104 protein-coding genes (2 of these 104 cut by a window edge) are annotated in these 113,457 nt (G+C 73.1%); 45 read left to right on the top strand and 59 right to left on the bottom strand.

Going from position 1 to position 113,457, the window contains the following annotated elements:
* From ACN27C_RS29765 to ACN27C_RS29755, 3 genes are all read left to right on the top strand, one after another.
* Positions 1-192, top strand: partial view of a glycosyltransferase family 2 protein gene (locus ACN27C_RS29765; protein WP_422749554.1) — the 3' end only. Its footprint begins 1,377 nt before the window's first position; the window shows 192 of its 1,569 coding nt (coding positions 1,378-1,569); its start codon lies off the left edge, out of view; the stop codon is at positions 190-192.
* Positions 193-195: 3 nt separating this feature from the next.
* Positions 196-1,479, top strand: a complete 1,284-nt coding sequence (locus tag ACN27C_RS29760; RefSeq protein ID WP_349877973.1) for a nucleotide sugar dehydrogenase — start codon at positions 196-198, stop codon at positions 1,477-1,479.
* Positions 1,480-1,670: 191 nt separating this feature from the next.
* A complete protein-coding gene (locus ACN27C_RS29755; RefSeq protein ID WP_422749552.1) occupies positions 1,671-3,419 on the top strand; it encodes a CDP-glycerol glycerophosphotransferase family protein in 1,749 nt (582 codons plus the stop codon).
* A 54-nt stretch (positions 3,420-3,473) separates the two neighbouring features.
* Here the strand turns inward: ACN27C_RS29755 and ACN27C_RS29750 are convergent, their stop codons facing one another.
* Both ACN27C_RS29750 and ACN27C_RS29745 read right to left on the bottom strand, forming a co-directional pair.
* Positions 3,474-4,016: an acyltransferase gene (locus ACN27C_RS29750; RefSeq protein ID WP_387377024.1), complete on the bottom strand. Its 543-nt coding sequence runs from the start codon at positions 4,014-4,016 to the stop codon at positions 3,474-3,476.
* 66 nt (positions 4,017-4,082) lie between these two features.
* On the bottom strand, positions 4,083-4,421 hold the full coding sequence (locus ACN27C_RS29745; RefSeq protein WP_387377023.1) for a DUF952 domain-containing protein: 339 nt from the start codon (positions 4,419-4,421) through the stop codon (positions 4,083-4,085).
* 86 nt (positions 4,422-4,507) lie between these two features.
* Here ACN27C_RS29745 and ACN27C_RS29740 point away from each other — a divergent pair, with 86 nt between their 5' ends.
* The gene (locus ACN27C_RS29740) at positions 4,508-5,164 is read left to right on the top strand and encodes a response regulator transcription factor (RefSeq protein ID WP_120570704.1); all 657 of its coding nucleotides are present in this window, start codon (positions 4,508-4,510) and stop codon (positions 5,162-5,164) included.
* 10 nt (positions 5,165-5,174) lie between these two features.
* A complete protein-coding gene (locus tag ACN27C_RS29735; protein ID WP_422749549.1) occupies positions 5,175-6,563 on the top strand; it encodes a sensor histidine kinase in 1,389 nt (462 codons plus the stop codon).
* Between the two features lie 7 nt (positions 6,564-6,570).
* On the opposite strand, the gene ACN27C_RS29730 is transcribed toward ACN27C_RS29735, so the two are convergent.
* The 4 genes from ACN27C_RS29730 to ACN27C_RS29715 form a co-directional block, all read right to left on the bottom strand.
* Complete coding sequence (locus ACN27C_RS29730) at positions 6,571-7,494, bottom strand: TAXI family TRAP transporter solute-binding subunit (RefSeq protein ID WP_421501199.1); 924 nt, start codon at positions 7,492-7,494, stop codon at positions 6,571-6,573.
* A gap of 108 nt (positions 7,495-7,602) precedes the next feature.
* The gene (locus tag ACN27C_RS29725) at positions 7,603-8,250 is read right to left on the bottom strand and encodes a hypothetical protein (RefSeq protein WP_120570701.1); all 648 of its coding nucleotides are present in this window, start codon (positions 8,248-8,250) and stop codon (positions 7,603-7,605) included.
* A gap of 109 nt (positions 8,251-8,359) precedes the next feature.
* Positions 8,360-9,163 (bottom strand): peroxide stress protein YaaA, encoded by an 804-nt coding sequence (yaaA, locus tag ACN27C_RS29720; RefSeq protein ID WP_121683901.1) that lies wholly within the window; start codon positions 9,161-9,163, stop codon positions 8,360-8,362.
* Positions 9,164-9,179: 16 nt separating this feature from the next.
* Positions 9,180-10,784 carry a hypothetical protein gene (locus ACN27C_RS29715; protein WP_422749547.1) on the bottom strand — a complete coding sequence of 535 codons (1,605 nt, stop codon included), beginning with the start codon at positions 10,782-10,784 and terminating at the stop codon, positions 9,180-9,182.
* 82 nt (positions 10,785-10,866) lie between these two features.
* On the opposite strand from ACN27C_RS29715, the gene ACN27C_RS29710 reads away from it, so the two are divergent.
* Positions 10,867-11,943, top strand: coding sequence for an App1 family protein (locus ACN27C_RS29710; protein WP_120570699.1), 1,077 nt, complete (start codon positions 10,867-10,869; stop codon positions 11,941-11,943).
* A 76-nt stretch (positions 11,944-12,019) separates the two neighbouring features.
* On the opposite strand, the gene glgB is transcribed toward ACN27C_RS29710, so the two are convergent.
* The 7 genes from glgB to ACN27C_RS29675 all read right to left on the bottom strand — a co-directional run bounded on the left by glgB (position 12,020) and on the right by ACN27C_RS29675 (position 21,563).
* Entirely contained in the window at positions 12,020-14,122 is a 2,103-nt protein-coding gene (glgB, locus tag ACN27C_RS29705) for a 1,4-alpha-glucan branching protein GlgB (protein ID WP_422749545.1), read from the bottom strand.
* Positions 14,110-16,230 (bottom strand): maltotransferase domain-containing protein, encoded by a 2,121-nt coding sequence (locus ACN27C_RS29700; protein WP_422749543.1) that lies wholly within the window; start codon positions 16,228-16,230, stop codon positions 14,110-14,112. Before ACN27C_RS29700 ends, glgB begins: the two co-directional genes overlap by 13 nt.
* Before the next feature lie 4 nt (positions 16,231-16,234).
* Entirely contained in the window at positions 16,235-17,119 is an 885-nt protein-coding gene (locus ACN27C_RS29695; RefSeq protein ID WP_121683940.1) for an SDR family oxidoreductase, read from the bottom strand.
* 99 nt (positions 17,120-17,218) lie between these two features.
* Positions 17,219-18,931: a 3-ketosteroid-delta-1-dehydrogenase gene (locus ACN27C_RS29690; RefSeq protein WP_422749540.1), complete on the bottom strand. Its 1,713-nt coding sequence runs from the start codon at positions 18,929-18,931 to the stop codon at positions 17,219-17,221.
* Positions 18,932-18,944: 13 nt separating this feature from the next.
* Positions 18,945-20,174: an NADH:flavin oxidoreductase gene (locus ACN27C_RS29685; RefSeq protein ID WP_120570694.1), complete on the bottom strand. Its 1,230-nt coding sequence runs from the start codon at positions 20,172-20,174 to the stop codon at positions 18,945-18,947.
* A complete protein-coding gene (locus ACN27C_RS29680; RefSeq protein ID WP_422749538.1) occupies positions 20,171-20,788 on the bottom strand; it encodes a TetR/AcrR family transcriptional regulator in 618 nt (205 codons plus the stop codon). Before ACN27C_RS29680 ends, ACN27C_RS29685 begins: the two co-directional genes overlap by 4 nt.
* A 31-nt stretch (positions 20,789-20,819) precedes the next feature.
* Positions 20,820-21,563: a class I SAM-dependent methyltransferase gene (locus ACN27C_RS29675; RefSeq protein ID WP_422749536.1), complete on the bottom strand. Its 744-nt coding sequence runs from the start codon at positions 21,561-21,563 to the stop codon at positions 20,820-20,822.
* Positions 21,564-21,646: 83 nt separating this feature from the next.
* On the opposite strand from ACN27C_RS29675, the gene ACN27C_RS29670 reads away from it, so the two are divergent.
* Positions 21,647-21,859: an AbrB/MazE/SpoVT family DNA-binding domain-containing protein gene (locus tag ACN27C_RS29670; protein ID WP_422749534.1), complete on the top strand. Its 213-nt coding sequence runs from the start codon at positions 21,647-21,649 to the stop codon at positions 21,857-21,859.
* An 81-nt stretch (positions 21,860-21,940) separates the two neighbouring features.
* On the opposite strand, the gene ACN27C_RS29665 is transcribed toward ACN27C_RS29670, so the two are convergent.
* Both ACN27C_RS29665 and glgA read right to left on the bottom strand, forming a co-directional pair.
* Positions 21,941-22,495 (bottom strand): Uma2 family endonuclease, encoded by a 555-nt coding sequence (locus ACN27C_RS29665; RefSeq protein ID WP_244933402.1) that lies wholly within the window; start codon positions 22,493-22,495, stop codon positions 21,941-21,943.
* A 117-nt stretch (positions 22,496-22,612) separates the two neighbouring features.
* Entirely contained in the window at positions 22,613-23,806 is a 1,194-nt protein-coding gene (gene glgA / locus ACN27C_RS29660; RefSeq protein WP_422749531.1) for a glycogen synthase, read from the bottom strand.
* A 94-nt stretch (positions 23,807-23,900) separates the two neighbouring features.
* On the opposite strand from glgA, the gene glgC reads away from it, so the two are divergent.
* Both glgC and pgm read left to right on the top strand, forming a co-directional pair.
* Entirely contained in the window at positions 23,901-25,133 is a 1,233-nt protein-coding gene (gene glgC / locus ACN27C_RS29655; RefSeq protein ID WP_091423661.1) for a glucose-1-phosphate adenylyltransferase, read from the top strand.
* A 36-nt stretch (positions 25,134-25,169) separates the two neighbouring features.
* Positions 25,170-26,813 (top strand): phosphoglucomutase (alpha-D-glucose-1,6-bisphosphate-dependent), encoded by a 1,644-nt coding sequence (gene pgm / locus ACN27C_RS29650; RefSeq protein ID WP_422749529.1) that lies wholly within the window; start codon positions 25,170-25,172, stop codon positions 26,811-26,813.
* A gap of 6 nt (positions 26,814-26,819) precedes the next feature.
* On the opposite strand, the gene ACN27C_RS29645 is transcribed toward pgm, so the two are convergent.
* A complete protein-coding gene (locus ACN27C_RS29645) occupies positions 26,820-27,749 on the bottom strand; it encodes an NAD(+)/NADH kinase (protein WP_187690851.1) in 930 nt (309 codons plus the stop codon).
* Between the two features lie 98 nt (positions 27,750-27,847).
* On the opposite strand from ACN27C_RS29645, the gene ACN27C_RS29640 reads away from it, so the two are divergent.
* On the top strand, positions 27,848-28,717 hold the full coding sequence (locus ACN27C_RS29640) for a GNAT family N-acetyltransferase (RefSeq protein ID WP_422749526.1): 870 nt from the start codon (positions 27,848-27,850) through the stop codon (positions 28,715-28,717).
* Positions 28,714-29,772: a DegT/DnrJ/EryC1/StrS family aminotransferase gene (locus ACN27C_RS29635; protein ID WP_422749524.1), complete on the top strand. Its 1,059-nt coding sequence runs from the start codon at positions 28,714-28,716 to the stop codon at positions 29,770-29,772. Before ACN27C_RS29640 ends, ACN27C_RS29635 begins: the two co-directional genes overlap by 4 nt.
* A 43-nt stretch (positions 29,773-29,815) precedes the next feature.
* Here ACN27C_RS29635 and ACN27C_RS29630 read toward each other — a convergent pair whose 3' ends face one another.
* The gene (locus ACN27C_RS29630) at positions 29,816-30,457 is read right to left on the bottom strand and encodes a sugar transferase (protein WP_393351183.1); all 642 of its coding nucleotides are present in this window, start codon (positions 30,455-30,457) and stop codon (positions 29,816-29,818) included.
* Positions 30,454-31,740 (bottom strand): glycosyltransferase, encoded by a 1,287-nt coding sequence (locus ACN27C_RS29625; protein ID WP_422749522.1) that lies wholly within the window; start codon positions 31,738-31,740, stop codon positions 30,454-30,456. The genes ACN27C_RS29630 and ACN27C_RS29625 overlap by 4 nt, the downstream gene beginning before the upstream one ends.
* A gap of 137 nt (positions 31,741-31,877) precedes the next feature.
* Here ACN27C_RS29625 and ACN27C_RS29620 point away from each other — a divergent pair, with 137 nt between their 5' ends.
* Both ACN27C_RS29620 and ACN27C_RS29615 read left to right on the top strand, forming a co-directional pair.
* Positions 31,878-32,843, top strand: coding sequence for an NAD-dependent epimerase/dehydratase family protein (locus tag ACN27C_RS29620; RefSeq protein WP_422749520.1), 966 nt, complete (start codon positions 31,878-31,880; stop codon positions 32,841-32,843).
* Between the two features lie 21 nt (positions 32,844-32,864).
* Positions 32,865-33,836, top strand: coding sequence for an NAD-dependent epimerase/dehydratase family protein (locus tag ACN27C_RS29615; protein ID WP_422749518.1), 972 nt, complete (start codon positions 32,865-32,867; stop codon positions 33,834-33,836).
* On the opposite strand, the gene ACN27C_RS29610 is transcribed toward ACN27C_RS29615, so the two are convergent.
* The 7 genes from ACN27C_RS29610 to ACN27C_RS29580 all read right to left on the bottom strand — a co-directional run bounded on the left by ACN27C_RS29610 (position 33,790) and on the right by ACN27C_RS29580 (position 42,066).
* Complete coding sequence (locus tag ACN27C_RS29610) at positions 33,790-35,082, bottom strand: lipopolysaccharide biosynthesis protein (protein WP_422749516.1); 1,293 nt, start codon at positions 35,080-35,082, stop codon at positions 33,790-33,792. The genes ACN27C_RS29615 and ACN27C_RS29610 overlap by 47 nt on opposite strands.
* Positions 35,079-36,308 (bottom strand): glycosyltransferase, encoded by a 1,230-nt coding sequence (locus ACN27C_RS29605; RefSeq protein WP_422749514.1) that lies wholly within the window; start codon positions 36,306-36,308, stop codon positions 35,079-35,081. The genes ACN27C_RS29610 and ACN27C_RS29605 overlap by 4 nt, the downstream gene beginning before the upstream one ends.
* Positions 36,309-36,337: 29 nt before the next feature.
* Complete coding sequence (locus tag ACN27C_RS29600) at positions 36,338-37,582, bottom strand: glycosyltransferase family 4 protein (RefSeq protein ID WP_422749512.1); 1,245 nt, start codon at positions 37,580-37,582, stop codon at positions 36,338-36,340.
* A gap of 10 nt (positions 37,583-37,592) precedes the next feature.
* Positions 37,593-38,840 (bottom strand): O-antigen polymerase, encoded by a 1,248-nt coding sequence (locus ACN27C_RS29595; protein WP_422749510.1) that lies wholly within the window; start codon positions 38,838-38,840, stop codon positions 37,593-37,595.
* Positions 38,841-39,066: 226 nt separating this feature from the next.
* The gene (locus tag ACN27C_RS29590; protein WP_422749508.1) at positions 39,067-40,233 is read right to left on the bottom strand and encodes a DegT/DnrJ/EryC1/StrS family aminotransferase; all 1,167 of its coding nucleotides are present in this window, start codon (positions 40,231-40,233) and stop codon (positions 39,067-39,069) included.
* 197 nt (positions 40,234-40,430) lie between these two features.
* Complete coding sequence (locus tag ACN27C_RS29585; protein WP_422749506.1) at positions 40,431-41,519, bottom strand: GNAT family N-acetyltransferase; 1,089 nt, start codon at positions 41,517-41,519, stop codon at positions 40,431-40,433.
* Positions 41,520-41,631: 112 nt separating this feature from the next.
* Complete coding sequence (locus ACN27C_RS29580) at positions 41,632-42,066, bottom strand: hypothetical protein (protein WP_357828111.1); 435 nt, start codon at positions 42,064-42,066, stop codon at positions 41,632-41,634.
* A gap of 144 nt (positions 42,067-42,210) precedes the next feature.
* Here ACN27C_RS29580 and ACN27C_RS29575 point away from each other — a divergent pair, with 144 nt between their 5' ends.
* Positions 42,211-43,221, top strand: coding sequence for a DUF389 domain-containing protein (locus tag ACN27C_RS29575; protein ID WP_422749504.1), 1,011 nt, complete (start codon positions 42,211-42,213; stop codon positions 43,219-43,221).
* 97 nt (positions 43,222-43,318) lie between these two features.
* Here ACN27C_RS29575 and ACN27C_RS29570 read toward each other — a convergent pair whose 3' ends face one another.
* Positions 43,319-45,808, bottom strand: a complete 2,490-nt coding sequence (locus ACN27C_RS29570) for a Tex family protein (protein ID WP_422749502.1) — start codon at positions 45,806-45,808, stop codon at positions 43,319-43,321.
* A 171-nt stretch (positions 45,809-45,979) separates the two neighbouring features.
* On the opposite strand from ACN27C_RS29570, the gene ACN27C_RS29565 reads away from it, so the two are divergent.
* Positions 45,980-47,242: a nucleotide sugar dehydrogenase gene (locus ACN27C_RS29565; RefSeq protein WP_422749500.1), complete on the top strand. Its 1,263-nt coding sequence runs from the start codon at positions 45,980-45,982 to the stop codon at positions 47,240-47,242.
* Positions 47,243-47,287: 45 nt separating this feature from the next.
* Positions 47,288-48,799, top strand: a complete 1,512-nt coding sequence (locus ACN27C_RS29560; RefSeq protein WP_013474761.1) for a deoxyguanosinetriphosphate triphosphohydrolase family protein — start codon at positions 47,288-47,290, stop codon at positions 48,797-48,799.
* A gap of 49 nt (positions 48,800-48,848) precedes the next feature.
* Here the strand turns inward: ACN27C_RS29560 and ACN27C_RS29555 are convergent, their stop codons facing one another.
* The 5 genes from ACN27C_RS29555 to ACN27C_RS29535 form a co-directional block, all read right to left on the bottom strand.
* A complete protein-coding gene (locus ACN27C_RS29555) occupies positions 48,849-49,994 on the bottom strand; it encodes an MBL fold metallo-hydrolase (RefSeq protein ID WP_422749498.1) in 1,146 nt (381 codons plus the stop codon).
* Between the two features lie 124 nt (positions 49,995-50,118).
* A complete protein-coding gene (locus ACN27C_RS29550) occupies positions 50,119-51,063 on the bottom strand; it encodes an SDR family NAD(P)-dependent oxidoreductase (protein WP_422749496.1) in 945 nt (314 codons plus the stop codon).
* On the bottom strand, positions 51,060-52,244 hold the full coding sequence (locus ACN27C_RS29545) for a zinc-dependent alcohol dehydrogenase (RefSeq protein WP_421500254.1): 1,185 nt from the start codon (positions 52,242-52,244) through the stop codon (positions 51,060-51,062). Before ACN27C_RS29545 ends, ACN27C_RS29550 begins: the two co-directional genes overlap by 4 nt.
* Before the next feature lie 74 nt (positions 52,245-52,318).
* Entirely contained in the window at positions 52,319-52,894 is a 576-nt protein-coding gene (locus ACN27C_RS29540; protein ID WP_422749493.1) for an isoquinoline 1-oxidoreductase, read from the bottom strand.
* Positions 52,895-52,959: 65 nt separating this feature from the next.
* Positions 52,960-54,159, bottom strand: a complete 1,200-nt coding sequence (locus ACN27C_RS29535; protein ID WP_233585570.1) for an oxygenase MpaB family protein — start codon at positions 54,157-54,159, stop codon at positions 52,960-52,962.
* Positions 54,160-54,281: 122 nt separating this feature from the next.
* On the opposite strand from ACN27C_RS29535, the gene ACN27C_RS29530 reads away from it, so the two are divergent.
* Together ACN27C_RS29530 and ACN27C_RS29525 are read left to right on the top strand one after the other, a co-directional pair.
* On the top strand, positions 54,282-55,088 hold the full coding sequence (locus ACN27C_RS29530; RefSeq protein WP_422749491.1) for an SDR family NAD(P)-dependent oxidoreductase: 807 nt from the start codon (positions 54,282-54,284) through the stop codon (positions 55,086-55,088).
* Between the two features lie 202 nt (positions 55,089-55,290).
* Complete coding sequence (locus ACN27C_RS29525; RefSeq protein WP_422749489.1) at positions 55,291-57,153, top strand: AMP-dependent synthetase/ligase; 1,863 nt, start codon at positions 55,291-55,293, stop codon at positions 57,151-57,153.
* Here the strand turns inward: ACN27C_RS29525 and ACN27C_RS29520 are convergent.
* Entirely contained in the window at positions 57,061-58,032 is a 972-nt protein-coding gene (locus tag ACN27C_RS29520) for an oxygenase MpaB family protein (RefSeq protein WP_120573863.1), read from the bottom strand. The two genes, ACN27C_RS29525 and ACN27C_RS29520, sit on opposite strands and share 93 nt — an antisense overlap.
* A 153-nt stretch (positions 58,033-58,185) precedes the next feature.
* On the opposite strand from ACN27C_RS29520, the gene ACN27C_RS29515 reads away from it, so the two are divergent.
* Positions 58,186-59,403 carry an oxygenase MpaB family protein gene (locus ACN27C_RS29515; protein ID WP_422749487.1) on the top strand — a complete coding sequence of 406 codons (1,218 nt, stop codon included), beginning with the start codon at positions 58,186-58,188 and terminating at the stop codon, positions 59,401-59,403.
* A 13-nt stretch (positions 59,404-59,416) separates the two neighbouring features.
* Here the strand turns inward: ACN27C_RS29515 and ACN27C_RS29510 are convergent, their stop codons facing one another.
* Entirely contained in the window at positions 59,417-60,610 is a 1,194-nt protein-coding gene (locus ACN27C_RS29510) for a TetR/AcrR family transcriptional regulator (RefSeq protein WP_233585567.1), read from the bottom strand.
* 63 nt (positions 60,611-60,673) lie between these two features.
* A complete protein-coding gene (locus ACN27C_RS29505) occupies positions 60,674-61,882 on the bottom strand; it encodes a TetR/AcrR family transcriptional regulator (protein WP_422749485.1) in 1,209 nt (402 codons plus the stop codon).
* A gap of 162 nt (positions 61,883-62,044) precedes the next feature.
* Here ACN27C_RS29505 and ACN27C_RS29500 point away from each other — a divergent pair, with 162 nt between their 5' ends.
* Both ACN27C_RS29500 and ACN27C_RS29495 read left to right on the top strand, forming a co-directional pair.
* On the top strand, positions 62,045-63,259 hold the full coding sequence (locus ACN27C_RS29500) for an acetyl-CoA C-acetyltransferase (protein ID WP_120570672.1): 1,215 nt from the start codon (positions 62,045-62,047) through the stop codon (positions 63,257-63,259).
* Between the two features lie 9 nt (positions 63,260-63,268).
* The gene (locus ACN27C_RS29495; protein WP_422749483.1) at positions 63,269-65,416 is read left to right on the top strand and encodes a 3-hydroxyacyl-CoA dehydrogenase NAD-binding domain-containing protein; all 2,148 of its coding nucleotides are present in this window, start codon (positions 63,269-63,271) and stop codon (positions 65,414-65,416) included.
* Positions 65,417-65,422: 6 nt separating this feature from the next.
* Here ACN27C_RS29495 and ACN27C_RS29490 read toward each other — a convergent pair whose 3' ends face one another.
* On the bottom strand, positions 65,423-66,022 hold the full coding sequence (locus ACN27C_RS29490; RefSeq protein WP_422749481.1) for a GMC oxidoreductase: 600 nt from the start codon (positions 66,020-66,022) through the stop codon (positions 65,423-65,425).
* Between the two features lie 737 nt (positions 66,023-66,759).
* Positions 66,760-66,963, bottom strand: a complete 204-nt coding sequence (locus ACN27C_RS29485; protein ID WP_422749479.1) for a hypothetical protein — start codon at positions 66,961-66,963, stop codon at positions 66,760-66,762.
* 157 nt (positions 66,964-67,120) lie between these two features.
* On the opposite strand from ACN27C_RS29485, the gene ACN27C_RS29480 reads away from it, so the two are divergent.
* The gene (locus ACN27C_RS29480; protein WP_374539476.1) at positions 67,121-67,321 is read left to right on the top strand and encodes a helix-turn-helix transcriptional regulator; all 201 of its coding nucleotides are present in this window, start codon (positions 67,121-67,123) and stop codon (positions 67,319-67,321) included.
* A gap of 49 nt (positions 67,322-67,370) precedes the next feature.
* On the opposite strand, the gene ACN27C_RS29475 is transcribed toward ACN27C_RS29480, so the two are convergent.
* Complete coding sequence (locus ACN27C_RS29475; protein ID WP_422749477.1) at positions 67,371-67,640, bottom strand: hypothetical protein; 270 nt, start codon at positions 67,638-67,640, stop codon at positions 67,371-67,373.
* A 1,141-nt stretch (positions 67,641-68,781) separates the two neighbouring features.
* Here ACN27C_RS29475 and ACN27C_RS29470 point away from each other — a divergent pair.
* The gene (locus ACN27C_RS29470; protein WP_422749475.1) at positions 68,782-69,018 is read left to right on the top strand and encodes a hypothetical protein; all 237 of its coding nucleotides are present in this window, start codon (positions 68,782-68,784) and stop codon (positions 69,016-69,018) included.
* A gap of 420 nt (positions 69,019-69,438) precedes the next feature.
* Here the strand turns inward: ACN27C_RS29470 and ACN27C_RS29465 are convergent, their stop codons facing one another.
* Together ACN27C_RS29465 and ACN27C_RS29460 are read right to left on the bottom strand one after the other, a co-directional pair.
* Complete coding sequence (locus ACN27C_RS29465) at positions 69,439-69,816, bottom strand: hypothetical protein (RefSeq protein WP_422749473.1); 378 nt, start codon at positions 69,814-69,816, stop codon at positions 69,439-69,441.
* A gap of 31 nt (positions 69,817-69,847) precedes the next feature.
* Positions 69,848-70,999: an acyl-CoA dehydrogenase family protein gene (locus ACN27C_RS29460; protein WP_422749471.1), complete on the bottom strand. Its 1,152-nt coding sequence runs from the start codon at positions 70,997-70,999 to the stop codon at positions 69,848-69,850.
* A gap of 75 nt (positions 71,000-71,074) precedes the next feature.
* On the opposite strand from ACN27C_RS29460, the gene ACN27C_RS29455 reads away from it, so the two are divergent.
* Positions 71,075-72,565, top strand: a complete 1,491-nt coding sequence (locus ACN27C_RS29455) for an aldehyde dehydrogenase family protein (RefSeq protein WP_422749469.1) — start codon at positions 71,075-71,077, stop codon at positions 72,563-72,565.
* Between the two features lies 1 nt (position 72,566).
* Here ACN27C_RS29455 and ACN27C_RS29450 read toward each other — a convergent pair whose 3' ends face one another.
* Positions 72,567-73,247, bottom strand: a complete 681-nt coding sequence (locus ACN27C_RS29450; protein WP_120573862.1) for a GntR family transcriptional regulator — start codon at positions 73,245-73,247, stop codon at positions 72,567-72,569.
* Between the two features lie 55 nt (positions 73,248-73,302).
* On the opposite strand from ACN27C_RS29450, the gene ACN27C_RS29445 reads away from it, so the two are divergent.
* Genes ACN27C_RS29445 through ACN27C_RS29430 form a run of 4 tightly spaced genes read left to right on the top strand, consistent with a single transcriptional unit; the run spans position 73,303 to position 77,422 of the window.
* The gene (locus ACN27C_RS29445) at positions 73,303-74,082 is read left to right on the top strand and encodes an enoyl-CoA hydratase-related protein (RefSeq protein ID WP_350815198.1); all 780 of its coding nucleotides are present in this window, start codon (positions 73,303-73,305) and stop codon (positions 74,080-74,082) included.
* Positions 74,079-75,239 (top strand): CaiB/BaiF CoA transferase family protein, encoded by a 1,161-nt coding sequence (locus ACN27C_RS29440; protein WP_422749466.1) that lies wholly within the window; start codon positions 74,079-74,081, stop codon positions 75,237-75,239. The genes ACN27C_RS29445 and ACN27C_RS29440 overlap by 4 nt, the downstream gene beginning before the upstream one ends.
* Positions 75,239-76,267, top strand: coding sequence for an LLM class F420-dependent oxidoreductase (locus ACN27C_RS29435; protein WP_358172960.1), 1,029 nt, complete (start codon positions 75,239-75,241; stop codon positions 76,265-76,267). The genes ACN27C_RS29440 and ACN27C_RS29435 overlap by 1 nt, the downstream gene beginning before the upstream one ends.
* Before the next feature lie 21 nt (positions 76,268-76,288).
* Positions 76,289-77,422 (top strand): acyl-CoA dehydrogenase family protein, encoded by a 1,134-nt coding sequence (locus ACN27C_RS29430; protein ID WP_422749464.1) that lies wholly within the window; start codon positions 76,289-76,291, stop codon positions 77,420-77,422.
* Here the strand turns inward: ACN27C_RS29430 and ACN27C_RS29425 are convergent.
* The 4 genes from ACN27C_RS29425 to ACN27C_RS29410 all read right to left on the bottom strand — a co-directional run bounded on the left by ACN27C_RS29425 (position 77,408) and on the right by ACN27C_RS29410 (position 81,672).
* Positions 77,408-78,115: a TetR/AcrR family transcriptional regulator gene (locus ACN27C_RS29425; protein WP_120570663.1), complete on the bottom strand. Its 708-nt coding sequence runs from the start codon at positions 78,113-78,115 to the stop codon at positions 77,408-77,410. The two genes, ACN27C_RS29430 and ACN27C_RS29425, sit on opposite strands and share 15 nt — an antisense overlap.
* A 137-nt stretch (positions 78,116-78,252) precedes the next feature.
* A complete protein-coding gene (locus ACN27C_RS29420) occupies positions 78,253-79,005 on the bottom strand; it encodes a succinate dehydrogenase/fumarate reductase iron-sulfur subunit (protein ID WP_030499798.1) in 753 nt (250 codons plus the stop codon).
* A complete protein-coding gene (locus tag ACN27C_RS29415) occupies positions 79,002-80,939 on the bottom strand; it encodes a fumarate reductase/succinate dehydrogenase flavoprotein subunit (protein ID WP_120570662.1) in 1,938 nt (645 codons plus the stop codon). The genes ACN27C_RS29420 and ACN27C_RS29415 overlap by 4 nt, the downstream gene beginning before the upstream one ends.
* Before the next feature lies 1 nt (position 80,940).
* Positions 80,941-81,672, bottom strand: a complete 732-nt coding sequence (locus tag ACN27C_RS29410) for a succinate dehydrogenase cytochrome b subunit (protein WP_199733105.1) — start codon at positions 81,670-81,672, stop codon at positions 80,941-80,943.
* Positions 81,673-81,707: 35 nt separating this feature from the next.
* Here ACN27C_RS29410 and ACN27C_RS29405 point away from each other — a divergent pair, with 35 nt between their 5' ends.
* A complete protein-coding gene (locus ACN27C_RS29405) occupies positions 81,708-82,637 on the top strand; it encodes a LysR family transcriptional regulator (protein ID WP_120570661.1) in 930 nt (309 codons plus the stop codon).
* Positions 82,638-82,760: 123 nt separating this feature from the next.
* Here ACN27C_RS29405 and hrpA read toward each other — a convergent pair whose 3' ends face one another.
* The gene (hrpA, locus tag ACN27C_RS29400; RefSeq protein WP_422749461.1) at positions 82,761-86,756 is read right to left on the bottom strand and encodes an ATP-dependent RNA helicase HrpA; all 3,996 of its coding nucleotides are present in this window, start codon (positions 86,754-86,756) and stop codon (positions 82,761-82,763) included.
* Between the two features lie 147 nt (positions 86,757-86,903).
* On the opposite strand from hrpA, the gene ACN27C_RS29395 reads away from it, so the two are divergent.
* Complete coding sequence (locus ACN27C_RS29395) at positions 86,904-87,371, top strand: cytidine deaminase family protein (RefSeq protein ID WP_258544964.1); 468 nt, start codon at positions 86,904-86,906, stop codon at positions 87,369-87,371.
* Between the two features lie 6 nt (positions 87,372-87,377).
* On the opposite strand, the gene ACN27C_RS29390 is transcribed toward ACN27C_RS29395, so the two are convergent.
* Both ACN27C_RS29390 and ACN27C_RS29385 read right to left on the bottom strand, forming a co-directional pair.
* On the bottom strand, positions 87,378-87,737 hold the full coding sequence (locus ACN27C_RS29390) for a YciI family protein (protein ID WP_013285335.1): 360 nt from the start codon (positions 87,735-87,737) through the stop codon (positions 87,378-87,380).
* A 4-nt stretch (positions 87,738-87,741) separates the two neighbouring features.
* Positions 87,742-88,674, bottom strand: coding sequence for a MerR family transcriptional regulator (locus ACN27C_RS29385; protein ID WP_357828056.1), 933 nt, complete (start codon positions 88,672-88,674; stop codon positions 87,742-87,744).
* 119 nt (positions 88,675-88,793) lie between these two features.
* Between ACN27C_RS29385 and ACN27C_RS29380 the strand changes: the two genes are divergently transcribed.
* From ACN27C_RS29380 to ACN27C_RS29365, 4 genes are all read left to right on the top strand, one after another.
* Positions 88,794-89,840: a FecCD family ABC transporter permease gene (locus ACN27C_RS29380; RefSeq protein ID WP_422749458.1), complete on the top strand. Its 1,047-nt coding sequence runs from the start codon at positions 88,794-88,796 to the stop codon at positions 89,838-89,840.
* A gap of 140 nt (positions 89,841-89,980) precedes the next feature.
* Positions 89,981-90,973: a FecCD family ABC transporter permease gene (locus ACN27C_RS29375; RefSeq protein ID WP_422749456.1), complete on the top strand. Its 993-nt coding sequence runs from the start codon at positions 89,981-89,983 to the stop codon at positions 90,971-90,973.
* Entirely contained in the window at positions 90,970-91,857 is an 888-nt protein-coding gene (locus ACN27C_RS29370; RefSeq protein ID WP_422749454.1) for an ABC transporter ATP-binding protein, read from the top strand. Before ACN27C_RS29375 ends, ACN27C_RS29370 begins: the two co-directional genes overlap by 4 nt.
* A gap of 32 nt (positions 91,858-91,889) precedes the next feature.
* The gene (locus ACN27C_RS29365; protein ID WP_121686630.1) at positions 91,890-92,834 is read left to right on the top strand and encodes an ABC transporter substrate-binding protein; all 945 of its coding nucleotides are present in this window, start codon (positions 91,890-91,892) and stop codon (positions 92,832-92,834) included.
* A 55-nt stretch (positions 92,835-92,889) separates the two neighbouring features.
* On the opposite strand, the gene ACN27C_RS29360 is transcribed toward ACN27C_RS29365, so the two are convergent.
* The 4 genes from ACN27C_RS29360 to ACN27C_RS29345 form a co-directional block, all read right to left on the bottom strand.
* The gene (locus tag ACN27C_RS29360) at positions 92,890-94,149 is read right to left on the bottom strand and encodes an Nramp family divalent metal transporter (RefSeq protein WP_422749451.1); all 1,260 of its coding nucleotides are present in this window, start codon (positions 94,147-94,149) and stop codon (positions 92,890-92,892) included.
* A gap of 65 nt (positions 94,150-94,214) precedes the next feature.
* Positions 94,215-94,406: a hypothetical protein gene (locus tag ACN27C_RS29355; protein WP_422749450.1), complete on the bottom strand. Its 192-nt coding sequence runs from the start codon at positions 94,404-94,406 to the stop codon at positions 94,215-94,217.
* Positions 94,407-94,473: 67 nt separating this feature from the next.
* Positions 94,474-95,343, bottom strand: a complete 870-nt coding sequence (locus tag ACN27C_RS29350; RefSeq protein ID WP_358172943.1) for a manganese catalase family protein — start codon at positions 95,341-95,343, stop codon at positions 94,474-94,476.
* Positions 95,344-95,358: 15 nt separating this feature from the next.
* Positions 95,359-96,102, bottom strand: a complete 744-nt coding sequence (locus ACN27C_RS29345; protein WP_120570649.1) for a sensor histidine kinase — start codon at positions 96,100-96,102, stop codon at positions 95,359-95,361.
* 65 nt (positions 96,103-96,167) lie between these two features.
* Here ACN27C_RS29345 and ACN27C_RS29340 point away from each other — a divergent pair, with 65 nt between their 5' ends.
* On the top strand, positions 96,168-96,818 hold the full coding sequence (locus ACN27C_RS29340; protein WP_120570648.1) for a response regulator: 651 nt from the start codon (positions 96,168-96,170) through the stop codon (positions 96,816-96,818).
* Positions 96,819-96,951: 133 nt separating this feature from the next.
* On the opposite strand, the gene ACN27C_RS29335 is transcribed toward ACN27C_RS29340, so the two are convergent.
* The 3 genes from ACN27C_RS29335 to trmB form a co-directional block, all read right to left on the bottom strand.
* On the bottom strand, positions 96,952-97,599 hold the full coding sequence (locus ACN27C_RS29335; RefSeq protein WP_422749447.1) for a hypothetical protein: 648 nt from the start codon (positions 97,597-97,599) through the stop codon (positions 96,952-96,954).
* Between the two features lie 119 nt (positions 97,600-97,718).
* The gene (locus tag ACN27C_RS29330) at positions 97,719-100,223 is read right to left on the bottom strand and encodes a DEAD/DEAH box helicase (RefSeq protein WP_121686345.1); all 2,505 of its coding nucleotides are present in this window, start codon (positions 100,221-100,223) and stop codon (positions 97,719-97,721) included.
* A gap of 75 nt (positions 100,224-100,298) precedes the next feature.
* Positions 100,299-100,925, bottom strand: a complete 627-nt coding sequence (gene trmB, locus ACN27C_RS29325; RefSeq protein WP_233586196.1) for a tRNA (guanosine(46)-N7)-methyltransferase TrmB — start codon at positions 100,923-100,925, stop codon at positions 100,299-100,301.
* Positions 100,926-101,064: 139 nt separating this feature from the next.
* On the opposite strand from trmB, the gene ACN27C_RS29320 reads away from it, so the two are divergent.
* Positions 101,065-101,646: a hypothetical protein gene (locus tag ACN27C_RS29320; RefSeq protein WP_121686343.1), complete on the top strand. Its 582-nt coding sequence runs from the start codon at positions 101,065-101,067 to the stop codon at positions 101,644-101,646.
* A 389-nt stretch (positions 101,647-102,035) separates the two neighbouring features.
* Complete coding sequence (locus ACN27C_RS29315) at positions 102,036-102,647, top strand: class F sortase (protein WP_421501201.1); 612 nt, start codon at positions 102,036-102,038, stop codon at positions 102,645-102,647.
* Between the two features lie 301 nt (positions 102,648-102,948).
* On the opposite strand, the gene ACN27C_RS29310 is transcribed toward ACN27C_RS29315, so the two are convergent.
* From ACN27C_RS29310 to ACN27C_RS29300, 3 genes are read right to left on the bottom strand one after another with little or no spacing between them, the layout of a single operon-like run.
* Positions 102,949-103,263 (bottom strand): antibiotic biosynthesis monooxygenase family protein, encoded by a 315-nt coding sequence (locus ACN27C_RS29310; protein WP_018784922.1) that lies wholly within the window; start codon positions 103,261-103,263, stop codon positions 102,949-102,951.
* Between the two features lie 25 nt (positions 103,264-103,288).
* Positions 103,289-104,086, bottom strand: coding sequence for an exodeoxyribonuclease III (locus tag ACN27C_RS29305; protein ID WP_121686342.1), 798 nt, complete (start codon positions 104,084-104,086; stop codon positions 103,289-103,291).
* Positions 104,087-104,123: 37 nt separating this feature from the next.
* Complete coding sequence (locus ACN27C_RS29300) at positions 104,124-105,044, bottom strand: proteasome assembly chaperone family protein (RefSeq protein ID WP_120570641.1); 921 nt, start codon at positions 105,042-105,044, stop codon at positions 104,124-104,126.
* 392 nt (positions 105,045-105,436) lie between these two features.
* Between ACN27C_RS29300 and ACN27C_RS29295 the strand changes: the two genes are divergently transcribed.
* From ACN27C_RS29295 to ACN27C_RS29285, 3 genes are all read left to right on the top strand, one after another.
* Positions 105,437-106,288, top strand: coding sequence for a peptidase M23 (locus ACN27C_RS29295; protein ID WP_422749444.1), 852 nt, complete (start codon positions 105,437-105,439; stop codon positions 106,286-106,288).
* A 94-nt stretch (positions 106,289-106,382) separates the two neighbouring features.
* Complete coding sequence (locus ACN27C_RS29290; protein ID WP_013285352.1) at positions 106,383-106,529, top strand: hypothetical protein; 147 nt, start codon at positions 106,383-106,385, stop codon at positions 106,527-106,529.
* Between the two features lie 39 nt (positions 106,530-106,568).
* Positions 106,569-107,312: an EcsC family protein gene (locus tag ACN27C_RS29285; RefSeq protein ID WP_358192457.1), complete on the top strand. Its 744-nt coding sequence runs from the start codon at positions 106,569-106,571 to the stop codon at positions 107,310-107,312.
* On the opposite strand, the gene ACN27C_RS29280 is transcribed toward ACN27C_RS29285, so the two are convergent.
* On the bottom strand, positions 107,289-108,143 hold the full coding sequence (locus tag ACN27C_RS29280; RefSeq protein WP_393378465.1) for a GDSL-type esterase/lipase family protein: 855 nt from the start codon (positions 108,141-108,143) through the stop codon (positions 107,289-107,291). The two genes, ACN27C_RS29285 and ACN27C_RS29280, sit on opposite strands and share 24 nt — an antisense overlap.
* A gap of 99 nt (positions 108,144-108,242) precedes the next feature.
* Positions 108,243-108,836: an antibiotic biosynthesis monooxygenase gene (locus tag ACN27C_RS29275; RefSeq protein WP_357795857.1), complete on the bottom strand. Its 594-nt coding sequence runs from the start codon at positions 108,834-108,836 to the stop codon at positions 108,243-108,245.
* A gap of 163 nt (positions 108,837-108,999) precedes the next feature.
* Here ACN27C_RS29275 and ACN27C_RS29270 point away from each other — a divergent pair, with 163 nt between their 5' ends.
* The 5 genes in view from ACN27C_RS29270 to ACN27C_RS29250 are tightly spaced (at most 37 nt apart) and all read left to right on the top strand, a layout consistent with a single transcriptional unit that may run on beyond the window.
* Positions 109,000-109,263, top strand: coding sequence for a DUF6343 family protein (locus ACN27C_RS29270; RefSeq protein WP_120570636.1), 264 nt, complete (start codon positions 109,000-109,002; stop codon positions 109,261-109,263).
* 12 nt (positions 109,264-109,275) lie between these two features.
* Positions 109,276-110,688, top strand: coding sequence for an NADP-dependent succinic semialdehyde dehydrogenase (locus ACN27C_RS29265; RefSeq protein ID WP_422749440.1), 1,413 nt, complete (start codon positions 109,276-109,278; stop codon positions 110,686-110,688).
* 32 nt (positions 110,689-110,720) lie between these two features.
* A complete protein-coding gene (locus tag ACN27C_RS29260; protein ID WP_422749438.1) occupies positions 110,721-111,695 on the top strand; it encodes a TIGR03885 family FMN-dependent LLM class oxidoreductase in 975 nt (324 codons plus the stop codon).
* A 37-nt stretch (positions 111,696-111,732) separates the two neighbouring features.
* Entirely contained in the window at positions 111,733-113,313 is a 1,581-nt protein-coding gene (locus ACN27C_RS29255; RefSeq protein ID WP_422749436.1) for a Na+/H+ antiporter, read from the top strand.
* Positions 113,310-113,457, top strand: the 5' portion of a protein-coding gene (locus ACN27C_RS29250) for a UBP-type zinc finger domain-containing protein (protein ID WP_120570632.1). Its footprint extends 110 nt past the window's final position; the window shows 148 of its 258 coding nt (coding positions 1-148); its start codon is at positions 113,310-113,312; its stop codon lies off the right edge, out of view. The genes ACN27C_RS29255 and ACN27C_RS29250 overlap by 4 nt, the downstream gene beginning before the upstream one ends.

Raw genomic sequence — 113,457 nt, 5'->3', positions numbered from 1 at the left:
ACGGGCTCGGCGCCGTTGCGCACCGACCGTCCCGTCGCCGCACCCCGGCTGGTGGCCCGGCGCGGTGTCCGCTGGCACCTCGTCACACCCACCACGAACCACAAGGGCCAGGTGATCGTCGTGATCACGCCGGTGACCCCCGGTCGGTTCCTTGCCCGCCTGCGCCGAATCTGGCCCTCTGGAGGAAAGTAGTTCATGAACATCTGCGTCGTCGCGCTCGGCAAGATCGGTCTGCCGCTGGCCGTGCAGTTCGCGTCCAAGGGGCACCGGGTGATCGGCGCCGACGTCTCCGAGCGGGTCGTCCAGCTGGTCAACGACGGTGCCGTGCCCTTCCCGGGCGAGGCCGACCTGGACGTCAAGCTCAAGGAGACGGTGGCCGCCGGCCTGCTGTCGGCCACCACCGACACCGCCGCCGCGGTCGCCGAGTCGGAGGCGGTCGTCGTGGTCGTGCCGCTGTTCGTGGACGCCGACGGCGTGCCGGACTTCGGCTGGATGGACGACGCCACCCGGGCCATCGCCCGTGGGCTGAAGCCGGGCACGCTGGTCAGCTACGAGACCACGCTGCCGGTCGGCACCACCCGTAACCGGTGGGCGTCGATGCTCGCCGAGGGCTCCGGCCTGACCGCCGGCACCGACTTCCACCTGGTGTTCAGCCCCGAGCGGGTGCTCACCGGCCGGGTCTTCGCCGACCTGCGCCGCTACCCGAAGCTGGTCGGCGGCGTCGACGAGGCGTCGGCCGCGCACGGCGTGCGGTTCTACGAGGCGGTGCTCGACTTCGACGAGCGGCCCGACCTGGACCGCCCCAACGGCGTGTGGGACCTCGGCTCGGCCGAGGCGTCCGAGCTGGCCAAGCTCGCCGAGACGACCTACCGGGACGTGAACATCGGCCTGGCGAACCAGTTCGCCCGCTTCGCCGACACCGTCGGCGTGGACGTCACCAAGGTCATCGAGGCGTGCAACACGCAGCCGTACAGCCACATCCACTCGCCGGGCATCGCGGTCGGCGGCCACTGCATCCCGATCTACCCGCGGATGTACCTGTGGAACGACCCGGCCGCCACCGTGGTCCGTTCGGCCCGCGAGGCGAACGCGGCCATGCCGGAGTACGCGGTCGACCTGCTCGCCGCCGCGTACGGCGACCTGACCGGGGTGGGCGTGCTGGTGCTGGGCGCCGCCTACCGGGGTGGCGTCAAGGAGACCGCGTTCTCCGGCGTCTTCCCGACCGTGGAGGCGTTGCGCCGCCGGGGCGCGGTGCCGTACGTCTCGGACCCGATGTACACCAACGAGGAGCTGGTCGCGCACGGCCTGCCCGGGTACGACGGCGAGCCGGTCGGCGCCGCGGTCATCCAGGCCGACCACGCGGAGTACCGCACCCTCGCCCCGGCCGACCTGCCGGGCGTGACCGTGCTCGTCGACGGCCGCCGCGTCACCGACCCGGCGCGCTGGACCGGCGTGCGCCGGGTGGTCATCGGGGGCTGATCCCACCGGCTCCACGGGCCCCGGCCGTCTCGGACGGCCGGGGCCCGTCGCATGCCGCGGCCGGGGTGACGCGGTGCGGAGTTCACCTGCCGGACACCCCGGCAATACTTGTGTGATGTGGCCCGTTTAGGGTCGCAGCCGTCGGAGATCGACTCGGACCGACATCGGCCGGGCAGACAGGGAGCGTGTCGTTGTTCAGCAGAGTACGCAGCCAGCAGGGTCTCGCCGCGGTCGGCGCGACGCTCCTCGGCTACGCGGTCATGGTCCTCGCCGGAGTGCTCGGCCTGGTGGTCCCGTACGCGGTGGCCGCGGTGGTCGCCTTCGCCGGTGAGCTGGCCCTGGCCGGGCGGCACACCGGGACCGCCACGCTGCTCGACAAGGCCGGTCTCGGCGAGACCTTCCGGCGGCTGGTGCGGGACCTGTCGGTGGCCCTGCTGGTGATCGCCGCGGTGCGCCCGGGGGTGGCCGGCACCGTCGCCGTCCTGCTGCTGCCCGCCGCGCTGTGGACGGTGGCCGTGGCCACCAACGCGGTGACCAAGGTGATCGACGGCCGGGTCGACCCCCCGGCGTACACCCGCAACATCGACCTCGGCGCGCTGCGGCGGGTTCCGGTGCCGCCGGCCTGGGCGCGGCGGCTGGCCGGGCTGCGCATGCCGCTGCTGAACGTGCTGCTGGTGCCGGCGGCCGTGGTGGCCGCCGCGCTCGACCGGGTCGCCCCGGTGGTGGTCACCGGCCTGGTCACGCTCGCCGCCGGCCTGGTCACCGCCGCGGTGCTGGCGCTCACCGCGCTGCGCGGCCGGGGCAAGGCGCCGGGTGTGCTGCCCGCCGTGCACGACTGGATGGCCCGGGAACGGCCCGAGGTGGCGCTCTACTTCGCCGGCCCGGCCAAGGACGTCTACCAGGCCAACATGTGGCTCGCGCCGGTGGAGGCCACCGGCCGCCGCGCGGTCGTGCTGCTGCGCGCCGCGGACGCGTTCGAGCAGCTCGCCGACACCCGGCTGCCGGTGATCTGCGTGCCGGCCGGCGTGGACTTCATGAACCTGGACCTGGGCTCGCTGCGCGTGGCGCTGTACGCGGCGAACGTCGGCGCCAACATCCACCTGCTGCGGGAGCCGGGCGTGAAGCACGTCTTCGTCGGCCACGGCGACAGCGACAAGCAGGCGAGCGTGAACCCGTACAGCAAGGTGTACGACGAGGTCTGGGTGGCCGGGCCGGCCGGGCGGGAACGGTACGCCCGGGCCGACGTCGGCGTGCTGGACCGCGACATCGTGGAGGTCGGCCGGCCGCAGCTGGCCGGGGTGCACACGTTCGGCTCCGGCGCCGCCGACCACCGTTTCACGGTGCTGTACGCGCCGACCTGGGAGGGCTGGCTCGACGACGACCCGTACCACACGTCGCTCGTGCTGATGGGGGAGCGGATCGTGTCCGGCCTGCTGGCCGCCGGGGACGTGCGGGTGATCTACAAGCCGCACCCGCTGACCGGGACGCGCTCGCCCAAGGCCCGCGCCGTGCACGAGCGGATCGTGTCCCGGATCAGGGCCGCCGGCGGCGAGACCGATCCGTCCTCGCTGGACGGCGTCGCGCACCTGGTGGTCACCGGCCGTACGCCGGGACTGTTCGACTGCTTCAACGTCACCGACCTGCTGGTCAGCGACGTGTCCAGCGTGGTCTCCGACTTCGTGCAGAGCGAGCGGCCGTACGTGGTGGCCAACCCGGCCGGCCTGCCGGAGGACGAGTTCCGGCGGCAGTTCCCGACGGCGCGGGCGGCGTACCTGCTCGCGGCGGACTGCGGCGAGCTGACGAAGATCCTCGACGTGACCCGGGCCGGGGACGACCCGATGACCGGGGCGCGGCGGGAGCTGAAGGAGTACCTGCTCGGCCCGGCCGGGTCGAACCCGATGGACCGTTTCCGGGACGAGATCGGCCGGCTCTGCGGCTGAGGCGTACCGGGGCGGGGGCGACGACCGGCGCGGTCGTCGCCCCTTTCCGTCCGGTCAGCCCTGGTGCGGCGGGTTGTCGACGTCGCGGGAGACGACCTCGCCCTTGGCGTCGACCCAGCCCTTCGGGCGGGCCGGGTTGCCGGCCACCAGCTGGTACGGCTTGACGTCGCGGGTCACCACCGAGCCGGCGGCGATCATCGCGTACTCGCCGACCTCGATGCCGCACACGAGCGTGGCGTTCGCGCCGATCGACGCGCCCCGGCGGACGAGCGTCGGGGTGATCGTCCAGTCCGGATTCTGGGCGCGCGGGCGGAAGTCGTTGGTGAACACCGCGCACGGGCCCACGAACACCTCGTCCTCGATGGTCACGCCCTGGTAGACCGAGACGTTGTTCTGGATCTTCACCAGGTCGCCGACCGTGACGCCCGCGTCGACGTAGACGTTGCGGCCGATCACGCAGCCGGCGCCGACCTGGGCGCTGGACCGGATGTGCGCCAGGTGCCAGACCTTGGTGCCGTCGCCGACCTCGGCGCCGGACTCCACGTCGGCCGTCGGGTGGACGAAGACGGAGGCGGACCGGTCGTTGCTGTCAGTCATCTCAACTCGCATCATGGCCAGGGCGCGTCGCGCCGTCGGGCGGGCTCGACGCAGCATAACGAGCGCTCACGCGAGCAGTTCGGCCACCGCGTCGGCGGCGGGCCGGTCGGCCGGCAGCGGGTGCGCGGCGACCACCGCGTCCACCGGCAGCGCGGCGTACAGGTGCGGGAACAGCGCGTCGCCGCGGGACGCCTCCCAGCGCAGCGCGTCGCCGAGCCGGGCCTCGTCCACCGCGAGCAGCGTCAGGCCGGTGACCCCGGCGAAGAAGCGCCGGGCGGTCTCCACCACCTGGTCGGCGGCGGACAGGTGGACGTAGCCGTCCTGCCGGTCCATCGCGGTGCCGGCGAACCGCCCGTCCGCCCGCGCCTGCGCCCACTCGTCGTCGGAGAGAATCTTGTAGATCACGGCAGCAGCCTAGAGCGGCCTCGCGTCCGCGCGGCGCGTCTGCCACCATTCGCAGGGCAACACGTCGAGCGGAGGGGGGGCACGGGGTGCGGATCCTCCTGGTCGAGGACGACCGCCGGGTCGCCGCGGCGTTGTCGTCCGCGCTGACCCGGCGCGGTTACCAGGTGGAACACGCCGCGACTGTGGCCGCCGCGCTCTCCGCCGCCCCCTGCGACCTGGTGCTTCTCGACCTGGGGTTGCCCGACGGCGACGGCACCGACCTGTGCCGCGAGCTGCGGCGGCGCAGCAGCCGGCTCGGCATCATCGCGGTGACCGCGCGCGGCGAGGAACGCGACCGGGTGCTGGGGCTGCGGCTGGGCGCCGACGACTATGTGGTGAAGCCGTTCTCGATGGTGGAGTTGCAGGCGCGGATCGAGGCGGTGCTGCGCCGGGCCGCGCACACCGCGCCGCAGCGCAACCTGATCGAGGCCGGCGCGGTCCGCATCGACGTGGGCGGCCGGACGGTGACCGTGGCCGGCCGGGACGTCACGCTCACCCGCAAGGAGTTCGACATCCTGCTGTCCCTGGCCCGCCAGCCGGGGGTGGCGGTGCCGCGCGAGCGGATCCTGCTCGACGTGTGGGGCACCACCTGGGCCGACCGGCACACCGTCGAGGTGCACGTCGGTTCGCTGCGCGGCAAGCTCGGCGACCCGACGCTCGTGGAGACCGTGCGCGGGGTCGGCTACCGGCTCCGCGACGCGTGAGGAGGGGCCCGTGCGCCGCCGGCTGGTGATCAGCTACCTGCTGCTGATGGTGCTGGTCCTGCTCGCCCTGGAGACGCCGCTGGCGGCCACGCTCGCGACGCGGGAGACCGACCGGGTACGCGCCGACCGCCTCGCCGACGCCACCCGCTTCGCCTCGCTGGCCGGGCCGGCGTTGCGGGGTGGCAGTCCGGGGCCGCTGGACGGGGAACTGGCCGCCTACGACGCGCTCTACGGCATCGGCGCGGCGGTGGTGGACCGGGACCGCCGTACCGTCGTGGCCTCGTCCGGCTGGGAGCCGGGCGCGGGCACCGGCGCGGCGCTCGACACCGCGCTGTCCGGGCAGCAGTTCAGCGGCCCGGAGTCGGTGTGGCCCTGGGGCAGCGGGCCGGTGGTGACGGCCGTGCCGATCAACGACGGCGGCGAGGTGCTCGGCGCCGTGGTCACGACCAGCCCGGCGGACGGGGTCCGCCGCACCGTCACGGTGTGGTGGCTGCTGCTCGCCGGCATCGGCCTGCTGGCGGTGCTGGCCTGCGTCTCGACCGCGTTCGGGCTGGCCGGCTGGGTGCTGCGCCCGGTGACCGAGCTGGACGCGGTGACACACGAGATCGCCGAGGGCCGCCGCGCCGCGCGGGTCCGCGCCGGGCTGGGCCCGCCCGAGCTGCGCCGGCTGGCGACCAGCTTCAACGACATGGCCGACGCGGTCTCCGACGTGATGGACCGGCAACGCGCCTTCGTCGCGCACGCCAGCCACCAGCTCCGCAACCCGCTCACCGCGCTGCGGCTGCGGGTGGAGGAACTGGGCCCCAGCCTCACCGACCCGGACGGGCGCGCCGAGCACCGGCTGGCGCTGGAGGAGACCGACCGGCTCGCCACGGTGCTCGACGCGCTGCTCACCCTGGCCCGCGCCGAGCGGGAGGAGAACCAGCGGGTGACGGTGGACGCCACCGCCGCCGCCGCGTCCCGGGTGTCGGCCTGGCTGCCGCTGGCCCGGCACCGCGAGGTCACGCTCCGCCTCGACGCGGGGGACGCGCCGGTGTACGCCCGGACCGTGCCGACCGCCATCGACCAGGCACTCGACGCCCTGATCGACAACGCGGTGAAGTTCAGCGGCGCGCAGGGAGAGGTGACGGTGACCGTACGCGCCGCCGACGGCGGGACGGTGCTGACCGTCGGCGACACCGGCCCGGGCATGACGGCCAGTCAGCTCGACCAGGCCACGGAGCGGTTCTGGCGGGCGCCGGACGCGCAGAACGTGGACGGCGTGGGCCTCGGGCTGACCATCGCGGCGGTGCTCGTGGACGCCTCCGACGGCCGGCTCACCATGCGCCAGGGCGAACCCCGGGGCCTGGTCGCCGAGCTGTGGTTCCCGGCGCCCGCCGACGAGCCGATCCGGCGCTGACCCGGCGTCAGGGCTTCGCGGCGCGGTACCACTGCGCCGCGCCCGGATGCAGCGGCAGCGGGGTGGTGACGATCGCCGACCGGGGACTCATCCGTCCCGCCGCCGGGTGCGCGGCGGCCAGTTCCTCCCGGCGGTCCATCAGCAGCCGGGTCACCTCCCGCACCAGCGCGGCGGGCAGGTCGGCGCGGACGATCAGGTAGTTCGGGTTCGCCACAGTGCTCACCGGATCGGCCCGGTACACCGACCGCGGCACGTCCCGGGTCACGTAGACCTGCCCGTACGCCCGGCGCAGCGGCTCGGTCCAGTCGCCCAGGTCCACGATCCGCAGCGAGGTCCGCTGGGCGAGGTCGGCGACGCCGCGCACGGGCAGCCCGCCGGAGAAGAAGAACGCGTCGATCCGTCCCTCCCGCAGGGCCGCGACCGAGTCGTCCAGCCCCAGGTGCTCCTGACGTACCCGGTCGCCGCCGAGCTGGGCCACCGCCAGCAGACGGGTGGCGGTGATCTCCGTGCCGGAGCCGTCGGCACCCACCGACACCCGCCGTCCGCGCAGGTCACCGAGCGTGCGGATCGGCCCGCCCGCGCGGGTGACCAGGTGCAGCAGGTCGTCGTAGACCCGGGCCACCGCCAGCACCGACGGATGCTCGGGTTCACGCGGCGGCAGCACGTCGGCCTGGGTGAAGCCCAGCTCCGCCTCCCCGGCGCCGACCAGCCGGACGTTCTGCGCCGAGGCGGCGGTGACCACCACCTCGGCCCGTACGCCGGGCACCTCGCGGTTGAGCAGCGCGGCGAGCGACTGGCCGAAGGCGTGGTAGACGGCGGTCGGACTGCCGGTGGCGATGCGGATGCGGGTCGGCTCGGACGGCTCGTCCCGGCAGCCGGACAGCCCGGTGACGAGCAGGAGCACCAGCACGAGCGGGGCGGCGGCGCGCACAGGCCAGTGTCGGCTCACGGGCTGCACTCTGCGCCGTGCACCCGCCGCGGCGCAAGCCCACGCGGTGCCCGGACCGCCGGGCGGGCCCGGGGCGTGCGCCCGGGCCGGTCAGCTCGCCGGGGCCAGCTCCGCGCTCTCGGTGATCCGCTCCCGGTACTCGCCGTTGGGCACCACCACGAGGAAACAGCCCGAGCCCGGCCGCAGCGCCGCCGGCACGTCCAGCAGCGCGGCGCCGCGTACCAGCACCGCCGCCAGGTCCCGGTCGGCGAGCCGGATGCCGAGGCAGTGCCGGCGGACGTGCCGGCCGCCGGCGAGCAGCGCCGCCCGCCAGGCCGCCGCCGCCAGCCGGGGCCGCCAGAGCCGCCGCGGCGCCGAGGCACCCGGGAACGGCCCGCCGAGCAGCTCCCGGCGGCCCTGCCGCCAGCCCGCGGTCAGCAGATTCGCGTACGCCGCCCGGTGCTGCGGCGGCACGGACAGCCGGTGCAGCTCGTAGCGGCGGCGCAGCCCACCGGTGGTCAGCTCGTGCTCCACCGGCACGTCGAGACGTCCCAGCAGCTGCCGCATCCGCTGCGCGGCGTCCTCGCGGTTGAACTCGGCGATCCCGCCCCGGTGCGGTCCGGAGTCGAGCCGGCGTACGTCGGCGGCCGGCGGCGGCGTGCAGCGCACCATGCAGGCGATCTCGAAGGCGTCGGTCAGGGTCAGCCAGTCCAGCGGTGGCGGCGACGGGCGCGGGCGGTCGAGCAGCGTGGTGAGCATCGGCGCGGCTCCTCGGTCAGAGTCGGGGTACCTCTACCGTCGCTGCCCAGCGCCGGGCCGGGAACCGCTGCGCCCGAGCCTTGAGCAAAATTTGCGGGAAGGCCGCGTCTCAGAGCTCGGTGACCACCAGGTCGACCTGCCGCGGCCGGCCGGGCGACCGGGGCGCCTCCTCGACCGTGTACTTCAGCTCCCGCAGCGCCCCCACCAGCGCATCGGCGGTGCGCGGCCGGGCGTCGGCGAGCAGCAGATCCCGCACCAGCCTGCCCTTCGTCGCCTTGTTGAAGTGGCTCACCACCGACCGGACCGGCGTGCCGTCCACGATCCGCTCGTGCAGCACCCGCACCGTCACCGTGCGTTCGGCGAGCGCGCCGCGCGGCGTCCAGGTGGCCGCGTACGCGCCGGAGCGCAGGTCCAGCACCGGACCGCGCCCGGCGGCCGGCTCCAGCACCGGGCCGAGCGCCTCCCGCCAGTACGCCGACAGCGCCCCGAGCCCCGGCAGCCGCGCCCCGATCGGGCAGCGGTACGGCGGGATCCGGTCGGCGAGGCGTACCGCGCCCCACAGGCCGGAGCTGATCAGCACCTGGCGGCGGGCCGCCCGCTGCGCGTCCGGGGGCAGCGTGTCCAGGCCGAGCGCCTCGTAGAGCACCCCGGTGTAGAGCCGCCCGGCCGGCGCGGTCGCCGCCTCCCGCAGCCGGGCGTTGCGCCGCAACTCGCCGCGCTGCCCCTCGGTGAGGCCCAGCGCGGTCCGGGCCGCCGTCTCGTCCGGCCCGGCGCACAGGTCGACGAGCGCGGTCAGGACCGCCTCCCGGGCCGGGTTCAGCTCGGTCAGGGACAGCCGGGACAGGTCCAGCCGGCGGCCGGTGCCGGCCTCGGCCTTCCCCTCCGACGGGGGCAGCAGGATGAGCACCGGCACAGCGTACGGGCCGGGGTCAGCGCCACGGCCGGACGGCACGCTCGGGGTGGTACACGCGACTGCCGCCCACCTCGGCCACCACCGCCGCGTCGGCGCGGTCGCCCAGCAGCCGCCGCAGCGTGCGCTCGGCCGGGGAGCCGACGGCCACCACGTACCCGGGCCGCGGTGCGCGCGCCACCCGCTGCCAGTACGCCGGATAGCGGTTCTGCCCGGGCGTCAGCGCCCCGTCGAGCACACCGCAGGAGACCGTCTCGCCGGTGTTGAAGATCAGCCGGTTGCACGTCCAGTAGTCCCCGTACACCTCGTGCAGACCGGCTCCCCGCACCGCGTCCGCCAGCCGGCGGGCCGTTCGCTCCTCGTCCCGTACGCCCGGCACGCCGGTCAGGAACGCCACGGTGCCGGCCAGCGTCGCGGCGGTCAGCCCGGCCAGCACCACCGCCGCCGTGGCGCCGCCGAGCCGGGCCGCCCACCCGGCGGTGCCCCGCAGCGCGTGCGCGGCGGCCAGCCAGAGCGGCCACAACACGGCCGGCAGCGAGATCTGGAGCACCGACAGGTAGCGGGCGTTGCCGAGCGGGTCGGTCGCGGCGAGCGGGCTGCGCACGTACGCCAGAAGTGTCAACGCCGCGCCCGCGACCAGCGCGAGGATCGCCACGGCCCGCACCCGCGCGGCGTGGTCGGCGGCCCGGCGGTACGCGCGCAGCCCGAGCGCGGCGGCGGCCACCAGCAGCACCGGGTAGAGCACGCCGAACCACTGCGCCCAGCGGGCGCAGCCGTCCATCGGGCACATGCCCGACGCCAGCGGCACCCCGTCCAGCAGCCCGCCGCGCAGCCGCTCGGCCAGCGGCGGCGCGACGCCCTCCTTGGTGCTGATCTCGCGGAACACCGACAGTGAGTCCTGCCCGGGCGGCGCGACGAGGTTGTCCTTGACCACCGGGGCGATCCCGGCCAGGAAGCCCGCGACCAGCAGCACGCCCGGCCAGCCGATCAGGTCCCGGGGCACCGCCACGGCGAGCACCACTGCGGCGACCAGCAGGTACGGCGCGATCAGCCAGTCCGACCACAGCGCCAGCCCGGCGAGCAGCCCGAACGCGCCGGTGGCCAGCCAGTGGTGCCGGATCCGCCGGCCGCCGAGGGCCACCGCGATCAGCAGCATCGCCAGCACCGCCGGCTTCACCTCCGGGCGGCCGCCGACCGCTGTGAGCTGGTCGCGGACCACGCGTTCCGAGCCGAGCGCCAGCAGGCCCACCACGACCACCGCCAGCCAGGGGGAGAACAGGCGGCGGGTCAGCCGGTACGCCAGCCACAGGAAGACCGCGAAGAGCGCGAGCAGCGGCAGCCGCAGCAGCGGCCAGCTCGGCCCGGCCCAGCCGACCAGCGGCGCGGCCAGGTACGACTCCAGCACGCCCATGTAGCGCTGGCCGTAGAGGAAGACCGGCCGCTCGCCGCGCTCGGCGATGTGCAGCGCGGCCAGGCCGAACGTCGCCTCGTCGCTGTTCGACGCGGGCACCGTGAGCAGCGTCAGCACCAGCCGGTAGCCGACCCCCGCGACGCCGAGCAGCAGCGCCACCAGCGCCGGAGCGTCCGGACGCGGCCGTACCCGGTCCCGCTTCGTCGTCGACACGACCAACGCCCCCGTCGTCGTCCCGACCGCAGTCTGTCACGGCGGCGCCCGGCGCCGGGGCGGATCGGCGTGGATCACTCGCGTGGCCCGGCCGCTCCGGTTGTGGCACTGTTGCCGTGTGCCGCCCACACCACCGGACCAGCTTGCCGTTCCGCAACTGCACCGCGCCGCGCGCTTCGAGGACGCCGTGCACGGCCTGGTGGAGCGCCGGTTGCGGCGCACCGGATGGCAGCCCAACATCATCGCGTACGCGGGCTACGGCGCCCCGGGCTGGGCGCGCGTGCTCTGCCGGGTGCTGCTCGGCCGCCCGGACACGCGGCGGCGGGGCCGACTGGACAAGGTGCGGGGCTGGCGCAGCTTCGCCACGCTGCCCGCCAAGCACGTGAAGGTGACCATCGAGGCCGACGGCGTGCGCCAGGAGGTGACCGCCGACCGCAGCGGCTTCGTCGACACCGTGATCGAGGCCGACTTCACCCCTGGCTGGGGCTGCGTACGCCTCAGCGTCGCCGACGCCGAACCGGTGGAGGCGCTGGTCCGCATCCTCGACCCGGCCGTGCGCTTCGGCATCCTCTCCGACATCGACGACACGGTCATGGTGACCGCGCTGCCCCGGCCGCTGCTCGCCGCGTGGAACACGTTCGTGCTGGACGAGCACGCCCGCACCGCCGTGCCCGGCATGGCCGTGCTGTACGAGCGGCTGGCCACCGCCCACCCGGGCGCGCCGGTCTTCTACCTGTCCACCGGCGCGTGGAACGTCGCGCCGACGCTGACCCGGTTCCTGTCGAGGCACCTCTACCCGGCCGGGCCGCTGCTGCTCACCGACTGGGGGCCGACCGCGGACAGGTGGTTCCGCAGCGGCCGGGAACACAAGCGGGCCACGCTGGCCCGGCTGTCCCGGGAGTTCCCCGAGGTGCGGTGGCTGCTGATCGGCGACGACGGGCAGCACGACCCGGAGATCTACCGCGAGTTCGCCGCCGCGCACCCGGACCACGTGGCAGGGGTGGCGATCCGGCAGCTGTCGCCGACCCAGTCGGTGCTGGCAGGCAGCCTGCCGGCCCCGGCCGGCCGGTCCTCATCGGGCCCGATCGGCCAGAAGTGGCTGAGCGCCCCCGACGGCGCCGGCCTCTGGAAGCTCCTCCGAGAAGCCGACCTGGTCTGACCGTCCCCCTCTTCTCTCCCGTCGATCATGAGGTTGACGGCCTTGTGGATCTCCAGAAGTGCCGCCAACCTCATGATCAACGGGGTGTCAGCCAGAGAACGCCCAGCGGGGGGATGCGCAGGGACGCCGACGCGGGCAGGCCGTGCCACGGCACGTTCTCGGCGTGCACCTCGCCCAGGTTGCCCACCCCCGACCCGCCGTAGTGGTGGGCGTCGGTGTTCAGCGCCTCGGTCCACGTCCCGCCGGCCGGCAGGCCGATCCGGTAGTCCTCCAGCGGCAGCGCGGAGAAGTTCGCCACGCACACCAGCGTCTGACCGTCCGGGGCGATCCGGATGAACGACACCGTGTTGTTGGCGACGTCGTCCCCGGCGATCCAGCGGAAGCCGGCCGGGTAGGTGTCCTGCGCCCAGAGCGCCGGGGTCTCCCGGTAGACGCGGTTCAGGTCGGCGACCATCCGTTGCACACCGGCGCGGGCCGGGTCGTGGGTGAGGTACCAGTCGAGGCCGCGCTCCTCGCTCCACTCCCTGTCGTCGGCCAGCTCGCAGCCCATGAAGAGCAACTGCTTGCCCGGGTGCGCCCACATGTACGCCAGCAGCGCCCGCACGGTGGCCAGCCGCTGCCAGGTGTCGCCGGGCATCTTGCCCGCCAGTGACCCCTTGCCGTGCACCACCTCGTCGTGGCTGATCGGCAGCACGTAGTTCTCGCTCCACGCGTACGCCAGCGAGAACGTGAGCTGATGGTGGTGGTGCTGCCGGTAGATCGGGTCCTTCGAGGTGTAGAGCAGGGTGTCGTGCATCCAGCCCATGTTCCACTTGAACCCGAACCCGAGCCCGCCCTCCGACGTCGGCTTGGTGACGCCCGGCCAGGCGGTGGACTCCTCGGCGATCATCAGCACGCCGGGGTGGTGCCGGTAGACGGTGGCGTTCACCTCCTGGAGGAACGCGATCGCCTCCAGGTTCTCCCGGCCGCCGTGCACGTTCGGCGCCCACTGCCCGTCGGAGCGGGAGTAGTCCAGGTAGAGCATCGAGGCCACCGCGTCCACGCGCAGCCCGTCGATGTGGAACTCGTCCAGCCAGTACAGCGCGTTGGCGACCAGGAAGTTGCGCACCTCGTTGCGGCCGAAGTCGAAGACGTACGTGCCCCAGTCGGGGTGCTCGCCGCGACGCGGGTCGGGGTGCTCGTACAGCGGGGTGCCGTCGAAACGGGCGAGCGCCCACTCGTCCTTCGGGAAGTGCGCCGGCACCCAGTCCAGGAGCACCCCGATGCCGGCCGCGTGCAGCCGGTCCACCAGGTGGCGGAAGTCGTCCGGGTCGCCGAACCGGGCGGTGGGCGCGTAGTAGCCGGTGACCTGGTAACCCCACGAGCCGCCGAACGGGTGCTCCATCACCGGCAGGAACTCCACGTGGGTGAAGCCCATCTCGACCACGTACGCGGTGAGCTGCTCGGCCAGCTCCCGGTAGCCGAGGCCGGGCCGCCAGGAGCCCAGGTGCACCTCGTACACGCTCATCGGCTCCTGGTGCGGCGCCTGCCGGGACCGGCGCGCGAGCCAGTCCGCGTCGCCCCACTCGTACCGTGACTCGTGCACCACCGAGGCGGTGGCCGGCGGCACCTCGGTGCGCGCGGCCATCGGGTCGGCCTTGTCCCGCCACCGGCCGTCGGCGCCGAGGACGCGGTACTTGTAGCGGGCGCCCACCGGCATGCCGGGCACGAAGATCTCCCACACGCCGCTGGACCCGAGCGACCGCATCGGCCACCCGTCGTCCGGCGCCCAGCCGGTCACGTCGCCGACCAGCCGCACCGCACGCGCGTTGGGCGCCCAGACGGTGAACGCGACGCCCTCGTCGAAGACCCGGGCGCCGAGCGCCGCCCAGAGCCGCTCGTGCCGGCCCTCGCCGATCAGGTGCAGGTCGAGGTCGCCGAGCGTGGGCGGATAACGGTACGGGTCGTCGTGCGTCGTGCCGTCCACCTCGACCCGGTAGTCGAGCACCTCGCCGGGGAGCACCGCCTCGAAGACACCGGCGTCGTGCACCCGCTTCATCGGGTGCCGTTCGCCGTCGGCGAGCACCGTCACCTCGCCCGCACCCCGGCGCAGCGTCCGGATCGTGGTGCTCCCGTCGGCCGGATGTGCGCCGAGCACGGCGTGCGGGTCGTGTACCTCGCCGGTGATCAGCTGGTCCATCGGGCGTCGTCCTTGTCGGCCGGTGCGGTCGGGGCGGTGCCGCCGGAGAGGTCGGCGGGTACGTCTTCCACTGTGAGGTCGGGCGCGGCCGGGTGCTCCGGTTCGGCGGCGGCCGGCATGGCCGGCTGCGCCGGCTCCGGTGCGGCCGGGCGGCGCACGGTGAGCACGTGCGCCGGTTGCAGGTACGGGTCGAGGCGTACCGCGTTGCGCTGCCCCCAGTCGTACTCGGCGCCGGTCAGCTCGTCGCGCACGGTGAACCGCTCGTGCCAGTCCAGCCCGAGCGCCGGCATGTCGAGCGTGGTGTTGCCCCACTGCACCTCGCGGGAGTCGAACGAGCAGACCACGATCACCGTGTTGCCGCTGTCCGGATCGTGCTTCGACCAGCACAGCAACGCCGGGTTGTCGATGTCGTGGAACCGCAGGTTGCGCAGCTGGTGCAGGGCGGGGTTGTCCCGGCGTACCCGGTTCAGCGTGGTGATGAACGGCGCCAGCGACCGGCCCTGCGCCAGCGCGGCGTCCCAGTCCCGGGGCCGCAGCTCGTACTTCTCGTTGTCCAGGTACTCCTCGGCGCCCGGCCGGGCCACGTGCTCGAACAGCTCGAACCCGGCGTACATGCCCCACGAGGGGGACAGCAGCGCGGCCAGCACCGCCCGGATCTTGAACATCGGCGGCCCGCCGTGCTGCAACGACGAGTGCAGGATGTCCGGCGTGTTCGGCCAGAAGTTCGGCCGCATCCAGTCGACCGAGGCGACCAGCTCCTCGCAGTACTCCCGCATCTCGGCCGCCGTCGTGCGCCAGGTGAAATAGGTGTACGACTGGGTGAAACCGATCTTGCCGAGCCCGTGCATGATCGCCGGCCGGGTGAACGCCTCGGCCAGGAACAGCACGTCCGGGTCGACCTTCTTGACCTCGGCGATCAGCCAGTGCCAGAAGTCGAACGGCTTGGTGTGCGGGTTGTCCACCCGGAAGATCCGGATGCCCTCGCCGACCCAGTGCAGCACCACCCGCAGCACCTCAGCCCGGATGCCCTCGGGGTCGTTGTCGAAGTTCAGCGGATAGATGTCCTGGTACTTCTTCGGCGGGTTCTCCGCGTACGCGATACTGCCGTCGGCGCGGGTGGTGAACCACTCCGGGTGCTCGGTGACCCACGGGTGGTCCGGCGCGCACTGCAACGCCAGGTCCATCGCCACCTCGAGACCCTGCTCGGCGGCGGCCGCGACGAAGTCGCGGAAGTCTTCAGGCGTACCCAGGTCGGGGTGGATGGCGTCGTGGCCGCCCTCGGCCGCGCCGATCGCCCACGGCGAGCCCACGTCGTCCGGCCCGGCGGTGAGCGCGTTGTTGCGGCCCTTGCGGTTGACCCGGCCGATCGGGTGGATCGGCGGCAGGTAGAGCACGTCGAAACCCATCGCCGCGACACCCGGCAGCCGCTCCATGGCGGTGGCGAACGTGCCGGAACGGGCGGGCGCGTCGACGGTGGCCGGGACCGCGCCCTCGGAGCGGGGGAAGAACTCGTACCAGGCGGAGAAGAGCGCCCGGGGCCGGTCCACCCAGAGCGTGCGCTCCTCGCCGGTGGTGACCAGCTCGCGCACCGGGTGCTCCCAGAGCAGGTCGGCCAGATCCAGCGCCGCGCTCACCCGCCGCGGCAGGTCCAGGTCGTCGTCGGTCAGCGCCCGCGCGGCCTCACGTACGCGATCCCGCTCGGCCTTCGGCACCAGGTCGAGCGCGGCGGTGAGCACCCGTACGCCCTCGGCCAGGTCGTTCGCCAGTTCGGCCGCGCCCTGGCCGGCGGCGAGCTTCTTGGTGACCGCGTTCTGCCACGTGAGGTACGGATCCTGGAACGCCTCCACGGCGAAGCGCCACAGGCCCACCGCGTCCGGGCGGATCGTGGCGTGCCAGCGGTCCTGGCCGGGCTCGCCCGGGCGCATCCGGGTGAACGGGCGGGCCGCACCGTCCGGGCCGAGCCAGACCACGTTGCATCCGAGCGCGTCGTGGCCCTCGCGGTAGGCGCGCGCCGACACCGGTACGACCTCGCCGACCACCGCCTTGGCCGGGTAGCGACCGCAGGAGACGACGGGGGAGACGTCTTCGATCGGGAACCGTCCAGTCACCCGCTCAACCTACTGCGCGAGATCCTCTCGCGCTCGGTTGCGCACTGCTTCCACGCCGCCACGCCTTGGCACGCCGCATGTAGCGCAGCACCCCGGCCGGCCCGGTGGAGACCGGCCAGTCGTCGGTGCGGAAGTAGGCGTCCGAGCCGCCGTCCAGGAAGATCACCGAACCGCAGAGGAAGTCGGCGGCCGGCGACAGCATGAACGCCACCCACTCGCCGACGTCCGCCGGCCGGCCGCGCCCGCCGACCGGCACCGGCAGCCCCTCGACCGCCTCCTTCTCGCCCCGGGCGATCTGCTCCTCCAGCAGCGGGGTGGCGATGATGCCGGGCGCCAGGACGTTCACCCGGATGCCGGCGCCGGCCCACTCCGGCGAGATCGCGGCGCGGCGTGCCCACCGCGTCACCGCCAGCTTCGAGCTCGCGTACGCGAACGGCGCCGAGCGCTTGCCGAAGCGCCCCACCACGCGCAGTGCCCGGTCGGCGTCGCGGTCGAGCAGGGCCCGCACGGCGCGCTCCGGCACCATCGGGGTGAGCGTGACGGAGTTCGAGCCGAACACCACGACCTTGCTGTTACCGGCGGCGGCCAGCGCCGGTCGCCACGCCTCGAGCAGCTCCACCACGCCGAAGAAGTTGACCTGCTGCACGAGCCGGTCCCGGCCGGGGATGCCGCCGAGCCCGGCGGCGCAGACCGCTCCGTCGAGCCGCCCTCCGGCCCGCTCCAGCACCTCGGTCGCCGCCGCCGCGCGCCCGGTCGGCGTGGAGAGGTCGGCGACGACCTCCACGTCCCGCAGGTCCACGCCGACGACTGTGTGCCCGTCTCGCCGCAGCCGTTCGGCGGACGCCCGGCCCATGCCGGAGGCCGCGCCGGTCACCGCGTACGTACCCATGTCGTTCCTCTCCGCTTCGCCGACGGCCGGTCCGGGTCGGCCCCTTGCGTCTTGCCGGATGCTGGCACGCCGGGCGACCCGGGTGCGACGAAACCGTGCCTATTCCGCCGTCGGGCGGCCCGAGGCCGGGGCGGCGGGGAGCTTGCCCGCCGCGTGCCGCCCGACGACGTAGCCGTAGACCAGGCCCTGGCCGATGGTCGCCCCGGCGCCCGGGTAGGTGCGGCCGAAGGCGTTGGCCGCGGCGTTGCCGATCGCGTACAGCCCGGGGACCGGGGTCCCCGCGCCGGACAGCGCCCGGCCGAGGCCGTCGGCCCGGATGCCACCGCAGGTCCCGAGGTCGGACAGGACGACCCGGACGGCGTACAGGGTGCCGGCCAGGGGCCGCAGGTTCGGGTTCGGCGTCACCGTCGGGTCGCCGTAGTAGCGGTCGTACGCGCTGGCGCCACGCGCGAAGTCGTCGTCGACGCCGGCGGCGGCGAGCTGGTTGAACCGCGCCAGGGTGGCGCTCAACGCGTCGGCGTCCACGCCCATCGACCGGGCGAGGTCACCCGGGGTGCCCGCGCGGTGCGCGACGCCCGCCTCGTACCAGGACTTCGGCAGCGGGGCGCGGGGGAACTGCGTGCCGGCGAAGACGTAGCTGTTGCGGTACCGCTGGTCGAAGACCAGCCACATGGCCGGCAACGCTGCGCCCTCGTGGGCGAGGCCGAGCACCCGCTGCCCGAACGTCATGTAGTCGCAGGACTCGTTGACGAACCGGCGGCCCGTGCCGTCCACCATGAGCGACCCGGGCAGGGAACGCTCGGCGAGGAGCACCGACGGCGCGGCGTCGCCGACCGGCGCGACGGCGGGGAACCACCACGCCTGCTCCATCAGGTCGGTGCCGGCGCCCGCCTCCTGGCCGGCGCGGATCCCGTCGCCGGTGTTGCTGTCCGCGCCGAGGCTCCAGTCGCCCAGGTCGCGGTGGTGGTGGACGTGCCGCAGCGGCAGGTCGTGGTCGAACCCGCCGGTGGCGAGCACGACACCCCGCTCGGCCCGTACGGCGAACGTCGTCTCCCCGTGGCGCAGTTCGGCGCCGACGACCCGGTCCCCCTCGACCAGGAGCCGCTCCAGTGCCGTCTCGGTCCAGACCGGGATGCCGGCGCGGCGGACGCCGGCGAACAGGCCGGCGGCGATGGCCTGGCCGCCGGCGGCGTACTCGCGCCCGAGCGCGAGGCCGCCGAGGCCCTGGGCGAGGCGGGTCACGATGCGGGGCAGCGCGCGAACCGGAGTCTTCGCCATCAGGTTGAGCCACTTGTAGTCCGCGCCGGTGACCGGCATGGGCACTGGCGCGGAGAGGACGGCGGGACGCAGCCGCGCGCGGTCGGCGCCGAGGACCTTCAGGTCGAGCGGGCGGCACTCGCAGCTCCGGCCCTCGGCGGTGCCGCCGGGCAGCTCCGGGTGGTAGTCGGAGTAGCCGCGGGCCCAGAGGAACCGCATCGGGGTGGTCCGCGTGAGCATCTCGATCGTGGCGGTGCCGTGCTCCAGGAAGCTGCGCCAGCGCTGTTCGGGCGCGGAGCCGTCCACGACGGCCTCCAGGTACGCCGCGCCACGCTCGGGCGTGTCCCCGGAACCCTCGGCGGCCAGCACGGGATTGGCGGGGATCCAGAAGGCGCCGCCGGAGCGCGCCGTGGAGCCGCCGACCCAGCGCGACTTCTCCACGACCACGACGGAGAGGCCGGCCTCGTGGGCGCTGAGCGCGGCGGCGAGGCCGGTGCCGGAGCCGATCACGACGAGGTCGACCGAGGCCGGCTGCGGCTGCCGGGGTACGGACATGGGGAACTCCTTGCTACGGGGCGACGACGGGCCGGGTGCCGGCGGCGACGAGCGCCGCCGTCCCCTCGGCGTCCAGGGGGCAGTGGGTGCCGGTGAAGATGCTGGCGGCGCAGAGGTTGCAGTGGGTGCAGCGCGACCGGGTGGCGGCGTCACGGCTGATCCTGTTGATCAGGTCCGGCTCCCGGAGCAGGGCGCGGGCCATCGCGACGTACTCGAAGCCGTCGCTCATGGCCGTGCGCATCCCGTCCAGGTCGGTGACGCCGCCGAGCAGGATCAGCGGCATGGACAGCTCGCGGCGGAACTGGAGCGCGAGGTCGCGGAAGTAGAGCGGCTGGTAGGGGTAGTCGTGGAACAGGAACCGGCCGAACATCTTCATGCCGAGCCGCAGCAGCGGCGGCTGGGGCGCGGCCATCGCCGCGAGCGGGATGTCGCCCCGGAACAGGAACATCGGGTTGAGCAGCGAGGACCCGCCGGTGAGCTCCAGGGCGTCCAGGTGCCCGTCGGTCTGCAGCATCCGGGCGAACGGGATCGACTCGTCGAGATCGAAACCGCCGCGTACACCGTCGCTCATGTTCATCTTGGCGATGACGGCCACGTCGTCGCCGACGGCCTCCTTGACGGCGGCCAGGATCCGGCGCGGGAACTCGGCGCGGTTGGCCAGCGCGCCGCCGAACTCGTCCCGGCGCCGGTTGAGCTTCGGCGACAGGAACGATCCGGCGAGGTAGGTGTGGCCCAGGTGCACCTCGACGGCGTCGAAGCCCACCTCGCGCGCCGCCGCGGCGGCGCTGCCGTGCGCGGCCACGATGCGGCGGATGTCGTCGTGCGTCGCGGCGCGGTCGAAGCCCATCGCCAGGGGGTTGAACCGCGCCGACGAGGCGAGCGAGGGCAGCCCGTTCGAGCGGGAGTTCGCCACCGGCCCGGCGTGGCCGATCTGGGCGCTGACCTTGGCGCCGGTGGCGTGCACCGCCTCGGTCAGGCGCCGCAGCCCGGGCAACGCCTCCGGCCGCCAGTAGATCTGGCCCCGTTCGGTGCGCCCCTCGGGCGCGACGGCGAGGTAGGCGACAGTCGTCATGCCGACGCCGCCGCGGCCCACAGCGGTGTGGTACTCGATCAGGCGGTCGGTGACCAGGGCGTCCGGGGTCGCCCCCTCGAAGGTGGCGGACTTGATGACCCGGTTGCGCAGGCGCACCGGACCGAGGGTGGCGGGGGAGAGCGGGTCGGGAATCGGGCGCGTGGTGGTCACGGGGCTTCCTCGGGTGTGGTGATGCGGATGTCGAGCAGACGCAGCAGGGCGTCGACGGCGTGGGCGGGCGACCCGTCGGGGCCGCCGCGGGCCCAGTCGTACAGCGCGGCCTGGGCCGCCTCGCGGTACGCGGTGGCGACGGCGTGGTAGATCGCCGTCGGCGCTCCCGGTCGACGCCGGGCGATCTCCCCGGCGAGGGCCTCGGTCCAGGGCGCGTAGGCGCGCGCGGAGGCTTCCGCCAGCTCGGGTTCCTCGGCGACGACCCGCATCCAGTACCCGCCCGCGCTGAGCACGAGCGCGTCGTCGGAGACGGAGGCGACCACGGCGGCGCGCAGCGCGTCCGACAGCGGGACGTCGAGGGGCAGCGCGCGGAACGTGTCGGTCAGCCGCCGGGTGGCGGCGGGCACCCCCACCCAGGCGAGGGCGGCCTTGGACGGGAAGTGCCGCATCAGGGTGCGGGCGCTGATCCCGGTGGCCGCGGAGATGTCGTCCCAGCCGGTGGCGCCGTAGCCGTGCTCCGCCCAGAGCCGCAGGGCCGCGGTGCCGACCGCTTCGGGATCGAGCACCGTGGGCCGGCCACGTCGGCGCCGCGCGGGCGGGTTGTCCGAGGCCATGTGGCCAGTGAAGCATTTTTGTCAGGAAGCGTCAATAATCGGCGACCGGACGGCGGCGCTGCGCGACGAACACGAACTCCCGACCGGGGCGATCAGGCGCCTCCCGCACGTCGAGCACCCGGTATCCGGCGGCGGTCAGGCTCGACTCGACCTCGTCGCGGTCGCGGAACCGCAGCGTCGAGTCCGACGTGACCACCGCTCCGTCGCGCAGGAACCGGTAGGTGTAGCGGAAGGAGACGAACGGCAGGTCGATCGCGGTGACCCGGAGACGCCGTTCCACCCGTCCGACGCCCGGGACGGATCGGACGACCGGGGCGGTGTCCGTCGCCCACTGTTCCCAGGCGCGACGATCGGGACGCCGGGTCTCGAAGACGAGATGCCCCTGCGGCCGGAGCGCGGCGTGGATGCTCCGGAGCGTCAGCCCCCAGTCGGCATCGGTGAGGAAGACCTGCGCCACGTTCCCGGTCATCGTGGCCAGGTCGGCGTCGAGCGCGGGCACCGCCGTGGCGTCGCCGTGGATCCAGCGGACCGCGCCGGCCCCGTCCTTGGCCCGCGCGACGTCGAGGGACGCCTCAGCCGGGTCGACGCCGACGACCGCGTGCCCGTGCCGGGCCAGCAGGACCGCCAGCGACCCGGTCCCGCAGCCCACGTCGAGCACCCTGCGCGCGCCCAGCTCACGGGCGAGCGCGAGGTAGGCGGCCAGGTCGTCCCGGTCGGAGTCGAAGGCGTCGTAGACCGGCGCGAGGCGCGGATCGGCGAAGATCGCATCGGGCATCGGGCGACCCTACCGAGGCTTGTGACACGTATCTTTTGTATTGCGTGACGGGAGGGCCGCGATGAGGTTGAACAGCAAGGGGCGTGACCATCCCGGCTGAGCTGCGCGCTCGGCTCAATCTGCACGAGGGCGACGAGGTGGACGTGATCGAGGAGGGCGGTGCCCTACGCACCCGGCCGGTTTCCTGGCCGGCAAGGCGCACGCGCGGCACCGGTCGCGTGGGGGTGCCAAGCGTTCGCCGATCGCCGACTTCTACATCGGCGCGCACGCAGCGGTCTGCCGCTACCGTCTGCTGACCCGGGACGGCTGACGCTACCGCAGCTACTTCCCCGGATCGATCCTCATCGCGCCCGACGATTGATGTTCCGCCAGGGCCGTCAGCCGAGGTCGTGCTCGACCGGTGTGGTGTTGAGGACCCAGGCGAGCGGCATGGTGGCCCGTACGTCGTAACGCGAGCCGTTCAGGCGGTGCATCGTGACGGTCTGCGCCGGGTCCTGCTCGACGACCCAGTACTGCGGGATGCCCGCCCCCGCGTATTCGCCGCGCTTGGTCACCGTGTCGATGCCCTCGGAGCCGGGCGAGACGATCTCGACCACGAGAAGCACGTCGCCCGGTGGCAGCCACACGCCGTCGGCCTGCGTCTTGCTCCACACCACGAGGTCGGGGATGCGTCCACCGACGCCGCCGTGCCGGCCCGGGATGCGCAGCCCGACTGCCTGGGCGACGTGATCCGCCGGTACGCCGCCCTGGGCGAGCCACACCATGAGCCGGGTCGCGATGATCGCATGGGCGTATCCCGGCGGCGGCACGATCGAGAGAACTCCCTCAGGGCTGATCTCGTATCGATGGTGCTCGTCCGCGGCCATCATCGCGGTCAGGTCGTCGAGCGACACGGTCGACGGCATGGATCTGCCCACCGCCTCCGCGCTCATGCCGGAATCGTACCGGGCCGAGCGCGCTCGCGGCCGACACGGACGCGCCGGACGGTGTGCGGCGTGCCGCAGTCCGGGCCGGGCCGTCGTCTCGGGCGGACTGTCAAGAAGGTGCCCTCACACCCCCACGGAGCGGTACACCTCGATCGTCTGCTCGGCGATCGCCTGCCAGGAGAAGTGCTCCACGGCCCGCCGCCGCCCCGCCGCGCCGAACGCCGCGATCCGCTCCGGGTCGGCCAGCAGCTCGTTGATCCGCGCGGCCAGGTCGGCCACGAAACGCTCCGGGTCCAGCGGCGTGCCGGAGCCGTCACCGGCCTGCTCGATCGGCACCAGCAGCCCGGTCTCGCCGTCGGCCACCACCTCCGGGATGCCACCGGTGGCGGTCGCCACCACTGCGGTCTCGCAGGCCATCGCCTCCAGGTTGACGATGCCCATCGGCTCGTAGACGGACGGGCAGGCGAAGACCGTGGCGTGGGTGAGCACCTGGATCACCTCGTGCTTGGGCAGCATCGCCGCCACCCAGACCACCCCGGACCGGGTCGCCCGCAGCTCCGCCACGAGCCCCTCCACCTCGGCGGCGATCTCCGGGGTGTCCGGCGCGCCGGCCAGCAGCACGAGCTGGGTGTCGGCGGGCAGCTCCCGGGCCGCGCGCAGCAGGTACGGCAGGCCCTTCTGCCGGGTGATCCGCCCGACGTAGACCACGCTGGGCCTCGCCGGGTCGATGCCGAGCCGGTCGAGCACGTCGGTGCCCGGGTCCGGGGCGTACTGCGCGGTGTCGATGCCGTTGTAGACCACGCGTACCCGGTCGGGGTTCACCGCCGGGTAGGCGGTGAGCACGTCGCGGCGCATGCCCGCGCTCACCGCGATGATCGCGTCGGCCGCCTCGAACGCGGTCCGCTCGCACCAGGAGGAGAGCGCGTACCCGCCGCCGAGCTGCTCGGCCTTCCACGGGCGCAGCGGCTCCAGGCTGTGCGCGGTCACCACGTGCGGCACCCCGTGCAGCAGCTTCGCGGTGTGCCCGGCCAGGTTGGCGTACCAGGTGTGGCTGTGCACCACGTCGGTGCCGGCGGTCCCGGCGGCCATCTCCAGGTCGACGCCCATGACCCGCAGCGCGGCGTTCGCGCCGGCGAGCGGGGCCGGTTCGGCGTACGCGGTGACGCCCGTCTCGTCGCGGGGCGCGCCGAAGCAGTGCACCCGCACGTCGGTGAGCCGGCGCAGCTCACGGGCGAGGTATTCCACGTGCACCCCGGCGCCGCCGTAGACCTCCGGCGGGTACTCGCGGGTGAGCAGGTCGACGCGCATCGGTGCCATGCCCGCACCCTAGTGCAGAGCGCCACGTCGCACCGGGTGCGCAAGTGTGGGCGTCCGAGTGGTGAAGTCGGTTCGGGGTGGTTAGCGTCTGAGCATGGCTGCCAAGGTGCTCGCGATCGTCCTGGCCGGCGGGGAGGGCAAGCGCCTGATGCCCCTGACCACCGACCGGGCGAAGCCCGCCGTCCCCTTCGGCGGGATGTACCGCATGGTCGACTTCGTCCTGTCCAACCTGGCGAACGCCGGCTTCCTCAAGATCGTCGTGCTGACCCAGTACAAGTCCCACTCGCTGGACCGCCACATCACCAAGACCTGGCGGATGTCGACGCTGCTGGGCAACTACGTCACGCCGGTGCCCGCGCAGCAGCGCCGCGGCCCGTGGTGGTTCGCCGGCTCGGCCGACGCGATCTACCAGAGCTTCAACCTGATCAACGACGAGCAGCCCGACTACGTGATCGTCTTCGGTGCCGACCACATCTACCGGATGGACCCCCGGCAGATGGTCGAGGACCACATCGCCTCCGGCGCCGGGGTCACGGTGGCCGGCATCCGGCAGCCGCTCGCGACGGCCGACCAGTTCGGCGTGATCGAGGTCGGCGAGGACGGCAAGCGCATCCGCGCGTTCCGGGAGAAGCCCACCGACGCGGTCGGGCTGCCCGACGCGCCGGACGAGATCTACGCCTCGATGGGCAACTACGTGTTCACCACCCGGGCGTTGTGCGAGGCGGTCGAGCGCGACGCGGCGGACAAGACGAGCAAGCACGACATGGGCGGCAGCATCATCCCGATGCTCGTCGAGCGCGGCGAGGCGAACGTCTACGACTTCAAGGACAACGAGGTGCCCGGCAGCACCGACCGCGACCGCGGCTACTGGCGGGACGTGGGAACGCTCGACTCGTTCTACGACGCGCACATGGACCTGATCAACGTGCACCCGGTGTTCAACCTCTACAACTTCGAGTGGCCCATCTACACCGAGCAGCCGCCGTACCCGCCGGCCAAGTTCGTGCACGCCTGGGGCGAGCGGGTGGGCCGCGCGGTCAGCTCGATGGTCTCGCCCGGCTCGGTGATCTCCGGCTCGCTGGTGGAGAACTCGATCGTGGCGCCGAAGGTGAAGGTGCACTCGTGGGCGCACGTCGACGGCGCCGTGCTGATGGAGGGTGTCCAGATCGGCCGGCACGCGGTCGTCCGGCGCGCGATCCTGGACAAGAACGTCCACGTCCCGGAGGGTGCCGAGATCGGCGTCGACCTGGAGAAGGACCGCCAGCGCTACACCGTGTCCGACAACGGCATCGTCGTCATCGGCAAGGGCCAGCGCGTCGAGCCCTGAGCAGTCCCCACCGCAACACCCGAGGAGGATCCCGCAGTGGCCCACCCCCGTGCCGGCCAGCCCGCACAGCCCGCCGACCTGGTCGACGTGCCTCGGCTGGTCACCGCCTACTACGCCGAGCACCCGGACCCGGACGACCCGGCGCAGCAGGTCTCCTTCGGCACCTCCGGGCACCGCGGATCCAGCCTGCGCAACGCGTTCAACTCCGACCACATCCTGGCCGTCACCCAGGCGCTCTGCGACTACCGCCGCGAACAGGGCCTGGACGGGCCACTGTTCCTCGGCCGGGACACCCACGCGCTCTCCGCGCCCGCCGAGGCCGACGCGCTGGAGGTGCTCGCCGCCAACGACGTCACGGTGCTGCGCGACAGCCGCGACGGCTACACCCCGACCCCGGCGGTCTCGCACGCCATCCTCACCCACAACCGGGGGCGCACCAGCGGCCTCGCCGACGGCATCGTGATCACCCCGTCGCACAACCCGCCGTCCGACGGCGGGTTCAAGTACAACCCCACCCACGGCGGGCCCGCCGACACCGACGCCACCAAGTGGATCCAGGACCGCGCGAACGCCATCCTCGCCGCCGGGCTCAAGGAGGTGAAACGCATCCCGTACGCGCGGGCGCGTGCCGCCGCCACCACCGGCGAGTACGACTTCCTCGCCCGGTACGTCGACGACCTGCCCGCCGCGCTGGACATCGACGCGATCCGCGACGCCGGGGTGCGCATCGGCGCGGACCCGATGGGCGGGGCGAGCGTGGCGTACTGGGGCGAGATCGCCGAACGGCACCGCCTCGACCTCACCGTGATCAACCCGCTCGTGGACCCGACGTGGCGCTTCATGACGCTCGACGGCGACGGCAAGATCCGGATGGACTGCTCGTCGCCGAACGCGATGGCCTCGCTGATCGCCGCCCGCGACGACTACGCAATCTCCACCGGCAACGACGCCGACGCCGACCGGCACGGCATCGTCACGCCCGACGGCGGCCTGATGAACCCCAACCACTACCTGGCCGTGGCGATCGGCCACCTGTTCCGTACCCGGGAGCAGTGGGGCCCGGCCGCGGCGGTGGGCAAGACGCTCGTCTCCTCCTCGATGATCGACCGGGTCGCGGCCGACCTCGGCCGCCCGCTGCTGGAGGTGCCGGTCGGGTTCAAGTGGTTCGTGCCCGGCCTGCTCGACGGCACCGTCGGCTTCGGCGGCGAGGAGAGCGCCGGCGCGTCGTTCCTGCGCCGGGACGGCGGCACCTGGACCACCGACAAGGACGGCATCCTGCTCTGCCTGCTCGCCGCCGAGATCATCGCCACCACCGGCCGTACGCCGAGCGAGCACTGGGCCGAGCTGGCCGACCGCTTCGGCGCGCCCGCGTACGCCCGGATCGACGCCCCGGCCGGCCGGGAGGAGAAGGCGGTCCTGGCGAAGCTCTCGCCGGAGCAGGTCACCGCCACCGAGCTGGCCGGCGAGCCGATCACCGCGATCCTCACCACCGCGCCCGGCAACGGCGCCGCGATCGGCGGCCTCAAGGTGACCACCGAGTCGGGCTGGTTCGCCGCCCGCCCGTCCGGCACCGAGGACGTCTACAAGATCTACGCCGAGTCGTTCCAGGGCCCGGAGCACCTGGCCCGGATCCAGGAGGAGGCCAAGGCGCTGGTCGACGGCGTGCTCGCCACCGCCTGACCCGGCTCAGCGGGGCGGGGGCAGCTCCCGGCGGTTGAGCTGCTCCCGCAGCCCGTCCGGCAACAGCTCCCGCAACTGGTCCGGCAGCAGCGGCAGGTCCAGCAGGCTCAGCTTGAGCTGGTTGCGCTCCTGGTAGCGGCGCGGGTCGAGGCGGACCACCCGGCCGGCGTCCTTGACGTACCGGATGTGCACCGAACCCTCCGTCGCCGCCTGCCGGATCAGCAGCCCGTCCATCTCCACCGCCACCGGCGCCGAGTCCGCGCGCAGCTCCAGGTGCACCGTCTCGTGCGCGGAGAGCAGCACCGAGCGGGAGATCCCGGCCATCGGCGCGGACGGTGTCACCACCATCGCCTCGGTGGCCGGTGAGATCAGCGGCCCGCCCGCGGCATAGCTGTACGCGGTCGAGCCGGTCGGCGTGCTCACCACCAGCGCGTCGCACCGGTAGTAGCCGTATCGCTGGCCGTCCACCGCCAGGGTGGCCGTGACGAAGCCCGCGCCGGGCTGCCGGACCAGGGCGATGTCGTTGAACGCCACCACGTCGTCGCCGCAGACGTCACAGGCCAGGCAGGCGTGCGACTCGATGGTGAAGTCGTGTTCCACCAGCCGTTCCAGCGCCCGGGGCAGGTCCGGCGGCTCCACCTCGACCAGGAAGCCGAGCCGGCCCAGGTGCACGCCGAGCACCGGCTTCGGGTCGCGGACGGCCATCCGCAGCGCGCCCAGCATGGTCCCGTCGCCGCCGATGCTGATCAGCGCCGCGCAGCGCCCGGCCAGCTCGTCCGCGGCGACCGCCTCGACCGAGGCGGGTACGCGCGCCCGGTCCTCGGTGCGTACCGCGAGCGTGATGCGGTGCCGGGCCGCCCAGTCCGCGATGATCCCCACCACCTCGGAGACGTCCCGGGTGGGGTGCAGCACCAGCCCCAGCACATCGCCCGCCACCGTTACAGCTCATCACACCGGGACCGGACCAGGCCGGGACCGGGCGGCGGTGATCCGAAATCCCCCTTTGGGGTGGTAGCGGCCACTATGGTGTGAACATGCCGGTCCCGTATGGTGCCCAGTCGATCGTCCCCTTCCCGAGCGTCGCGGTGGCGTCCCGCGCGAACGCGGCATCCGGGGTCCGGGTCCGCCCGGCCACCGTCGCGGACGCGGACTGGCTGGCGGAGGTCAGCCGGGCGTCGTTCGCGCGACATCTGCACGACTACCTCACCTCGGCCCAGCCCGGCGTCGGCCGGTTCTGGGAGGTCGTGCTCGCGCACCCGGAGTCGTTCCCCGGCCGGTGCTTCCTGGTGGCCGAGGACGAGGACGGCCGGCGGCTGGGCTTCGCCGACCTGACGCGGGTCGAGCCGGGCCTGGCGCACCTGTCCTACATCTGCGTGGTGGAGGCCGCCCGCGGCCGGGGCGTCGCCCGGGAACTGCTGCGCGCGTACGCCCGCGCCCACCCCGACCTCCGGTCGATGCGGCTGGACGTGTTCGCCGACAACGCCCCGGCCCGCGCCCTCTACGACCGGCTCGGGTTCACGGGCGACGCCACGACCACCTGGTGGGTCGCCGACCTCGCGCTCGGCGGGATCGCGCCCGCCACCGACGTCCGCTTCGAAGGGCTGCACGCCGCCCGGGCCTGGCTCGACACGTACGGCTTCGGTGAGCTCACCGTCGTCGCGGGGGACGCCACCCACGTGCTGGGGCGGCCGAGCGCGCGGGTGCTGCGGTGCTTCGACCCGGCGACGCTGCGACGGCCGGCCGTCGTCGCCGCCGTGGTCCGGGCCTTCCCCGGCATCGACCGCGTCCTGGTCATGACACCCGGCGAGGACGCGCCGCCCAGCGCGGTCGGCCCGCTCCGGGCCGTCAACCGCTCACTCAGGATGTCCACCTCCGAGATCCGCGCCAGACTGGAGCTTCCGTGACGCAGACGATCCCCAAGACCGCCACCGACCCGGCTGCCTTCCGCACGCCGAGCCTGTTCTACCGGGCGGCCCGGGAGGGCATGCGCGACCTGCTCGCCCAGCCCGGGGTCTGGCGCGGCGAGCGGCGCGACATCCTGCTTCCCTCGTTCATCGGATGGTCCGCCAACGAGGGCAGCGGCGTCTTCGACCCGGTGACCGAACTCGGGCTCCACCCCGGCTTCTACGACCTGACCGAGGACCTCGCGGTGGACGTGTCCTCGCTGGAGGCCCGGCTCGCGGAGCGCCCCTACGACGTCGTGGTGGTCATCCACTACTTCGGCCGCACCGAACGGGCGATCGGCCGGATCCGGGAGCTGACCGACCGGCACGGCGCGCTGCTGCTCGAAGACCTCGCGCACGCGTGGTTCACCCACGCGCTCGGCGGGCCAGCCGGCCGCACCGGCGACGTGTCGCTCTACTCCCTGCACAAGATGCTGCCGATGCCCGGCGCACGTGGCGGGATGATCACCTACCGCGACCCGGGCCGGCTCACCGGTCAGCGGGAGACCGAGCCGGACCTGTCCCGGCACGTGCTCGACCACGACACGCTCGGCATCGCCGCGCGGCGGCAGGAGAACTTCCGCGCCCTCACCGCGCTGCTGCGCGGCCTGCCCGAATTCGGCGTCGCGTTCGAGCTGATGTGGCCCGACCTGGCGCCGGACGACGCCCCGCAGACGCTGCCGGTGCGGATCCTCGGGACCGGGCGGGAGAACCGCGACCACGTCTACGCCGAGATGAACCGGGAGGGCTTCGGCATGGTCAGCCTCTACCACACGCTCATCGAGCAGTTGCGGGATCACCCGTCGATGGCACGGCTGTCCCGGCAGATCCTCAACTTCCCCGTACACCAGGACGTCGCACCGGCCGATTACCCGGCGCTGGTCGCGAGCTTCCAGCGGGCGCTGGGCACACTCCCCGAGCGCGGCGCGCTCGCGCCTGCGGGACGTCCGGCGGCGCCGGCCCAGAGCGGCGCCTCGGCGTCGCGACCGTCCGGCGTGCCCACCGGCTCGGCCTGAACGAGCGTCGGTGCCCGCCCGGCGCGGGCGGGCACCGACCGGCTCAGCGGACGCCGGTGAGGCGCCGTTCCTGGTCGAGGTCGAGCATCTGCGCCGACGGGTCGACCGCCACACCGGAGGCGCGCAGGACCTTGCCCGCCGTCCGCGCGAGGATGCGCAGGTCGAGCCAGAGGGACCAGTCGAGAACGTAGCGGACGTCCAGTTCCAGTCGTTCGGTCCAGGCCAGGTCGTTGCGGCCGTTGACCTGCGCGAGCCCGGTGATGCCCGGCCGCACCTCGAAACGCTTGCGCTCCCGGTCGGTGTACCAGGGGTCGTAGCGCAGCAGCAGCGGCCGGGGACCGACCAGGCTGAGGTCGCCGCGGAGCACGTTGACCATCTGCGGTAGCTCGTCGATGCTCAACCGCCGCAGGGTCCGGCCGATGCCCCGGCAGCGGACCCCGTCGGGCAGCAGCCGGCCCTCCGCGTCGCGGTCGTCGGACATCGTCCGGAGCTTGAGGACCCGGATGCGGCGCTCGTACCGGCCGGTGCGTTCCTGGCGGAAGAAGACCGGGCTGCCGAACTGGGCCAGGACGAGCAACGCGGCGACCGCCACCACCGGCGCGGTCACCACGAGCACGACGAGCGCCACCGTGATGTCGATGAGCCGCTTGAGCCGCAGCTCGATCGACCGCCGCGCGGGGCTCACCGGGAGTGCGCCTTCCCGGCGGCCGGCGGCGCGTACTCCCCGGGTGGTCCGCCGACACCGGCGGCGTGCTCGATGACCTCGGCCATCCGCACCGCGGAGATCCGGTTGTCGAAGTGCCGGTGCGACCGTTCGCGGGCGCGTACCCCGCGCTCGGCGAGCCGCCCGGACCGGAACTCCATGTACGCGTGCTCGATGGCCTGCGCCAGGGCGGCCGGATCGTCCCGGGGGACCACCCACCCGCAGCTCTCGTCCACCGTCTCCGGCAGCCCGCCGGCGTCACTGACGATGCTGGGCACGTCCAGCAGCGCCGCTTCGGGGGGTGCGCCGTGCCCCTCGCTCAGCGACGGGCTCACGCTGAGGTCCGCCGCCCGGTAGTAGGGCCGCACGTCGTCGGCGGTGTCGATCCAGCGGACGGAGTGGTCGTCGGCGACCCCGAACCGGCGGATCAGCTCCTGCCGGTGGTCCTCGCCGGCCTGGTCCGAGCCGCCCCCGACGAGCATCAGCACCGCCTCGGGGTGCCGGGACCGGATCTCCTGCCACGCCGCGAGCAGGACGTCGTGGCCCTTGAACGCGCGGTCCCGGTGGGCGGCGAGCTTCCGCGGTGGATAGACGTACGCCACCATGATCACGACGAACTGGTCCGGGCTCAGCCCGAGATCGGCCCGGCACTTCGCCCGGGCCTCCGCCCGCGTCGCCGCCGTGTCGTCCGGCAGGTCGGCGGTCGCCCAGGCCAGGTTGAGCCCGCTGGTCACGGCCGGCCGGCGCGACGCCGGTACGCCCAGCTCGCCGTAGAGGCGGGAGGTGTAGCGGGTGCCGCAGATGATCGTGCGGTCCAGCCGCCAGAGCAGCCGCTCGACCATCCGGACCGCCCGTGACTCCAGGAACGCGGGGCCGGCGACGAACTGCACCCGGGCCAGGGGCAGGCCGACGGTCGCGAGCCGTGCGCCCAGCGTGGCCGCGTACAGGTGGTGGTAGAGCACCTGGGGCCGCAGGCGGCGGACGAGGCGGCGCAGCCGCCACAGCTCGGACAGCGTGGTGAGGCTGGGCCGGAAGCGGAACGAGAACGGCGACGCCACCGTCCGGATCCCGGCCTCGGCCAGGCGGTCGTTCAGGCGCCCGCCGGGTGGGCAGATCACCACCACCTCGTGGCCGCGATCCCGCAGGGCGCACGCCTGCGGGATGGTCCAGAGTCCGCCGTAGTTCGTCTTGACGATGACGGCGACGCGCAGTGACCGGCGCCCGGACGGGTCGCCGGCGACGCCGGACCGGGGATCGTGCCTCACGTGGTTCGCCTCCAACCGTCGGCGCGGCGTCGTTCGCCGCTCCACCCAGGGCAACGAGCTTTGTGGTGTTTAGTAACCAACGTCGGATTCTCTCGTTGGCCCTGCGGAGAGAGCACCGGCGAGCGGTAGGAGCGCACGTGAGAGTCGTCGTCACGGGAGGCGCCGGTTTCATCGGTTCCAACCTGGTGCGGGCCCTGTCGGAAACGGGCCGGGTCGCCGAGATCGTCGTCGTCGACGACCTCTCCACCGGGTCGATGGAGAACCTGCGCGGGCTGCCGGCCGAGGTGCTGATCGGCACCGTGCTGGACCCTGCGCTGCTCGACCGCGCGATGAGCGGCGCGTCGAGCGTGGTCCACCTCGGCGCCCTCGGCTCGGTGCCCCGCTCCATCGACGACCCGCTGCGCAGCCACCACGCGAACGCCACCGGCACCCTGACGGTCCTCGACGCCGCCCACCGCAACGGCGTCCCGCAGTGCGTGCTGGCCTCCTCGTCCTCGGTGTACGGCGCCAACCCGGTGCTGCCGCGCCAGGAGGGCCTGCGGCCCATGCCGGTCAGCCCGTACGCGGTGTCGAAGCTGGCCACCGAGGCGTACGGCATCGCGTTCGCCAACTGCTACGGCATGGCGGTCCTGCCGTTCCGCTTCTTCAACGTCTTCGGCCCCCGGCAGGCGGCGAACCACGTGTACGCGGCAGTGGTCCCGCGGTTCGTCACCGCAGCCCTGGAGAACCGGCCGTTGCAGGTGCACGGCGACGGGCGGCAGTCCCGGGACTTCACCTACGTGGGCAGCGTGACCTCGGTGATCGTGGACGCCGTCCTGCGGCAGGTGGCGTCCCCGGACGTGGTGAACCTCGCGTTCGGCGCGCGCATCTCCCTGCTCGACCTCATCGCCGAACTGGAGACCGTTCTGGGCCGGCCGTTGGAGGTCGTGCACGTGCCGGCCCGGCCCGGTGACGTACGCGAGTCCCAGGCCGACCACACACGACTGCGTGAGCTGTTCCCGACCGCGTCGCCGACCCCCTTCGCCGACGGGCTGCGGGCTACGGTCGAGTGGTTCCGGTCGCTTCGGGTCGACGAGCCCGTCGGGTCCGGCACGTCCGGCTGATCCCGACCCGATCGGAGCCTCATGGGCAGGATCCTGCTGTTCGGCGCGTCCGGCTTCCTCGGCCGGGCGGTCGAGGCGGTCCTCGCGGAGCACTTCACCGTCGTCGCGCCCAGCCGCCGGGAGTGCGACCTCGTCGCGGCGGACCGGTCGCGGCTGACCGCGTTCCTGCGCCGGGTACGACCCGACGCGGTGGTCAACTGCGCCGGCCGGATCGCCGGGACCAGTGCGCAGTTCGTCGAGTCGCACACTCTGATCACCGCCAAGCTGATCGACTGCGTGGCCGAGGTCTCGCCGGGCGTGCGGCTGGTCCGGATCGGCTCGGCGGCCGAGTACGGGGTCGTCCCGCACGGCGCGGTCGCGGCGGAGGCCGATCCGGCCCGGCCGGTGAGCGACTACGGGATCAGCCAGCTGGCCGCGACCGACCTCGTGCGCCTGGCCGCCGCCAGTGGCCGGGTCGACGCGGTGGTGCTGCGGGTCTTCAACCCCGTCGGGCCCGGCTCGACCAGCGGCAATGTGCTGGGGCGGGCCGCCGAGCTGCTCCAGGTGGCGCTCGCACGGGGGGACCGGCGGATCGAGCTGGGGCTCAACGACTCCTACCGCGACTTCGTCGACGTCCGGGACGTGGCCGAGGCGGTGCTGGCGGTGCTCAGCGCCGGACGGCTGCCGGGGTCGATCTACAACGTGGGCAGTGGACAGGCGGTCGCCACCCGGGAGGCGGTCGAGATGCTGGCGCACCATGCCGGGTTCACCGGACGCTTCGTCGACGGGCTCCGGTCGCCGACTGCGGACCGGTCGGCGGCGGTGCCGTGGATGTGCGCCGACATCAGCCGGATCGCCGACGCCCTCGGCTGGTCCCCGAGATACCCGCTCGGTGAGTCGCTGGCCGCGCTGTGGGCCGCCCGCTCCCACGTCGCGGCCGGCTCCGGAGCCCGCCGCGACGTGACGGTCAGCGCGCGTCCGGCACCAGTTCCGCCGTCGGCGCCGGTGCGGTGAGAGGCGCCGCCACGCGGGCCCGCCGGTTGAGCCGTACCCGCAGGACGACCAGGACGACCACGGAGAGCAGCGCGTACAGCGCGATCGAGGCGGTCGCCGCGCCCATCGTTCCCCAGCGGGAGATCGCGAGGCCGTAGCAGGCGACTGACGCCACGGCGGCGAGCAGACCGACTCCGGCGGCCTGTTTCGTGCCCCCGGTGCCGAGCAGCGCCCGGCTCGCGATGCCGAACGGCGCCAGGCACAACTCGGCGATCAGGAGCGGCACGATCAACGGGCGGGCGGACCCGAACTCCGCGCCGAAGACGGGCACCACGAGCAGCCAGCCGCCGGCCGCGATGACGGCGCCGCTGACGAGCGTCGCGAGCAGCGTGTAGCCGATCGCGCGGACCGGCCAGGGATTGCCGTCGCGCTGCGCGGCCTGCCGCTGCGACAACTGTCCGATGGCGGCCGGAAGGAGACCGACCACACTGCTCAGCGTCGCGGCCAGCGCGTAGATGCCCACCGCGCCGGGACCGACGAGGACACCGAGCAGGTAGCGGTCGGCCCGCTGGAGGAAGCTCGTCCCGAGGGAGAACCCCAGCGACGGCGCGCCCATCCGGATCAGCCCGGTGACGTCCCGCCGGCGAGCCCGGGCGAACCTCGCCAGCCCTTGGCCGTGTACCAGCGTCCACTGCGTCACCGCCACCGCGAGCAGCGCGGTGGCCTGGCACATCAGGAGGAGCCACACCTGCGCCGAGACGGCGACAGCGACGGCGATCCCGATCAGGCCGGCGGTGGTGGCGGCGATGTTCCACATCGCGCCCCGGCGGAAGTCCCCGTCCGCGAACCGGAGATCGGTGAGCTGGTCGAGCGCGATGTTGGCGGCGCCGCCGAGCGCGACCGCGGCGAGCAGCCGGACGTCGGTCAGCGCGGGGCCGAGCAGCGGCGCGGAGAGGCGAACCGCGGCGGCGGCGGCCACTCCGGTGCAGACCGCCGCCACCACTGTCATCCAGCAGTACGCGGAGAGCAGTTCGTCCCGGCGGTGCCGGGAGGCCGCCTGCGGCAACTGCGCACGCATGGCGGTGCCGCAGCCCAGGCGGCCGACCAGCATCACCACGCCGGCGACCGTGAGGACCAGCACCATGACGCCCCGGTCGGCCGGCCCCAGCGCCAGGGTGGCGAGGACGGCGACGCCGCTGCTGCTCAGCGCGGCGACGCCGTTGGCACCGGTCAGCAGGACGATCGTGCCCAGGTGGCGGCGGCTCATCCGGTGGGCACCGCCGGGCGGTCCGCTCCGCCGCGCGGCGTCACGGTGTCGCGGCCGTAGATGGCCAGATGCTGCTCGACCGACCGTTCCATGGTGAAGACGCTGTCCCGGAAGGCCGCCAGCGCCCGCTGTCCGCCTCTCCGCCGTCCCGGCACGAGGTCCAGGCGGCGTACGGCGTCCGCCCACTGTTCGGCGTCGGCGTCGACCGGGACCAGGGCGACACCGGCGAGCTGGTCGTCGATGAACCGCGCGCCGGGCAGGTCGGACGCGACCACCGGGGTGCCGACGGCCCTGGCCTCCAGGACCGTGCCGGGCAGACCTTCGAGCGCGGAGGGTTGCAGCAGGAGGTCGGCTTGGGCCAGGAACTCGCCGACGTCCGCCCGTGGACCCACCAGGTGCATCCGGTCGAGCACGTCGTGCCGGGCGGCGGCCTGCCGGAGGGCGTCGTCGTCCCGGTCGTCGTACGGGCCCACGAACACGACCCGGCAACTGATCCCGCGTTCGCGCAACGCGGCGACGATCGACGGCACCATCGACCGCCGTTTGAGCGGGTGCGGACGGCCGATCACCACGCAGACCAGGTCGTCCGGGACGGCGCCGATCTCGTCGCGGAGCCGCAGCGTCGACCGGCGGTGCAGGCGGGCCAGGTCGAGACCGTTGGGCAGCACCCGGCACCGTGGGTCGGTCTCCCACGACGGCCGGTAGCACGAGGTGAGAGCGCCGGGGGCGACGCCGAGCACGTCAGTCGCGCAGAGGTGGATGAGCCGCACCATCACGCCCCGCTGCAACCGGCGGCGCAGGCTGTCCGGATGTCCGTCGCGGTCGGACCGGAAGTGCGCGATCCGGATCGGCACCCGCGCCAGCGCGGCGAGGAACAGCACGAAACCGGAGAACGTCGCGACGTCCGAGTGCACGGCGTGCGGACGGATCTCCCGAAGCAGCCGGTAGAAGCGGACCGGGAACCGGCGGTCGAGCCGGATCGGGTGGATCCGTGAGCCGAGGCGCTCCACCTCCTCGCCGCGCGCACCCTTGACGCCGCTGAGCGTGACGAAGGACGTCCGCACCCCGGAGGCCGCGAGCCGGGGCAGCAGTTCGATGGTGCGCTGCTCGGCGCCGCCGATGTCGAACGCGCCGAGAACCCGCACCACGCGGATGTCCGGAGGCCGGGGGGCCGATACGCCGAACGTGCTCGTCGTCGCCGGGTCGCTGTGGCTCGCGCTGGACATCGTCTCTCCCGTGTCGGGCCGGCCGGTTCTCATACCGGGCGGTTCTCCTGCTGGACGGCCTCCACGGCGGGGGCGGCGGACTGCGGCAGCGGGCGGCGCTCCGCCATCAGGTCCCGGGCCGCCCGGTAGAACTCGCTGCGCCGCGGCGTCAGCCGGTCCGCGGCGAACTCGCGGGCGACCGCCAGGTTGCGACGCGAGGCGGCAGCCATGGCGTCGGGGTCGGCGAGGGCGCGGCGGATGGCGTTGGCGAGGCCGTCGGGGTCGTCCGGAGCGACAAGCATCTCCGGTGGCAGCAGTTCGGGTATGCCACCGACACGGGAGCCGATGGCCGGCAGCCCGCGGGCCATCGCCTCGATCAGAGCCCGGGGCAGGCCCTCGGTCCGGGACGGCATGACGAACAGGTCCGCGGCGTCGAGGTGCCGGCGCAGCGCCTCGACATCGGTGATCAGGCCGGCGAACGTGATCCGGTCACGGACCCCGAGCCGGGTGGCCAGATCCTCCAGCACCGGCTGGCAGCGCCCGGGACCGATGTGCACATGCCGTACCGGCGGGGCCGAGGCGCGCAGCAGCGAGATCGCCTCGATGAGCGTGTCGATGCCCTTGTAGAGCTGTTCGAGGGAACCGACCGACACGAGGGTCACCGGCCCGGCCGGCAGCCGGGCCGGGCGGGGCTCCCGCACGAACGCCGCCGGCGGCAGGTTCACCGAGCTGAGGCCGATGGACAGCGCCCCCGGCCGGGTGGGATACCGCTCCTGGAGCGAGCGGTTCGTCTCGTACGACACCGCGACGGCGGCCCGGCACTGACGCCGGAGGTTGCGGGTGCTCCACACCCGTAGGAAGGGGCGCAGCGGATGCTCGATCACCCCGGGGGCGAATACCGCGTACGGATCGCCGATGACCTCCATGGCGTAGGCGAGACCGCGCCGGGTGATGTGCCGGTGCATCAGCGTGGCGATCGACGACGGCGCCCGCAGCAGCACCGCCTCCGCGTCCGCGGCGATCCGGCGGACGGCCCGGTCGATGCGGGGCAGGCGTCGCAGGTACTCCTGCGGCCCGAGGTAGTGGGGGAGGGGCGCCACTGTCACGCCGTCGCCGTCGACCCGGACCGCGTTCGGCGGGATCTCCGGTACGTCCCGCGCCCGGGCCACCACCCGCACCTCGTCGAAGGCCGCCAGGTATCGCGCCCAGAGCGCGTAGCCGGTGCCGAAGTCCACCCAGAATCGGTTGTCCGGAGTGCGGACGTACCGGCACTCCTCGGTGATGGTGAGCCTCACGCGCGATGTCCTATCGGTCTGCGGGAGCCAGGTGGCCGTGCGGGACGCGCACCTCGGGGCGCGCGGTCGGCTGGACGGAGCGGCCCTTCAACGAGCCGAGCCAGATGACGGTGTAGAAGGCGATGCCGTGCAGGAGAGTGGCGAGCAGGCTGGCGCTCTCCCCGCGGAACCCGTACATCCAGCTGATCGTGTAGAGGATGCTCGCGTAGGCGTAGACGTGGCCCTGCGCGGCGCGGAAGAAGAGCAGCCGGTGCCCGAGGGTCAGCGCGGCGAAGACGACGGGTACGCCGAGGTACCCGAAGTTGGCGTACGCCTCCGCGGTCAGCGAGAAGCCGAAACCCGACGACGAGCCCGGCAGCCAGGCGTCGACCAGCCAGGACATGAGCATCGGCCGTTCCGGGACCAGCGCCGACGGCATCGCGGTGAGGAAACCGTTGAGATAGCTCTCGCCGGGCCACAGTCGCAGGCTGTCGGCCGCGTTCGTCAGGACGAAGGTGTCCACGAAGAGGGTCGAGCCCTCGTTGAGGACCTTGCTGAGGTTCAGCGCGTCCCCGCTGCGAACGGCGCTGAGATAGGTGGCGGCCAGGACGAACGCGACGCCGGCGATGCCGAACTTCGGCGAGATCCGTCGCCGTTGCAGCAACAGGACGTGCAGCACGACGGCGAAGAGGACGAAGAGGAAGTCCCGTTCGCTGGTGGCCAGGCAGTAGAGCACGTAGAGGCCGAGGTTCACCCAGTAGGCGATCCGGGCCGGGCGCACCGCCCGGGCCAGGAAGTAGATGGAGCAGGCGCACATCTGGACGACCAGGTAGCGGGTGTGCAGCGGACCGGCCAGTTCGATCCGTCCGAACTTGTCCGCGGCCAGCATCGCCGGGCCGCGGGTGACCAGGATGGCGAGGGTGTACGCCGCCAGCGCGTAGAGCACCACCGGAAGCACCGGGTTCTCGCGTGGTATCCGGCCGAGCGCGGTCAGGTCCGGCAGCCGGTCCCGGATGGGCATGAGCAGACCGACGAGCGCCACACCGCCGAGCGCCAGCAGCAGCATGAGGCAGGCGGCCGGGATCTTGTCGGTGGCGATGCCGATGTAGATCTCGTTGCCGAGGGCGTAGTTGATCGCCGGTCCCAGGCCGAAGAAGGCGAGATAGGCGAAGACATAGGGCAGGAGATCGGTGCGACCGGACCGGAGGAACAGGGCCAGCAGCATCGCCAGGCTGGCCGCGAGGGTCAGCCATACCGCGGTGGTGGTGCTCAGCTCCACGGAGACTCCAAATCGGTGTACGGACACTCCGGGCCGGAAGCGGCCGGGGGCGAAAGCGCATTTCGCTCCACATGCGTGCCGGCTGCATTCAAATGTCTAGCAGGAAAGGTCTCCCATGGGCGGCGATTACGTTTATCGCATTGACTCGGACGGTGCCGTAACCGGCCCGCAGGTCAATCGTTCCGCGGTCGCTCTCGAATCACTTTCGGATGCGTTTCTCCGGCCGTCAGCGTGCGGCGAGGAATTCGTCGAGCGCGCCGAAGAGCCGGTCCGCGTCCGCACCGACCAGGGTCGACCCGCTGGGCAGAGTGACGCCGGTGGCGAAGAGACGGTCCGCCGCCCCGGTCAGGGCCGCCTCGTGCCCGAGATGGACGGGCTGCTGGTGCATGGGCTTGAACATCGGACGCGTCTCGATGTCGTGCCGGGCCAGGTGCGCGGCCAGCTCGTCGGCCCGCCACCCGGCCCGGGCGGGGTCGACGACGAGGGTGGTGAGCCAGCAGTTCGACCCGGGGTCGCCGTCGCCGAGGATCCGGGTGCCGGGAACCGCGGCGAAGAACTTGGCGTACCGCTCCCGTATCGCCCGGCGACGCTCGATCATGCCGTTCAGCCGCCGTAGCTGTGCCCGCCCGAGCGCGGCGAGCAGATTGCTCAGCCGGTAGTTGTAGCCGATCTGCCGGTGTTCGTAGTGCGCGACCGGTTCTCTGGCCTGGGTCGCCAGGTGGCGTGCCCGGTCGATCAGGTCGCCGTCGTCGGAGACGAGCATCCCGCCGCTCGAGGTCGTCATGACCTTGTTGCCGTTGAACGAGAAGACACCCAGCCGGCCGAACGTGCCGGCGTTGCGGCCGCGCCAGGACGCGCCGAGCGCCTGTGCGGAGTCCTCGACCAGCGGGACGTCGAAGTCCGCGCAGACGGGCAGGATGCGGTCGTAGTCCGCGCAGCCGCCGTTCAGGTCGACCGTCATCACGGCTGCCACCCGGCGGCCCTGCTCCCGCAGCCGGCGCAGCAGCGGCGGCAGCAGCTCGGGGTCGAGGTGCCCGGTTGCGGCGTCACAGTCCACGAAGACCGGCTCGGCCCCGGTGTACCGCACCACGTTGGCGGTCGCCACGAACGTCATGGTGGGCACCACCACGACGGAGCCGGGCCCGGCTCCGATCACCGTCAGCGCCAGGTGCAGGGCGGCGGTCCCGGAGCTCACGCCGACGGCGTGGCCGCTGCCCACCCGGTCCGCCAGCTCGCGTTCGAACGCAGCCAGGTCGGGCCCGTCCGGCGCGACCCAGCCCGAACGGACCGCCGCCAGGATGGACGCCTCCTCGGCCGGACCGACGTCCGGCGGGGAGAGATAGATCCGTCTGGGGACACTCGTGCCGTCCTGCTGATGGGCGGGTCGAGCCATCAGTGAGTAGTCCTGTGCCACGGTGCTGGTCTCCGATGGAAGTGTGGGTGTCACCCGGCGACGCGCAGGGAAACGGGACGCACGCGCGGACCTGATCGTCGCGCCGCTGCGACCTGGTCCGTCGAGTCGGGACCGACTGGTTCAACGCGCCGACCGTGGCGGCCGTTACGGTGTGCCGGCCGACTGCGGTCGACGCCTCACGGCCCGGCGGGCTCGGGCAGCGGGCACCGGTATTCGGGGAAGTAGTCCGAGGCCGCGGACCAGGCCGGATCCCGCCGGGATCCCTCCTGCCGGTGCGCCGCCGACAGCCGCCGGTACGCCGGCTCGTCGAGCACCCGCGTGCCGAGGTGGAACGGGACCAGACCGTTCGGTGCGAAGGCGCGCTTGTACCGGAAGATGCCGTCGTCGGGGGCGTACCCGCCGCCCAGGACGAACCGGATCCGCCCCTGGGCGCGCCCCCACCGGCAGATCTCGAACTTGAGCAGATCGTTGGGCCGCAGGTCGAACGCCGCCTCGTCGGTTCCGCCGAGGTACGAGTACAGGTTGAGCGTGGAGACCAGCACCAGCTCGGTCGAGACGACGCGCCCCTCGTGCACGGCGTGGAAGAAGGCGAACTGGCCGGGCAGTTCCTCGACGATCCGCTCGAAGAACTCGCGGGGGAAGTAGTAGCCGCTCGCCGCGGCTCGCCGGTCCATCGTGCGTTCGTAGATGCCCAGGAAGTCGTCGAGGCGCCCGCCGTCGAGATCGACCACGACCGTGACGCCGTTACGGCGGGCCTTGTTGACGTTCTTGCGGACCTTGTGGTCGAACTCGCGCCACATCTCCTCTTCGCCGGTGCGCAGGTCGCGGACCACGTTCACCAGCTTCTGCCGGACCGGTCCCGGCGCGGGCAGCCGACCCTCGTCGAACAGCGTGAGCCGGGTGACCTCGGAGACGACCTGACGCGACCCGCACCAGGCGTCGAACGCCTCCCAGAACTCCTTCGCGTCGAGTTCCGTCGCGCCCTCGGCGAAGGCACCCCCGTAGCCGTACGCGTTGACGACGTCCCGGTACCGCCGCCCGGGCCCGGCGAGGTGCGGCGCGTCGACCGGGCGGAGCAGGAACGGGTACAGCACGAAGCCGTGCTCGGTCCGGGCGTACGCGGCCAGTGGCTCGTCCTGCGGTCCGGCGAACAACCGGAGGTAGGCCGGGTGGGCGAAGACCTCCCGCCGGTCCCAGTCCCGGTGCAGAGCGCGCCAGCGCTCGTCGTCGGCCGGTCTGCGGGCGTCCAGGATCTCCAGTCGCATCTGCGCTCCCCCGTCGCCTGGACACGGCCGCCCCGATGGCGGCCGGCCACGCGTCGTCCGTTCTGGGTAACGAGGATCGGCCGGGACGGTGTCGACAGGTGGCCGGGCGGCCTCAGGGCCAGTCGTCGCCCGCTTCGAGGCGCGTGCTGAGCAGCGCCGACAGTGGAAGGGACTCCCCGTCGCGCCCGCCGCGGCCGATGACGAGTGACGGCGTGGACGGCTCGGGCCGGGCGCCGAGCAGCCGGGCGCGCAGTCCGGCCGGCACGGTGAGCAGGTAGTACCGGCCCTCGGTGTCCACGGCCCGGCTCCGCGCCCGGTCCACGTACCAGCCGACCAGCGGGGTCCGGTAGCGGCCCCGTCCGCTGTAGGGCGTGGCCGCGAGCCGCTCGGTGCGCAGGCCCCGCCGGGCGGCGTCGGCCGCGAACCGGGCGACCAGCTCCGCGGCCTCGGCCTGCTCCGCGGCGCGCTGCCGGGCGTCGGCCTCGGCGTGCGCCCGCACCGCGTGGCGTCGCCGTTCCCGCCACCGCTCGTCGTCGTCGGCACCCACGACCGCGAGGGTACGCCCACAGCCGCGCCCGCCCGACCCGGCCGCTCCTGGCGGGCGCGCCGGGCCGTTGCGCGACGCCCTGCCGCCCCGGCGCGGATCGTCTAGAGTGCTGACGTCCGTCGCGACAGTCGAGGAGCCTGGTCCGTGCTGCACATCCGGGTGATCTCACCAGCGGACCGCTCGTCCGAGATCGCCGACCTGCTGGCCGCGGACCCCGGCGTGACCCACCTGGTGGTGTTGCCGGGCGCGGCCCGTCAGCCGGCCGGCGACTACATCACCTGTGACGTGGTCCGGGAGAGCGCCGACGGCGTCCTGCGCCGGCTGCGGGAGATGGGGGTCGAGGCGCGCGGGGCGATCGCCGCCGACGACGTGGAGCTGACCCTCTCGGCCGCCGCGGACCGGGCCGCCGAGGCGGCCCCGGGCCACGGTGACGACGCCCTGATCTGGGACGAGGTCGCCGCGAAGACGGGCGAGCAGACGGTGCTCACCGGCATCTTCCTGGCGCTGATCGTCGTCGCCACCATGATCGCCGGTATCGGGGTGCTGCTCGACCAGCCCATCCTCATCGTCGGCGCGATGGTCGTCGGCCCGGAGTTCGGGCCGCTCGCGGCGCTCTGCGTGGCGCTGCTGCGCGGCAAGGGGGGTGTCGTCGTCCGGTCGGTGCAGGCGCTCGTCGTCGGCTTCGTGGCGGCGATGCTCGCCACCGTGGTCAGCACCTGGGCCTTGGACGCGGCCGGTCTGGTGAGCCGGGAGATGCTGCTGGCCGAGCGGCCGCTGACCGACTTCATCTGGCGCCCGGACGCCCTGTCGTGGGTGGTCGGCCTGCTCGCCGGCATCGCCGGGATGCTGTCGCTGACCTCGAAGAAGTCCGGCTCCCTGGTCGGCGTCCTGATCTCGGTGACCACAGTGCCGGCGGCCGCGAACGTGGCGGTCGCCGCCGCGTACGGCGTCTGGCACGAGGCGGCCGGTTCCGCGCTCCAGCTGGTCGTCAACCTGGCCGCCATCGTGCTGGCCGGTCTGCTCACGCTGCTGGTCCAGCGCTCCTGGTGGCGGCGTGTGGCGCGGCGGGCCGGGCGGCCGGTGCCCCGGCAGCGGGCCGACCGTGACCCGGCGTCCGCCCGGAGCGACCGCCGCCCGCGCCGCGACGCCGGGTGAGACGGCGCGACCCGGGCGGCGTGCACCCGGGCCGATCCAGCGGCCGCCGGTCGAACTGACGCGTTCGTGACGTCAGCCCGGCCGGCGGCCGCCGCCGTCAGGCCAGGCCGGCCCGGCGCAGCGCCTCCGCCATGGCGTCGTTGACCGGCGCCGCCGATCCCCCGCCGCGTCCCTGCCGCTGCGACGGACCACCGCGCGAGCCGCCCCGCTCACCCTGGCCGCCACGCCGGGCGCCGGCGTCGCCGCGCTGCCCGCCGCGGTCACCCCGCTGCCCGCCGCCGTCACCGCGCTGCCCGCCACCGTCACCGCGCTGCCCGCCACCGTCACCGCGCTGCCCGCCACCGCGCCGGCCGCCGCGCTCCTCGCCGCCCGGGCCCCCGGCCGCGGGACGGCCACCGGCCGGCGCCTCGTCGTCGAGCCGCAGCGTCAGCGAGATCCGCTTGCGCGGCACGTCCACGTCGAGCACCCGCACCTTGACCACGTCGCCGGACTTGACCACGTCGCGCGGGTCCTTGACGAAGGTGTGCGACATGGCCGAGACGTGCACCAGGCCGTCCTGGTGCACGCCCACGTCGACGAACGCGCCGAACGCGGCCACGTTCGTCACCACGCCCTCCAGCACCATGCCCGGCGTCAGGTCGCTGATCTTCTCCACGCCCTCGACGAACGTCGCCGTGCGGAACTCCGGGCGTGGGTCACGGCCGGGCTTCTCCAGTTCGGCCAGGATGTCGGTGACGGTGGGCAGGCCGAACGTGTCGTCGACGAAGTCGGTCGCGCGCAGGCCGCGCAGGATGGCAGACCTGCCGATCAGCGCGCGCAGATCCTGCCCGGTGGAGGAGAGGATGCGGCGCACCACCGGGTACGCCTCCGGGTGCACGCTGGAGGAGTCCAGCGGGTCGTCGCCACCGGGGATGCGCAGGAAGCCGGCGCACTGCTCGAACGCCTTCGGCCCGAGCCGCGGCACCTTCTTCAGCTCGGTCCGGGTGCGGAACGGCCCGTTGGCGTCGCGGTGCAGCACGATGTTCTCGGCCAGCCCGGCGCCGATGCCGGAGACCCGGGTGAGCAGCGGCGCGGAGGCGGTGTTGACGTCGACGCCGACCGCGTTGACGCAGTCCTCGACCACCGCGTCGAGCGAGCGGGACAGCTTCACCTCGGACAGGTCGTGCTGGTACTGCCCGACGCCGATCGACCGCGGGTCGATCTTCACCAGCTCGGCCAGCGGGTCCTGGAGTCGGCGGGCGATCGACACCGCGCCGCGCAGCGACACGTCCAGACCGGGCAGCTCCTGGGAGGCGTACGCGGACGCGGAGTAGACCGACGCGCCGGCCTCGGAGACCACCACCTTGGTCAGCTTCAGCTCCGGGTGCCGCTTGATCAGGTCACCGGCCAGCTTGTCGGTCTCCCGGCTGGCGGTGCCGTTGCCGATCGCGACCAGCTCGACGCCGTGCGCGGCGGCGAGCGTGGCGAGCGTGTGCAGCGAGGCGTCCCACTGCCGGCGCGGCTCGTGCGGGTAGATCGTGTCGGTGGCGACCACCTTGCCGGTGGCGTCGACCACCGCCACCTTCACGCCGGTGCGCAGGCCCGGGTCGAGGCCCATCGTCACCCGCGCGCCCGCCGGCGCGGCCAGCAGCAGGTCACGCAGGTTGGTGGCGAAGACCCGCACGGCCTCCTCCTCGGCCGCCTGCCACAGCCGCATCCGCAGGTCCGCGCCCAGGTGGATCAGGATCCGGGTACGCCAGGCCCAGCGCACCGTGTCGGCCAGCCACCGGTCGGCGGGCCGCCCCTGGTCGCTGATGCCGAACCGGCCGGCCACGGCCGCCTCGTAGCGGCTGGGTCCGGGGGTCGCGTCGGCGTCGCCCTCGGCCTCCGGGTCCATGGTCAGCTCCAGCACACCCTCCTTCTCGCCCCGGAACATGGCGAGGATGCGGTGCGAGGGCAGCTTCGGGTACGGCTCGGCGAAGTCGAAGTAGTCGGCGAACTTCGCGCCGGCGGTCTCCTGGCCGTCGCGTACCCGGGAAACCAGCCGGCCCCGCGACCACATCTGCTCGCGCAGCGTGCCGATCAGGTCGGCGTCCTCGGCGAAACGCTCGATCAGGATGGCCCGCGCCCCGTCCAGTGCGGCGGCGGCGTCCGCGACGCCCCTGTCCGGGTCGGCGAACCCGGCGGCGACCGTCTTCGGGTCCTGGGCCGGATCGGCCAGGAGCGTGTCCGCGAGCGGCTCCAGCCCGGCCTCGCGGGCGATCTGCGCGCGGGTACGCCGCTTCGGCTTGTAGGGCAGGTAGATGTCCTCCAGGCGGGACTTCGAGTCGGCGGCGAGGATCTGCGCCTCCAGCGCCTCGTCCAGCTTGCCCTGGCTCCGGATCGACTCCAGCACCGCCGCGCGCCGCTCGTCCAGCTCGCGCAGGTAGCGCAGCCGCTCCTCCAGCGTGCGCAGCTGCGCGTCGTCGAGCAGGCCGGTGGCCTCCTTGCGGTAGCGGGCGATGAACGGCACTGTGGCGCCGCCGTCGAGCAGCTCGACTGCTGCCCGCACCTGCCGTTCGGCGACGCCGAGTTCCTCGGCGATCCGCTGGTGCACAGACTGGGTCACGATCTGATCCGCCTTCTCGGGTGGGTTCCGTCGTGCATTCTGCCCGTTGCCGCCGCACGCGCCGCACCGGCCGCACGGCGGGCCGGACCGATATCCCGAAAACGGACTTCCGGTCTCAGAAACCCCTCTAGCCTCCAATCAGGTGATTTCCTACGGTTGTCTGGAGCCCGGGTGAGCGCTGAGAAAGTGGTCGTCATCGGTCAGGGGTACGTCGGTCTTCCGCTGGCCATGCGGGCCGTCGAGGCCGGCTTCGACGTGGTCGGCCTGGACGTCGACGCCGACCGGGTCAAGCGGCTCGCCTCCGGTGAGTCCTTCGTGGAGGACATCCCCGCCGACCGGCTGGGCCGGGCGCTCGGCAGCGACCGCTACCTGCCGACCACCGAGTACGCCGACGCCGAGGGCTTCGACGTCTGCGTGATCACGGTGCCCACTCCGCTGCGCGACGGCACGCCGGACCTCAGCTACGTGGAGCAGGCCGGCCGGGGCATCGGCCCGTACGTGCGGCCGGGCAGCACAGTGGTGCTGGAGTCGACGACGTACCCGGGCACGACCGAGGAGCTGCTGCGTCCGCTGCTGGAATCGGCCAGCGGGTTGCACGCGCCGGGCGACTTCCACCTCGGGTACAGCCCGGAACGCATCGACCCCGGCAACCCGACCTGGCGGCTGGAGAACACGCCGAAGGTGGTCGCCGGCGTGGACGAGCCCTCGCTGGAGCGGGTGGACGGGTTCTACCGCCGGATCGTGGACCGGACCGTCCCGGTGTCCTCCACCCGGGTCGCGGAGCTGACCAAGCTGATCGAGAACACGTTCCGTCAGGTGAACCTGGGTCTGATCAACGAGCTCACGGTGCTCTCCCACCACCTCGGCATCGACGTCTGGCAGGCGATCGACGCCGCGGAGACCAAGCCGTTCGGGTTCATGCCGTTCCGGCCCGGCCCGGGTGTCGGCGGCCACTGCCTGCCGATCGACCCCTGCTACCTGTCCTGGCAGGTCAAGCGGCGCCTGGGCCGTCAGTTTCGGTTCATCGAGCTGGCCAACGACGTCAACCACGAGATGCCCGAGCACGTGGCGCAGCGGGTGATGGCCGGCCTGAACCGCACCGGTCGTGCCGTCAACGGCGCGCGCCTGCTGATGCTCGGCCTGGCGTACAAGAAGAACACTGGGGACATGCGGGACTCACCGGCGGTGGACGTCGCCCGGCGGCTGTGCGACCTCGGTGCGGACGTCCGCGCCGCCGAGCCGTACGCCGAGGCGCACCAGATCCCCGGTGGCGTGCTCGTCGTGCCGCTGACCGAGCAGGAGGTCGACGCGGCCGACGCCGTGGTCGTCACGACCGACCACGACGTCTTCGACTACGAGATGGTGTCCCGGCGGGCCCGCTACGTCTTCGACGCCCGTAACCGGTGCTCCGGTCCGGTGGTGGAGCGCCTCTAGGCACACCCTGCGCGGCCCGCTGCCGGCTGCGCTAGCGTGGCGATCATGGAGGCACCTGCGGATCCGCGGGCCCGGCGGCTGTTCGGTGGCAGCGCCCGGGCGCTCGGCGACCTGGCCGCCGGCCCGTTCCGGGCCGACCGGGACCGGATCGTCGGCTCGCCGTTCTTCGCCCGGCTGGGCGGCGTGACCCAGGTGATCAGCCCGGGCGGGTCCGGGCTGCTCGTGCACAACCGGCTCACCCACAGCCTGAAGGTGGCCCAGGTGGCCCGGGCGATAGCGGAGCGGCTGAACGCCGACCCGACCCACCGGGACCTGCTGGAGAAGCTCGGCGGCTGCGATCCGGAGGTGGTGGAGGCCGCCGCGCTCGCGCACGACCTCGGGCACCCGCCGTTCGGGCACCTGGGGGAGCGCGTGCTCGACCGGCTGGCCCGGCAGCGCCTCGGGCTGCCCGACGGCTTCGAGGGCAACGCGCAGTCGTACCGGATCGTCACCAGCACCGAGATCCGCGGCGCGGCGACCACCGGGCTGGACCTGACCGCCGCGGTCCGGGCGGCCATGCTGAAGTACCCGTGGACCCGGCTGGACCATCCCGACCCGCACCCGCGTCACCTGGACCCGGCGCCCCGGGGCGCGGCGGCGCCGCCGGAGGATCCGCAGAGCGGGTCGGTGAAGTTCGGCGCGTACCGCACCGAGCTGGACGACCTGCGGCAGGCGCGGGAGCCGTTCGCCGGGCGGATCCCGGACTGGCAGCAGACCCCCGAGGCGTCGGTGATGGACACCGCCGACGACATCGCGTACGCGATCCACGACGTGGAGGACTTCTACCGCGTCGGGGTGCTCCAGCAGGGCGCGGTGGCGGCCGAGCTGATGGCCTGGCAGCGCGAGTGCGGGCACCTGCGGTCGATCACCGCGTCGGCGCTGGAGGGGGCGGGCCGGCGGCCCGGCGCGGCGATCGAGCGGCTGCGCCGGCAACTGCACCGCAAGGACGGCTGGATCGCCGACGACGAGGCGTTCGCCGCCGCTGTCGAGCACGTCCGCGAGGAGCTGGTGGAGGGGCTGCTGGCGCTGCCGTTCGACGGCTCGATCGAGGCGGAGCAGTACGTGGCCCGGTTCTCGGCCCGCTGGTCCACCCGCTTCGTGGACGCCATCACCGTGACGCCGGATCCGGGGGTCCGCTCCGGGTACGTGCTGCTGGCGAAGCCGCAGTGGCACGAGGTGCAGGTGCTCAAGTTCGTGCACCACCGGTTCGTGCTGGCCCGCCCGGACCTGGCCCTGCACCAGCGCGGCCAGGCCCGGCTGCTGGGCACGCTGGTGGAGGCGCTCTGGGAGTGGCTGCTGGACCCGGACGAGGAGTCCCGGCTGCCGCGCCGGCTGCACGACCTGGTGGAGCTGGCCGAGGCGGAGCTGCACCCGCGTACCCCGGACCGGATCGGACGGGCCCGCGGCCGGGCGATCATCGACTTCGTCGCTCAGCTCACCGACGGTCAGGCGGTGGCGATGCTGGACGCGTTGTCGGGCCGCTCGGGCGCGCTGTGGACGGACGCCTTCGTGCTCTGATCCCGCCCGGAGCACGAAGGCGGCAGCGCCACCCGGGGACCGAGCCGGGTCAGGCGACCGACTGCCACCACCCGTCCACCGCCGGCGGCTCGTCCACCACCACCCGCTCGCCCGGACGCGGTACGGCGAGCCGGACGTCCCGCGCCTTCGCCTCGGCCCACAGCCGGTCCACCGGCTCGGACCAGTCGTGCAGCGCCAGGTTGAACGTGCCCCAGTGCACCGGCACCAGCAGTCCGCCGCGGACGTCGAGGTGCGCGGCCACCGCCTCCTCCGGGAACATGTGGATGTGCGGCCACGCCCGGTCGTACGCGCCGATCTGCATGAGCGTCACGTCGAACGGGCCGTGTTCGGCGCCGATCTCGGCGTACCCGTCGAAGTAGCCGGAGTCGCCGGTGTAGAAGACCTTCCGGTGTGTCCCGGCGATGGTCCAGGAACTCCAGAGCGTGCCGTCGCGGCGCAGCCCGCGCCCGGAGAAGTGCTGCGCGGCGGTCGCGGTGAGCGTCAGCCCGCCGGCCCGGTGGCTCTCCGACCAGTCCAGCTCGACGATGCGGTGCTCGGGTACGCCCCAGCGGGCCAGGTGGGCGCCGACGCCGAGCGGCACCACGAACGGCGCGGACTGGAGGTCGGCCAGCGTGCGGACGGTCTCCATGTCCAGGTGGTCGTAGTGGTCGTGTGAGATCAGCACCGCGTCGAGCGGGGGCAGCTCGGTCAGGCGTACCGGCGGCTCGTGGATGCGCCGGGGGCCGACCAGCCCGGACGGGGAGCACCTGTCGCTCCACACCGGGTCGAGCAGCACCCGGCGCCCCTCGATCTCGACGAGCGTGGAGGCGTGGCCGTACCAGATCACGTTCAGTTCGCGGGCCGGGTCGGCGGCCGGCGCGGCGCCGGGGCGCAGCAGCGGCACCGGGCTAACGGGCCGCCGCTTCTGCTTGCCGAAGATCAGCTCCCGGACGAGGTTGCGGCCCGGGTCGGCGACCATCGTGGCGCTGGCGCCGGCCGGGTTGTGGAACGTGCCGTCGTGGAAGCGCGGTGACCGGGCCGCCCGGTCCGCCCGGGCGCCGGTGAGCCGGCCGCCGAGCTGGGCGGGCACGTCCCGCGCCACCCAGGCCAGGCCGGCGACGGCGGCCAGCCCGGCGAGCTTCCACACCCGCCCGCCGCGCGTCCGGTCCGGTTCCCGCCCCGTTCGTTGCCGCATGTTCGTCCCTCCGCCGTGTCCCGTCGTACACGGTAACCACCCTCGTCGCGGTCCGCCCGCGCGACAGCCCACCCGCACGAGGGTCCGCCCGCGTGACAGTCCACCGGACGGTCCGCGGCGGCGGTCAGGGCAGCCGGCGGCGTACCGCGGACGCCACGGTCGCCGCGCGCCCGCCGACGGCTCGGACGACCTGGGACGCGTCGGGCACCCATCCGCCCCGGACCGCCTCGCCGGCCGGGTTGGGCGTGAACACGATGCCCTGGTGCGCGGCGACCGGCTGCCGGGTCAGTCCGGCCAGGCGCATCAGCGGTCCGACCAGCGCGTCGTACACGCCGGGCAGGACGGTGAAGCCGAAGCGCATGATCACGTTGAGCCGTCCCACCGACACCTCCCGGCGTGGCCGGTCGAGGCAGTGCGCGATGGCCCGTGCCACCCGCTCGGGGGAGGCGATCGGGGGCGGTGGCCGGCCGATCCGGCCCAGGTAGTTGGCCGCCTGCCGGTAGACGGGCGTGTCGACGCTGCCCGGGTTGACCAGGCAGATCGCGATGCCGGGCGTCTCCCGCGCCTCCTGCTGGAGCGTGCGGGCGAGTCCTTGCAGGCCCCACTTGGCGGCCACGTATCCGCTCATGTAGGGCGCGGTGATGTGTCCGAGCACCGAGCCGGTGAGCACGAGGGTGCCGCCGCCGGCGTCCCGGAACCGGCGCAGCGCCTCCCAGGCGACCGCGGCGGCGGCCAGCAGGTCGGTGCGGACGACCTGCTCGAACACCTCGGCCGGCGTCTCGTCGAAGCGGCCGTAGGCCATCACCGCGGCGGTGTGCACCCACGCGTCGACGCGGCCGTACTCGGCCCGCGCCGCGTCGGCCAGCGCGGCCACCGCGCCGGGCTCGGTCACGTCCATCGGTACGGCGATCGCCTGCGCGCCCGCCGCCCGGCACTCGTCGCGTACCTCGTCGAGCGTGGCGGGGGAGCGGGCCGCGAGGACCAGCCGGTCCCCGCGGCCCGCCAGTTCCCTGGCGGTCGCCCGGCCGATCCCGCTGGTCGCGCCGGTGACGACCACCGTGCGGGTCACGGTGCGAGCACGACCTTGACGCAGCCGTCCTCCTTCTTCTGGAACATCTCGTACGCGCGCGGCGCATCGGTCAGCGGCAGCCGGTGGGTCCGCAGGTCCTCCACGCCCAGCGGGTCGTCGTCGCGCTCCAGCAGCGGGATGATCTCGTCGACCCAGCGCCGCACGTGGCACTGGCCCATGCGCAGCTGGATGCCCCGGTCGAACATCTCCATCAGCGGCATCGGGTCCTGCTCGCCGCCGTACACGCCGGAGATCGACACGGTGCCGCCGCGCCGCACGGCCTTGAGCGCGGCGTGCAGCACCACGAGCCGGTCCACGCCGGCCTTGTCGGTCATCGCCTGGGCCAGCTTGTCCGGCAGCAGCCCGGCGGCGGTCTGGGCCATCTTGCCCAGCGGCGCGCCGTGCGCCTCCATGCCGACCGCGTCGATCACCGCGTCCGGGCCGCGCCCGTCGACCAGGTCGATGAGCGTGCCGGGCACGTCGTCGAGCTGGCTGACGTCGAGCACCTCGATGCCGTGGCGGCGGGCCATCTCCAGCCGCTCAGGTACCAGGTCCAGCCCGATCACCCGGCCGGCGCCCAGGTGGCGGCCGATCCGGGCGCTGAACTGCCCGACCGGGCCGAGCCCGAACACGGCGAGCGTGCCGCCGGGCGGGGTGTCCGCGTACTTCACCGCCTGCCAGGCGGTGGGCAGGATGTCGGACAGGTAGAGCCAGCGCTCGTCCGGGCCGCTGTCCGGGATCTTGATCGGCCCGAACTGGGCCTGCGGGACGCGCAGGTACTCCGCCTGGCCGCCGGGGATCGAGCCGTACAGCGAGGTGTAGCCGAACAGGGACGCGCCCTTGCCCTGGCTGGTCACCTGCGTGGTCTCGCACTGCGCGTAGAGCTGCCGCTCGCACATCCAGCACGAGCCGCAGGAGATGTTGAACGGGATGACCACGCGGTCACCCTTCTTGAGCCGGGTCACGCCGGACCCGACCTCCTCGACGATGCCCATCGGCTCGTGCCCGAGGATGTCGCCGGGCTTCAGGTACGGCCCGAGCACCTCGTACAGGTGCAGGTCGGAACCGCAGATGGCGGTCGAGGTGATCCGGACGATCGCGTCGGTCGGCTCCTCGATCCGGGGGTCCGGGACGTCCTCGACGCGAACGTCCCGCTTGCCGTGCCAGGTCAGTGCCTTCATGCCTGTCTGTCCCCTCTCCGGTGCCGTCCATCGGACTGCTACCCGGCAGGAGGCCGTTGAATCGGCGGCGCCGGTCACCGTGGCGTGAGGTCGACCGTCACGGCGATGGTGCTGGTGCTGGCCGCGGTGCCGGCGAGGGCGCCGATGTCGAGGCGGCGGCCGGTGCGGTCGGTGACGGCGCCGGCCGCGAGCCGCAGGCCGGCGACGGGCGTGCCGAGCGCCGCCGACGCGGCCTCCAGCAGCCGCCGCCGGGCCACCGCCACGGCGACCCGGACCGGGGTACGGGCTCCGACCGCCGGATGGGGTGCGCCACGCGTCCGCCCCCCTGTCGGCCGTGGCGGTGGCACACGGACGCGCCGGCGCGGCACGGACAGCCCGTCGGCGATCAGTTCGGCGGCCGAGGTGTCGCCGTCGTACCGGTCCGGCGGCAGCGTGAACGACACGGTCCCGTCCGGGCCGACCTCGACGGAGATCAGCGCCGCCCCGGGCAGGGCCGCGGCCGTCATGATCTGGCCGAGGCCGAGCAGCCCGGCCACGTCCGGCGACGGCGTCCGGGCGGCGGCCGGGTACGCCGCGGTGAGTTCGGCGGCGGCCACGAGGACCGGCGCGGCCAGCACGTAGCCCAGGAACGGGGGGAGGGGCGCGGTCATGGTGCTCACCCGGGCGCTCGTCGCCGCAGCCGGGGACGGGAGGCGCCCCGGCTGCGACGCGGTGGTCAGAACTCGCGGTTGCCGAGCGGGATCTCGATGTTGATGGACTGCCCCTCGGACAGGAACAGCAGGGCGAGCTTGCGCAGGAACTCGTCGAACAGCCAGTAGCACTCCGGTGCGAGCGGGAACGGCAGCAGCGCCTCCCGGACCGCGATGAACGGGCCCCAGCTCGTCCGCAGCAGCGTGTCCCAGAGCAGGTCGCGCGGGATCTCCAGCCAGTTGGCGATCTGGTTGCCGAGCATGAACCGGGTGAACGAGCCGAGGATGGGCTTGCTGAGCAGCCCGGCGTCGATCTCCTTGCCGAGGCCGAGCAGGATGTCGGCGAGCGCGTTGCCCTCGCGGGTGGGCGCCAGGATCGGGTCGAGGACCTCGCCGGCCTGGGAGTTCGCCTCGCTCCACGTGGCCGGGATGTACTCGTCCCGGACGCCGAGCATGTGCGCGGCCACCTGCCACAGGTGCAGGAAGGCGGTCGACTCGGCGGCGGGGATCGGCACCCGCCAGTCGGTCAGCTTCCGCATGACCGTGGTCGGCAGGCTGTGCCAGGTGACCATCAGGTCGCGCTGGCTGATCGGGATGTCCTCGGGCGCGACGTCGGCCCACTCGGGCGACTGCGGCAGGAGGTGACGCACGCCGGCGTGCGCCAGCCGGGTCTTGACGGCGGTCACGATCATCGAGCCGTCGGGCTGGTACGCGTTGGCGGTGCCGATGTCGTACCCGAGCTTGGCGGTCTTGGAGATGCGGTCCTTCATGTCCGCGCCGCCCTTGGAGTAGTAGACGGCGCGCGCCTCCTTCGGGATGACGGTGCTCATCATGCCGCTGGCCAGGCCGTAGAGCACGCCGAGGTAGAGGCCGCGCTTCTCGTTGAAGCGCACGGCGGTGGCCAGCTTGCCCTGGTCGACCCAGGACGGCAGCACGCGTGCGCGTTCGATGAACTGGCGGACGTCCGCCGGGAGGCCGGACGGCAGCGGCTGGCCGTTCTTCGTCCACGTCCGCAGCAGTTGGTTGACCAGTGGTGCGTCGCCCCGGTCCAGGAGCGAGGCGACGAGCGGGTCGGCCTCCTCGTCCCACACCCAGCGGGGGTCCACGCCCGCCCCGGCGCCGGCCACCGATCCCTTGGGCGACCAGGTCCACGCCGATCGCGCCTGTGCCGGCGCGGCGACGCTCAGCGCGCCGAGCGCGCCCAGTGCTCCGCCGGCCTTCAACATCTTGCGTCTGCTTACCGGTTCCACGTTCACTCCTCGGGGTCGAGGCCGCTGATACGGTGAAACGAATGTTGCGCCCGTGTATCACATGAGAGCACGTGGTAACGGTGTCCACAAGGCTCACGATGACAACTGTCGATGGATCAAGAAGAGGGGAGCCCACCGTGGCGGTGGTCGAGGGCATGCTGTCGGGCAGGGTCGCGTGGGTGACCGGAGCCAGCCAGGGCGTCGGCGCGGCGATCGCCGAAGGGCTGGCGCGGGCCGGCGCGTCGGTGATCCTCCAGTCCCGGCGCCCGGACGCGCTGGACGAGGTGCGGGACCGGATAGCGGCCGGTGGCGGCACGGCGGCAGTGGTCGCCGGTGACGTCGCCGACGAGTCCGCCGCGGACGCCGTGCTGACCCTCGCGCGGCAGCGCTGGGGGCGGCTGGACGTCCTCGTCAACAACGCCGGCATCAGCCCGGCGCTGCACCGCAGCGAACGGCTGAGCCTGAGGGACTGGCAGCAGGTGATCGACACCAACCTGTCCGGGGTGTTCGTCTGCGCCCGCGCGGCCGGCGCCGTCATGGTCGAGCAGGGCGCGGGCAGCATCGTCAACATGTCCTCCGTGCACGGTCAGGCCGGTTTCCCGCGCCTGGCCGCGTACAGCGCCAGTAAGGGCGGCGTCGAGCAGCTCACCCGCACGCTGGCGCTGGAGTGGGCGGCGGCCGGCGTACGCGTCAACGCGGTCGCGCCCGGCTACCTGGAGACCCCGATGACGGAGGGCCTGCGCGGCCACGAGCAGTGGTCGAAGCGGCTGCGTGACCGCATCCCGATGGGCCGGTTCGGCCGCCCCGAGGAGGTCGTCGGCGCGGTGCTGTTCCTGGCCTCGGACGCCGCGAGCTACGTCACCGGCAGCGTGTTGCACGTGGACGGCGGCTGGACCGCGCAGTGAACCGCGGACCGCTTGGTTAGCCGGCGTTCGTCACCGCGTCACCGTCGCGTGTCGATACAGCGCCAGATCGCGGGCGATCCTTCCCAGAAAGTTAACCCTCGTTTACAGTGCTGCCATCGGCTGCGGAACCCGCGCGGGCACCACGGCGGGGTGCGGCCAGCCCTGCCACCACCAGGCCCGGTTGCGTGTGAAGGAGTAGCCCATGGACCCCGCCGACGTCCTCGCCGAGGACTGCGCCAAGAAAGCCGCCGACCTGACCGTCCCGGCGCTGCTGCACCGCAACGCCACCGAGCACGGCGACCGGCCCGCGCTGACCACGCTCGGCCGCGACGACACCCGCACCTGGGCGCAACTGCGCGACGAGGTCGCCGAGCTGTCCGCCGGCCTGGCCGAGATCGGCCTGGAGGCCGGGCGGCACATGCTGGTCATGATGTCCAGCCGCGCCGAGCACTGGCTGGTCGACCTCGCCGCGGTCCACCTGGGCGCGGTGCCCTCCACGATCTACCCGACGCTCAGCCCCGAGCAGATGCGCTACCTGGCGCGGCACAGCGCCGCCCAGGTGCTCGTGCTGGAGGGCCCGGCCGAGCTGGAGCGCTGGCGGCCGATCCTGCCCGACCTGCCCGACCTGCTCCGGGTGGTGCTGGTGGACGAGCCGGGCGAAGCGTCGACTGAGGCCGTGCCGCTGTCCCGCGTGCGTACCCTCGGCCGCACCGCCCGCGAGGCGGACCCGGACGCCTTCGAGCGGCGCTGGCGCACGATCCGGCCCGAGCAGCCGGTGACGCTGCTCTACACGTCCGGGACGACGGGCGACCCGAAGGGCGTCGTGCTCAGCCACCACAACGTGCTCTACCAGGCGGTGGCGCTGGAGGCGATGGTGTCCGTCCCGGACCACGCGCCGACTGTGGCCTACCTGCCGCTCGCGCACATCGCCGAACGGTTCCTCGGCATCTACAACCCGATCTACCGCGCCGGGCACGTGACCATCTGCCCCGACGCCACGCAGCTCGTCGCGGCGCTGCGCACCGTCGGTCCCGCCTCGTTCTTCGGGGTGCCGCGGGTCTGGGAGAAGATGGCCGCCGGCGTCCAGGCCCACCTGGCCGGCGCCGAGCCCGCGGTCCGCGCCGCCGTCGCCGCCGCGACCGCGGCGACCCTGGAGGCGTACGAGCTGCGCGCGGCCGGGAAGCCGGTGCCGGACGAGCTGGCCGCGCGGGTGGCGCAGGCCCGCGACACCGTGCTGCGACCGTTGCAGTCGACACTGGGCCTGCACAACATGGTCTGGCCCGGCAGCGGCGCCGCCCCGATCCCGGTGGACGTGCTGCGGTTCCTCGCCGGGCTCGGCGTCGACGTGCTGGAGGTGTGGGGTCTGACCGAGACCACCGGCACCGCCACCCTCAACACCCCCGACCGCTTCCGCACCGGGACCGTCGGCCGTCCCAACGTGGGCATGGAGGTGCGCCTCGCCGACGACGGCGAGGTCCTCGTCCGGGGTCCGCTCGTGTGCTCCGGCTACCTGCGCGAGGACGGCACCGTCGAGCCGGTCGTCGACGCGGACGGCTGGCTGGCCACCGGCGACGTCGGGACGCTCGACGACGACGGCTTCCTCACCATCACCGACCGCAAGAAGGAACTCATCATCACGTCCAGCGGGAAGAACATCTCGCCGGCGCAGATCGAGAACCTGCTGCGGGCGCACCCGCTCATCGGTCAGGCGGTGGCGATCGGCGACCGGCGGCCGTACGTCACGGCGCTGATCGTGCTGGACGAGGAGGTGGCGCCCCAGTGGGCGCGTACGCACGGCGTCGCTGACCCGCAGCTGCCCGCCCTGGCCTCGGACCCGGTGCTGCTGGCCGAGATCCAGGCCGCCGTGGACGCGGCCAACGCGCGGCTCGCCCGGCCCGAGCAGGTCAAGACGTTCCAGGTGCTGCCGTCGGCGTGGACGCCCGAGTCGGGCGAGCTGACCCCGACGTTGAAGCTACGGCGCCGGGTCGTCGTCGACCGGTACGGCGACCGGATCGACGCCCTCTACCGGCCGGGCGACGCGGTGGCGGAGCCCGTCACGGAGTAGCGCCGGGTCGATGCCGGGCGGGGGTGGCGGCGCGCCGAGGTCGGCGGGCCGGTACCCCCGCGGGTAGCCGGGATAGGTGCGGTTGCGCGGCGCGCGGGTCAGCCGGCTCACCGTCCGCGCGGGCAGCAGCCGCACCACGGCGGCTCGGGCGCGCAGCGCGCCGCCGACCAGCGCGGTCAGCGGTCGCGGCGCGGCCGGCAGTCCGAACGCGGCGCGCATCTCGGGCGGCAGCAGCGCGCGCACCGCGAGCCGCGCGGCCGGGCGCAGCGGCGCCGGGTACCAGGACGCGAACAGGTCCAGCGTGTAGGCCGCGACCCGCTCGTTGCTCGGCGTACGGCGGAACGTCTCGCGCTCGTACGCGTCCTTGAAGGCCCGGAACGCGGCGAAGTCCGCCGGGACGTCCCGGATGCCCATGCGCGCGCCGACGGCGCGGTAGTAGTGGAACGCGGCCAGCCGCTCGTGCTCGTGCAGCGGGCGCCAGCCGTAGCGGTCCAGCCAGTCGATCGGCTCGTAGACGAACGTGGACAGCACGTAGCGCATGTCGTCGTTCGTGATCGCGTACCGCCCGTGCGCCCGGTTGACCACCCGGAGCGCCTCCCGGCCGCGCGGCGAGTCGTACCCGTGCTCCAGCAGCTCGGCCATCAGCAGCGCGGTGTCGTCGTAGCGCTGCTGCGCCCGCAGCCGGAACTCGCCGGTCGCGTCGAGCAGCGCGGAGATGCCCGGCACGCAGAACGTGCGCAGCAGCGCCAGCTCCAGCGCCCGCTGGTAGTCGAAGGGGAACTCGTACCCGGCGGAGAGCCGGTAGATCTCGTGGTGGTCGCGTACCGGGTCGAGCGTCTCGATCCGGCGCAGCCAGCGGTACCGCCCGTCACGAGCCATAGCGACCACCTCCACCGTCCACCCTTGCCCATGCAGTCAAGCTCCTCTATGTTAATAGAAAATCACATCCCCGGATAACTCGAAACCTGCTTGTGCGCACCTCACGGGCCGGTGTTCAGGGCGATGTCCGGTCGAAACCGGGAAGTGGTGCTAATGGAGAATCTCAGTAGACGAAGCGTCCTGACGCTCGGTGCCGCGCTGGGACTGGTGGCGGTGGCGGACACCCCGAAGGCGTGGGCGTGGTCGTCGTCCGGCTCGATCGCCGGGACCGACACGGTCACCGACCCGTGGGACGTCTGGGACGACGACACCGACCCGCTCGTCGCCTCGCTGCTGGACGCCGGTCAGATCCCGGCGGTGAACACCGCGTTCGCGTCCTGGATCCGCAACGGCGACGCGCTGCCCGCCGGCCTGCCCCCGGCGCTCACCACCTACCTGCGGCGCGTCAACACGCTGCCGTCCTGGGCCGACCAGGCCAAGCTGGACCGCGCCGCCCAGTTCAACAAGCGCATGAGCATGTACCTGTTCCTGCTCTACGGCCTGGGCAGCGGGATCATGAGCACGGTGATCCCGCGCGAGGCCCGCAACGTCTACTGGTCCGAGGGCGGCGCGGACATGAAGTCGCGCGCCGCGAAGACCTTCACCTACGGGTACGACCTGAGCGCCCCCGACGCGTTCAAGGCCACCGGCAGCTTCGTGGTCACCTCGCACAAGACGCGGCTCACCCACGCGGCCGTACGGCACCTGCTGCCGCAGTCCGCGCCGTGGCGCGGCGTCACCGACCACCCGATCCCGATCAGCAACGGCGACATCCTCATCACCTTCCACAGCCTCGGCACCTACGTGCACCGCAAGCTGCTCGACTGGCGTCGCTGGGGCCTGCGGGTGTCGGCCGCGGAGGAGGAGGCCTACCTGCACATGTGGCAGGTCGCCCTGCACCTGCTCGGGGTCCGCGACGAGTTCATCCCGAACAGCTGGGCCGCCGCCGAGGAGCAGTCCCGGTACGCGCTGAACCCGCTCCTCGCGCCGACGCCCGAGGGCATCGACCTGGCCGACATCCTGCTGAACCTGACGTCCTCGGTGGACCTGGGCGTCACCCGGGGATTCCAGCGGGAGTTCGCGCGCTACGTGCTCACCGACCGGATCGGCGACTGGCTGCGGCTGCCCCGCGACTACATCTCCCGGGGTGTGATCGAGGCCGGCTGGCCGACGTACGTGATGTTCCGCGAAGGGCTCTCGCCGCTCATGCCGGAGACGTTCGGCCTGTTCGACAGGTTCATCCGCGGGCTGGCGATGTTGTTCCTCAACAACGGCTCGTCCGCGTCGCACACCCCGATCACGATCCCGGTCATGAACCGGCCGGGCACCTGAGGCGCGTGCGGCTTCACAGCGTCAGGGCGCCGGTGACCAGCGCGGTCACCGCGTCCCGGTGGCCGGGCGAGTCCTGCCAGCGCAGGGCCCGCCCGGCCTCCACCGCCACGCCGAAGCCGGCGTGCACGAGCAGCCGGGCCTGCCGCCGGTCCAGGTCCGGCCGGACCGCCCGCAACTGCTGCTCCCACACCGCGATGTGCTCCCGCTGGGCGAGGATGAGCGGACGCCGGACGTCGTCCGGAAGCCCGGCCACCTCGGCCTCGGCGACGCTGTTGAGGGTGTTGTGCTCGAAGCAGTAGGCCACGTACGCCGCCGCCAGCGCGACCACCGCCTGACGAGGATCGGCCGCCCGCTGGAGGCTGCGGTCCACGGCCTGGGCGAGCAGTTCCGCCGCCTGGAGGCAGGCGGCCACGAGGATGTCCACCTTGCCGGGATAGTGGCGGTAGATGGCGGACGGCGCGAGCCCCACCGCCTGGGCGATCTGCGCGTTGGTGACGGTGGCGAAGCCGTCCCGGGCGAACAGCGGCACGGCCGCGGCCAGGATCTCCGCGCGCCGGGTCCGGGGCACCGGCTGGGCGGGCAGCTCGACCAGCCGCGCCGTCCCGGCGGCGGTCGTCGGGTCGGTGGCCACCACCCGCATCGCGGACCGGAGCACCAGATCCTCGATCCGGCGCTGGGCGATCGAGGTGTGGTGCATGGTCACCGAGCCGATCACACCGAGCGCCGCCACCGCCCGCAGCCGCTCGTCGGGCAGCGGGTACTCCCGCCGTACCATCTCGGTGACCCGGCCCACGACGTGGCCGAACTTCGCGCGGAGCAGGTGGCGGTCCGCGCGCCCGAGGTAGCGGGCCTCCCACCGGTAGATGCCGCCGGAGGCGCGGTGCGCGACGGTGACCCGGGTGAGGGCCAGCAGCACGTCGGCCAGCGCCGCGTCGGGCGGCCACTCGTCGACGACCCCGACCAGGTTGTCCACCATGACGTTGGCGCACTCGGCGAACAACGCGTACTTGTTCGGGAAGTGCCGGTACAGCGCCGGCGCGCTGATGCCGACCGCCGCGGCGATCTCCTCCATGGACGCGCCGTGGTAGCCGCGCTCGCTGAACACCTGCCCGGCCGACTCCACGATGACCTGCCTGCGGTTGCGTGGCCGGGTGGCCGCGGCCGGCCCGGTGGTCACCGGACCGTCCGGGCGGACGCGGACGGGCACAGGACCATGGGTGTCAGTCAACCACAGCGGTTCACGCCGCCCGCGCCCTCGCGACGACGCCGCTCAGGCGTGCAGCACGGCGAGCGCGAGCCGGGCGGTCCAGGTGTCGTAACCCGCGGTGCGGTCGAAGCGGCCGAGCCGTCCGACGTCGGTGACCACGTTCAGCGCGGCGTGCACGAGGACGCGGGCGTCGCCGGCCGGCAGGTCCGGCCGTACCGCCCGGACCAGACCCACCCACTCCTCGACGTGCAGGCGTTGCGCGCCGCGCAACTCGTGGCGGTCCCGGTCCGGCAGGTTGTTGTTCTCCGCCAGGTACACCGCGACCAGGTCGCTCTGGCCGAACGCGAAGTCGACGTAGGCCCGCACCACCCGGTGCAGCGCGTCGGCCGGGTCGCTCGCGTCGGCGATCGCCGCGGTGGTGGCGCCGGTCAGCCGGTCGGTGGCCCGGTAGTAGGCGGCCGCGAGCAGATCGGCCTTACCGGGGAAGTAGCGGTACACGCTGGACGCCTGCATGCCCGCGGCGCGGCCGATGTCCTCGACCGCGACGGCGTGGTAGCCGTGCCTGTGGAACAGCCGCATCGCCTCGATCAGCAGCAGCTCGCGGCGCGACGCCGGGCGCACCGGGCCAGTGGCGGGCGTGTCCTCCGGCGCGGGACGCCGCCGCGGCGGCACCGCCGGCGCGTCGGTCCGCAGCAGCGTCCAGGCGACCCGGGTGAGCAGGTGCTCGGTGTCGGTGCCGGTGGCCGCGGCCCGGTACGTGGTAACGCTGCCGAACGCGCTCAGCGCCGCGTTCACCAGCAGGTCCGCCTGCCCGGCGGTCAGCTCGGGACGCAGCTCGCGCAGCGGCGCGGCGACGCGGCCGACGAGCGTGGCCATCGACGCGGCGAACTCCTGCCGGTGCTCGGGCGTCAGGTAGCGGCCCTCCCACTGGTACAGCCCGGCCACCCGCCGCCTGCTCACCGCGACCTCGGCGAGCGCGTGCAGCAGTTCGTCGAGCAGCCCGTCGGCGCTGTTCGCCGCCGGCTGCCCGGTCGCGGCGAGCAGGGCGCCGACGACCTCGCGGGTGGCGTGCACGAGGATCGCGTACTTGTTCGGGAAGTGCCGGTAGACGGCCGGCCCGCTGATGCCGACGGCGGCGGCGATCTCGTCCACCGAGACGCCGTGGTAGCCCCGCTCGCAGAACAGCTCGGCACCGGCGAGCGCGATCCGGGCCTTGCGGTCCTTGGGCCGTCTGACCGGTGCCGGGGCGGTGTCGCTGGCTGCTCGTCGCACCGCTACACGTTAGCGCCCCCTCGCGTGGATCCGGTGGCACCCCTCGGCGGTTTCCGTCGCGGGGCCGGAGCCGAACAGCGTGGAACGCTTCTTGACAAGCGGCGGCAGGCTCAAGAAAAGTTAGGCGAAATTCGCATGCGGGTGAGCAATGAGGAGCTTGGCATGACGACCGATGCGTTCATCTACGACGCGTTGCGCACGCCGCGCGGGCGGGGCAAGCCGACCGGAGCGCTGCACGGGGTGAAGCCGGTTTCGCTGATCACCGGCCTGATCGAGGAGACCCTGCGGCGGATGCCCGGCCTCGATCCGGCGCTGATCGACGACATCGTGCTCGGGGTGGTGTCCCCGCTCGGCGACCAGGGCGCCGACATCGCCCGGACCGCCGCCGTCGCCGCCGGCCTGCCCGACACGGTGGCCGGCGTCCAGCTCAACCGCTTCTGCGCCTCCGGCCTGGAGGCGGTGAACATCGCCGCGCAGAAGGTGCGCTCCGGCTGGGAGGATCTCGTCCTCGCCGGTGGCGTCGAGTCGATGTCCCGGGTGCCGATGGGCTCCGACGGCGGGGCGTGGGCGCTCGATCCGGAGGTCAACTACACCACCGGGTTCGTGCCGCAGGGCATCAGCGCCGATCTCATCGCCACCATCGCCGGCTTCGACCGGGAGACGGTCGACGCGTACGCGCTCCAGTCGCAGGCGCGGGCCGCGAAGGCGTGGGCCAACGGCTACTTCGCCCGGTCCGTGGTGCCGGTCCGCGACCGCAACGGGCTCACCGTCCTGGACCGGGACGAGCACATCCGGGCGGACTCGACGGCGGAGAGCCTCGCCGCGCTGCGCCCCTCGTTCGCCGAGATCGGCCAGAAGGCGGGCTTCGACGCGGTCGCGTTGCAGAAGTACCACTGGGTCGAGCGGATCGAGCACGTCCACACCGCGGGGAACTCCTCCGGCATCGTCGACGGTGCCGCGCTCGTCGCGATCGGCAGCGAGGCGGCCGGCGCCGCCGCCGGCCTCACCCCGCGCGCCCGCGTCGTGGCCACCGCGCTCAGCGGCGCCGACCCCACCATCATGCTCACCGGCCCGGCCCCGGCCGCCCGCAAGGCGCTGGCCAAGGCCGGTCTCGGCGTCGACGACCTCGACCTGGTGGAGATCAACGAGGCGTTCGCCGCGGTGGTCCTGCGGTTCGTCGCCGACCTCGGCCTGAACCCGGACATCGTCAACGCCAACGGCGGGGCGATCGCGATGGGCCACCCGCTGGGCGCGACCGGCGCCATGATCCTCGGCACGCTCGTCGACGAACTGGAACGACGCGGCGGCCGCTACGGCCTGGCCACGCTCTGCGCGGGCGGCGGCATGGGCATCGCCACCGTGATCGAACGAATCTGAGGAGCACGAATGGCCAACACCATCCGGTGGGAGCACGGCGACGACGGCATCGTGCTGCTCACCCTCGACCACCCCGGCCGCTCGGCGAACGTGATGAACGCGGAGTTCGGCGCGAGCCTCACCGCCACTGTGGACCGGCTCGAAGCCGAGCGCGACCGGATCACCGGCGTGATCGTCACCTCGGCCAAGAAGACGTTCTTCGCCGGCGGCGACCTGGAGACCCTGGTGCGGCTGACGCCCGCCGACGCCGAGGCGTCCGCCGCCGACGCGGCAGCGCTCAAGCACGCCGTACGCCGGCTGGAGACGCTCGGCCGGCCGGTCGTCGCCGCGATCAACGGATCGGCCCTCGGCGGCGGGCTGGAACTGGCGCTGGGCTGCCACCACCGCGTCGTGCTCGACGACCCGGCCGTCGAGATCGGCTTTCCCGAGGTCACGCTCGGCCTGCTGCCCGGCTGCGGCGGGGTGGTGCGTACCGTCCGGCTGCTCGGCGTCACCGCCGCGCTGACCGACTGGCTGCTGCGCGGCCAGCGCCGCCGGCCGCAGGACGCGCTCGCGCACGGGCTCGTCGACGAGGTCGTCGCCGACCGGGACGCCCTGATGGCCGCCGCCCGCGACTGGATCGCCGCCCACCCGGACGCGACCCAGCCGTACGACCGCAAGGGCTACCGGATGCCCGGCGGCACCCCGTCCAGCCCCGGCCTCGCGACGCAGTTGCCGGCCATGCCCGCCCTGCTGCGCAAGCAGCTCAAGGGCGCGCCCTACCCGGCGCCCCGCAACATCCTCGCCGCCGCCGTCGAGGGCGCCCAGGTCGACCTGGACACCGCGTTCGCGATCGAGGGCCGGTACTTCACCGAGCTGGCCACCGGGCAGATCGCCAAGAACATGATCAAGGCGCTCTTCTTCGACCTCCAGACCGCCCGGTCCCGGGCCGTCGGCGGGGACCACGAGCCGGCGCGCAGCGTCGCGGTCGTCGGCGCGGGCATGATGGGCGCCGCCATCGCGTACGTCTGCGCCCGCGCCGGCATGCGGGTCGTGCTCAAGGACGTCACCGCCGAGGGTGCGGCGCGCGGCAAGGCGTACTCGGCGGGCCTGCTCGACAAGGCCGTCGCCCGGGGCCGGACGACACCGGCCGAGCGCGACGAGTTCCTGGCCCGCATCCACGCCACCGGCGACGTCGCCGACCTGGCCGGCGTCGACCTCGTCATCGAGGCGGTCTTCGAGGACCCGGCGCTCAAGCACAAGGTGTACGCCGAGATCGAACAGGTCGCGCCGGACGCGCTCATCGCCTCCAACACCTCCACGCTGCCCATCACGCTGCTCGCCGAGGGCGTCAGCCGGCCGGAGGAGTTCGTCGGGCTGCACTTCTTCTCCCCGGTGGACAAGATGCCGCTGGTCGAGGTGATCCGCGGGGAGCGGACCGACGAGACCACACTGGGCCGCGCCCTGGGCGTCGTCCGCCGGCTGCGCAAGACGCCGATCGTGGTCAACGACAGCCGGGGCTTCTTCACCAGCCGGGTCATCGGGACGTTCACCAACGAGGGCGTGGCGATGCTGGCCGAGGGCATCCCGGCGGCGACCATCGAGCAGGCCAGCAGCCAGGCCGGGTATCCCGCGCCGGTCCTCGCGCTGATGGACGAGCTGACCCTGACCCTGCCCCGGAAGATCCGGCAGGAGACGGCCGCGGCCACTGTGGCCGCCGGAGGCACCTGGACGCCGCACGCGGCCGAGGCGGTGATCGACCGGATGATCGACGAGTGCGGCCGGACCGGGCGCTCCGGTGGCGCCGGCTTCTACGACTACCGCGACGGGAAGCGGGCCGGGCTCTGGCCGGGTCTGCGGGAGCAGTTCGGCGGCACGAACCTGGACACGCCGTTCGATGACCTCAAGGAGCGGATGCTCTTCATCGAGGCGATCGAGTCGGTGCGGTGCCTGGACTCCGGCGTGCTGACCTCGGTGGCGGACGCCAACGTCGGCTCGATCCTGGGGATCGGCTATCCGAGCTGGACCGGCGGCGTCCTCCAGTACGTCAACCAGTACGACGGCGGGCTGCCGGGCTTCGTGGCCCGCGCCCGGGTGCTGGCCGAGCGCTACGGCGAGCGGTTCGACCCGCCGCCACTGCTGGTGGCAATGGCCGAGCGGGGCGAACGGTTCGAGTAGCGGCGGTCAGAGCGCGGCGGCGAGTCGCTGGGCGTTCATGTACGCGATGGCCTCCACGGAGATCATCGGGTTGACGCCCAGCGACCCCGGGAAGGTGGACGCGTCGGCGAGGACCAGGTTGGGCACCTCCCACGTCGCGCCGTCCGGCCGGGCCACCGACGTCGCCGCGCTGCCGCCCATCCGGGCCGCGCCCATGATGTGGAGGGCGGCCATGGCGACCTGCCCGGGCGCGGTCCCGGAGAGGTGGCGCGCTGTCCGGCGCGTGCTGACCAGACCGGACCGGACCACTACCCCCGGGGCGCGGTGGCCGGCTCGACCTGCTGTCCGGGATCGCGGTCTGCGGTGTCTGCGGTGCACCGCTGCGAGTCGGGCACGGCAAGTCCACCGAGGACGCGGGCGGCGAGTTTCGCGGCTGGCGTGATTACGGCCCGCCAGTTGGCCACGATCACCGGCCAACTCCGCCCCCTGGCCGCGCTGGAAGCCGTCCGCCGCGCTGGCGGCGGGCGGCGCTTCGGTGCTCGGGGAGTTGGTGAGCAGCGCGGACGTGGGGAAGGCGTGGCACGCCCTGAGCCCGGACGCCCGCCGGACCGTCGTGCGGCTGCTCATGGAGATCAAGGTGATCCGGGGCCGGCGCGGACCGGGTTCAGAACGGAGGGGATCGAGATCGGGTGGCACTGAAACCCGCCGAACCTGAGGGCAGGCGTGCCGCACGATCGTGCGGCACGCCTGCCCTCAGGTCTTACTGCCTCGCAGTCTTCTGATCAAGTACCAAGAACACGAGCAAAGCCACTGTGACCGGCTTGTTGGTGTCGGGGTAGGTCGCGACGACTACGCCGGCCAAGACCGCGAGCGTCAAGATGATCAGAAGGCGAGGTGTGATTTCCGGCTGTTGTTGCCCCGACTTCTTCAGTTGCGAGGAGTTTGGAACTAGACTCAACGGGCGACCTTCCTACTCAGATCGTGGTTTGGGCGCGAGAACGGCATCCGGTGCCAGCCGGGTGCCGTTCGCCATTGCGGACAGCGCTGCCGTTCTCGGTGTACATCGTCCCAGCCAAGCAGCGCTCCGCGCATCTGCGCTTCGGTAGTGAATGGGATGCGCAGAGTAATGACCGCTGGTGGTGATTGCTTTATGTTACTAAAATTATTTCGATTATGTGGCTTGAGTCACGTGCGCTGACCAGCGAATCGTTACTATTCCGGCTTCCGCTGAAGGCGGAGCGTATCGAATTTCCTTACTCTGTGCTGACAGGGCGTGATTACCGCTGCGCACTGACATCCGACCCTGCGGCAGGCGGAAACACGGAACGGCCCGGACCGCTCGGTCCGGGCCGTTCTCTGTGCTGTCAGGCCTTCGCGCGGTTGCCGACCAGGCGACGCGCCTTCAGCACGCCACGCGCCCAATTCAGCATCCCGCACTCGTGATCCCGGCACTGCATGCAGCGGCCGGTGGCTCGGTGCCCGCTGGTCGGCTCATGGTGCTGCGTGACCACCCGCTGCGCGGTCCGGATGACCAGTGCAGGCGTGATCGGTCCGTCATCCATCGGCACGGTCAGACCTCCTGAGACAGGCAGGTCCGGGCACCGATCTCCGATCAGGTACCCGGACCGCTCACCGGGTGTGCCTCACCAGCCTCCCCTGCAACGTGCACACCGTCAAGGTTGGAAGTGTCAATGTGCACGGGTTGCATGTGCATACGGTCACGACGTGAGGCTTGTGGCGCTCTCCGATATCGCGGACATGCTCGGTGGCGTGTCGCGCACGCGGGCGACCGAGATCACCAACCGGTCCACCTTCCCGGCGCCGATCGACACCGTGGCGAGCGGCAAGGTTCGCGTCTGGGACCGCGCGGACGTGGAAGCGTGGATCAAGCGGTACCGGCCGAACCAGGCACCGGACGAGAGCTGACGCGACACGGCCCGGACCGCGCGCGGTCCGGGCCGTGTCGCGTGAGGGACTACTTGCGCGAAATCTTGTTCAGCCAATCGGAGATGTACTTCAGGTGATCCCCTGCCCCGATGTTGTCATTATCCTTCAGGGCGCTCTCTACCCCGCTCACCGCGTCGCGTAACTCCCCTAGCTCCTGCGCTACGGCCAGGGCCGCGTACGCCGCGCCGTACCGGCGTAGGTCGTCCGCATCGAGCTTCACTCCCAACTCGTCGTTTCTGCGCTCTGCGGAGCGCAGGTAGTCCGCCGCCGTCGCCTTGTAGTCCACGCGCTTCGCCATGCGTCCCCCTCTGTAGTCCGGCCGTCCCGCGATCCTGACCGTCCCGCCTGGTTGCATTGGCCGATCTGTCGGGTGGACGACAACGCCCAGACCGGGTGCCTTCCGCCACCGCCCGCCCGGCCACGGCCGCCTCCGGACGTTGCTCCAGCGCGGCGATCTCCTGCTCATGGCGCTTTCCGGCGTTCATTCGGGGCGTGCGTCGTCCTCCCGGGCGAACCGGCGTTCGTGCCCACCAGGTTGAAGAACCCGTCCAGCAGGTTGCCCCAGAACACGTCACCGGTCATGTGCTTGTCCGCTGGTACCAAGCTTCGTAGCACTTTGGGTTTATGCGCGGCGCGGCTGGCCCGTGACCGGTCGCTCCACATAAACCTGATCAACGCATCGTTGCCACCCAGCACCGGGGCAGGGCGGCCCTGCACAACGCCTCTGAGGTGCTGCGCGGATGGACTTCCTATAGAGCGAGTTCATCTCTGAGCGGGCAGGCCTCAGGGGGCGAGATGGTCCGGCGGTGGCCGACGGGTGCGGGCTCTCCACTCGTCATGATGCTGACCGAGCCACTGTGCACGGCGGAGGCAGGCGCCGTGGCGCATCGCTGTTGATCAGGGAAAACGCATCGGTCAGAGTTGCCTCTCTCAGCGGGATGCAGCGACAAGTTCGTGTGTCCGGCGCAACAGCGACATCGTGTCTGGAGTCCTGCCAGTTAGGTTCGGGGTGCAGGAAGCGCAGCAGCATCCGGGGCATGACTTGGCCGTAAGTCTGCGCGACCGGCCCGACTATACGCACCAGATCGACGGGTCCGGGCGCGTAGCCCACATCGCACGGCCGCTCTGCTGTCGGGTCGCTGTGCTTCCCTGGTGCCTACCTCCTGCGGGACTGCCTACCGGTGGAAGCGCAGGGCAGTTCCAGTCGCGAGGGAACCCACTTAGCTGGCTGGCTGTTAAGGGAGCAGCAACCCGGTGCGTTCCGGTGCCGCCGATCCTTCGGACCGAGCCGTTACGGTACGTCCAATGAGGTGACCGCACGATTCCGGTTGAACTGGGGTCAGCGGCACCCGGGGAGTCAGGCCCCGGGGCCGCCGCAATGATCACGTCAGTCCAAGTGTCCACGCGAAGGATCACTACGTAAGGAGAAACGCAACCACATGACCACAGTAACGAGCGAGCGTGGAAAGAGACAGGTCAGGGGCGCTAGCAGCCCTGACAGCGGACCGAACTGGGGCGTTGTTCTGGTGGCGGTGGCCGGCATGGGGTCGATCCTCTGGATCGCTCTCGACACCGGGCAGACCGTCGCTGACGCGGCCATCAAGGCCATCGCGGGCATCGTCGTGGGGGCGATCGGCGTGAACTGGTGGCGTAGGGGTACCGGCACCCGTCGTTGACCCGTTCGGCGGGGTCGGTGCTGCATCAGAAGGCACGGATCCCGCCGAGCCTGCGGCGCCCGCTCTATGAGCGCAGCGAGCGCGCCGCCCCGATCACGAACTTCATGGACTACGTGCCCGGACGGGCACCCAAAAATGTCCAAGGTGGACCGTCTGATTGGTATGAGGACTCCGGACAGCTGACCATGTCCGTGTCCGGCTTCATCGACACCCGATTGTCCGGACACCGAGTGGTGTCCGCCCGGACTTTGTCCGGGCGGACAGGCTGGGCATGCCCGGACCGGGCGCGAGTCGTCGTTGACCTGGGAAGACCGGACCGGACAACCCAGGTTACCCACCCTGTCCGGACAGGACCACGGGCGCGCCGGACATCCATTCTTGTCCGAGCGCGCTGCCCACCCTGTCCAGGTGTCCGGGCTGCTACGTGTCCGCGCTGTCCGGCCCGGACACGGCGGACACTGCTCGTGTCCGCCGCCACGCCAGCGCGGCGGACACCACGGCCGGCACCGCCCACACGCCGGCCAGGGCGAGCAGCGTCCGCTCCCGGCGCTCCTGCGACTGCCGGGAGAACGGCCGCGCGGAACCGCCGAGGACGAACTGGGTGGCGGGGGAGTCCCACCGGTCCAGCAGCCGCAGGAACTGCCGGACCTCGGCGGCGCGCGGATTGTGCAGGACGAGTGCGGCCATCACCTCGGTCGCGCCGAGCCGGCTGGCCGACGGGATCCCGGCGCCGTCACCCGGCGCGAACGTGTCGCAGATGCTCGCCAGGGCGGCGCGCTGGCGGTCGGACAGGTGCACGTGCCTCCGATCGACCGAAGGGCTGGGTGGGTCAGGACATCTGCTCGGACAGGCCGTACGTCTTGGCGATGATCTCGCGCTGGATCTCGCTGGCGCCGCCGTAGACGGTGGACACGATCGACGAGCGCACGAGGCGTTCCATGTCGAACTCGGTGGTGTAGCCGTAGCCGCCCATCATCTGCATCGCGTCCAGGGTGACCCGGCGGGCGGTCTCGGTGGCCTTGAGCTTCGCCATCGAACTCTCCCGGGGCAGCACCGTGTCCGGCGCCTTGTCGACCTTGGCGGCGGTGTCGTGGACCAGCAGCCGGGCGCACTCGATCTCGGTGGCCAGGTCGGCCAGCCGGTGCCGGAGCACCTGGAACGATCCGATCGGCCGGCGGAACTGCCGCCGGTCCTTGACGTACTCCACGACGTCGTCGAACGCCCGCTGCGCGGTGCCGAGCATGACGCTGGCGAGGATGAGCCGCTCCATGTTGAGCCCGGCCATCAGTTGCCGCCAGCCGTTGTCGACCTCGCCGACCACGGCGTCGGCGGGCAGGACGCAGTCGGTGAAGTAGAGGTCGTTCACCTCCCGGCCGCCCATGGTGTCGATGCCGGAGACGGTCAGGCCGGGAGCCGAGGCGGGGACCAGGAACATGGTCAGGCCGTGGTGGTCGCCGGCCCGGCCGGAGGTGCGGGCGACCAGCAGGATGTGCTCGGCCAGGTGGGCGTTCGAACACCACGTCTTCTGGCCGTTGACGACGTATCCGTCGTCGCGGCGCTCGGCGCGGCAGCTCAGGTTCGCCACGTCGGAGCCGGCCTCGGGCTCGGACATCGCGACCGCCTCGATGACGCCGCGGGCCACTCCGGACAGGATCAGCTTCTTCTGCGCCGGCGTGCCGAACCGCTGGTAGGTGGCGGCCACGATGATCGAGGTGGTGAAGCCGCCGATCGGGGCCATCGCGCGGGACGTCTCCTCCAGGAACAGGCACAGCTCCGTCATGCCGGCGCCGCCGCCGTCGAACTCCTCCGGCAGGGACAGGCCCAGCCAGCCGAGGTCGGCCATCTTGCGGTACAGCTCCGGGCTGTGCGGTTCCCGGCCGCCGTTCGTGAGGTTCCGCCGCTGCTCGCGGGTGCCCACCTCGCGGCGGCAGAAGTCCCGCACCGCCTCGACCAGGGATCGTTGCTCGTCGCTCCACTCCACCGCGTACCTCCAGCGCGTCAGCAGGGATTGACAGCAAGGCTAGACTATCGAATATCAAATGTCAGGAGGCTGTCGATGACGTCCCTCGTGGAGCACCCTCGCCGGCTGCGCGTCGTCGACCCGGTGACAGGTGAGCACCGCGCCGACTACGACCTCGCCGACGACGCCGCCGTACGCGCCGCGGTGGCGCGGGCCCGCGAGGCGGCCGGCTGGTGGGCCGCCCTGGACGCCCGGCAACGCCGCCGCCACCTGCTGGCGTACAAGGCGGCGGTCGCCGGCGGCATCGAGGAACTGGCCGGGATCGTCCGGAGCGAGACCGGCAAGAGTCTCGCCGGGGCGCAGCTCGAGGTGATGCTCGCCGTCGAGCACCTGGACTGGGCGGCCCGGCACGCCGCGCGGGTGCTCAGGCGGCGGTCGGTCTCCTCCGGCCTGCTCGCGTTCAACCAGGCCGCCTCCGTCGAGTACGTGCCGTACGGCGTGGTCGGCGTGATCGGCCCCTGGAACTACCCCGTCTACACCCCGATGGGCGCGGTGTCGCACGCGCTCGCGGCCGGCAACGCGGTGGTGTTCAAGCCCAGCGAGTTCACCCCCGGCGTCGGCGTGTGGCTGGCCGAGCGCTGGCACGAGCTGTTCCCCGACCACCCGGTCCTTCAGGTGGTGACCGGCGACGGCACGACCGGCGCCGCGCTGTGCCGCGCGTCGGCCGACAAGATCGCGTTCACCGGGTCGGCCGCGACCGGGCGCGCGGTCATGGCCGCCTGCGCCGAGAACCTGACGCCGGTGGTGATCGAGGGCGGCGGCAAGGACGCGCTGATCGTCACCGCCGACGCCGACCTGGACGCGGCCGCGCGGGCGGCGGTCTTCGGCGGCCTGGGCAACGCCGGGCAGACGTGTGCCGGCGTCGAGCGCGTCTACGTCGAACGGCCCGTCTACGAGCCGTTCCTGGCCACGCTCACCGAGCTGGCGCGGCAGGTCCGGCCGGGCGCCGAGCCGGACGCGCCGTACGGGCCGATGACCACGCCCACCCAGCCGGACGTCGTGCGGCGCCACGTCACCGACGCGCTCGACCGGGGCGCCCGGGCGGTGGTCGGTGGCGCGGATTCGGTGCGGCCCCCGTTCGTGGAGCCGGTCGTGCTGACCGACGTGCCCGAGGACAGCACCGCCGTCACCGAGGAGACGTTCGGCCCGGTGCTCGTGGTCAACCCGGTGGCCGACGCCGACGAGGCGGTGCGCCGGACGAACGCGACCAGCTACGGCCTCTCCGGTTCGGTCTTCACCCGCGACCGCCGCCGTGGCCTGGCGCTCGCCGGGCGGCTGCGGGCCGGCGCGGTGTCGGTCAACTCCGTGCTGGGGTACGCGGGCGTGCCGTCACTGCCCTTCGGCGGTGTGGGCGACTCGGGGTTCGGGCGGGTCCACGGCGCGGACGGCCTGCGCGAGTTCAGCCGGGCGCGATCGGTGACGTGGCAGCGGTTCCGGCCGCTGATCGAGGTGATGACGCTCCAGCCGTCCGCCTCCGCCATGAGGCGTTCGCTGGCGATGTTCGCGTGGCGTCATGGCCGCCGGTGACTCACTCGTTCCACACGCCCAGCCCGTCGAGGTGCTTGACCAGCCGTTCCGCGCCGTCGGTGAAGTGCCGGGCCATGACCGGCCGGACGGCCTCCGGGTCGCGGGCTTCGAGCGCGTCGAGCAGCGCCTCGTGATCGGCGATCATGCCCGCCCGCCACTCGGGGTCGGCGGCGTAGAACCGCGACGGCGTGTAGCGGGTCACGGTCCTCAGCAGCCAGGACAGCTTGCGCGCGTCGGCGAGCCGGTTGATCCGGCGGTGGAACTCGTATTCGAGCTGCTCCACGCGGCTGACCTGCCGGGCCTGGGCGGCGCGGCGCAGCCGCTCGTGCTGCTGCCGCAGGTCGTCGAGCTGGTCCGGGGTGATGCCGGTGGCGACCCGGGCGGCCAGCTCACCGGCGATGTGGCCCTGGAGGCTGAACACGTCGATGATGTCCTGCCGGGACAGCGGCGCCACCACGTGCCCGCGGCGCGGTTGGAGCTCGACCATGTCCTCCGCGCGCAGCATCAGCAGCGCCTCGCGTACCGGCGTGATGCTCAGTCCGGTCTCCTGGGCGACCTCCTCCAGCCGGATGCGTTCGCCGGGTCGCAGCTGGCCGGACATGATCCGGTCGCGCAGCAGGCTCGCCACGGTCTCGGAGAGCTGGGGCTGAGAGACGTTCTGGATCCTGCCGCGGTCCGTCACCAGTTGAGGGTATCAAATGTCAAATGTCACAACAGGAACGCCGGTCGGTGCCGGCTTGCGGGCCGCCACCAGCGGCGGCGTACGCACGATCTGGTTCGACCGGCCCGACCGGCGCAACGCGATGACGCTGGAGATGTTCCGCGACTACTACGCGGCCCTGGTGGCGGCGGACGCGGACCCGGAGGTACGGGCGGTCGTGGTGACCGGCGCCGGCGACTGGTTCTGTGCCGGCGCCGACCCGGAGGCGCTGGCCGCGCTGCTCGACGAGCGCAACCGTGACCTGCTCGCGGGCGAGTTCGGCTTCCCGCCGCACCTGCCGTTGACGCTCGGCACGCCGATCGTCGCCGCGATGAACGGCGGGGCGGCCGGCCTCGGTCTGGTCCACGCGCTCTACGCCGACGTGCGGTTCATGGCGGCGGAGGCGCGCCTGTCCACCACGTTCAGCCGGCTCGGCCTCGTCGCCGAGTACGGCAGCGCCTGGCTGCTGCCCCGGCTCGTGGGCGTCGGCGCCGCGCTGGACCTGCTGTTGTCCGGCCGCAAGGTCGACGCGGCGGAGGCGTTCCGGATCGGGCTTGTGCAACGCGTGCTCCCGCGCGACGAGGTGCTGGCCGAGGCGCAAGCGTATGCCGCGGCCCTGGCCGAACACTGCTCACCGGCCTCCATGGCGGTGATCCGGCGGCAGGTGTGGTCGGGTGCGGAGACCGGCGCCGCCGAGGCCGCCGCCGACGCGATCCGCCTCATGGTCGAGTCGCTGGCCGGCGCCGACTTCGGGGAGGCCCTGCTCGGCCGGGCCCAGGGGCGCGCACCCCGCTTCGCCCCACGGGCCGGCGCGTGAGCGGCCCGCTCGACGGCGTCCGGGTCGTGGAACTGGCCGGGATCGGCCCCGGCCCGTTCGCCGCCATGCTGCTCGCCGACCTCGGCGCCGACGTGGTCCGGGTCGACCGGCCGGAACCCGGCGCGTTCGCGGCCGGCGACCCCGGGCGGAACCTGCTCAACCGGGGCAAGCGTTCGATCGTGGTGGACCTGAAGCACCCCGACGGCGCCGAGGTGGTCCTCGCGCTGGCCGGGCGGGCCGCGATCCTGATCGAGGGCTGGCGTCCCGGCGTCGCCGAGCGTCTGGGCGTCGGACCGGAGGCCGCGCTGGCCCGCAACCCGTCGCTGGTCTACGGGCGGATGACCGGGTGGGGACAGGACGGGCCGCTGGCCCGCGCCGCCGGCCACGACATCGGCTACATCGCGGTGGCCGGGGCGCTGCACCCGATCGGCCGCGCCGGCGGGCCGCCGCAGATCCCGCTCAACCTGCTCGGCGACTTCGGCGGCGGCGCGCTCTACCTGGTCGTCGGCATCCTGGCGGCGCTGCACGTCGCCGGCGCCACCGGGCGAGGGCAGGTCGTCGACGCCGCCATCGTGGACGGCGCGGCCCACCTCACCACCCCGTTCGCCGGGCTGCTCGCCGAGGGCGCCTGGCGGCCCGAGCGGGGCCGCAACCTGCTCGACGGCGGCGCGCCGTTCTACGACGTGTACGCCACCGCCGACGGCGGGCACATGGCGGTCGGCGCGCTGGAGCCGCAGTTCTACGCCGAACTGCTGCGGCTGCTCGGGCTGGCCGACGCGGACCTGCCGGACCGGCACGACGTCACCGGATGGCCGGTGCTGCGCGCCCGCTTCGCCGAGGTGTTCGCCGGGCGTACCCGCGACGAGTGGACGGCCGTGTTCGACGGCACCGACGCCTGCGTCGCGCCGGTGCTGTCGCTGACCGAGGCACCGGCTCACCCGCACCTGGTAGCGCGCGGCACGTACGAGGAGCACTTCGGCGTCCGGCAGCCCGCCGTGGCGCCCCGCCTGTCCGGGACACCCGGCCGCGTCGGCGGCCCGCCGCCCGCGCCGGGCGCGGACACCGAGCCCGTCCTCACCGACTGGGGGCTGGACGAACACCTACCGCGGTGGCTGGACGGCGGCGCCGTCGGCCGGAAGCAGGGAGCAGCGCACTGATGCGTATCGGGACGACACTGGCGTACGCCGCCGATCCCCGCAGCGGCGCCGACGACGTGGCCGCCTGGGAACAGGACGGCTTGGACGTGGTCTGGGTGTCCGAGGCGTACGGCTTCGACGCGCCCACGGTCATGGGTTACCTCGCCGCCCGGACGAGCCGCGTCCACATCGGCTCCGCGATCCTGCCGATCTTCTCGCGTACCCCGGCCCTGCTGGCGCAGACCGCGGCGGGCCTGGACGCGATGTCCGGTGGCCGGGCCATCCTCGGGCTCGGCGCGTCCGGGCCGCAGGTGATCGAGGGATGGCACGGCGTCGCGTACGACCGGCCGCTGGCCCGCACCCGGGAGGTGATCGAGATCTGCCGGCGGGTGTGGCGTCGCGAGACGCTGACGAACGACGGCCTCTACCGGCTGCCGCTGCCGCCCGGCGAGGGCACCGGGCTGGGCAAGCCGCTGAAGATCCTCACCCACCCGGTCCGCGACCGCATCCCGATCCACGTGGCGAGCCTCGGCGACCGGAACGTCCGGATGACCGCGGAGATCGCCGACGGATGGCTGCCGTTCCTCTACGACCCGCGGCGCGCGGGCGACGTCTGGGGCGCCGCGCTGGCGGCCGGCCGGGCGAAGCGGTCCGCCGATCTGGGGCCGCTGGAGGTGGTGGCCGGCGGGCCGCTGGCCATCGGCCCGGACGTGACCGGGCTGCGCGACCTCGCCCGGCCGCTGATCGCCCTGTACGTGGGCGGAATGGGCGCCAAGGGCCGCAACTTCTACCACGACCTGCTGTGCCGCTACGGCTACGCCGCCGAGGCGGACCGCATCCAGGAGCTCTACCTGGACGGTCGCAAGGCCGAGGCCGCCGCCGCGGTGCCGGCGGAACTGCTGGAACGCACCAGCCTGATCGGGCCGGAGAGCTATGTGCGCGACCGGGTCCAGGAGTACCGCGACGCGGGCGTGACGATCCTGAACGTCGCGCCGCTGGGCGAGGACCCCCGGCGCCTCGTCGCCGCCGTCGCGGACATGGCCCGGTAGCGCGGGGGAGGGAGCCGACACATGGACCGCACCGTCTTCACCGCCGACCATCTCGCGTTCGCCGAACTGGTGCGCGCGTTCATCGAGAAGGAGATCACCCCGCACCACGAGCGCTGGGAGGCCGACGGCATCGTCGACCGCGGCGTGTGGCGGGCCGCGGGCGCCGCCGGCCTGCTCGGCTTCTTCGTCGACGAACGGTACGGCGGCGCCGGGGTGACCGACCGGCGCTTCCACGCCGTCCTGACCGAGGAACTGGCCCGGGCTGGTGCGAGCGGGCCGGCGTTCGGCCTGCACAACGACATCATCGGGCCGTACCTGACCGACCTGACCACCGAGGAACAGAAGCAGCGCTGGCTGCCGGGTTTCTGCTCCGGCGAGATCGTCACCGCCATCGCGATGTCCGAGCCGGGCGCCGGCAGCGACCTGGCGGGCATCACCACCACGGCGGTACGCGACGGCGACGACTGGGTTCTCAACGGGCAGAAGACGTTCATCAGCAACGGCATCCTGGCCGACCTGGTGATCGTGGTCGCCCGTACCGATCCCGGCGCCGGACGGCGGGGGATCAGCCTGCTCGTGGTCGAGCGCGGCATGCCCGGGTTCGAGCGCGGCCGCAACCTCGACAAGCTCGGCCAGAAGGCGCAGGACACCGCCGAGCTGTTCTTCGCCGACGTCCGGGTGCCGGCGGCCAACCTGCTCGGCGCCGAGGGCGAGGGCTTCGCCTACCTGATGCGCAACCTGCCGCTGGAGCGGCTGTCGATAGCCGTCGCGGCGCTCGCCGGCGCCGAGACGGTGTTCGCGCAGACGCTCGACTACTGCCGGCAGCGCCAGGCGTTCGGCCGTCCCATCGGCAGTTTCCAGCACAACCGGTTCGTGCTCGCCGAACTCGCCACCGAGCTGCGCCTGGGCCGGGTCTTCGTGGACCAGTGCCTGGTCGCGCCGGACCTCACCGCGGAGACGGCGGCGATGGCGAAGTGGTGGTGCACCGAGTTGCAGAAGCGCGTCGTGGACCGGTGCCTCCAGTTGCACGGCGGCTACGGCTACATGCGCGAGTACCCGGTGGCCCGCGCCTACCTGGACGCCCGCGTCCAGACCATCTACGGCGGCACCACCGAGATCATGAAGGAGGTGATCGGCCGGTCACTCGGCCTGTGAGCCGGGCTCCAGCATGGGTACGAGGAACCGCCGGGCCATCTCCCGCAGCGCGTCGGCGTCGTCGAGGTCGACGACGTGGCTCGGGGTGAGCAGGAAGGAGCAGGACAGGCGGGTCATCAGCTCGGCGGCCACCTCCACGTCCACTGTGGCGGCGATGGTGCCGGCGCGCTGCTCGCGGCGCAGCTGCCCGGCGACGAACCGCTGCACGGTCGCCAGCGTCCGCCCGCCGTCGCTGATCATCGAGGGGATGAGCACGTCCGGTTCGACGCTCATCAGCCCGCCGATCAGCGGGTTGCGGCGGATCGCGTCCAGCGCGCTGACGAAGCCCAGCACCACCCGGTCGCCGACTGTCTCCGCCTGCTGGATGTCGACCAGGAACCGGTCGAAGTAGCGCCGGAACTCGCGGCGGACCACCTGCTCGACCAGCCGGTCCTTGGTGGCGAACCGGCGGTACGCGGTGATCCGGGAGACGCCGGCCCGGCGGGCCACGTCCTCCATGGTGGAGCGGCGGATGCCCATCCGGCAGAACTGCTCGTAGGCGGCGTCGAGGATCCGGGTGGCCACCTCGTCGGTGTCGTCGGCACTGTGCAGCGCCTCGGTGAAGGCGCGTTCCAGCAGCGACTCCGGCGGGCCGGCCGGTTCGTCGTGACCGGCACCGGGGGAGGACGCCTGCGCCGGAGCGGTCCGGGCCATGGGTGCCCTCCCGGGAGAGACGGTGACGCGGTTGGCGCTTCACCGTACCAATCGCCGGGGCGTACCCCCGTGCGAGCGCGACCGCCGCGCCCTGCGGATGCGGGACGCGGCGGTCGCGTGGGTCGGGCCGTGTCCGGTCAGGAGCCGGCGCGCTTGGCCGTCGCCTTCAGGTAGTCCCGGTTGAGCCGGCCGATGGTGTTCAGCGGGATGCCCTTCGGGCAGGCCGCCGCGCACTCGCCGATGTTGGTGCAGCCGCCGAAGCCGGCCTCGTCGTGCGCGTCGACCATGCCGATCACCCGGGTGTAGCGCTCCGGCTGGCCCTGCGGCAGCAGCGAGAGCTGGGTGATCTTCGCGGCGGTGAACAGCATGCCGGAGCCGTTCGGGCAGGCCGCCACGCAGGCGCCGCAGCCGATGCAGGCCGCCGACTCGAACGCGGCGTCCGCGTCGGCCTTCGGCACCGGCACCGAGTGCGCCTCCGGGGCGCTGCCGGTCGGCGCGGTGACGTAGCCGCCGGCGGCGATGATCTGGTCGAAGGCGTTGCGGTTGACCACCAGGTCCTTGACGACCGGGAAGGCGCGGGCCCGCCAGGGCTCGATGTCGATCGTGTCGCCGTCGGAGAACTGCCGCATGTGCAGCTGGCAGGCGGTGGTGCCGCGCTGCGGGCCGTGCGCCTCACCGTTGATCATGAGGCTGCACATGCCGCAGATGCCCTCGCGGCAGTCGTGGTCGAACGCGACCGGCTCCTCGCCGTCGAGGATCAGCCGCTCGTTGAGCACGTCGAGCATCTCCAGGAAGGACATGTCCGGGGACACGTCCTGCACCGGGTAGGTCACCATCCGACCCTTGTCCTCGGGGCCGTGCTGGCGCCAGATGCGCAGGGTCAGGTTCACTTGTAGCTCCGCTGCGTGGGGTGGACGTATTCGAAGGTCAGGTCTTCCTTGTGCAGCACGGGCTCACCGGTTCCGGTGTATTCCCAGGCCGCCACGTAGGCGAACCGGTCGTCGTCGCGCTGCGCCTCGCCGTCGGGCGTCTGGTGCTCGGCCCGGAAGTGGCCGCCGCAGGACTCCTCGCGGTGCAGGGCGTCGATGCACATCAGCTCGGCCAGCTCGAAGAAGTCGGCCACCCGGCCGGCCTTCTCCAGCGACTGGTTGAGCCCCTCGCCGTCGCCCGGGACGCGCACCCGCTGCCAGAACTGCTCGCGCAGCGCGCGGATCTCGTCGATCGCCTTGCGCAGCCCGGCCTCGGAGCGCTCCATGCCGCAGTGCTCCCACATGATCTGGCCCAGCTCGCGATGGAACGAGTCCACGGTGCGGTCGCCGTTGATCGCCAGCAGCCGCTTGATCCGGTCCTCGACCTCGGTACGCGCCGCGACCGCATCGGGGTGGCTGGCGTCGACCTTGTCCAGCGGGCCGGAGGAGGCCAGGTAGTTGGCGAGCGTGTTCGGCAGCACGAAGTAGCCGTCGGCCAGGCCCTGCATCAGCGCCGAGGCGCCGAGCCGGTTCGCGCCGTGGTCGGAGAAGTTGGCCTCACCGATCACGAACAGGCCGGGGATGCTCGACTGGAGGTCGTAGTCGACCCAGAGGCCGCCCATCGTGTAGTGCACGGCGGGGTAGATCCGCATCGGCACCTCGTACGGGTCCTCGCCGGTGATCCGCTCGTACATCTCGAACAGGTTGCCGTACTTGGCCTCGATGGCCTTGCGGCCGAGCCGGTTGATCGCGTCGGCGAAGTCCAGGTAGACGCCGAGGCCGGTCGGGCCGACGCCGCGTCCGGAGTCGCACACGTTCTTCGCGGCGCGGGAGGCGATGTCGCGGGGGACCAGGTTGCCGAAGGACGGGTAGATCCGCTCCAGGTAGTAGTCCCGCTCGTCCTCGGGGATCTCCCGCGGGCTGCGCTGGTCGCCCTTGGCCTTGGGCACCCACACCCGGCCGTCGTTGCGCAGCGACTCGCTCATCAGGGTCAGCTTCGACTGGTGGTCGCCGGAGACCGGGATGCAGGTCGGGTGGATCTGCGTGTAGCAGGGGTTGGCGAAGTACGCGCCCTTGCGGTGCGCCCGCCAGGAGGCGGTGACGTTGCAGCCCTTGGCGTTCGTGGAGAGGTAGAAGACGTTGCCGTAGCCGCCGGAGGCGAGCACGACCGCGTCGGCCATCTCGGTGCTGATCTCGCCGGTGACCATGTCACGGACCACGATGCCGCGCGCCCGGCCGTCGACGAGGACCAGTTCGAGCATCTCGTGGCGGGCGTTCATCTCCACGTTGCCCAGGCCGATCTGCCGCTCCAGGGCCTGGTACGCGCCGAGCAGCAGCTGCTGGCCCGTCTGGCCCCGGGCGTAGAAGGTGCGCTGCACCTGGGCGCCGCCGAAGGAACGGGTGTCCAGCAGGCCGCCGTACTCGCGGGCGAACGGCACGCCCTGGGCCACACACTGGTCGATGATGTTGACGGACACCTCGGCCAGCCGGTGCACGTTCGACTCGCGGGAGCGGAAGTCGCCGCCCTTGACCGTGTCGTAGAACAGGCGGTGCACGGAGTCGCCGTCGTTGCGGTAGTTCTTGGCGGCGTTGATGCCACCCTGCGCGGCGATCGAGTGGGCCCGGCGCGGGCTGTCCTGGTAGCAGTAGGACTTCACCCGGTAGCCCTGCTCGGCCAGCGTGGCGGCGGCGGAGCCGCCGGCCAGGCCGGTGCCGACCACGATCACCGTCATCTTCCGGCGGTTGGCCGGGTTGACCAGCTTCATCTCGAAGCGGTGGCGCTCCCACCGCGTCTCGATCGGGCCGTCCGGGGCCCGGGTGTCGGCGATCGGGTCGCCCTCGGTGTAGAGATCCATGTCAGGCCACCAATCCGGTGATCACGGCGAACGGGACCAGCAGGTAGCCGCCGACGAGCGCGACGGCGAAGACGAGTGCGGCGATCCGGGCCCGGCGCTCGCCCTTGGGCGTCTGCTGGCCGAGGCTGCGGAACGCGCTGAAGGCGCCGTGGCGCAGGTGGAAGCCGAGGGTCACCAGCGCGAGGGTGTAGAAGAGCGTGACGTACCAGCGCTCCGGCGCGAAGTCCGCGACGACGTTGCCGTACGGGTTCGACGGGTCGCCCTGCGGGTTCAGGTGACCCGTGGTCAGGTCCAGGATGTGGTAGATCACGAAGAGCAGGATGATCACACCACCCCAGCGCATCGTGCGGGCCGCGTAGTTCACGTGGATCTTGCGGCGGTGCGCGTACTTCACCGGCCGGGCGGCCCGGGACCGCATCGCGAGCATGGTGGCCGCGCCGATGTGCCCCAGGACGGCCAGGGTGAGCACCGTGCGCTGGATCCACAGGAACCACGTCGTCGGCAGCAGCGGCGTGCCGATGTCGCGCAGCCAGTGCGCGTAGTGGTCGAACGAGGTCTCGCCCGTGAAGATCTTCAGGTTCCCGAGCATGTGCAGGATCAGGAACAGCACAAGGATGATGCCCGTCACCGCCATGACGGCCTTGAGGCCGACGTTCGAGCGGATGGGCGACCGAGTTTTCGTGATTACCACGCGGTCGACGCTAGGAGCACTTCGATCAGGCGTCCAATGCATCGAAATCGCAGTGTTGATAGCCGTAAGCTATGTAGATGCAGCTCCATCAGCTTCGGTACTTCGTAGCGGTCGCCGAAGTACGACATTTCACCCAGGCAGCCGATCTTGTCGGCATAACCCAGCCCTCGTTGAGTAAGCAAATTCACGCCCTGGAGACCGACCTGGGGGCCCCGCTGTTCGAGCGGGTAAGGGGCAACATCACACTCACCGCGGCCGGCGAGGTGCTGCTGCCGCTGGCCAAGCGGATCCTCGCCGACGTGGAGACCGCCACCCGCGAGGTGCAGGAGCTGGTGGGGCTGCGCCGCGGCCGGGTCCGGCTCGGCGCCACGCCCAGCCTGGCCACCTCGCTCGCCCCGCCGGTGCTGCGCCGGTTCCGCGACGCGCACCCCACTGTCGACCTGCGCGTGGAGGAGGGCGGCTCGCAGGATCTCGTCCGGGACCTGCTCCGCGGCGACCTGGACCTCGCCCTGATCATCATGCCGTCGGCCGGCACCGACCCGGGGCTGCGCGCCGACCCGATCCTGCGCGAGAGCCTGGTGGTCGCCTCGGTCGACCCGCTGCCCGGCGCCTCGGCCACCGGGGAACTGCGCATCACCGACCTGCGCGACCAGCCGCTCGTCATGTTCCGCGAGGGCTACGACCTGCGCGACGCCACGCTCCAGGCGTGCCGGGCAGCAGGGTTCGAGCCGACTCTGTCGGTCGACGGTGGGGAGATGGACGCGGTGCTCAGCTTCGTCGAGGCCGGGCTCGGCGTCGCGCTGGTGCCGGGCATCGTGGTGGCCCGCCGCCCCGGCATCCGGGTCACCCGGCTCGTGCCGCCCGGCGTCCGCCGGACCATCGCGGTGGCCCGCCGCCGCGACGTGGTGCCCACCCACGCCGGGCGCGAGCTGCGCCGCATCCTCCTGGAGTACGTCCACGACGCCACCGCCACCGCCGCCCTCCCCCCAGGCGTGGAGCCGTTATAGCCCCGCCCCGCCGCCCCGCCGCCCCGCCGCCCCGCCTCCCCGTTGATCTTGCACTTTCGGCCCCGGCGAAAGGGGCGAATGCCCCTGCCCGGGGGCGCCAAGTGCAAGATCGGCGCGCAGGGGTCAGCGGCCCTCGGCGTCGTCCATGGCTCGGTAGATGCGCTGCTCCGACACCGGGTAGGGGGTTCCCAGGGCCTGGGCGAAGACGTTCACCCGCAGCTCCTCGATCATCCAGCGGATCTGGCGCGCCGCCGGGGTCGCGCGCCTCGGCGGGGGCAGCGCGGCCAGCATGTCCTGGTACTCCTTCTGCACCGCGGCGACCCGGTCCTGCTGAGACTTGTCCCGCTGCGGGTTGCCCGGCAGCCGGTCCAGCCGCCGCTCGATCGCGGTCAGGTAGCGCAGCACGTCGGGCAGCCGCGCGTACCCCGTCTCGGTGACGAAACCCTTGTGCACCAGGCCGGTGAGCTGGTTGCGGATGTCGGCCAGCGCGGCCACCACGGCGAGGTTCCGGGTGGCGCCGAGCCGCTGCTCCACCGCGTACGCGGAAGCGAGCACCCGACGCACCCGCTCCATCACCTCGACGACCGTGTCCACCAGGTCGGCGCGCACCTTGTCGCGCAGCGCGGCGAAGCCCTCCGCGTCCCAGGCCGGGCCGCCCGCGTCGCCGATCAGCTTGTCGATCGCCGCCCCGGCCGCGTCCTCGATCAGCTCCGGCACGCTGCCGTGCGGGTTGCGCGACAGCGCCAGTTTCGCCTCGTTGCTCAGCCGCCCCTGGAGGAACTTCGCCGGTGACGGCGTCGTCAGCCGCAGCAGCCGCCGGGTGCCCGCCCAGTGCGCGGCCTCCTGCTCGGCGGCGGAGTCGAACACCTTCACCCCGACCGTCGCGCCCTCGTCCACCAGCGCCGGGTACGCGGTCACCGCGAAGCCGGCGCGTACCTGCTCGATGGTGCGCGGCAGGGTGCCGATCGACCACTCGGTCAGCCCGGTACGGGCCACGTCCGGCGCGGCGGCGGCCACGACCTGGCGTACCTCCTGGCGCAGCTCGCGTTGCAGCGCGGGCAGGTCCTTGCCCTCGGCGACCGGCTTGTCGTCGTCGCCGAGCACCCGGAACGTGACCCGCAGGTGCGGCGGCAGCCGGCTCAGGTCCCACGCGTCCGCCGGTACGGTCACGCCGGTCATCCGCCGCAACTGCCGGGTCAGCGCGGCGAGCAGCGGCTCCTCGCCCGGGGTGATCGCGGCGAGCGCGGCGCGGGCGTAGTCGGGCACCGGCACGAAGTTGCGCCGTACCGGCTTGGGCAGTGACCGGATCAGCGCGATCACCAGTTCCTCGCGCAGCCCCGGCACCTGCCAGTCGAAGCTCTCCGCCGGCACCTGGTTGAGCAGCGGCAGCGGGATGTCCACAGTCACGCCGTCGGTGGGCGCGGTCGGGTCGAACGTGTACGTCAGCGGCAGCGTCACGCCGTCGGCCCGCCACTCGTCCGGGTAGTCCTCCTCGTCCACCCCGCCGCGGCCGTCGTTGACGAGCAGTTCGCGGGTGAACGTGAGCAGGTCCGGCTGCTCCCGGCGGGTCCTCTTCCACCACGAGTCGAAGTGCCGGCCGGAGACCACGTCGGCGGGGATCCGCTGGTCGTAGAAGGCGAAGATGGTCTCGTCGTCGACCAGGATGTCGCGGCGCCGGGCCCGGTTCTCCAGCTCCTCGATCTCGGTCAGCAGCTTCTGGTTGTCCCGCCAGAACTGGTGGTGGGTCTGCCAGTCGCCCTCCACCAGGGCGTGCCGGATGAACAGCTCCCGGCTCAGACCTGCGTCGATCCGCCCGAAGTTCACCTTCCGCGAGGTGACCAGCGGGATGCCGTACAGCGTGACCTTCTCGTAGGCCATCACCGCGGCCTGCTTCTTCTCCCAGTGCGGCTCGCTGTAGCTGCGCTTGACCAGGTGCTGGGCCAGCGGCTCGACCCACTCCGGTTCGACCCGCCCGGCCACCCGGCCCCACAGCCGGGACGTCTCCACCAGCTCGGCGGCCATCACCCAGCGCGGCGGCTTCTTGAACAACGCCGACCCGGGGAAGATGCCGAACTTCGCGCCCCGCGCGCCGAGGTATTCGTGCTTCTGCGCGTCCTTGAGGCCGAGGTGCGACAGCAGGCCGGGCAGCAGCGACTGGTGCACCTTCGGGGTGTCGATCTCCTCCGGCAGGTCGGCGCCGGCGCCCCGCCGGCCCTCACCCTTGTCGGAGGTACGCAAGACCTGGCGCAACTGGCTGACGATGTCCTGCCACTCGCGTACCCGGAGGTAGTTGAGGTATTCGGCCTTGCACATGCGGCGGAACGCGCTGGACGACAGTTCCCGCTGTTTCTCCCGCAGGTAGCGCCACAGGTTCAGGTACGCGACGAAGTCCGACTCCTTGTCGGCGAACCGGGCGTGTGCCTGGTCGGCCTGGGCCTGCTTGTCGGCCGGGCGTTCGCGCGGATCCTGGATGGACAGCGCGGCGGCGATCACCACCACCTCGGTGGCGCAGCCGTTGCGCTCGCCTTCGAGGACCATCCGGGCCAGCCGGGGGTCGACCGGGAGCTGGGCCAGCCGCCGTCCCAGGGCGGTCAGCCGCTTCGCCGGGTCGGTCTCGGCCGGGTCGAGCGCGCCTAGCTCGTGCAGCAGGTTGACGCCGTCGGCGACGTTGCGCCGGTCCGGTGGGTCGATGAACGGGAACGCCGCGACGTCGCCGAGCCCGATCGACGTCATCTGGAGAATGACCGAGGCCAGGTTGGTCCGCAGGATCTCCGGGTCGGTGAACTCGGGGCGGGAGATGAAGTCCTGCTCGTCGTAGAGGCGGATGCAGATGCCGTCCGAGGTGCGCCCGCAGCGGCCCTTGCGCTGGTTGGCGCTGGCCTGCGAGACCGGCTCGATCGGCAGCCGCTGCACCTTGAGCCGGCTGGAGTAGCGGGAGATCCGGGCGGTGCCCGGGTCCACCACGTACTTGATGCCGGGCACAGTCAGCGAGGTCTCCGCGACGTTCGTGGCCAGCACCACCCGGCGGTTGCTGTGCGCGGCGAAGACCCGGTGCTGCTCGGCGGTGGAGAGCCGGGCGTACAGCGGCAGGATCTCGGTGCCGAGCAGGGCGCGCTTCTTCTGGACCAGCTTGCCCAGCGCGTCGGCGGTGTCGCGGATCTCCCGCTCGCCGCTGAGGAACACCAGGATGTCACCCGGCCCCTCGGCGGCCAGCTCCTCGACCGCGTCGCCGATCGCCTGGATCTGGTCCCGGACGTTCTCCTCGTCGGCCTCGTCCTCCTCCTCGGCCTCGGTGACCTCGACCAGCGGCCGGTAGCGGACCTCCACCGGGTACGTGCGCCCGGACACCTCGACCACTGGCGCCGGGTTGCCGTCGGCGTCGGCGAAGTGCTTCGCGAACCGGTCGGTTTCGATGGTCGCCGACGTGATGACCACCTTGAGGTCGGGCCGGCGGGGCAGGAGCTGCTTCAGGTACCCGAGGATGAAGTCGATGTTGAGGCTGCGCTCGTGCGCCTCGTCGATGATCAGCGTGTCGTACTGCCGCAGCATCCGGTCGGTCTGCAACTCGGCCAGCAGAATGCCGTCGGTCATCAGCTTGACCAGGCTGTTGTCGCCCACCTGGTCGGTGAAGCGCACCTTGTAGCCGACCACGTCGCCCAGCTCGGTGCCGAGTTCGTCGGCGATCCGGTCGGCGACCGTGCGGGCCGCCAGCCGGCGGGGCTGGGTGTGCCCGATCAGGCCGGTGATGCCGCGCCCCAGCTCCAGGCAGATCTTGGGGAGCTGGGTGGTCTTCCCGGAGCCGGTCTCGCCGGCCACGATCACCACCTGGTGGTCGCGGATCGCGGCGGCGATGTCGTCCTTGCGCTCGCTGACCGGCAACTGCGGCGGATAGGTGATCGCCGGCACTGCTGCGCGGCGCGACGCCAGCCGCGCCTCGGCCCGGGCGACCTCGGCCCCGATCTCGGCCAGCGCCACCTCCCGCCGCTGCGGGTCGCGCAGCTTGCGCACGCCGTCGAGCCGCCGCTGGAGCCGCCGCTGGTCGCGGAACATCAGGGGGGCGAGGCGGCGGTGCAGGTCGCGGGCGGTCTCAGGGGCGGCGGGTACGGCTGGATTCTGCATGTCGTCGCCAAGGATAGGCAGCCGCGCGGCGGACCGCCCCCGGGTTACCGGGCGCCGGGCGTGCCCTCCCTGGCCGGGCCGTCCGCGCCGGATAAAGTTGCCGCCGACGAGGCCGACGGACGAGGCCGACGAGGGGCGGGGATGATCATGCGGGACACCGACCGGGCGCTCGTGCAGGCCGCCACCGCCGTGGCGAAGCTGCGCTGCCGCAGCGACAACCACACCGTCGCCGCCGCCGTACGCAGCACCGACGGGCGGGTGTTCAGCGGGGTGAACGTCTACCACTTCACCGGCGGCCCGTGCGCCGAGGTGGTGGCTCTCGGGGCCGCCGCGACCCAGGGCGCCGGTGAACTGGAGGCCATCGTCGCGGTGGGGGACCGGGGCCGGGGCGTCCTGCCCCCGTGCGGGCGCTGCCGCCAGGTGCTGCTCGACTACTTCCCGTCGATCAAGGTGATCGTCGGCCCGCCCGACGGGCTGCGCGCGATCCCGATCGCCGACCTGCTGCCCGAGACGTACGTCTGGTCCGACCAGCAGGTCGAGGTGCCGGTGGCCGCCCGAGCCGGGGTGTGGCCGACGCCGGTGGTGCCGGGCAGCCGGCAGGCGCCGGAGGACTGAGCCGCCTCAGTCGCCTGCCGCCGCCTCCAGCATCGAGCGGGGGACCGGCACCTGCTCGAAGCGGACCTGGCCCTCCGGCACCATCCAGCTGCTGACCTGCGCGACCAGCCGGCCCGCGCGGACCGCCGGGTCGTTCGCGTACAGCTCACGGGCCATCTGCGGGTCCACCGACAGCACCACGAAACCGCGGACACGCCCGTCGTCGCCGTCCAGGAACGGCCCGGCCGCGAGCACGGCGCCCTGCTCCACCAGCCCGGCCTGGTGCGCCAGGTGGGCGTCCTGGATCCGGTCGAGGGCGTCCTGCGGCAGGTCCGGCGCGTCGTCCGGGCGGACCAGGAGCACCACCGTGTGCCTGTCGAATCGCATGTCCTCAGGCTAGGGGCTGCCGGGCGTGCAGTGCCCGGATCGACCAGTCCAGCACCGGGGCCAGGCTCTCGGGCGGTGGCCAGCCGTTGACCACGGAGAGCAGTTCCAGGTACCGCTCCCGGCGAGGGTCGCGCGCGGTCCGCAACCGGTCCAGCATCCGCCGGCGCAGGCCGGCGTCGTCCGGCCGGCCACAGAGCCGTGCGTACCGGTCCGCTGCCCGGGCCAGGACGGCGTCGGCCCCGGGCGAGGCCGGCTCGACACCGGCGGCCAGCGCCGGGGTCACCTCCTCCCGGACCACGGCGACCACGTCCCGGCGTACGCCCTCGGCGCCGGCCCGGTCCGCCTCGTGCTGCTCGGCCAGCCGGCGCAGCCCGGCCCGGAACTCCGGATCCTGAGCCAGCTCGGCCAGCTCCACCCACGCCTCGACCTGGGCGTCGTCCGGATCGTCCGGCAGTTCGGGTGTGAGCGACCGGCGGATGCCCGCGAACCCCGGATCGGTCAGGCCGCCGAACGCCGCGTCGAGGAACTCGTCGACCAGTCGCCGTCGTTCCCGCGCGGCCAGGCCGGCCAGCCGGTGCAGCAGGTCGGCCTCGGACGGGCCGGCCCCGCGCCGGGCGATCACCGTGAGCACCGCGCGGCGCGACCGCAGCAGCCGGATCTGCGCGGTCAGCGCGTCCGCGTGCGCCGAGGCGACCTCGGCCAGGGTGACCTCCCGGGTCACCACCCGGCGCACTGTGGGCAGGTCCACGCCCAGCTCGCGCAACGTCCGTACCAGGTCGAGCCGGGCCACCGCGGCCGCGTCGTAGCGGCGGTGGCCGGCCGGTCCCCGGTCGGTGGGCGGCACGATGCCGCGGTCGGACCAGAACCGGATGGTCTTCACCGGCAGCCCGGTCCGCCGGGCCAGGTCACCGATCGAGTAGCGCTCCGCACCGTCCATGTGCCCACCATCGCGCCTCCCCCCGGTGGAGGCGCAACCCCATCGACAGCGCCCGCTTAGGTACGCCTTAGCAGGTCAGTTAAGGTAAGGCGCACCTAACTGGAAGGCCAAGATCCCTCGTGACCACCGTCGCCGTCCGGCCCGCGCGGGCCGGGGCTCCCGTCCGCCGCGGCACCGTACGCCGCGTCGCGGTCACCGTGGCGGCGGCACTCCTGCTCCTGCTGGCGCTGCTGGCCAGCCTGGCGCTCGGCAGCCGGCACCTCCCCGTCGACCAGGTGTGGCGCGCGCTGGTGTCCCCGGACGGCGGCGACGCCACCACTGTGGTCCGGGACATGCGGCTGCCGCGTACCGCCCTCGGGCTGGTCGTCGGCCTGGCGCTGGCGCTGGCCGGGGTGCTGTTCCAGGCGGTGACCCGCAACCCGCTGGCCGAGCCGCGCATCCTCGGCGTCAGCGCCGGCGCGTCGTTCGGCGTGGTGCTGGCCATCGCCGTGTTCGGCGTGGGCACGCTCGCCGGGTACGTCTGGTTCGGCATCGCGGGCGCGCTGCTCGCCGGGCTGCTCGTGTTCGCCGTCGCCAACCGCGCCCGCGAGGGCGCCAGCCCGGTCACTCTCGCGCTCGTCGGCGCGGCCCTCGACGCCGGTCTCGGCGCCATCGTGTACGCGCTGCTCAGCATCGACGCCCGCACGTTCGAGGAGTACCGCTTCTGGGTGGTCGGCGGGCTGACCGGCCGCGACGTCGGCGTGGCCGGGCAGGTGCTGCCGTTCGTGGTGGCCGGGGTGCTGCTGGCCGCGCTCGCCGCCCGCGGCCTGGACGCGCTCGCCCTCGGCGACGACGTGGCCCGGGGGCTCGGGCACCGGGTCGCGCTGGTCCGGATCGCCGCCGGGGCCGGTGGCGTGCTGCTCACCGGCGCGGCGGTGGCCGCCGCCGGGCCGATCGCCTTCGTCGGGCTGGCGGTGCCGCACCTGGCCCGGGCGCTCGTCGGCGCGGACCAGCGGTGGACGCTCCTGGTCGCCGCGCTGCTCGGCCCCGCGTTGCTGCTCACGGCCGACGTGGCCGGCCGCCTGGTCGCCCCGCCCGGCGAGATCCCCGCCGGCATCATCACGGCTCTGCTCGGCGCGCCCCTCCTGGCCTTCCTGGTCCACCGAGCCAAGACGGTAACGACATGACCCGCCCCGCCCCCCACTCCCGCGATCTTGCACTCGCCGCCCCGGCCGAAGGGACATTCCGGGCACCCGGAGGGCCCGAAGTGCAAGATCAACGACGTGGGACGCGGCGGCGCGGGCGTGGTGTGCTCACGGTCGGGGCGGTGGTGGTGCCGTTCCGGTGGCGGCCGGTCGTGGTGGCGTCCGTGCTTTTCGTGCTGCTGTGCGCTGCGGTGGTGATCAGTCTGTCGCTGGGTACGCCGTACGTCGCCCCCGTCGACGTGGTGCGGTCGCTCTCCGGCGCGGGCACCCCGTACGACCTCGTGGTGCGCGACCTGAGACTGCCTCGCGCGGTCCTCGCGGCGGTGGCCGGCGCGGCCTTCGGCGTGGCCGGCACACTGATCCAGAGCGTGGCCCGCAACCCGCTGGCCAGCCCCGACGTCATCGGCGTCACCCAGGGCGCCGGGCTGGCCGCGACGATCGCACTGACCAGCGGCGCGGCGGCGGTGCTCGTGGCGCCGGCGGCGCTGCTCGGCGGCCTGGCCGCCGCGGTGGTGGTGTTCGCGCTCGGCGCCCGGCACGGCCTCGCCGCCCAGCGGTTCGTGCTGGCCGGCGTGGCGGTGGCGTTCGCGTTCCGGGCGCTGATCGAGGTGGTCATGCTGACCGCCGACCCGATCGACGGGCTGCGCGCCCAGATCTGGCTGATCGGCACGCTCGCCGGCAAGGGGTGGAGCGAGGCGGCCTGGATCGCCGGCACGCTCGCCGTCCTGCTGCCGGTGCTGCTCTGGGCCGGGTGGGCGCTGCGCAGCAGCACGCTCGACGACGACACCGCGCGCGGGATCGGCCTGCGGCCGGTGGCCCGCCGGATCGGCCTGGCCGGGACGGGTGTGCTGGCCGCCGCCATGGTCACCGCCCAGGTCGGCGCCGTCGACTTCGTCGCGCTGGTGGCCCCGCAGGTGGCCCGCCGGCTGGTCCGCGCCGAGCGTCCGCCGCTGCTGTGCGCCGCGCTGCTGGGCGCGTTGCTGCTGGTCCTCGCCGACCTGGGCGCCCGCCGGCTGCTGGCGCCGACCCAACTGCCGGCCGGCGTGCTCACAGCCGCGATCGGCGGACCGTACCTGATCTACGTGCTGCTGCGCACCCGAGGGAGGCGGTCGTGACCGCGCTGCTGTCCACCCGCGACCTGGTCGTCGGCTACGAGGGCCGCACCGTGCTGGACGGACTCGACCTCGACCTGCCGGCCGACACGTTCACCGTGATCGTCGGCCCGAACGCCTGCGGCAAGTCGACGCTGCTGCGCACGATGGCCCGGTTGCTCACGCCCCGGCGCGGCGCGGTGCTGCTCGACGGCGCGGCGATCCGCGACCTGCCGACCCGGGACGTGGCCCGGCGGCTCGGCGTCCTGCCGCAGAGCCCGCTGGTGCCTGAAGGGATCACCGTGGCCGACCTGGTCGGGCGCGGGCGCCAGCCCTACCAGCGGTGGTGGCGGCAGTGGTCGGCCGAGGACGGGCGGGCGGTCGAGGAGGCCATGCGGCTGGCCGACGTCGGCGCGCTCGCCGACCGTGCCGTGGACACGCTCTCCGGCGGGCAGCGCCAGCGGGTGTGGATCGCGATGACGCTGGCCCAGGACACCGACGCGCTGCTGCTGGACGAGCCGACCACGTTCCTCGACCTGGCCCACCAGGTCGAGGTGCTGGACCTGCTGCACCGGCTGCGCGCCGAACGCGGCCGCACGGTGGTGGCCGTGCTGCACGACCTCAACCAGGCGGCCCGGTACGCCGGCCACCTGATCGCCATGCGCGACGGCGCTGTGGTGGCCGCCGGCAAGCCGCGCGAGATCCTCACCGCGGACCTGGTCCGCGACGTGTTCGGGCTCGACTGCGTGGTGGTGCCCTGCCCGGTCAGCGGCGCCCCGCTCGTGGTGCCCGCCCTCACCCAGACCGGGTCCACCCGGACCGCGCCCGCCCCGGCCGGCCCCACCCAGACCTCGGCCGTTCCGGCCGTCACGCCGGCCCCGGCCGGCGCCCCCGTCGGCGACGCCTGAGCGCGCCGGCCCGCACCACCGAAAGGAACCTGATGCGTCGTCTCGCCGTCGCACTCACCGCCGCCCTCGCTCTCGGCGTCGGCCTCACCGCATGTGGGGAGAGCGACCCCGTCGCCGGCACCGGCACCGGGGAGACCCGGGAGATCACCCATGCCATGGGCACCACGAAGGTGCCCGTCGAGCCGAAGCGCGTGGTCGTGCTCGACACCGACAAGATCGACACCGCGCTGTCGCTGGGCGTCACCCCGGTCGGCGCGGCGACCGCCGGTGAGGCGAAGAGCTGGCCCACCTACTTCGGCGCGGACAAGCTCGCCGGCATCACCGAGGTCGGCGTGCTCACCGAGCCGGACCTGGAGGCGATCAACGCGCTCAACCCGGACCTGATCCTGGGCAGCAAGTTCCGCCAGGAGAAGTTCTACGACGAGCTGGCCAAGATCGCCCCGACCGTGTTCACCGAGAAGGTCGGCGTCACCTGGAAGGAGAACTTCCTCCTCGACGGCGCGGCGCTGGGCAAGGAGCAGCAGGCCAAGGACCTGCTGGCCGAGTACGAGAAGCGGGCGGAGGACTTCGGCGCGAAGCTCGGTGACGCCTCGTCCCGCAAGGTCTCCATCGTGCGCTTCATGCCGACCGAGATCCGCTTGTACGGCCCGGACTCGTTCTCCGGCATCGTCGTCGGCGACACCGGCCTGGGCCGCCCCGAGCGGCAGATGCTCGCCGGCAAGGAGGACAAGCGGATGGACCGGGTCAGCCCGGAGCGCATCGCCGAGGCCGACGGCGACGTGGTGTTCGTGACCGCGTACGGCGAGAAGGCCGCCGCCGAGCAGGCGAAGGTCACCGGCGGCACGTTGTGGAAGGGCCTGTCCGCGGTCAAGGCCGGCAAGGCGCACGTGGTCTCCGACGAGATCTGGATGACCGGCATCGGCGTGGGCGCCGCCAACAAGATCCTGGACGACCTGGAGAAGTACCTGGCCGCCTGAGCCCTGATCACCCGCGCCCGTCCCGCCGTCGCCGGCCGGACGGGCGCGGGTGTGTTCAGGCGGCCAGTTGCCAGAGCAGGAACGCGTTGAGCGCCACCACGAACGCGGTGATCGCCACCGCGGCGGCGGTGGTGGCCCGGCGGTTGACCAGGCTGCCCATCAGATCCCGGCGGCGCGTGAACATCACCACCGGGATCAGCGCGAACGGGATGCCGAAGCTCAGTACCACCTGGGACAGCACCAGCGCCCGCGTCGGGTCGACGCCGATCGCGAGCACCGCCAGCGCGGGCAGCAGCGTGATCATCCGGCGTACCAGCAGCGGGATCCGGCGGCGCAGGAAGCCCTGCATGATGATCTCGCCGGCGTACGTGCCGACGCTCGTGGAGGCGAGACCGGACAGGAGCAGGGCGACCGCGAACCCGACCGCAGCGGCCGCGCCGAGCGTGGCGGCGAGCCCGGCGTGCACGCCTTCGAGGGTGTCGGTGCCGGGGATCGAGGTGCCGTGGAAGCTGCTCGCGGCCACGAGCAGCATGGCCAGGTTGACCGCGCCGGCGATGCCCAGCGCGATCAGCACGTCGATCCGCAGGCCCTTGGCGACCACCCGCCGCTGCGTCTCGCCCTCGGCGGGCAGGCGGTTCGGGGTCAGCGCCGAGTGCACGTAGATGACGTGCGGCATCACCGTCGCGCCCAGGATGCCGGCGGCGAGCAGCATGCTGTCGGTGCCCTGCATCCGGGGCAGCAGCCCGGCCGCGGCGTCGGACACGTCCGGTTGTGCGCTGACCAGGTTGACCGCGAACGCCAGCACGATCACGCCGAGCAGCACCGCGATGGCGATCTCGAACGACCGGAAACCCCTGGCGCGCAGCGCCAGGATGGCGAACGAGGCGGCGCCGATGATCAGGCCGCCGGGCAGCAGCGGGACGCCGAACAGCAGGTACAGCGCGACCGCCCCGCCGATCACCTCGGCCAGATCGGTGGCCATGGCGACCAGTTCGGCCTGCGCCCACATGACCCGGTTGAGCGGCCGGGGCAGGTGTTCCCGGCACAGTTCGGGCAGGCTGCGCCCGGTGGCCAGGCCGAGTTTGGCGGTGAGCGTCTGCACCAGCATGGCGGCCAGGTTGGCCGCCACCACCACCCAGACCAGCAGGTACCCGTACTGTGCCCCGGCGGTGGAGTTGGTGGCGAAGTTGCCGGGGTCGACGTAGGCGACCGCCGCCACGAACGCCGGCCCGAGCAGGATGAGGCGTCCCCGGACCGGGCGCGGGGCGTGGGCGGTCCGTAGCGGGGGCAGGACTGGCGAGTCGTTGGTTACCACTGGTGCTCCTCGACGACGGACGACGGGATGACAGACGACGGACGGCGGGGGCGGGCAGGGGCGGGTCAGGCGGGTTCGTGCCGGGCGGTCGCCCGGTGGGCGGCCGGTGCCGGACCGCGCTCCAGCGCGTCCGCGAACGGGACCAGCGCGGTGAGGGCGGCCAGCGCGAGGACGGCGGGCAGGGCCAGGCCGGCGCCCACCGAGACGAGCGTGAGCAGGGCGAGGACGGCCGTCCTGATGCGGTTGGACGTGGACATGACGACTCCCGGACGGGTGCGGTGCGGGCGCCGGGCCGCCCGCGCGGGCGGCCCGGCGCGGGCGCGGTCAGGTGAGCTTGCTCTTGACGGTGTTGGCGACCTTGCCGGCCATCCCCGGGTTGGTGCCGTACAGGCGCGGGTCGCCCGGGGCGAGCACCGGCTCGGGGGCGTGCGCGCGCGGGCTGCTGTCGTAGCGGAACTCGCCCTTGCCGTCCGGCGTCGGACCGGAGGCCCACCGGCCCTCGGCGGCGTCGCGGCCGGGGGAGAAGTCCAGGTACGTGTAGCTGAACTCCTCGGTGAACTCCGGCGAGTCGGGGAAGGCGTCCGGCACCGGCATCTCCTCCAGGCCGTCGGACTTGAGCTGCTCGATGGCCGCCATCCACATGTTCTGGTGCATGGTGTCGCGGGCCAGCAGGAAGCGCAGCATCTGCTTGACGCCGGGGTCGTCGGTCATGTTGAACAGGCGGGCCACCTGGAGCCGGCCCTGGGCCTCGGCGGTGACGTTCAGGTGGAAGTCCGCCATCAGGTTGCCGCTGGCGGTGATGAAGTTGCCGTTCCACGGCACGCCGGCGCTGTCGACCGCCAGGGCCCCGCCGCCGCCGTGGATGAAGTGCGCCGGGTTGGACCCGCCGTAGATCGCGCCGACCATCGGGTTCTCCTCGGCGGCCTCCTCCAGCGACAGCGGCGCGTTCTCCAGCAGCCGGGTGATCATCGTGGCGATCATCTCGACGTGGCCCATCTCCTCGGTGCCGACGTCGAGCAGCAGGTCCTTGTACTTGCCGGGCAGCCGGCAGTTCCAGCCCTGGAACAGGTACTGGTTGGCGACTGTCATCTCACCCCACTTGCCGCCGAGGACCTCCTGGAGGCGGCGGGCGAACGCGGCGTCCGGCCCGTCCGGCTTGGCCTCGAACTGCAGGTCCTTCATGTGCGTGAACATGTCGTCTCCTCCGGTTCACCGATGCTGTCCTCTCCCGGGTGCCCGCTGCGGCGGCCCGCCGGGGCCGACCCGTGTCCCGGACGGGACAGGCCGCACCGGGACCGGCAGCCGGACGTCCACCGCCAGCCCGCCGCCGCGTGGACGGCGGGCGCCCACCGTCCCGCCGTAGGTATCGACCAGGCGCCGCACGATCCACAGCCCGAGGCCGTGCCCGGTGGCCGACGGGGCGGGCCGGGCCAGCGCCGCGCGCAGCGTGGGACAGGGGCCGCCGCGGTCGAGGACCGACAGCGTCAGCGTGGAACCGCGCGCCGCGGCGCGGACGACGACCTCGTCGCCGGCCGGGCCGTGGCACCGCGCGTTGTCCACCAGGTTGGTGAGGATCTGCCGGACGTGCTGCTCGGGCACGGGCAGGCCGGCGGCGGTCCGGCCGATCCGCGCGCGCACGCCGGGACCGGCCCCGGCCGTCACGGCGCGCACCACGGCGGCCAGGGGGACGCGGCGGGGTGGTTCCGGCTCGCCGGGGCCGCCGGGCCCGCCGAGGTCGTCCAGCAGGGCACCCAGGTGTACGGCGTGCTCGTGCGCCAGCGCCGCGATGGCCCGCCGGTCCGGCGTGGTCAGCGCCGGCTGCTCGGCGAGCGCCCGGGTGAGGGCCGCCAGCGCCCGCACCGGTGTCCGCAGCTCGTGGCAGAGCATCCGGATCGACAGCGACTCGTCGCGGTCGTCCGGGCGGCCCCACGGGGTCATGGACTCCACAGCCATGCCGGGTTGTTCCCGACGGTTACTCGCATATGCCACTAACCTGAAGGGGAAGGAGGAAAGCCGACATGGGGGACGGCACCGTCCGGCTCGCGGTGGTGGACGACCATGCGCTGTTCGTCCGCGGCCTGGAGCTGCTGCTGTCCGCCACCACCGACGGCCGGGCCCGGGTCGTCGGCTCCACCACCGACGCGGCCGGGGCCGCCGCGCTCGTCGCCCGCTGTGCACCCGATCTCGCGGTCGTGGACCTGCACATGCCGCCGCCCGGCGGCCTCCGGGCGATCGCCGCCATCCGCCGCGCCAGTCCCCGGGTACGCGTCCTCGCCATGTCCGGCTCGGACGACCCGGTGCCGGCCGTGGAGGCGCTGCGCTGCGGCGCCGAGGGCTACCTGCCCAAGACCAGCGAGCCGGAGGATCTGCTGCCTCCACTGCTCGCCGTGCTGGACGGCTGGGCGGTGCTGCCGGGCGCGCTGCTGCGACGGCTGGTCGGGCCCGCCCGGTCACCCGGGCTCAACCTCGACGACGAGGAGCGCCGGCTGCTGCGGGCGATCGCGACCGGAGAGGCCACCGTGACGATCGCCGAGCGGATGCACACCTCGGAACGGACGGTGAAGCGGATGACCGCCTCCCTGCTGCGCAAGCTGCGGGTGACCAACCGGGTGGAGGCCGCCGCGCTGGCCGGGCGGGCCGGGCTGCTGGACGAGCGCTCCGACCGGTGAGGCGCGGACGCGCCACGGCCGGGTCACTCTGCGGCGCGGTCCGGGCCGGGTCACCCTGCGGCGGCCGGCCCGGACGGCGAACGGCCGCCCCGGGGGAGCGGGACGGCCGTTCGGTCGGGCGGTGGTGAGCCGGTCAGGCGGCTGTGGACCAGATGGCCCGGAACGCGGCCGCCTCGCCGGCCAGCCACTGCTCGATCTGCTCGGGCTTGACGTCGGCGGGCATCCGGTGTGCCTCGCCGCGGCGCACGTCGACCAGGACCGGCTCGGCGTGCGGCAGCACCGCGTCCATGTGCCGGGCCATCAGGTGCAGCGTGGCGAGCGTGGCCTCCTCGCTCGGCGGCGCCTCGTCGAAGTGCAGCCGGATCGCCTCGGCCCGGCCGTCGGCGTACCGGACGCCGAACTGGGGGTTGATCTTGACGGGCAGGTCACCCAGCATGGCCAGGGCGTCGCGGGTCTGGGCCAGGTCGACGCCGGCCGGCTCGCCGAGCGAGTGCAGCCAGCGGGTCGCGCCCGGCACGAGCGCCTCGTAGAGCGGCCGCCAGCGGGGCTTGACCGCGTCGGCGACCTGCGCGAGGTGCGTGCCGCCGGTGTGGAACGCGACGTCGGCCTTGAGCGCCTTGACGAACTGGCCGTGCGGGTTGAAGCCGTGCCGGCTTGCCCGCTGCCGGCGTAGCCCGCCGACGAAGGTGGCCTTGGTGGGGCCGGTGCGGTCGACGTACCGGGTGAATCCGAGGAGGGTGGCGTAGGGGGTGACAGGGGTCGCGGAGGTGGGCGCAGTCACGAGCATCCTCCCAGGTCAGCAGCTCGATTAGTACATACATTCTAATCGACGGGTCTGACATCGCCCAGGGCACGAAAAGGGCCGCCCGGACATCCCGGGCGGCCCTTTTTCGCGTAGTCCTAGAGCTGGCCGACGTCGGTGATCCGGACCGCCGCCGCACCTGTCTCGTCGGAGGCGGCGAGGTCGATCTCGGCGCTGATGCCCCAGTCGTGGTCGCCGTCCGGGTCGTCCAGGATCTGCCGGACGGTCCACCTGTCGCGGCCCTGCTCGATCATCAGCAGCGCCGGCCCGCGCGCGTCCGGGCCCACCCCGATCGAGTCGTACGCCTCGAAGTACGGCTCCAGCGCGTCGGCCCAGGCGTCGGCGTTCCAGCCGTCGCCGGCGTCCAGCTCGCCGAGCAGGTCCCAGCGCCGCAGCGCGGCCAGCTCGACGCGGCGGAACATCGCGTTGCGCACCAGCACCCGGAACGCCCGCGCGTTGCGGGTCACCGCCGGCGGCCGGTCGTCCAGCGACGCGGCCACCTCGGCCACGTCGGACGGGTTGCGCAGCCGCTCCCACTCGTCGATCAGGCTGGAGTCGACCTGGCGGACCAGCTCGCCCAGCCACTCGATGAGGTCGACCAGCTCCTCGGTCTTGGCATCCTCGGGGACCGTCTGCCGCAGCGTCTTGTACGCGTCGGCGAGGTAGCGCAGCACCAGCCCCTCGGACCGGGACAGCCCGTAGAACTGGACGTACTCGGGGAACGTCATGGCCCGCTCGTACATGTCCCGGACCACGGACTTCGGGGAGAGCTGGTGGTCGGCGACCCAGGGGTGGCCCTGCCGGTACATCTCGTACGCGGACTCCAGCAGCTCGGCCAGGGGCTTGGGCCAGGTCACGTCGTCGAGCAGTTCGAGGCGTGCCTCGTACTCGATGCCTTCGGCCTTCATCGCGGCGACCGCCTCGCCGCGGGCCTTGAACTGCTGCGCGGACAGCACCTGGCGCGGGTCGTCCAGGATCGACTCGATCACGCTGAGCACGTCGAGCGCGTACGACGGGGACTCCCGGTCGAGCAGTTCGACGGTGGCCAGCGCCAGCGGCGACAGCGGCTGGTTGAGCGCGAAGTCGAGCTGGAGGTCGACGGTGAGGCGTACCCGGCGGCCGGTCTCGTCCGGCTCGGGCAGCTCCTCGACCACGCCGCCGGCGCGCAGCGCGCGGTAGATGGCGATGGCCCGGCGGATGTGCCGGCGCTGCGCGGCCGGGTCCTCGTGGTTGTCGGTGAGCAGGTGCCGCATCGAGGCGAACGCGTCGCCGGGGCGGCCGATCACGTTGAGCAGCATCGAGTGGCTGACCTGGAAGCTGGACGTGAGCGGCTCCGGCTCGGCCTCGACCAGGCGCTGGAACGTCGGCTCGCCCCAGCCGATCGAGCCCTCCGGCGGCTTCTTCTTCACCACCTTGCGGCGCTTCTTCGGGTCGTCACCGGCCTTGGCGAGCGCCTTCTCGTTCTCGATCACGTGCTCGGGGGCCTGCACCACGACCCGGCCCAGCGTGTCGAACCCGGCCCGCCCGGCCCGGCCGGCGATCTGGTGGAACTCGCGGGCCTTGAGCAGCCGGGTACGGGTGCCGTCGTACTTGCTCAGACCGGTGAACAGCACGGTACGGATCGGCACGTTGATGCCGACGCCGAGCGTGTCCGTACCGCAGATGACCTTGAGCAGGCCGGCTTGGGCGAGCGTCTCGACCAGGCGGCGGTACTTCGGGAGCATGCCCGCGTGGTGCACGCCGATGCCGTGCCGCACCAACCGGGACAGCGTCTTGCCGAAGCCCGAGGTGAACCGGAAGTTGCCGATCGCCTGGGCGATCATGTCCTTCTCGGCGCGGGTGCAGACGTTCACGCTCATCAGCGCCTGTGCGCGTTCCAGCGCGGCGGCCTGGGTGAAGTGCACGACGTACACCGGGGCCTGCTTGGTCTCCAGCAGCTCCTCCAGCGTCTCGTGCAGCGGCGTGGTCGCGTACGAGAAGAGGAGCGGGACCGGCCGCTCGGCCGAGCGGACGACGGCGGTCGGCCGCCCGGTACGCCGGGTCAGGTCGTCGACGAAGCGGGTGGTGTCGCCGAGCGTGGCGGACATCAGCACGAACTGGGCCTGCGGCAGCTCGATCAGCGGCACCTGCCAGGCCCAGCCGCGGTCCGGCTCGGCGTAGAAGTGGAACTCGTCCATGATCACCTGGCCGACGTCGGCGCGGCGGCCCTCGCGCAGCGCCAGGTTGGCCAGGATCTCCGCGGTGCAGCAGATGATCGGCGCGTCCGCGTTGACGCTGGCGTCGCCGGTGAGCATGCCGACGTTCTCCGCGCCGAAGACCTCGCACAGCGCGAAGAACTTCTCCGAGACCAGCGCCTTGATCGGCGCGGTGTAGAAGGTCGTCCGGTCGTCGGCCAGCGCCGCGAAGTGCGCCGCGATCGCCACCAGGCTCTTGCCCGAGCCGGTCGGCGTATTCATGATCACGTTCGCGCCGGAGACGATCTCGATGACCGCCTCCTCCTGGTGGGGATAGAGGTCCAGGCCGCGCTCGGACGCCCAGGAGGCGAACGCGTCGTAGAGGGTGTCGGGGTCGGCGGTCTTCGGCAGCGCGGCGGTGAGAGTCATGGCGGCTCCCATCGTGCCTGGATCACACCGCGCCGCGCCAACCGGGTTCAGCGCACCGGCTTACGGGCACCGGCTTCAGCGCCGCCGGTGGATCAGGTCGAAGACCTCCCGGCCGGCGGTCAGCGCGCGGCGCTCGAACTTCGTCACCGGCCGGTGCGCCGGACGCGGCGCGTAGCCGCCGTACACGTCCACCAGCTCCGGGTCGGCGGTGAGCGTCTCGCGCATCGACTCGGCGTACTCGGCCCAGTCCGTCGCGCAGTGCAACGTGCCACCCGGCGCCAGCCGGGACCGCAGCAGCGCCACGTGCGCCGGCGCGATGATCCGCCGCTTGTGGTGGCGCGTCTTCGGCCACGGGTCGGGGAAGAAGACGTGCACCGCGTCCAGGCAGCCCTCCGGCATGGCGCGGACCAGGTCCAGCGCGTCCCCCTCGGCCACCCGGACGTTGTCCAGACCGTGGCGTTCGACCAGGTCGAGCAGGTTGGCGATTCCCGGCGTATGGACCTCGACCGCCAGATAGTGTCGGTCCCGGTCGGCCGCCGCCATCACGGCGGTGGCGTCGCCCATGCCGGAGCCGATCTCCAGCACCAGCGGCGCCCGTCGTCCGAACAGCGCCGTCGGATCGCACGGCCCGTCGAGGGCGGCGATCTCCAGGCCGTACGCGGGCCAGAGCCGGGTGAGCGCGTCGCGCTGCCGCTCGCTCATCCGTCCGCGACGCGGATGGAAGGTACGGATGCGGCCGGCGGCGATGTCGGGGAGGGTCACAGCGACCCGAGCCTAGCCCGGATCGGATGTGATGTGCCGCCGGGGGTGAGAGGATTCATCCCGTACGCCGGGAGGGGTCATGGGGTCGTTCAGGGTACGTAGGGCGCTGCTGGTCGCGGTCGCCGCGTGCGCCGCCCCGCTGGTCGGCGCGGTGCCCGCCCAGGCCGCGCCGCGCGCCGCCGAACCGGTGCCGGAACAGCCCCCGGCCGACGTGATCTTCGTGGAGGTCACCCCGGGCACCGTCTCGCCCGGCTACCTCGTCGGCATCCGGGCGAGCTGCCGCAACAACTCGGTTCCGGCGATCGTCACCTCGGACGCGTTCGGCAAGATCCAGGTGCAGCCGCAGCGCGGCCTGCTCACCGCCTCGCCGATGGTGCACGAGCGCACCCGGCCGGGCAACTACCGGGTCAAGCTGGAGTGCCCGGGCGGGGAGACCGCCTCCACCATGCTCCAGGTAATCAAGCAGGGGCAGCCCACCCGGCAGCCGAGCCACGGGCCCAGTCACCTGCCCAGCCGCGGCCCGGCGACCGGTTTCGGCGGCACCGCCGGCCCCGGGCTCGGTGGCCTGCTGGTGCCCGTCGGGCTGGCGGTGACTGTGGTCGGCGCCGGGCTCGGCGTGGCCGCGTCCCGCCGGCACGCCCGCGGCGCCGCCAGAGGCTGAGGCCGGCGATGGCCGAGCACTTCGTCCCGCCGCCCGCCGGGTCACGGCGCTCCGGCCGGCCGTTCCTGGCCCTGCCCCCACCCGCCGCGCCACCGACCGGCACCGCCCGGTTCTCCGGGGCTGATCCGGCCGCCGCGCCCCGGACCGGACCGCGCTCGGGGAGTGGGTCTGCCGCCGGGACGGGTCCGACCGCCGGGACCGGATCGTCTGCCGTGCCGGTCTCCGGGTCGCGGCCGTGGATGCCGCCGCCCGCCGCGTCGCGACCGTGGTACCCGCCGTCGGCCGATCCGCCTGCCCTGCGTCCACGGCCCGCGGGGCCACCGCCGGTCGAGGCGCCACCGGCGTCGCCGGGCAGGGAGGACCGGGGCCGGGGCTCCTGGTCGAAGCCGCTGGCAGTGGTGCTGGTGCTGGTCGGCGTGTTCGCCACCGGGGCCGGGCTGGGCCGCACGGCCGGGCCGTTCGACTTCGCCGACGCATCGACCGAGTCGAGCCGGGCGAACGGGTCGGGCGCGGCGGCCCCGGCGAGCGCTGCCGCTCCGGTCCGGAAGCCGGCGAGCCGGCCGGTACGCCTGGCGGTGCCGGCCATCAAGGTCAACGCCCCGGTCACGCCCGTCGGGCAGGCGAAGGACGGCTCGGTGGACGTACCGCCGCTGACCGAGCACGACCAGACCGGCTGGTACGACAGGGGAGCGGTGCCCGGCGACCCGGGCCGGGCGATCATCGTGGGCCACGTCGACACCAAGAGCGGCCCGGCCGTCTTCTACCGGCTGCGCTCGCTCAAGCCCGGCGCGCGGATCCAGGTGACCCGCGCGGACCGCAGCGTGGTGACCTTCAAGGTGGACAGCGTGGAGTACTTCGACAAGTCGAACCTGCCCGCCGCCCGGGTCTACGGCGACTCCGGTCCGGCCGAGCTGCGGCTGATCACCTGCGGCGGCGAGTGGGTCGGCGGCCGTACCGGCTACCAGGACAACGTGATCGTCTTCGCGTCCCTGACGCCCTGACCGCTCCCGCCCTGACCGCCCGGCCCGCCCTGACGGCCCTGAGCGCGTCGATCATGAGGTTAGCGGCGCAGGTTGCCCCCGTTTCGTCACCGCCAACTCCATGATCGCCGAACGGAGACCCGGAGCGCGCCGGGGCCGTGGGAGATCTTGGTAGGAAACGGCCCCTATGGGGGCGCGAATCTTCCAAGATCTGCGCGCGCCCCGGCCCTGACCGCGTCGATCATGAAGTTGGCGGTGACGAAGCGGACGGTGAGTGCCGCCAACTTCATGATCGACCGAGAAAGGGAGGGGAAGGGAGGGGTCAGGGTTTGGCGGGGACCTGCTGGACCACCTCGAACTCCAGCAGGGTGGCGCCGGTGGCCACGGGCTTGCGGGGTTCGCCGCCCTCGGCGTGCGCGGCCCGGGACGGGCCCTGCGCCCACGCCTGGTACGCCTCCTCGCTCTCCCAGCGCGTGTACACGAAGTAGCGGGTGTCCCCGGCGACCGGGCGCAGCAGCTCGAAGCCGAGGAAGCCGGGGGAGTTCTCCACCGCGCCGGCCCGGGCCGCGAACCGCTTCTCCAGCTCCTCGCCGGCGCCGGACGGGACGTCGATCGCGTTGATCTTCACGACAGCCATGCGTCCACCCTAACGAGCCTCGGACTCAGAACGTCTCGACGGCCGGTGCCAGGTCCGCGTCGACCACGATCGGGGCGTGGTCGGAGGGGCCCTTGCCCTTGCGGGCCTCCCGGTCCACGTACGCGGAGCGGACCGCGCGGGCGAACGACGCGCTGGCGTACACCAGGTCGATCCGCATGCCCTTGTTCTGGTGGAACATCCCGGCCCGGTAGTCCCAGTACGTGAACGGGTGCGGCCCCTTCATCGGCGTCGGCACCACGTCCTCCAGTCCCAGGTCGCGCAGCGCAGCCAGGGCGGCCCGCTCGGCCGGGGTGACGTGCGTGGAGGTGACGAACAGCGCGGGATCCCAGACGTCGGCGTCGGTGGGCGCGACGTTGAAGTCACCGCAGACGGCCACCGGCAGGGGACCGGCCACCTCGGCTTCCAGGGCGTCGCGCAGCGCCGCGAACCAGGCCAGCTTGTACGCGTAGTGCGGGTCGTCCGGCGCGCGGCCGTTCGGCACGTACACCGACCAGACCCGCAGCCCGTCGCAGGTGGCCGAGATGGCGCGGGCCTCGGGCTCGGGAAACCCGGGTTCGCCCGGGAAGCCGACCGCCACGTCGGCCAGCCCGACCCGGGACAGCACCGCGACCCCGTTCCACCGCCCGTCGCTGTGGCTGGCCACCTCGTAGCCCAGCTCGCCCACCTCGGCGACCGGGAACGCCCCGTCGGGACACTTGGTCTCCTGCAGGCACACGACGTCGGGCTTCGTGGTGGCCAGCCAGTCGAGCAGCCGGGGCAGGCGGGCCTTCACCGAGTTGACGTTCCATGTCGCCAGGCGCATGCCCCCAGCCTGCCGCATCCCCGCCCGCCCCGCCGCCTCAGCGCTCCGGGGTGTCGCCGGGGCGCGTCTGCTCGGCGAGGAAGCGTTCCAGCTCCGCGCCGAGTTCGTCGGCGGTGGGCAGCGGCCCGGTCTCGCCGGCGAGCAGGTTCTTCTCGCCCCGGCCGCGGGCGAACGCGTCGTACTGCTCCTCCAGCGCCTGGACCAGCGTCGCCGCCTCCTCGGTCTGGGTGACCTGGCGGTCGATCTCCACCCGGACCGCCTCGGCGGCGGTCCGCAGCGTCTCGACGGGCAGCAGCAGGCCGGTGCTGCGGGACACGGCGGACAGCAGCGCCTCGGCGGCGGCCGGGTACTCGGCCTGGGCCACGTAGTGCGGCACGTGCGCGGCGAAGCCGAGGGCGTCGCGCCCCTGCTCGCCGAGGCGGTACTCCAGCAGGTGGCCGACGCCGGCCGGCACCTGCACCTTCTGCAACCACGGCTCGTGTCCGGCGATCAGTTCCTTGCGGGTGGCGTGCGCGGTGACGCCGCTGGGCCGGGTGTGCGGCACCGCCATCGGGATCGAGTTGAGCCCGACGGTGAGCCGGACGTCGAGGCGGGCGCAGAGCCCGGCGACGGCGGCCACGAAACGCTCCCACTGCAGGTCCGGCTCGGGGCCGGTGAGCAGCAGGAACGGGGTCTCGTCGTCGTCGCGCAGCAGGTGCAGCTCCAGCGCCGGGGCGTCGTAGGACTCCCAGTGGTCCTCGACGAACGTCATCACCGGGCGGCGGGAGCGGTAGTCGAAGACCTGGTCCACGTCGAAGCGGGCGATCACCCGGGCGTCGAGCGAGGTGAGCAGCTGTTCCCGGGCGAGGCGGGTGGCGTTGCCGGCGTCGACGAAGCCGGTGAGGGCCTGGATCAGCACCGGCTGGCCGAGCTCGGGCAGCTCGTCGGTGAGTTCGTAGAGCTCGTGTGGATCGAGCACCGGTGGGGTCCTCCCTGTCGACGCGTACGGGGGAGCGCCGAACGTGCGGCCTCCCCGATTCGGCCAACGTACCGGGGCGGGTGGTCCATTCCGTTACGGCACATCCGATGCCCGGATGATGATCACGATTCGGCTACGCCCCGGTCCGGCGACCCATATCCGGATCGTCCGAACGGACGAGTTAGTCGATCATCGGACGGGACCGGGAGGTCTGCGAGGTTCGTGCCCGCGCCGTGGCCGGTCCGGGCGCACGGGTGATTGGCCCGCTTCCCGAGGTCTGCCGCGCCCTGCGGCGGGCTGTGGCGCGATGCCCGGGTTGCAGCGGCCAGAGTGTGGCGAGGGCCACCCTTTCGGCCTGGGTGATCCCGGTTTGCCCTGCCTAGCCTCGTCGGATGCGTAACGACGGCAACCTCGACGACCCGTTCGGCTCCGGCCGCCCGGCTGACCGTTCGGACGATACCCCCTCCACCAACCGGTTGACCACACTCCGGGGACTGGTCCGGCGTACCCGCTTCTGGGCACCCACGAACCCCCGGCCCGGCCGGACGAAGCTGGCGGTCGCCACGGGCACCGCCTGCTGCCTGGGCCTGGTCGGCGTCAGCCAGGCCGGCTTCGGCGCCCCGGACCGCGCCGCCGGCCCGGCGCCCTCGGCTGAGGTCGCCGAGCGCGCGGAGGTCGACGCCGCCTCCCGGGCCATGGCCCGGCCGAGCACCGCCCCCGCCACCCCCACCCCCAGCGCCAGCCCGTCCGCGACGGCGAGCCCGAAGGCGACCGCCAAGCCCAAGCCGAAGAAGACCGTCCGGCAGATCGTCCCGGTCGCCGGCCTGGACCGCACCCAGATGAACAACGCGAAGAAGATCGTGCAGGCCGGCAAGGAGATGGGCATGCCGCGCCGCGCCCTGGTCATCGCGGTGGCGACCGCCATGCAGGAGAGCACCCTGCTCAACTACGCCAGCGGCGTGCTGCCCGAGTCGCAGAGCTACCCGCACCAGGCCATCGGCTGGGACCACGACTCGGTCGGGTTGTTCCAGCAGCGCCCGAGCAGCGGCTGGGGCACCGTCGAGCAGCTCATGGACCCGGAGTACGCGACGAAGGCGTTCCTGTCCGCGCTGGCGGAGATCCCCGGCTGGCAGGACCTGCCGCTCTCGGTCGCGGCCCAGGCGGTGCAGATCTCGGCGTTCCCGGACGCGTACGCCCAGCACGAGTGGCGGGCCGGCGAGGTGGTGGCCGAGATCCTGGGCTGACCCGGACGGGTGGTTGCCGAAGGGCCGATTCGGGTATCAGGGACTTGCCGGTCCCAGGTACACATGAAGGGGACCGCGGGACGGGAGGACCCTCATGTCGCTGATGCAACGGATCACCGCCTTCCTGCGGTCGCCGCGGGGCCAGCAGCTGGTCGACCGCGGTCGGCGTGAGATGTCGAAGCCGGAGAACCAGGCCCGGCTGCGGCAGATCGCGAACCGGCTGCAGTCGCGCCGGCGCTGACCCGCGTCACCCCCGCCGCACGAGCCTCCGGAGCCCTTCGTGACCGACCCCGCCCCCGTCGACGGGGAGCCCAACGCCGTCCCCACCACCCCCGTCCCGCCGGTGGAGGCGCCCGAGGCGCCACCGGCGAAGCTGTGGGACCGGATGCGGGACGACCCGCAGTACGCGCCGGAGCACCTCGCCCTGGAGGCGGTACGCCGGCTCGGCCCGGAGGCCGCGCAGTGGGCCGCCCGGGAGCGGGCGCTACGGCCGGACGCGCCGCCGGAACAGCTGGCCGACCAGGCGGTTCGCAAGTTCGTCAACCACGCCCGGCTCTCCGGCGCGGTGTCCGGCGCGGCCGGGCTGCCCGGCGCGGTGATCGACGTGGGCGTGCTGGCCTGGACCCAGGCCCGGCTGGTGCTGCACGTCGCCGCCGCCTACGGCGCCGACCCGACGCACCCCGACCGGGCGACCGACCTGCTGGTGCTCCAGCGGGTGCACAAGGCCGCCCAGACCGCACGCCTGGCGCTCGGGGTGGCGGCCGGCCGGGAGCGGGCCGGCGCGTTGTTCGGCTCCGCCGGTGACCGGGCGCTGGGCCGGGTGATGCTCCAGCTCGGGGTCCGGCTGGCCCGGATGGCCGGGGTGCGCGCCGCCAAGCGGATGTTCGCCAAGGTCGTGCCGGGCGCCGCGATCGTGCTCGGCACCTGGGCCAACTCGTCGGCCACCAAGGAACTGGCCGACCGCACGCGCGCCCTCTACCGCGCCGCCGGCCCCCGGCAGCTACCCGGCCCGCGCCAGCCCTGACCAGCCGGAGGCGTTCCAGGCCACCTCGGCCAGCCGGCCCTGACCGGCCGCGTTCGGGTGGAACCAGTCGAGCGCGTTGACCTGGTCCAGCGTGAAGCGGTGGCGGTGCACCGCGCCGCCGTCCCACCGGCAGCGTGACCCGTACGCCCGGCAGGCGGCGCGCAGTTGCCCGTCGTACGCCTCGATCCGGTCCCTGACGCGGGCCCGGCGGGCCACCGCGGCGGGCGCGGTCGACGTGGCGTCGGCCAGCAGTGCCGGGCAGACGCCCCGCGACCAGGCCCGCACGGCGCGGGGCTCGGTGTGCCCGATCTGCCAGAGCCGGTACAGGTCCGGGATGCTGGCCACCAGCACCCGGGCCTTCGGCCGGCCCTCGCGCAGCGCGCCCAGCGCCGCGTCGACCTGGTCGCGGAAGGTCGCCACCGGCGTCATGTCGCCGACGTCGCCCCGGCAGGCGTCGTTCGCCCCGATCAGCACGGTGACCAGGTCGGCCTTGTCGCGTACCGCCGAGCGGGCCTGGCCGGTCAGCGCGGACGCGCGGGCCCCGGGCACCGCCCGGTTGTAGGCCCGCAGCCCCGGCGCGTCCGTGCGCAGCCGCCGGTAGAGGCTCTCCACCCGCAGGCCGTCCCCGGTCGACCAGGAGTTGCGTTCGCAGCTCACCAGCACCAGGCAGGAGCCGTAGCCGGTGCTGACCGAGTCGCCGAGCGCGACCAGCACCCGCGGCTCGCCGGGGCGGGGCGTGCCGGACGGCCGGGGCGATGCCTCGCCGGAGCCGTCACAGGCGAGCGCGACGAGCGCCGCCAGGCAGGCCAGCGCGGCGGTCCAGCGTCTCATCGGTCCCCCGTCCGGCGGCGGCAACGGGCGCGTCGACCCTATGCCCCGGCGGAGTCCCGGCGGCGGTTCTGTCGGCTATCGGGCATCGACCACCATCGTTCACATCTGTGGTGTCGGCGCAGGCCGGCCGTGCAGCCACCGGTGGAGCGCCCGGGTGATCCGGGGCAGCACGAGGTAGGTCATCAGCGGGGTGAGCACGAGCGTCATCAGCAGCGTCCGGCCGGCCAGCGGCACGCCGGCGAGGAACCGGGTGGTCAGCAGCGTCGCGGCCAGGCTGAGCGGGAAGAACGCCAGCCAGATGGTGACCGCCTGCTTCCAGCGCGGCGGCGCGGCCGGTTCCGGCTCGCCGAACGTCTCGACCACGTGGTCCACCGGCGGGTCGAACCAGCCCTCGATGCCGGTGCGCCGCTCCACCCGGGTGTGCTCGACGATGCCCTGCGCCGAGCCGAGCCACCAGCGCCGCTGCGGCGAGTCCTCCCAGCCGCGCAGCGTGTCCGCGTCGGCGAAGCGGTACATCACGTGCCACTCGCCCGAGCCGGGGGCGCTGCGGACGAAACCGGCGCCGAGGAAGCCCGGGAAGCTCTCCGCGAGCGCCGTCCCGGCCCGCATCCACGCCACCACCTCGTCGGTACGCGCCGGGTCGGCGCGCCGGGACACGGCGACGGTCACGGGTACGGCCTGCGTCGTGGTCATGCCATCCTCTCCACCGTCCCGCGGGATCTCCGCCGGAACCGGCGCACCGATGTAACGCACCCGCCCGCCGGGCGCATCCGGCGCCTGCCCGCCGGGTGTCCCGGATCACCGGCGTTCCCGCGCCGGCCGGTTATCCCCGCCCGTGCCGGGGTAGGCCCCAGGAATGACCCGATCACAGCCCCGTCGCGCCCGTGGCACGGTCGGCCACGCCAACAGTGCCCTGAACCTGCGGCTGGCGCTCGCCACGTTCGGTCTGGTCGTGATGACCGTCTTCGCGGTGCTCGCGTTCGCCGCGGACGTCGCCTGGCTGGGTGTCGTCTGCGCGCTGCTCGCCGTGGTGGCGGTGGTCGACCTGGTCGTGATCCAGCGCCGCCGCGCCGCGCGCCGCCGGGAGGAACCGGGCGTGCGGCACTCGCTGTTCGAGTGACAGGAGTACGAGATGCCCATCGCCACCACCAATCCCGCCACCGGACAGGTGCTCAAGACGTACGAAGCGATGTCGGACGAGCAGATCGACGCCGCGATCGAGCGGGCCGACCTCGCCTTCCGGCAGTTGCGTGAGACCACCATCGCGCAGCGGGCCCGGTGGCTCACCGCCGCCGCCGACCTGCTCGACGCCGAGCGCGACGAGACGGCCCGGCTGATGACCACCGAGATGGGCAAGACGTACGCCGCCGCGAAGGCAGAGGTCACCAAGTGCGCCACCGCCTGCCGCTTCTACGCCGACAACGCGCCGGGGATGCTCGCCGACGAGCCCGCCGACGCCGCCGCGGTCAAGGCGAAGCGGGCGTACGTGCGTTACCAGCCGATCGGCCCGGTGCTCGCCGTGATGCCGTGGAACTTCCCGTTGTGGCAGGTGATGCGGTTCGCCGCCCCGGCGCTGATGGCGGGCAACACCGGCCTGCTCAAGCACGCCTCCAACGTGCCGCAGACCGCGCTCTACCTGGAGGACCTGTTCCGCCGGGCCGGTTTCCCCGAGGGCGCGTTCACCACCCTGCTGGTCGGCTCCGACGCGGTCGACCGGATCCTCAGCGACCCCCGCGTCCGCGCCGCCACGCTCACCGGCAGCGAACCGGCCGGCCGGTCCATCGCCCAGATCGCCGGCCGGGAGATCAAGAAGACGGTGCTGGAGCTGGGCGGCAGCGACCCGTTCGTGGTGATGCCCTCGGCCGACCTGGACACCGCCGCCGAGGTCGCCACCACCGCCCGCTGCCAGAACAACGGGCAGTCCTGCATCGCCGCGAAGCGGTTCATCGTGCACACCGACGTCTTCGACGCGTTCGCCGAGAAGTTCGCCGCCCGGATGGCGGCGCTGCGCGTCGGCGACCCGATGGACGACGGCACCGACGTCGGCCCGCTGGCCAGCGAGCGCGGCCGCGACGAGGTGCACGCCCAGGTCACCGACGCGGTGGACCAGGGCGCGACGGTGCTCTGCGGCGGCGAGAAGCCGGCCGGGGACGGCTGGTACTACCCGCCGACCGTGGTCACCGACCTGCGCCCGGAGATGCGGATGTGGAGCGAGGAGGTGTTCGGGCCGGTCGCCGGGCTCTACCGGGTCGGGTCGTACGACGAGGCGATCGCTGTCGCCAACGGCACCAGCTTCGGCCTCGGCTCCAACGCGTGGACCAACGACCCGGCCGAGCAGGAGCGCTTTGCCGTCGACCTGGACGCCGGCAACGTGTTCATCAACGGCATGACCACGTCCTACCCGGAGCTGCCGTTCGGCGGCGTGAAGAACTCCGGGTACGGCCGCGAGCTGTCCGCCGCCGGCATGCGCGAGTTCTGCAACACCAAGACCGTGTGGATCGGCGAGGGCGAGGCCGGCGCGGGCGCGGGCGCGCACTCCGAGTAGACGCGATTGGCCGGACGCCGTCACGGGTAGGAGTGGCGACCATGACGGCGTTCGGCTTCCACGCATCCCACGAGCAGATCCACCCGGCCCGGCTGCTGGAGGCGGTGATCCACGCCGAGCGCGCCGGCTTCGACGCGGCCATGTGCTCCGACCACTTCTCGCCCTGGAGCGAGCGGCAGGGCCAGTCCGGGTTCGCCTGGTCCTGGCTCGGCGCCGCGCTCCAGGCCACGAACCTGTCCTTCGGCGTGGTGAACGCGCCCGGCCAGCGCTACCACCCGGCGATCATCGCGCAGGCCATCGGCACGCTCGGCGCCATGTACCCGGGCCGGTTCTGGGCCGCGCTGGGCACCGGCGAGGCGGCCAACGAGCACATCACCGGTGAGGTCTGGCCACGCAAGGACGTCCGTACCGCCCGGCTGCGCGAGTGCGTCGACGTGATCCGGGCGCTGCTTGCAGGCGAGGAGGTCAGCCACGACGGGCTCGTCACAGTCGACCGGGCGAAGCTGTGGACCCGGCCGGAGGAGCCGCCCGCGCTGGTCGGCGCCGCGGTCAGCATCACCACCGCCCGCTGGTGCGCCGAATGGGCGGACGGGCTGATCACCGTCAACGCGCCGGTCGAGCACCTGCGGCGGATGATCGACGCCTACCGGGACGCGGGCGGACGCGGCCCGCTGCACCTCCAGGTGCACGTGAGCTGGGCGCCCGAGCAGGAGCAGGCCGAGGCGATCGCGTACGAGCAGTGGCGCAGCAACGTGTTCGCGCCGCCGGTCTGCTGGGACCTGGAGACCCCCGAGCACTTCGACGTCGCGAGCGCCGACGTGCCGATGTCCAAGGTCGCCGAGACCGTGAACGTCTCCGCCGACCTGGGCCGGCACATCGGCTGGCTGGAGGAGTACGTGGCGCTGGGCTTCGACCAGATCGCGCTGCACCACGTCGGGCAGGAGCAGCGCGCCTTCATCGACACGTTCGGCGCCGAGGTGCTGCCGAAGCTGCGCTCCGCCGCCTGATCACACATCGGCCCCTCGACGCCTAGGCTCCTCGTTCGTGGATGCTCTGTTCGAGGTCGTGGTCTTCCTGGCCATCGCGACCTTCGGTGCGGCACTGGCCCGCCGGCTCGGCCTGCTGGCACCGATCCTGCTGGTGGTGCTCGGCCTCGCCCTGTCCTTCCTGCCGTTCTTCCCGCACGTGCGGCTGGACCCGGACCTGGTGCTGGTGGGCATCCTGCCGCCGCTGCTCTACGTGGCGGCGCTGGAGACGTCGGTGCCGGCGTTCCGGCTCAACCTGCGGCCGATCCTGCTGCTCGCCGTCGGGCTGGTCATCTTCACCGCGTTCGTGGTGGGCACCGTCGTGCACTGGTTCCTGCCCGAGCTGCCGTACGCGATCTGCCTGGCACTCGGCGCGGTGGTGGCGCCGCCGGACGCGGTCGCCGCCACCGCGGTGGCCCGGCGGGTCGGCCTGCCCCGGCGGGTCGTCACCATCCTGGAGGGCGAGAGCCTGGTCAACGACGCCACCGCGCTGGTGCTGCTGCGGGTGGCGATCGTCGCCGCGACCGCCACCACCGGCGGCGTCGGCGTCGGCGAGGTGGCCCGGGAGGTGGTCGTCGCGGCCGGCGGCGGCATCCTGGTCGGCCTGCTGGGCGTGGTGGTCTTCGGCTACCTGCACAAGCGCATCACCGACCCGGTGCTGGACAACGCGCTGTCGCTGATCGTGCCGTTCGCCGTGGTCTTCGCCGCCGAGGAGATCCACGCATCCGGCGTGGTCGCCGTGGTGGTGACCGGCCTCGGCATCGGCCACAAGCTGCCCACGCTGCTGTCGGCCGCCTCCCGGCTCCAGGTGACCGCGTTCTGGCGGCTGATCCGGTTCCTCCTCGAAGGACTGGTGTTCCTGCTGGTCGGCCTGCAACTGCCGGAGGTGGTACGCGGCCTCGACGAGCCGTTCGGCTCGCTGGTGGCGATCACCGCGGCGGTGCTGGCCGCCGTCTTCCTGGCCCGGTTCGTCTGGGTGTTCCCGGCCACCTACGTTGCGCGGCTCGTGCCCCGGGTCCGGCAGCGCGACCCGGCGCCGCCGGTGCAGTTCCCCGTCGTCATCGGCTGGGCCGGCATGCGGGGCGTGGTGACGCTGGCCGCCGCGCTGGGCCTGCCGCTCACCCTCGCCGGCGACACGCCGTATCCGCGCGGGCTGCTCATCTGGCTGGCCTTCGCGGTGATCGTCGCGACGCTGGTCGGGCAGGGCGCCACGCTGCCCTGGCTGGCCCGGCGGCTGCGGCTGCCCCCGGACGACCCGGTGCAGGACGCGCTGTCCGCCGCCGGGGTGCAGCAGCGGGCCAGCCGGGCGGCCCGGGAACGGCTCGACGAGCTGGCCGCCGGCGCGCCGGAGGCGGTGGTGGAACGCCTGCGCGGGCTGACCACCTCCCGGGCCAACCTGGCCTGGGAGCGGCTCGGCGGCACCGAACGGGAAACCCCCTCCCAGGCGTACGCGCGCCTGCGGCAGGAGATGATCGACGCCGAGCGGGAGGTGTTCCGGGCCGCCCGCGACTCCGGGCAGATACCGGAGGAGGCGCTCACCCGCGCCTATCGTGATCTGGATCTGGAGGAGTCCATGCTGCGACAGGAGGCCGTCGAATGAGTTGCCAGCACCTGGCCGAGGCGGGCACGGCCGAACCGGACACCACGACCGAGTGCCCCGACTGCGTGGCCATCGGCAACCCGGACTGGGTGCACCTGCGCGCCTGCCTGACCTGCGGGCACGTGGGCTGCTGCGACTCCTCGC

This window comes from Micromonospora sp. WMMD1219 (assembly GCF_049315215.1).
GTDB lineage: Bacteria > Actinomycetota > Actinomycetes > Mycobacteriales > Micromonosporaceae > Micromonospora > Micromonospora tulbaghiae.
Note: the sequence above shows the minus strand (reverse complement) of the source record. Positions and strands in the feature narration are given on the sequence as shown.

Bases quoted from the DNA above. Each gene is read 5' to 3' on its own strand.
- ACN27C_RS29290 (WP_013285352.1), top strand. From the start codon at position 106,383: ATGTCGCTGATGCAACGGATCACCGCCTTCCTGCGGTCGCCGCGGGGC.
- hrpA (WP_422749461.1), bottom strand. From the start codon at position 86,756: ATGCAGAATCCAGCCGTACCCGCCGCCCCTGAGACCGCCCGCGACCTG.
- ACN27C_RS29760 (WP_349877973.1), top strand. From the start codon at position 196: ATGAACATCTGCGTCGTCGCGCTCGGCAAGATCGGTCTGCCGCTGGCC.
- ACN27C_RS29530 (WP_422749491.1), top strand. From the start codon at position 54,282: ATGACAACTGTCGATGGATCAAGAAGAGGGGAGCCCACCGTGGCGGTG.
- ACN27C_RS29365 (WP_121686630.1), top strand. From the start codon at position 91,890: ATGCGTCGTCTCGCCGTCGCACTCACCGCCGCCCTCGCTCTCGGCGTC.
- ACN27C_RS29675 (WP_422749536.1), bottom strand. From the start codon at position 21,563: ATGCCCGATGCGATCTTCGCCGATCCGCGCCTCGCGCCGGTCTACGAC.
- ACN27C_RS29345 (WP_120570649.1), bottom strand. From the start codon at position 96,102: ATGGCTGTGGAGTCCATGACCCCGTGGGGCCGCCCGGACGACCGCGAC.
- ACN27C_RS29405 (WP_120570661.1), top strand. From the start codon at position 81,708: ATGCAGCTCCATCAGCTTCGGTACTTCGTAGCGGTCGCCGAAGTACGA.
- ACN27C_RS29665 (WP_244933402.1), bottom strand. From the start codon at position 22,495: ATGAGCGCGGAGGCGGTGGGCAGATCCATGCCGTCGACCGTGTCGCTC.
- ACN27C_RS29695 (WP_121683940.1), bottom strand. From the start codon at position 17,119: ATGGGTACGTACGCGGTGACCGGCGCGGCCTCCGGCATGGGCCGGGCG.
- trmB (WP_233586196.1), bottom strand. From the start codon at position 100,925: ATGAGCGAGCGGCAGCGCGACGCGCTCACCCGGCTCTGGCCCGCGTAC.
- ACN27C_RS29435 (WP_358172960.1), top strand. From the start codon at position 75,239: ATGCGTATCGGGACGACACTGGCGTACGCCGCCGATCCCCGCAGCGGC.
- ACN27C_RS29725 (WP_120570701.1), bottom strand. From the start codon at position 8,250: ATGCTCACCACGCTGCTCGACCGCCCGCGCCCGTCGCCGCCACCGCTG.
- ACN27C_RS29605 (WP_422749514.1), bottom strand. From the start codon at position 36,308: ATGTCCAGCGCGAGCCACAGCGACCCGGCGACGACGAGCACGTTCGGC.
- ACN27C_RS29340 (WP_120570648.1), top strand. From the start codon at position 96,168: ATGGGGGACGGCACCGTCCGGCTCGCGGTGGTGGACGACCATGCGCTG.
- ACN27C_RS29295 (WP_422749444.1), top strand. From the start codon at position 105,437: ATGCGTAACGACGGCAACCTCGACGACCCGTTCGGCTCCGGCCGCCCG.
- ACN27C_RS29560 (WP_013474761.1), top strand. From the start codon at position 47,288: ATGGAGGCACCTGCGGATCCGCGGGCCCGGCGGCTGTTCGGTGGCAGC.
- ACN27C_RS29275 (WP_357795857.1), bottom strand. From the start codon at position 108,836: ATGACCACGACGCAGGCCGTACCCGTGACCGTCGCCGTGTCCCGGCGC.
- ACN27C_RS29475 (WP_422749477.1), bottom strand. From the start codon at position 67,640: ATGGCGAAGCGCGTGGACTACAAGGCGACGGCGGCGGACTACCTGCGC.
- ACN27C_RS29395 (WP_258544964.1), top strand. From the start codon at position 86,904: ATGCGGGACACCGACCGGGCGCTCGTGCAGGCCGCCACCGCCGTGGCG.
- ACN27C_RS29470 (WP_422749475.1), top strand. From the start codon at position 68,782: ATGACCACAGTAACGAGCGAGCGTGGAAAGAGACAGGTCAGGGGCGCT.
- ACN27C_RS29610 (WP_422749516.1), bottom strand. From the start codon at position 35,082: ATGAGCCGCCGCCACCTGGGCACGATCGTCCTGCTGACCGGTGCCAAC.
- ACN27C_RS29525 (WP_422749489.1), top strand. From the start codon at position 55,291: ATGGACCCCGCCGACGTCCTCGCCGAGGACTGCGCCAAGAAAGCCGCC.
- ACN27C_RS29415 (WP_120570662.1), bottom strand. From the start codon at position 80,939: ATGGATCTCTACACCGAGGGCGACCCGATCGCCGACACCCGGGCCCCG.
- ACN27C_RS29310 (WP_018784922.1), bottom strand. From the start codon at position 103,263: ATGGCTGTCGTGAAGATCAACGCGATCGACGTCCCGTCCGGCGCCGGC.
- ACN27C_RS29515 (WP_422749487.1), top strand. From the start codon at position 58,186: ATGGAGAATCTCAGTAGACGAAGCGTCCTGACGCTCGGTGCCGCGCTG.
- ACN27C_RS29385 (WP_357828056.1), bottom strand. From the start codon at position 88,674: ATGGACGGTGCGGAGCGCTACTCGATCGGTGACCTGGCCCGGCGGACC.
- ACN27C_RS29410 (WP_199733105.1), bottom strand. From the start codon at position 81,672: ATGCATTGGACGCCTGATCGAAGTGCTCCTAGCGTCGACCGCGTGGTA.
- ACN27C_RS29350 (WP_358172943.1), bottom strand. From the start codon at position 95,343: ATGTTCACGCACATGAAGGACCTGCAGTTCGAGGCCAAGCCGGACGGG.
- ACN27C_RS29430 (WP_422749464.1), top strand. From the start codon at position 76,289: ATGGACCGCACCGTCTTCACCGCCGACCATCTCGCGTTCGCCGAACTG.
- ACN27C_RS29680 (WP_422749538.1), bottom strand. From the start codon at position 20,788: ATGGCCTCGGACAACCCGCCCGCGCGGCGCCGACGTGGCCGGCCCACG.
- ACN27C_RS29545 (WP_421500254.1), bottom strand. From the start codon at position 52,244: ATGAAGGCACTGACCTGGCACGGCAAGCGGGACGTTCGCGTCGAGGAC.
- ACN27C_RS29390 (WP_013285335.1), bottom strand. From the start codon at position 87,737: ATGCGATTCGACAGGCACACGGTGGTGCTCCTGGTCCGCCCGGACGAC.
- ACN27C_RS29495 (WP_422749483.1), top strand. From the start codon at position 63,269: ATGGCCAACACCATCCGGTGGGAGCACGGCGACGACGGCATCGTGCTG.
- ACN27C_RS29615 (WP_422749518.1), top strand. From the start codon at position 32,865: ATGGGCAGGATCCTGCTGTTCGGCGCGTCCGGCTTCCTCGGCCGGGCG.
- ACN27C_RS29520 (WP_120573863.1), bottom strand. From the start codon at position 58,032: ATGGCTCGTGACGGGCGGTACCGCTGGCTGCGCCGGATCGAGACGCTC.
- glgB (WP_422749545.1), bottom strand. From the start codon at position 14,122: ATGGACCAGCTGATCACCGGCGAGGTACACGACCCGCACGCCGTGCTC.
- ACN27C_RS29425 (WP_120570663.1), bottom strand. From the start codon at position 78,115: ATGGCCCGGACCGCTCCGGCGCAGGCGTCCTCCCCCGGTGCCGGTCAC.
- ACN27C_RS29540 (WP_422749493.1), bottom strand. From the start codon at position 52,894: ATGACCGCGCCCCTCCCCCCGTTCCTGGGCTACGTGCTGGCCGCGCCG.
- ACN27C_RS29320 (WP_121686343.1), top strand. From the start codon at position 101,065: ATGGGGTCGTTCAGGGTACGTAGGGCGCTGCTGGTCGCGGTCGCCGCG.
- ACN27C_RS29585 (WP_422749506.1), bottom strand. From the start codon at position 41,519: ATGCGACTGGAGATCCTGGACGCCCGCAGACCGGCCGACGACGAGCGC.
- ACN27C_RS29590 (WP_422749508.1), bottom strand. From the start codon at position 40,233: ATGGCTCGACCCGCCCATCAGCAGGACGGCACGAGTGTCCCCAGACGG.
- ACN27C_RS29535 (WP_233585570.1), bottom strand. From the start codon at position 54,159: ATGTTGAAGGCCGGCGGAGCACTGGGCGCGCTCGGCGCGCTGAGCGTC.
- ACN27C_RS29490 (WP_422749481.1), bottom strand. From the start codon at position 66,022: ATGAGCAGCCGCACGACGGTCCGGCGGGCGTCCGGGCTCAGGGCGTGC.
- ACN27C_RS29355 (WP_422749450.1), bottom strand. From the start codon at position 94,406: ATGTCCACGTCCAACCGCATCAGGACGGCCGTCCTCGCCCTGCTCACG.
- ACN27C_RS29455 (WP_422749469.1), top strand. From the start codon at position 71,075: ATGACGTCCCTCGTGGAGCACCCTCGCCGGCTGCGCGTCGTCGACCCG.
- ACN27C_RS29690 (WP_422749540.1), bottom strand. From the start codon at position 18,931: ATGTCCGTACCCCGGCAGCCGCAGCCGGCCTCGGTCGACCTCGTCGTG.
- glgC (WP_091423661.1), top strand. From the start codon at position 23,901: ATGGCTGCCAAGGTGCTCGCGATCGTCCTGGCCGGCGGGGAGGGCAAG.
- ACN27C_RS29640 (WP_422749526.1), top strand. From the start codon at position 27,848: ATGCCGGTCCCGTATGGTGCCCAGTCGATCGTCCCCTTCCCGAGCGTC.
- ACN27C_RS29265 (WP_422749440.1), top strand. From the start codon at position 109,276: ATGCCCATCGCCACCACCAATCCCGCCACCGGACAGGTGCTCAAGACG.
- ACN27C_RS29280 (WP_393378465.1), bottom strand. From the start codon at position 108,143: ATGAGACGCTGGACCGCCGCGCTGGCCTGCCTGGCGGCGCTCGTCGCG.
- ACN27C_RS29555 (WP_422749498.1), bottom strand. From the start codon at position 49,994: ATGCGGCAACGAACGGGGCGGGAACCGGACCGGACGCGCGGCGGGCGG.
- ACN27C_RS29305 (WP_121686342.1), bottom strand. From the start codon at position 104,086: ATGCGCCTGGCGACATGGAACGTCAACTCGGTGAAGGCCCGCCTGCCC.
- ACN27C_RS29750 (WP_387377024.1), bottom strand. From the start codon at position 4,016: ATGACTGACAGCAACGACCGGTCCGCCTCCGTCTTCGTCCACCCGACG.
- ACN27C_RS29330 (WP_121686345.1), bottom strand. From the start codon at position 100,223: ATGACTCTCACCGCCGCGCTGCCGAAGACCGCCGACCCCGACACCCTC.
- ACN27C_RS29270 (WP_120570636.1), top strand. From the start codon at position 109,000: ATGACCCGATCACAGCCCCGTCGCGCCCGTGGCACGGTCGGCCACGCC.
- glgA (WP_422749531.1), bottom strand. From the start codon at position 23,806: ATGGCACCGATGCGCGTCGACCTGCTCACCCGCGAGTACCCGCCGGAG.
- ACN27C_RS29500 (WP_120570672.1), top strand. From the start codon at position 62,045: ATGACGACCGATGCGTTCATCTACGACGCGTTGCGCACGCCGCGCGGG.